This is a genomic window from Aureibaculum flavum, assembly GCF_016406085.1.
Lineage (GTDB): Bacteria > Bacteroidota > Bacteroidia > Flavobacteriales > Flavobacteriaceae > Aureibaculum > Aureibaculum flavum.
Genome location: NZ_JAEHFJ010000003.1, coordinates 115,344 through 230,686, shown reverse-complemented (window position 1 = coordinate 230,686; position 115,343 = coordinate 115,344). Strand labels below are relative to the sequence as shown.

Below are 115,343 nucleotides of genomic sequence, written 5' to 3'. Positions count from 1 at the left end.
CCTGAAACAACAAATTCGATTTTTGCAGATGCCTCTAAAAGTAACGATCCCTATTTTCAGTTATTAATTATTCCCAGAGAGTGGTTATATAACACGATGTATTTAATGTTTGCCAAGACATTAGTGGAACTGCATATATTTAAACCAAAATGGAACAAAATATTAAATATTAGTATAGTAGTTTTTCTGGTACTACTTTTCACCTTGATGCTTTATGCTGGTTTAACTGGGAATTATTTTGTTATTGGTATTGTATTTTCATATTTCTTTTCGCCTACAATAGCAATATTGGCATTGGGTAGTTTTTATGTCTTATATACAATGGATACACCACTAAAATATTATATATTAATTGGGTCAACCATATATCTCATTGCAGCCGAATATGCCTTTTTTTCGTCAACTGATTTTAAAAAAGTAACAATTATATTTTCAATAGGAGTAATCGTTGAGAATATATTATTCTCACTAGCCTTAGGTCAAAAACAAAAAATTATTTTAGAGGATAAAAATGAATCGCAACACGAGTTAATCATTCAGCTTAAAGAGAATGAAAGCTTGAGAGAAACTGTGCAAGATCAACTACAGCAAGATTTAGTATTGTTAAAAGAAAAATCGAAAAACCAAAAATTAATTACGCTCAAAGAAACTTCTGATAAAGAATTGGCTGAATTGAAAATAACTTCTTTACGAAGTCAAATGAATCCCCATTTTATTTTTAACTCTTTAAATTCTATTAAACTCTACATTATAAATAATGAAAAGGAGAATGCTGTTTATTATCTTAATAAATTTTCTAAACTCATTAGAAAAATATTAAATGCCTCGCAAGAAAAAGAAATTTCACTCGCCGATGAAATTGAAACCATGCAATTATATGTAAATATTGAAAATATCAGGTTTAATAATGAAATTGAATTTGAGGTTGTCATTGATCAATCATTAAACCTTGACACTATAAAAATACCGTCACTTATTTTACAGCCTTTTTTAGAAAATGCAATTTGGCATGGCTTAGCGTCTATTAAAGAAAAGAAAATATTGAAAATAAAAGTTAATAAAGATGATGAATTTCATCTAAGTATAACAATAATTGACAATGGAATAGGACGTAAAAAGTCTGCAGAAATAAATAGCCGAAAAATACACAAAACAACCTCGGTTGGTATAAAACTTACAGAAGAACGACTCAGTAATTTTGCAAAAGAATATCAAAATGATTATTCAATTACTTTTACCGATTTAATGGATGGAAAAAAGAAACCAAAAGGGACAATGGTTGAAATTAAACTTCCATTGCATTAATTACCGCTTCATTTTTTCTGCAATTTTTTTAAACGCGTCATACCAATCTTCATCAAACTTTCGGATTAGAGCTTGTTTTATATATTTATCTCTTAACATTTCATTCATTTCTTCTTTTAAATTTTTAGATTTGTCCAAATGCAATAACCAACTATGATTATTTTCACTTCTTTAGGCCTTATTTTAATTACTTGTATTATTATTTGGAGAGCTTGCGATGGTTTTGAGTTGGCCTCAAACTATCTAGGTAGAAACATGAGGGATGGTATTAAAGGTGCTACAATAAATGCTATTGGTAGTAGTTTACCAGAACTTTTTACAACACTATTTTTCTTGTTTGTTTTAAAAGAAAAAGATGGTTTTTCAGGAGGTATTGGTACCACGGCAGGAAGTGCTGTTTTTAATGCAATGATTATACCTGCTGTTGTAATTTTGGCAGTTATTGGTAAAGGTATTTCTACTAAAGTTGTTGTGTCACAAAAAGTTATTTTAAGAGATGGTATTGCTTTAATTTTGGTTGAAATTGCCTTGATATTTTTAATTGCCGGACCTTCATTAAACTGGTGGCATGGGCTTGTGTTAATGCTACTTTATTTTGTATACGTTGCATATATGTTAATGAGTCAAGGTACAGGTAAGGTAGAAAATGATTATGAAGATGAAGCCGAAGGTGGTAATAGAGCTTTAGCATTATTTAAAGGCGATTTAGCAACTACCGTTTTAGGAAACTCTAAAATTAATACTTCGAAAGCGATTATTTTATTAGTCTTTTCAGTTTTATTTATAGGTCTCGCTTGTTTCTGGCTTGTAGAAGCCTGTGAAGATTTTGGAACTGAAATAGGCATGCCTATTTATTTTGTTTCTGTTATATTGGCATCAGCAGCAACGAGTGTGCCCGATACCATTATTTCTTATAAAGACGCAATGAAAGGTAATTATGACGATGCCGTCGCCAATGCATTGGGAAGTAATATTTTTGATGTTTGTTTTGCACTTGGTTTACCCTTATTTCTATTTACCCTTATTTATGGCCCTATAGAAATGAGTGCATCAACTATTGAAAATGTTGGGCAATTACGTGTGTTACTCTTAATTTTAACCGTAATTGTATTTTTGATATTTGTACTGTCTAAAAAAGGTATTAATCGTGTGCATGCAAGACTATTACTATTTTTATACTTTCTTTTTGTAGCCTATATTATTGGTAAAGGTGTTGGTAATGACATGCCTATTATTAATGAAGTATCGAGCGTGTTATCGCAAATATCTGGATGGTTTTCGAGTTTAATTAATTAGGAGTTCAAAACTACAATTCATCTTCACTAAGAACAATTAAAAAATCATTTTCAGTTAAATCAAGTTGAGTATTTTTTTCTAGATTTAATTTAATACCAAAATTATCTTTCAAAGACTTACTTAGATTTCCTTTTCTAATACCTAAACAAATTTCATCACGCTGTTGTGCACAGAAAATAGCATCGGCAAATGAAATTTCTTGAGGAAATTTATCAAAATACAATGTTGCAGGTTTAACATAAATTTCACTACCATCTTCAGAGAAAATATCATCATAGAATTTTTTCATTAAGGCCTCTTCACTTAATTGTGCTAAAATCATTGTAATTAACTTATTACTAATGATAAAATCATCTACGTTTGTTTGTGTTATAATTTCTTGATTTTCAGAATTCAAAACCTGAGTAATAATTTGGATACCATCTTCTTCTTTTACAACTTTTCTTAACAAGAGAAGAATAATTAAAGTATCTGAATCAATTTTGTCCGCTGATTGTTCTTTCATGCTTTGAGATAGAATTACAATGGTATCATAGCTACTGGGATTCATAGCTTCTAATTTTTCTAAATCTAACGGATCAGAATCATGTAGTTTGATATTAAAATCTGAATATTCATCGTCAATACTATCTATAACTTCTTTTAATTCTGGTGTTGGCGAATTAAACATAATATCAAAATCTGAATCCCCTAATAAATAGTCTGTCGCCTCTTCAATAAAAACTTCAGCCACTTTATGCCATCCTAAGATTAGGATACGTTTTTTCTTTTGCTCTAGACGTTTATTTATAATTTTATGTTCTTTATTTGGGAAGTAATATTGCTTATTCTCAAATGCAATAGTAGAGTCGTCTTCTGCTAAAATTACAACTGAATCACTATTTTTGAGCACGGTGTCACTTGGTGGACGTAACACTAATCCCTCTTCTTCAGAATAAATGCCTAAAGGAATCCCATCTTTTAAATAATAACTTAAATCATTAAAAAGAATATTATTCCAGTTATCTTCATAAAAATAAATTTCACAACCATCAAAAGACAATATTTCTTTATAAACAGTATCTAATCCACTTGTAAGTGATGTTTGAATTAGTAATTTACCCATGATATCCCAACTATCAATAGCAATAATATTATCATCTTCAAAAAAGCTGATAATATCTCTTTTCTCTTTCGTGAAAATTTCCGTTATAATAGGCAATTCGTTCTTTCCGTTTTGACAAGCTGTAATGGCTAAAATAGCCTTTACAGATTGCACATCACTTTCTATTTTTTTATCTAATGTAGCACTCTCTGAGCAACTCGCCAAAATAATTATAGATCTGGCAGATTCTAGATTTATACGCTTTAATTCGTTAATATTTGCATAATCACCTTGTGTGGTAATTACTTCTGTAGTCATGGTATCAGAGAGACGTTTTGTAATTAAATTATCCATTGACTCTTTGTCTTCTGTAGATAATACGACAACTGAAGCACTAGACTCACTTTCGTTTGCTAAAATGAGTTCTCTAATAACATCTACTACACGCTCGTTCCAACCTAAAATGATAGTATGATTTTCCTCTATAACCTTACCTCTACCTTTTCTAAAATCATAGAGCATAGTATCTAAGGCTGTTGTAATAAAAGCAATAAGTGCAGAAAGTATAATAACACCAACTAAACCAGCAATTACAGTTGCTATTTTAGTAAATGGACCAGAATATATATCCTGATTCATATTACCAGGATCGGTCATTTGTAACCAAACGGCGTATATATCATCAAAAAAACCTCTATTGGCTTGTGTAACTGGATCTATACTGTCATGAAAAAACGTTACTATGAATAGCCTAATACCTATTACAAGTATAAATGCAACAATAAAAAAGATAACTAGAAGTTTGAAAATTGAAATACCTCCTTTGCTTAAAAAACGTTCTGCACGATAATTTAAGCGGTCTTTTAACGAATTTTTCATTTAGATGATTTGGTATAGGTAAGTTTTTAATGTAATATTTTAAATTACTTCTTAGTAGAACGAAGGTTTCTAATAAAAATTATTAAAAAGGATGTTTAAACTGAAGAATACCTAAGTGCTCTGTGATAACAATGCCTGCTTAACGCTCTTTGGAAAGGTTAGAACTGTCATTTTTTACAGTGCTACTAAGATGAAATATAAAATTTTTGTTTTAGACCTATGTAGTAAAATGAAATTAGTATAATAAAGCTCTCGAAGAAAATTTAATCAAGTAATTTATTTTATTATTTTTTATAATTCTCTGCTACTTTCTCTAACTCAGCATACCAATCTTCACCAAACTTTCGGATTAATGCTTGTTTAACAAATTTATAAACAGGTACTTGTAATTCTTTACCTAGGGTACAAGCGTCATCACAAATTTCCCATTTATGATAATTTACCGCAGCAAATTCTGAATAATCTTTTACTCTAACCGGGTACAGATGGCAAGAAATTGGTTTTTTCCAAGCAATATCTCCTTGGTTATACGCTTCTTCAATACCACATTGTGCAGTGCCTTTTTCATCATAATTGATGTAAACGCAGCTATCATCACGAGGAATTAGTGGTGTTTCATATTCGCCCTCAGAAGTAATAAATAACCCTTGGTCTTCAATAGCCTCAATACCTTCTTTAGTTAAGTATGGTTTTACTTTTGGGTAAATATCCATTAATATTTTTAACTCTTCTTCTTCTAATGGTGCTCCTGCTTCTCCATCAACACAACAGGCACCTTTACATGCGGAAAGGTTACAGACAAAATCATTTTCAATAATTTCTTCTGAAACTATAGTTTTACCTAATTGAAACATCGGTTTTTTTTAAAATTATTGGAGCAAAAGTACATATAATTATGCTTAAAAATATTATTTCTATTTTGTTAGTTTAATCCTTTTATATATATACTTTTGCCGAAAATTTAAGAATTAAGAATATGCAGTTAGATTATAAAGAAATATTAACAGCAACTATGGTGTTATTTGCTGTTATAGATATTATTGGGAGTATCCCAATTATTATAGATTTGCGTCAAAAAGTAGGTCATATACAGTCTGAAAAAGCATCGCTTGTGGCAGTAGTTATAATGATAGCTTTTCTATTTGTTGGAGAAGAAATTTTAAAGTTAATAGGTGTTGATGTAAATTCATTTGCGGTAGCAGGTGCATTTGTTATCTTCTTTTTAGCTCTGGAGATGGTATTAGGTATTGAATTGTATAAACATGACGCTCCTGAAACGGCAAGTGTTGTACCATTGGCATTTCCTTTAATTGCAGGTGCAGGTACCATGACAACAATACTTTCTTTGAGTTCTGAGTATCAAACCATTAGTATTGTAATAGCAATTGTAATCAATACTATATTTGTTTATATAGTCTTAAAACTGTCTAAAAAAATTGAAGGTTTATTAGGTAAAGGGGGAATAGATGTAATTAGAAAAGTTTTTGGCGTAATTTTATTGGCAATTGCCGTAAAGTTATTTGCAGCCAATATTCAGGGACTATTTATCCAATAAAATGCTAACTTCAACCCAATACTGTAAGTAAGGGTTTTTGATGTAATTTTGTGGTTTGAAAAAATAACGTAACGAATAACAGAATGAAAACATTTGACGTGCTTATTGTTGGAGGTGGTGCTGCAGGGATGTCTTGTGCACTAATTTTAGGTTCCGCAAAAGACAAGGCCTTTGCAAAGGATAAAAAAATAGGAATTGTAATGCATCAAAAGGCATCACATTTGCAAGATGCCTTGTTTAATAATGTATTGGGATTAAATCCTGGTACAACAGGTGAAAGCATTCTAGAAAATGGTAAAAATCAACTTTCTGAATTATATCCAAATATTAGACAAATTGATGATGAAAAGGTAATAGAGGTAAAGCAGTTACCACATGGTTTTGAAGTGATTACCAATAAGTCTGTATTTCAGGCTAAAGAAATTGTTATTGCTGTAGGTTATACCAATACCTTTTTTATAAAAGGATTAGAACAATTTGTAGAGCCTCATAAAAAAGCCAAACCTGAAAAAAATCGTATTCAGCTTAAAAATGATGACCACCTAGTTGTTGATGGTATTTATGTTGCTGGTACTTTGGCGGGATGGCGAAGCCAATTTGCTATTGCATGTGGCAGTGGAGCTTCAGTTGCAACTGATATTTTAACGCAATGGAATGGTGGCGAACACACCAAAGTGCATGATAAAATATGAGCACTCTCAGCCTCCCCGGAGTGGAAGAGTTTAGTGACGTAAAATAATTATGTAACATGTAATTCCTAAATCGCGTTGAGATAGGTTTTAAAATTTAAAAAGGATATTATCTTGATTCTAAATGAGTTCCCTTCCCTTGGCAAGGGATAGAGATGGTCTTACTATGGCTTTATATAATCGATTTTCATTTCCAATTCCTTTACTTTCTTTAGCATTTCATCATTTTCATTCATTACCTGATAAAATACATTTTCATCGTAAAGATTACGGGCAAAAAGTGCTTTTAAGTATAATTTGATATAAGGAATACTTTCTGCAGCTAATTTACTTTGATCATCAAATAATGAAAGGTATTCTCTTAGTATCTCCCCATCATTATCAAAGTTTTGTCTAAAGTCGTTTACCTGCCAGTTTTTTGTTACTTCACGATGATTATCTACATATTCAAAAACAAAATCTTGTATGGCTCTAAAATGAAATCTTCCAAAATAGGCTGTAGTATCTATACTCACAAAAACATCAGGTACAATACCGCCACCGCCATAAACACTTTTACCTTTGGGAGTAACAAATTTTAAAGAATCGATAACCTTAATGCTATCGCCATTAGTTAATTCGCCATTATTGTACCTTTCTAATCGGTCGTTATAATAACTAGCTCCACTTTCACTGTTATAAGGTTTTTGAATAGACCTGCCCGTTGGTGTGTAATAACGTGAAACCGTTAATCTAACCGCAGAACCATCGCCTAATTCCATTTCTTGTTGTACTAATCCTTTACCAAAAGAACGACGACCAACAATTACGCCTTTGTCATTATCCTGTAAGGCTCCAGCAACTATTTCACTTGCTGATGCTGAGCTTTCATCAATTAGCACATATACTTGCCCCTTTTCAAAATCACCTTTCGCAGTAGCAAAACTTTTATCAATTTTACCACCTTTGTTTTTGGTGAAAACGATCAGTTTGTCCTTTTCTAAAAACTCATCAATTATTTGATTGGCTATCCCTAAATATCCTCCAGGATTTCCTCTTAAATCTAACACCAAACGTTTCATGTTTTTTTTCTGCAAAGCGTTTAATGCAGTTTTAAACTCATCATAAGTTGTGTTTGCAAATTTGTCAATTTTAATATAACCTAGGGTGTCAGTTAACATATAATAACTAGGCACACTTTCTAATGGAATAGTAGCTCTCTTTAACGTAAAGTTTAAAAGTGTGTCTTTGTACTTTCTGTACACTTTCACTTTTACCTTTGTGTTTTCTTCACCTTTCAATGTTTTGATAATATAATCATTTTCTAACTGCTTACCATATAAAGTGTCATTGTCTGCTATTAAAATTCTATCACCAGCTTCAATACCAGCTCTATCGCTTGGGCCGTCTTTTACTACATTGCTAACGGTTAAAGAATCGCCATTCATAAAAAAACGAATGCCAACGCCAACAAATTCTCCATTCATAGTTTCGGCAATTGCGTCGTGTTCACTTGCAGGGATATATACAGAATGCGGATCTAATTTATCTAAGATGTTTCTAATGGTTCCATCTAAAAGACTATCGGTATCTACTTTATCAACATAGTCATATTGAATGTAGTTTATTAACCTTTTAATTTTTGCTTCTTGAGAACTTGAATTGAATAGAAAACCTGAGTTATTTTGAGGGAAATTTAACATACTGCCAATAAAAATACCTAAGGCTACGGCCAAGGCTAAAAATAATGGATAATATATTTTGCTATTTTTCATACTTTTAAAATAGTTTCAAGTCTTTTAAGTTTGGTCATTTACATTTAAGAATGCAATGAGTATATGTTTTTGTCTTTTATTCGTTTAAATATACTAGTTCAATTCCTGCTTTTTCTAAAAATTTTAATCCAGAATTGTCTTTATAGGCTTGAGCGTAAACCACTCTTTTTATACCTGATTGGTGAATGAGTTTACTACATTCTTTGCATGGTGACATGGTAATGTAAAGTGTAGCTCCCTTACAGCTTTGTGTTGAGGAAGCAACTTTTAAAATTGCATTAGCTTCCGCATGAAGTACATACCATTTGGTATAATTTTCATCATCTTCACAAATGTTTTCAAAACCAGTTGGAGTGCCATTATAGCCGTCAGAAATAATCATTTTACCTTTTACAATTAAGGCTCCTACTTGACGACGCTTACAATAGGATAACTTTGCCCATTCTTTTGCCATTTTTAAATAGGCAACATCATATTTGAGTTGTTTTTCTACTGTCATACTAGGTTCAACGAAATTTTAGTCGGCAAAGTACCGATAAAATTATGGGTTTTTTGTTAAATTTTTACCAAAATATGCGTTCTGCTAGCATCGGGATAACAACACCAATTACTATTGAAGAGAGCACTAACACCCAATCTCTCTTTGAAACTCTAAAAAAGTTCTGAGCAATATACCCTAAAATTAAAATACCAAACACTATAATTACTTGAGCAATTTCAATACCAATTGCAAATTCTAATAAGGGTAATAATTTAGATTCGGTATCGTCCATTAACATTCTAAAATAATTTGAAAACCCTAATCCATGAATTAAACCAAAGAAAAAGGCGAATATTAAATTGATATTTGAACTTTTTTGCTTGCTCTTTTTTAAAGTTACTATATTGACCAAAGCAGTAATAAATATAGTAACAGGTATTAAAAATTCAACTATTTTAATATTAATGTTTATAATTTTATAAGCGGCAAGTGTTAAGGTTATGGTGTGGCCAATGGTAAAAAGTGTAATTAACCAAAGCACTTTTTTCCAATTGGTGAAATTGTAAATTACAGCTAAAGCAATTAGAAATAAGATATGGTCATAGGCTTGCCAATCTAAAACATGGTATAAACCTAATTTTAAATAAAGAGTAAAATCTTCCATGTGGTAAAAATACAAATTCCAATAAATATAATAAGTCAGTAATTTGCATAAACTTTGTTAAATTGCAACTTAAATATTTAAGGTGATTTCAAAACTATACATTGTTCCTACTCCAATAGGAAACTTAGAAGATATGACTTTCAGAGCTGTTAGAGTGTTGAAAGAAGTAGATACTATATTGGCAGAAGATACCCGTACTTCGGGTAAATTATTAAAGCATTTTGAAATTGGTACGCAAATGCAAAGCCATCATATGCACAATGAGCATAAAATGGTAACACGTCTTGTGGAGCGATTAAAATCTGGCGAATCTATTGCTTTAATTTCTGATGCAGGAACGCCGGCAATTTCAGATCCGGGATTTTTATTAACCCGAGCTTGCATTGAAAACGATATTGAAGTAGAGTGTTTACCAGGAGCTACAGCCTTTGTACCAGCTTTGGTAAATAGTGGTTTGCCTAATGATAAATTCGTTTTTGAAGGTTTTTTACCTATTAAAAAAGGAAGACAAACAAGAATGGAACTGCTGGCAGAAGAAAAAAGGACTATCATTTTTTATGAGTCTCCTCATAAATTGCTAAAAACCTTAACACAGTTTGCGGAACATTTTGGTGCCGATAGAAAAATTTCAGTTTCCCGTGAGTTGACTAAATTGTATGAAGAAACAGTAAGAGGAACGGTAAAGGAAGTACTTGCACATTTTCAAAACAAGCCTCCGAAAGGGGAATTTGTATTGGTTGTGGAAGGAAAAAAATAAGGTACAAAAAAAGCTTTAAACGGTAAGATCGAAAAGTCAAGACAAGAAAATGTGGGCTACCTTCTATCTCTAGGTGTGTTTATCGCTTATAAACCATTATAAAAACAAAAAAACCACGTCAATTGACGTGGTTTTTAACTATACATTTAGACAGTTTATTATTCTGCAGTATCGTCTTTTGGTTTTACATCTTTTGTTTTAGCACTCGTTTTTTTTGATGATTTAGCTACTACTGCATCTTCAATATCTTCACCTTTTAAATAGTTTGGCAATTGCATACCTGCCATGTTAAACATTTCTTGTAAAGGTGGAACGGCTTTATACATTCCTGAAATAAAGTTAGAAGTTGATGTTTTACCATCTTTTCCTCCACCATTTTCCCAAACGGTAACTTTATCAATCTTAATGTTTTTAATTGCTTCCGCTTGAGTTTTAACCAATTCAGGTAATTTATCTGCTACTAATAGTAATACAGCATCTTTTGAATTGTTGCCGGCAGCTTTCACTATTTGATCTAAACCTTGTGCTTGTTTAGTCAATATTTCATAAAGTCCTTTTGCTTCCGCTTCTTTTTTCAAGAAAATAGCATCCGCTTCTCCTTTTGCAATTCTTCTAATTTGTTCCGCTTGTGCTTCAGCATCAATTTCAATTTTTTGCTTGTCGATTCTTGCAGGAACAATAATATCAGCACCTTGTTCAGCTTCTTTACGTGTTGCTCTTGCTTCTTCAGCTATTTTTTCAGCAGCATATGCTTCTTCTAAGGCTTTTGCAGCTTGTACTTTTTCAGAGGCATTGGCAATTCTTTCTGCTTCAGCTTCTCTTGATCTTCTGGCAGCATCTGAATTTGCTATCTGAATTTTGGCAGTATTTTCACCTTCTACCGCATGGGCATTGGCTGCCGCTACTTGAATACGTTGATCTTGAACTGCCTGAGCCTCACCAATAGAACCATCTCTAACTTTTTGAGATACCGATATTTTAGCATCGTTAATTGCTTTTGCGGCAGCTTCTTTACCTAAAGCTTCAATATATCCAGATTCATCGTGAATATCTGTAATATTTACGTTGATTAATTTTAAACCTACTTTTTTTAACTCCGCTTCTACACCATGTGTAATATGTGATAAAAATGAATCACGGTCAGAATTAATTTCTTCAATATCCATGGAAGCCACTACCATACGTAGTTGACCAAAAATAATTTCTTGAGCTAATTCTTTAACAGCATCTAACGTTAGTCCCAATAATCTTTCTGCAGCATTTTGCATTACACTAGGCTCGGTAGAGATACCAATGGTAAAACGTGAAGGTACGTTTACACGGATGTTTTGCTTACTTAAGGCGTTAGTCAAATTAACCTCAATTGACATTGGGGTTAAGTCTAAAAATTCATAATCTTGTATAATTGGCCATATGAATGCCGCACCACCATGGATACATTTGGCAGATTGTCCGCCTCCTGTTTTACCGTAAACAACTAAAATTCTATCGGAAGGACAACGTTTGTACCTTCGCATCATAGAAAATAAGAAAATAAATAATATTAATATGACGGCAGCAATTAAATAAATTCCGCTGAAAGCTTCAGCTTGGGCAAATAATAGATTCATAGGTTTAATTTTTTTGTTTTTTAAAAGTCACATACTGTTCGCAAATAATCATTCCCCTAAATGATAATGCAGTTAACATGCTCATTTCATGTGTTATTTGTTTTTTGATAGGGTTTCTACTAATAATAATTCGGCACTCACTATTTCAATTACTTTTACAACCGTACCCGTTGCTAAGTTATTATTTTCATCAGTAAGTGCTTCTAGCTCACGTAATGAACCTTGTACACTAATTTGAATTTTTCCAGTTTTAGAACGATTGGCACCAATAGGTAAATATACTTCGCCAACGGCCCCAATTGCATTTTTAATTTTTAAAGTTCCATCTTCCGTAAGACGATTCATAAAATAGAAAAGGGAAGAAGTGGCCACCATCATTAAGAGACCAGCGATTACCGAAATGATTAAGATTATGCCGTCTGATAGATCGTAGCCTGTGCAAACCACACCTGTCCAACCAAAAATAGTAAAAAAGGCGATTAAGTTTTTGAATGTAAAAAATTGAAATCCAACACCACCATCATCTGCTTCAAAATCGGTACCATCTGCTACCATATCACTATCCATGTCACCACCTAAAAAGGTCATGATCAAAATAATAACAAAGATTGCAGAACCGATCAGAGCAATTATCCAATAGGTTTGTTCAAAAGTTGACATTCCGTCAAAAAATTCTTGCATATAGGTTGGTTTTAGGTCAGAAAAATATGGTTAACCAAGATAGTCATTTTCTTGTGATTGAATCTTGTTTTTAAAGACTTTTTGAAAAAAATAATTTACCTTACAGCGAATGATAAAAGATTTACAAATTGAAGTAAATTATCGATTGGAAATATTTCATGAAAAATTTATTAACGAACATCAGAAAATGCGAGGTATGTACATCGCATTTACCTTTAGGACCAAGACCTGTTTTAACAGCGAGTAAAGAATCTAAAATTATTATTATTGGACAAGCTCCGGGAACTAAAGTTCATAAAACGGGAATTCCATGGGATGACCCTAGTGGAAAACAATTGCGAAAATGGTTGGGTATTACTGACGAAACTTTTTATAATGAAAAGGAAATAGCAATTGTACCGATGGGGTTTTGTTATCCTGGAAAAGGAAAGTCCGGCGATTTACCACCAAGACCTGAATGTGCACCTTTATGGCATCAACAACTTTTAGATAAAATGCCAAATGTAGAGCTGATCATATTAATAGGAATGTATGCTCAAAAATATTATTTGAAAAAAGAAGCTAAAAAAACACTGACAGAAACGGTAAAAAACTATCAGGACTATTTGCCCAGCTATTTTGTACTACCACATCCATCGCCTAGAAATCGTTTTTGGTTGACTAAAAACCCTTGGTTTGATAAGGATGTATTGCCAGTTTTAAAACAAAAAGTAAAAGATATACTTCGTTCCAGTTGATTAAATGATAGGGTTTTTAAAGATTTTCTTAAAAAAGATGTTGTAAGCTACCTTCTCACTAAACTGAAATGCCCTTTTCTATTTCTAACAGCTCCGTTTTTATCTGTCAGTTGTACTTTAAACCAATAATCACTAGCAGGCATTTGTTTGCCTTTGTAAGTGCCATCCCATCCTAAATCATTTACATCAGTTTTAGCGAGCATTTTTCCAAATCGATCATAGATATAGATACTAGACATTTCAAAAGTATCTTCACGTATACCTTTTATACTCCATGTATCATTGAATCCGTCATTATTGGGCGTAAAAAATTTAGGAAAACCAATAACCGAAACGTCAATGCTTACAGTTCCACAATTATTTTGTTCTCTTATATATAAGGTATGAATTCCGGCGGCAACATTTTCAAATAACGCTTCTGTTTGGTAGAAGTCATCTTCATCATCTAAGGCAAATTCATAATCGCCAATGCCTAAATTATCTGTGTTTATCGTAATCGTATTATTATCAGAATCATCTTTGATTTGAATATCATTTAAGGTAATATTAGCTAAATTAGATTCTTTTACTGTAATTATTTTTGGAGTTGAGGTGCAGTTTGCATCTGAGGTTGCTGTTACGGTATAAACACCTTTAGCATTTACTGTGGCCGTTGGTGCTGTACTTATAACTTCATTTTTATCATTAAGCCATTCATAGGAATAGTCTCCATTTGCATTAAACGTTTCAATAACAAGTGAACCCAAATTTAAGCATATGGCTTCTTCCGTATTTACTTCAAATTCAGGACTAGGGTTTACCTTTAATGACAAATTTGGACCAATTCCAAAACAAGCTCCATTGTCAGCACTTTCTACGCGTACATAAAGTGTTTCTGAATAAGGGCTTGAATTAACATAATTAGACTGATCGGTAATTTCGTTCTCTTCAGATTGAGCATCAATAAGTGATTTAAAATAAGATACTCTTAAATTCTGACCTGAAGGAAATTGACCAATTAGTTGATTAGAAGCAGTTGTGAGGTTGAATGTTGTAATACCATCATTAGTATCTAAATTATCGCAACCTACTAAAGTATAAACATAGCCATCTGGAAAAGCGGTAGTGGAAACCTCTAAGTTTATAGTGGAGATTAAAAAACATGCATTTGATTTTTCAACACGTGCGTAAACGGTAGTCGCTGTTTGATTATTAAAAGGATATGCATTAACCGCATTAATTTCTGCTTCTGCATCTGCTATGGTAAGGTGATATGACACTCTTAATTCATTATCACCTTTGGTTATAATTTCGGTAGCCTCATTTAAATTAAAATTAGTGAAACCATCGTTGATATTGTCTATATCGCAATTTTTAAAATTTAGAACAGAATTAATATCTGGTAATTCATTAGCTGTCGCTATTATAGGAATTCTAGGGCTTTCTCCACACCCAGCCCCAACAACAGAAGCATAATATGTAGTTGTATTTATAATGGTTGGCTTAAAATTTTCGCCGGTAAATAAAGTGGTTCCGCCTGTGGGAGTATCGTGCCATACCACACTGCCAACATCTGATTTGGCAATTAACGTAACTTCTCCTGGACCACATCTTGTTGATGGAATTGTAGAAGTTACTGCGGGAATATAAATGTTAGTACTTGTAGAAATATTAACTTCTGGATCATCTGGCATTCCACCATATTCTACAATATATCCTTTTGGTTGAAAGTCGCCTGAATTGGCACCTGTATTGCTTAAATCGTTCCAAGAACCTAAAATACCAACTCCAGGAGCCGTGATATGAGCATAATCTTCATCACCCAAATTGTTGGGCTCGTTTGTGTTCCAAAAAGCAAAAGTGGGTGAGTTTCCTACCGCTAAACCATACCAAAAGAAAGTGCCTTTTTCTGGTCCAGTTACCCATTTCCAATTGCCTTCTGATTCTGCATCGCTACCGCCAATCCATCCAGCACCACTGGCTTGCTCACCAGCCAATTTAGCCTCGTCAGGTGAGGTTATGGTTGCTAAATAACCCTCTAAACCAAAATAGGTTCTGTTTTCAGCAGCGACTTTGGCATCGGACCATGAAATACCAATATTTGATATGTATTCGTAGTAATGGTCAGTAGATGGTAAATAGTTTGCTGAACCGATGGTAAAAGAAAATGACCTATTACCTGATACCGTAACAGAACTATTGCTAAATACGATATCTTTAACGGCGGCAATTAAATCTGTATAATTCATTTCAGAAGTAATTGAACTTTGTAATGTTAATTTACCTTCAAGTGCACTCCATTGTGTTGTTATTTTAGAATGTGTAGCACTATTATTTAGTTTTAATACATCTTCTCCGTTAACATAACCTTCAGAGATTTGAATGTAAAATGCCTGAATAGAAGTGTCGTCTGGGTCTATTATATCAAAGCTGCTTACCACATTAACTTCAGATAACGGACAGTAGGCTGTATTGCCAATTGCTTGTATTGATGGCGGAATATTAGTTTGACTCCAGCTTACCTTAAAGAGTAAAGTCAATAGTAAACAAATAGGGATACTTTTATTAAAATTCATTGAATTCAGCAATTATTTTATATGTGTAAAGTTAGGAAAATGTTTTAAAGATTTCATATTCAGGGTTAAAATGAATAATTATAAAAAATCAAAAAAAACATACATATTTTAAAGAGTATTTTAAAAAATGTTTTGTAATTTTAAGGATTATCAAACCTTACCTATGAATATATTACATGTTAGTGCTGAATGTTATCCTATTGCAAAAGTCGGAGGTTTGGCTGATGTTGTGGGCTCTTTACCTAAATATCAAAATAAATTAGGGGTAACCAGTGAGGTTGTTATGCCCTTTTATGATAATGCTTTTACAAAATCAAATAAATTTAAAACCATTTCGAGCTCTAAAGTTAGACTAGGCGTATTTGATTTGGATGTTAAGATCTTTATGTTAGAAAATAATGACTTGGGGTTTGACTTATTTTTAGTTGATATACCAACGTTATTATTTAAGGATTATGTGTATTCACCTAATGATACGGAACGCTTTTTAGCTTTTCAAATTGCCGTGTTAGATTGGGTTTTACAGAAAGAGAAAAGACCAAATGTGGTACATTGTCATGATCATCATACGGGGTTAATTCCTTTTATGATGGATCAGTGTTATAAATATAGCGAACTTAAAACGGTTGCAACCATTACTACCATACATAATGCTCAGTATCAAGGATGGTTCTCACATGATAAAGTTTATATGATACCTGAATTTGATTTTACTCAAGTAGGTTTAATCGACTGGAATCATCAAATAAATCCGCTAGCGGCGGCTATTAAATGTGCCTGGAAAGTAACAACGGTATCACCAAGTTACATGGAAGAGTTGAAAAGTAACGCCAATGGATTGGAGAGTTTATTGAGTCATGAGAGTGCTAAATGCGTGGGTATTTTAAATGGAATTGATACTCAGGTCTGGAATACAGAGACAGATCACTATATTATAAAAAATTACACTCAAAAAACCTTAGATGCTGGTAGAAAAGCCAATAAAGAATGGTTGTGTAAAGAGTTTGGTCTCGATCCTCAAAAACCATTGTTCTCCTTTATAGGTCGGTTAGTTGGTGAAAAAGGAGCAGATTTATTTCCACAAATATTCGATGCAGCTTTACATCATTTAGATATTTCGATTTTATTATTAGGTTCTGGTCAAAAAGATATTGAAGGTGCTTTAGAGATGCTTACCTATAAATATAAAGGCGATTACAGCACTTATATCGGTTACGACGAACGATTAGCCCATATTATTTACGCTGGTGCTGACTTTCTTTTAATGCCATCGCGTGTTGAGCCTTGTGGATTAAATCAAATGTATGCCTTACGATATGGAACTATACCTATTGTAAATAGTGTTGGAGGTTTAAAAGATACCGTTATCGATGTTGAAGGAGGCGGTTTTGGCTTTGTACACCATCAGCTTAATACTGAAACAGTAGTTGAAACAATGCAACGAGCAACGGTGTTGTACGACAATCAAAATGAGTTCAACAAAATTCGGAATTTAATTATGCAAATAGATCATTCTTGGGATTCTTCTGCAAAAGCATATATCAATTTATACAAATCATTAAAAAAGTAATTTATGGACAGCAAAAAGGTATTATCAATAATTTTAGGAGGCGGACAAGGGTCACGGCTTTATCCCTTGACAGAATCAAGATCTAAACCAGCAGTGCCAATTGCAGGTAAATATAGGTTGGTTGATATCCCTATTAGTAACTGTATCAATAGTGAAATAAAGAGAATTTATGTGTTAACGCAATTTAATTCAGCATCGTTGAATAGACACATTAAAAATACCTACCATTTTAGTTTTTTTAGTTCTGCATTTGTAGATGTATTGGCAGCTGAACAAACAATTCATAGTCAATCTTGGTTTCAAGGAACTGCAGATGCTGTAAGACAAAGTATGCATCATTTTTTACGTCATGATTTTGAATATGCTTTAATTCTATCTGGAGATCAACTGTATCAAATGGATTATAGATTGATGCTTGATGAACATATTAAAAAAGGTGCCGAAATTTCAATTGCCACTATTCCAGTAAACGCAAAAGATGCTACTTCATTTGGTATTCTTAAAGCCGATGGTGATAACGTAATTACTTCTTTTATTGAAAAACCAGATGCTGAATTACTTCCAGATTGGACTTCAGAAGTAAGTGACGAAATGAAAGGTGAAAATAGGAATTACTTAGCTTCTATGGGTATCTATATATTTAATAGACAGTTATTGGTAGATTTAATGAGTAATCCAGATACCAACGATTTTGGTAAAGAGATTATTCCAGGTGCCATACACGATCATAAAACCTTAAGTTATCAATTTGAAGGATATTGGACCGATATTGGTAATATTGATTCATTTTTTGAAGCCAATTTAGGATTGACAGATAATATTCCAAAATTCAATTTATATGATACCGATCAAAGGGTTTATACAAATGCAAGAATATTACCTACTTCAAAAATATCAGGAACTGTATTAGATAAAGCTGTAATTGCAGAAGGTTGTATTATTCAAGCTGCTAAAATTGAAACTTCAGTAATTGGTATCAGATCTAGAATAGGTAAGGAGTCAACTGTTATTAATACGTATATGATGGGTTGTGATTATTACGAATCTTTAGAAGAAATAAACAGAAAGAAAACTCCAATTCTTATGGGTATTGGTGAAAGATGCTTTATTAAAAATACCATTATCGATAAAAATTGTAGAATTGGTGATGATGTTCGAATTAATGGTGGTCCTCATTTAAAAGATAAAGAAACAGATCAATATGTTATTAAAGATGGTATCGTTGTTATTAAAAAACATGCGGTATTACCAAAAGGATATACAATTTAATAGTGCCTATTTTAATCTAACATATTAAAGTAAATGTAATAATTCACCTCTTATTGAGGTTAAGAGTGTTTTCACTCTAAAAATAATAGATCAAACAAAACTATGACCAAAGTATCAACGTATAGCCAATTTACTGATTTTGACATCGCCCTGTTTAAATCGGGTAAACATTTTAAATTATACGAAAAATTAGGCTCTCATATTGTAACAGTAGATGGTGTTAAAGGAACCTATTTTGCAGTATGGGCTCCATCAGCTAAACAAGTTTCTGTTATTGGAGATTTTAATTTTTGGTCAGGAGAAGAACATCCATTAAATGTACGTTGGGATGCATCTGGTATTTGGGAGGGCTTTATACCTAATGTCGGTGAAGGGAGCTTGTATAAATATAAAATACACAGTAATCATAATGGTGTTATAACAGAAAAAGCTGATCCTTATGCGAAGCGTTGTGAACACCCACCTAAAACAGCTTCTATTGTTTGGGGTATTGATAATTACAAATGGAAAGATAAAAAATGGATGTCTTATCGTAAAGATAAGAATGGTTTAGATAAACCTTATTCTGTTTATGAAGTGCATTTAGATTCTTGGATGAAATCTAAAGATAATGAGCGGTTGACCTATAGGGAATTAGCTAAAAAATTAGTTCCATATGTAAAGGAAATGAATTTTACGCATATTGAGCTAATGCCAATTATGGAGTATCCTTATGACCCTTCATGGGGCTATCAATTAACAGGATATTTTGCACCTACTTCTCGTTTTGGTACACCACAAGATTTTATGTATTTGGTAGATCAATTTCATCAAAATGATATTGGTGTAATTTTAGACTGGGTACCATCGCATTTTCCATCTGATGATCATGGTTTAGGCTTTTTTGACGGATCACATTTATATGAACATCCTGATAAAAGAAAAGGATATCATCAAGATTGGAAAAGTCTTATATTTAATTATGAACGTAATGAAGTGCGTTCGTTTTTGATTAGCAATGCCTTATTTTGGTTAGAAAAATACAATATTGATTGCTTACGTGTAGATGCTGTAGCGTCCATGTTATATTTAGATTATTCACGTGAAGACGGTGAATGGGAACCAAATATTTATGGCGAAAGAGAAAACTTAGCAGCAGTTTCTTTGCTAAAAGAATTTAACCAAGCCGTAGAAGATAATTTTGATGGTGTAATAACCATCGCGGAAGAATCAACTGCTTTTCCGGGAGTAACAAGAGCTGTAAAACACGATGGTCTAGGTTTTGGAATGAAATGGATGATGGGCTGGATGCATGATACATTAGATTATTTTGCCAAAGATCCAATCTATAGACAATATCATCAAAATGATATTACATTTAGTTTAGCGTATGCATTTTCTGAGAACTTTATGTTACCGTTATCACATGATGAAGTTGTTTATGGTAAAAATTCTATTTTAGGTCGAATGCCTGGTGATGAATGGCAACGTTTTGCTAATTTAAGATTGCTTTATGGCTATATGTTTACGCATCCTGGTACTAATTTAGTATTTATGGGAGGTGAATTTGGTCAATATAACGAGTGGGATTTTCAAAAAAGTTTAGATTGGAATTTATTAGAGTTCGAACCACATAAAAATACACAAGCATTTTTTAAAGATTTAAATCAATTTTATAAAAATACACCCGCATTATATGAAAAAGCATTTAGTGCTGATGGTTTCGAATGGATCAGTTTAGACGATAGTAAAAATTGTGTGCTTTCATATATTCGTAAAGGGCATGATAAAGAAAATGATACCGTTGTAGTATGTAACTTTACACCTAAAACTATTGAAAAGTACAATATTGGATTGCCTAGAAAAGGAAAAATAAAAGAAATATTTAATAGTGATTCAGAGAAATATGGTGGAAGTGGATTTTCTAATACTAGACAAATCACTTTAAAAAAGAAAAAAGAACATAATAAACCTTATTCTGCTACAATAGGGATACCACCTTTAGGAGTGGTTATTTTTAAATACATTTCATAAAAAATCAATATTTACAGCACTAAATAACAATGTTTTATTAATTTAAGATGTTGTTATTTATGTTATTTGCAATGTTTTACCCCCTTTTTTAAATAAAACGGACTAAGTTTCGTTCTAAAATTTAGTAGTTTTGCCAACCGATTTACAATAACAATTTATGATTACAAATACAGAACTAGAAATAACAGGAAATCAATTTCCTTCAAAAATAGTATCATATGAAAAACATATTGATACCTTCAATTTTTTTACTGAGAATGGTGTTACATTAAAAGTAACAATTTTAAGAGACAGTGTTATTCGTTTTAGATATAGTACCACAGGTATTTTTGAAAATGACTTTTCTTATGCTATTACCAAATATGCTAACAGCGGTTATGATATTCTTGAAATTGAAGAAAATGATGACCAGTATGAAATTACCACTGAAAAATTAATATGTCGTATTAAAAAAGAGAATGCTAGAATTTCTATGTTTGATGCAAAAGACAAGACCTTAATTATTGATGATGAAATTGGTTTTCATTGGGAAGAAAGTTATGAACATGGAGGTAATGTTGTTAAAATGAGTAAGAAATCTCGTAAAGGAGAAAGCTATTACGGACTTGGAGACAAGCCTACACATTTAAACTTAAAAGGTAAACGTTTTCAGAATTGGGTAACAGATTCTTATGCTTATGGTAAAGATACGGATCCACTATATAAAGCTATTCCCTTTTTTACAGGGCTACATGGAGGAAAATCATATGGTATTTTCTTTGACAATACCTTTAGATCATACTTTGATTTTGCTCATGAACGTAAAGATGTGATGAGCTTTTGGGCTCAAGGTGGTGAAATGAATTACTACTTTATGTATGGTCCAGAAATGGATAAGGTAGTTGCTAATTATACAGATTTAACTGGAAAGCCACATCAAATGCCTCCTTTATGGTCTTTGGGTTTTCACCAATGTAAATGGAGTTATTATCCTGAAAGTAACGTAAAAGAGGTTACTTCAAAGTTCAGAGAATTACAAATACCATGTGATGCCATTTATTTGGATATTGATTATATGGAAGGTTTCAGGTGTTTTACTTGGAATAAAGAATATTTTCCTGATCCAAAAAGAATGGTAAAAGAACTATTGGACGATGGTTTTAAAACAGTTGCTATTATTGATCCGGGAATCAAAATTGATGCAGATTATAACATTTTTAGAGAAGGTCTAGAAAAAGATTATTTCTGTAAACGAGCTGACGGTCCTTATATGAAAGGTAAAGTATGGCCTGGTCAGTGTTACTTTCCCGATTTTACCAATCCTGAAGTTAGAGAATGGTGGTCTGGATTGTTTAAGGAATTAATAGAAGATATAGGGGTAAAAGGTGTGTGGAATGATATGAATGAGCCTGCTGTTATGGAAGTGCCAAATAAGACCTTCCCTAATGATGTTCGTCATGATTATGATGGAAACCCATGTAGTCATAGAAAAGCCCATAATATTTATGGAATGCAAATGGCGAGAGCAACCTATCAAGGTTTAAAGAAATTTGCTTTTCCAAAAAGACCATTTGTAATTACGAGAGCGGCATATTCAGGTACACAACGTTATACGAGTTCTTGGACTGGTGATAATGTTGCCTCTTGGGAGCATTTATGGATTGCTAATGTACAAGCTCAACGTATGTCAATGTCTGGGTATTCTTTTGCAGGAAGTGATATTGGTGGATTTGCAGAGCAACCAGAAGGTGAATTATTTGCACGATGGATTCAATTGGGTATTTTTCACCCTTTTTGTAGAGTACATTCTTCAGGTGATCATGGAGCACAAGAACCATGGGCATTTGGCGATGAAATAACTGATATAGTAAGAAAGTTTATAGAACTACGCTACCAGTTATTACCTTACTTATATACTGCTTTTTGGCATTATTTTAATGATGGTGTTCCCATTTTGAAGTCAATGGTAATGTATGATCAAGAAGATATTCAAACACATTACAGAACTGATGAGTTTGTATTTGGAGATAAAATATTAGTGTGTCCTATTCTTGAACCCAATTCAAAAGGAAGAAGAATGTATATTCCTAAAGGTGATTGGTTTAATATGTGGAATGATGAAGTTGTAGAAGGAGGTAAAGAAATGTGGGTGAGTAGTGATATTGAAACCATGCCTATTTTTATAAAATCAGGTTCAGTTATACCTAAATATCCAGTACAACAATATGTAGGTGAAAAAAACATCGAAGAGGTAACTTTAGATGTATACTTTAAAATAGGAACTGAAAAATCATTCTTATTTGATGATGCTCATGATGGGTACGACTATACCAAAGGAAAATATAGTTATAGAACTTTTAAACTTCTTGGTAAAGAAAAGCAACTGATTATTCAGCAGCATAAATCAGGTAGATATGATGCAGATTATAAAACATTTAAAATAAATTTTCATGGTGTGCCATTCGAAATTGATAAAATACAAATCGATAACGAGGAAATTGATTTTAAAAAGATGCAGGTAAACGGAGATAACACCTTAACCATTCATAAAGATTTTAACGAATTACACATAAAAGGGGTAATGTGATAAAAATCACATATCACAAATAATATTGTTCTTATTTTTGTCGAAAATTTGATATATAATGATTAAAACAGATATCCTTATTATTGGAGCTGGTCCTGTAGGTTTATTTACAGTATTTGAAGCAGGACTTTTAAAATTACGTTGTCACTTAATTGATGCATTACCTATACCAGGAGGTCAATTGGCTGAAATTTATCCTAAAAAGCCTATTTATGATATTCCCGGGTATCCATCTGTATTAGCTGGAGATTTAGTTAAAAATTTGGAAGAACAAATTGCTCCTTTTGAGCCTACTTATACTTTAGGAGAACGTGCCGAAACTATCGAGAAATTAGAAGATGGTAGTTTTGTTGTTACTACCAGTAAAGGCACAAAGCATAATGCACCCGTTGTTGCAATTGCCGGAGGTTTAGGTTCATTTGAGCCCAGAAAACCACCAATCAAGGAAATTGTTGACTATGAGGATAAAGGTGTTGAATATATTATCAGAGAGCCTAATTTTTATAAGGATAAGAAGATAATTATTGCAGGTGGAGGTGATTCTGCATTAGATTGGTCTATCTTTTTGACTGATATTGCTAAGGAAGTTACCTTAGTACATCGAAGAACTGAATTTAGAGGGGCTTTAGATTCTGTTGAAAAGGTTAAGGAGTTGGTTAAAAAAGGTAAAATAAAATTATTGACCGAGTCTGAAGTAATTGAAATTCATGGAAAAGATAAAGTAGAATCTGTAACAGTAAAAAATTCAACAGAAGGAAATAAAATTGTTGAGGTTGATCATTTTATTCCACTTTTCGGATTATCTCCTAAATTGGGGCCAATAGCTAATTGGGGTTTGAATATAGAAAAAAATGCTATTGTAGTGAATAATGCTACAGATTATAGCACCAACATTCCAGGTATTTATGCCATTGGAGACGTAAATACATATACAGGTAAGCTAAAATTAATTCTTTGCGGATTTCATGAGGCTACTATCATGGTGCAATCAGCATACAAATTAGTAAATCCGGATGCTAAAAAATTAGTGATGAAATATACTACGGTTTCTGGTGTTACTGGTTTTGATGGAGTTAAAAAAGAGCAGAAAAAAGCAGTTACTACAAAAATATAACGCATCGTCAGTTCAACTACCATACTTTTACATAGTATACCTAGAATTAGACGAACATAATCATATTATTTTTTCAAAAAAGCATGGAAGAAAATACAATAAAAGTTACCATCATAGACCGAGCAGGAGAGACTCACAACGTAGATGCTCCAACAGATATGAATATGAATGTAATGGAACTGGTAAGAGTGTACGAATTAGCTCCTGAAGGTACTATTGGAATTTGTGGTGGTATGGCCATGTGTGCTTCTTGTCAATGTTATATAGAATCACCTGAATTAGAATTACCAGAAATGAGTTTAGAAGAAGAAGACATGTTAGACCAAGCTTTTCATGTAAAAGATAATAGCCGTTTAGGCTGTCAAATTTATTTAAAAGATGAACTAGATGGGTTAATTATAGAATTAGCACCTGAATCTGAAATAAGCGAATAAATTAGGACTAAACAACTTTAATTAGTTTACCTAAATAGACGAGTGAAGCATCTTCTCCAATTTTAACGTTTTTATTATTTGAAGGAATAATGTCTAGTATTCCCGTTTTATTTTTAATAAATAGGGGGACAATTTCTTTGTCTTTTTCAGTACGTTCAATTAAACGTTCAAAATGTTCTTTAGAGTCTAATTTAATTTCATTAATACTTGGATAATTATTAGCAACTTCATTTAAAGAGTTATAATCATTAGTGTGTGAAAACAAACCCTCTTTAGGATTATTTTGCTCATCATTCATTTCGGTTGAACTGACCAATCTAAATGTACCATTTTCACCAAATTGACTCTTAAATTTATCAATAACATAATTGTTAATTTCTGAATTTCCTGTTAAAGCCATTAAATAACCAACATCGTTTAATTCAATATTATCTGCTAATTTATCAGAATAAACATCGCTATTTATAGCTTCCAGACCAAGATCTCTTGCTTTATTTATGTTGTTTTGGTTACTGTCAATTAACACGACATGCCTTCCATTACTTTCCAAATAATGACCAATTAAGCGGGAGATTTTTGAGGCACCAACTATTAGTATTCCTTCAGACTTAGTTAGAAAAACACCAATTACCTTGGCAAACATTCTTGCAGTCGTTGCATTTAATAATACAGTACCTAATACAATCATAAAGACAAGAGGTGTAATGTATTCAGCACCAGGCACACCATTTTTGGCTAATTTTAAACCAAATAAAGAAGCAATTCCTGCTGCTACAATACCACGAGGGCCAACCCAACTTATAAATATTTTTTCATTTAATTTTAAACTTGAATTATGAGTGCTTAAAAACACGCCTATAGGGCGAATTACAAAAACAACTATGGCAAATAATAGGGCAGTTTTCCAATTGTAAATCAATAAAAGATCATCAAAGTTTATATTAGCAGCCAGTAAAATAAATAATATTGAAATTAAGAGTACACTTAAAGATTCTTTAAAGTATAGTAATTCTTTTAAATATGGTGAATTAGAATTTCCTAATACCATACCCATTACAACCACTGCTAACAAGCCAGATTCATGTGCAAAAGCATCTGAAAGTACAAAAACACCAAGTACTGAAGCCAATGCTAATACATTTAATAAATAATGAGGCACCCATTTTTTATTAATTATAAAGTTTAATGCATGTGCAAAAGTAAAACCAAAAGTAAAACCAAATAATACAATCTTAGCAAATTCAATTAATGCAGTTTTTGTAAATTCTCCACCACCTTCAACACTAATAAATTCAAAAACCAGAACCGCTACTAACGCTCCAATGGGGTCAATTAAGATGCCTTCCCATTTAAGCACTGCAGACACATCTTTTTTTAATGGAATATTTCTTAAAATTGGAGTAATAACTGTAGGTCCAGTGACTATAATTAAAGCTGAAAATAAGAATGAAATTTGCCAGCTTAAATTAAAAATATAATAAGCGGCAATTGCTGCACCAAAAAAGGTAACTACAGAACCAATGGTAATTAATTTTGTAATTACTGGCCCAACATTTTTAATTTCATTTAATTTTAATGTTAACCCTCCTTCAAATAAGATGATACTAATAGCTAAGGAAACAAAATAAAACAAACTTTCTCCAGGAAATAAACCTTCTTTACCATTCCAAATGGGTTCTATCCATTTTGTACCATCTTCTGATAGAAATTCTGCAGCAATTGGTCCAACCAGCAGCCCTATTAAAATTAAGGGTAATATTGCTGGAATTTTTAACTTCCATGCAACCCATTGAGCCAAAATTCCTAAGATAATAATTCCCGCTAATTCAATCATTGGTTAATTTTGTTGTGAAAATACTAAATAAAATGATTTTGACAATTATTTTTTAGTCTACATTATAAATTGTTTCCCTTTTAAAAAATACTATCTTACGAAAATCGATAATTGATCTTATTACATCTATGAATTTAAACAACCCAATCCCCTCAAAGGGACTTAAAGGACTGAAAGAAAATTGGCGTAATGATGTTTCGGCTGCTTTAAGTGTTTCGCTAGTTGCGTTGCCTTTAGCTTTGGGGATTGCAGTAGCCTCTGGAGTATCTCCTATGGCTGGTGTGCTTTCTGCAATTATTGGTGGTGTTGTTACCACCTTTTTTCGAGGAGGTAATTTATCAATCAATGGTCCAGCGGCGGGCTTAATTGCTGCTATTTTAGGAGGCCTAGTTGCATTAGATGGTAATATTAATTACGTTTTGGCAGCAATTGTAGTGTCAGGTGGTATTCAAACTATATTGGGTTTTCTTAAAATGGGCCGGTTTGCCAAGTTATTACCTTCTTCAGTCTTACATGGTATTCTGGCGGCAATTGGAATCATTATTTTTGCAAAGCAAATTCATTATGCCCTTGGAACGACTTCTAATGCCAATACAATTATTGGAACCTTGTCTGATGTTTTTTACAATCTCTCAGAAATAAATCCTTTTGTGTTTTTGATAGCATTGGTTGGTATTTTAGTACTCTTTTTTTATAAAAAAATTAATACCAAATTCATACGGATAATCCCGGCTCCTATGTGGGTTTTACTATTGGCCCTACCAATAGTGTTTGGATTTGATTTTTTTAATGAGCATAGTATTTCACTTTTCGGAAAAAATTACGTTGTTGGTCCTGATTTATTGATTAATATTCCTGATAATCCACTTGATAGTATTATGCATCCTGACTTTTCCATGATAGGAACATCTGCCTTTTGGCTTACTGTTTTATCAATTACAACTATTGCTACTGTAATTACTCTGGCCAGTGCTCGTGCGGTTGATAAATTAGATCCTTATAAAAGAACAACAAACCTTAATAAAGATATGGTAGGTGTGGGATTAAGCACTATGGTTTCTGGAGCTTTAGGTGGACTTCCTATTACTACAGTAATTGTACGAAGTACAGTAAACGTAAACAGTAACGCGAAAACAAAATGGTCTAACCTTTATCATGGAATTTTTCTAATTCTTTTTGTGCTTATTTTGGCTCCTGTTTTAAGAAGTGTGCCCCTGGCTGCTTTGGCTGCAATTTTAGTTCATACAGGTTTTAAATTAGCATCTCCTCAGGTATTTAAGCACGCTTATGATCAAGGTGTAGAACAGTTGTTATTCCTATCCTTAACACTTATAATTACATTGTTTACAGATTTGCTTTATGGAATTGTAGGGGGTATTTTAATGACACTAGTTTTGCATATGCTATTAGCTAAAGTTGGAATTGTTAACTTCTTTAAAAAGATTTATAAATCAGGCTCAAAAGTATATAAATCTGAAAATGGTTCTTATGATGTTAAATTAAAAGGCATAGCAAATTTTTTATATGCTTTAAAGTTAGATAAACTGTTGGAAGATATCCCTGAAGGATCAAATGTAAGTATTGACATGTCACAAACACGGCTTGTGGATCTTACAATAATGGAAAATTTAATAGAATTTAAACGTGTACATGATGATAATGGAGGAGATGTTAAATTGATTGGATTGGATAATCATGTTGCTTCGACGAGTCATAACCGAGCTTTAAAAATTGTTACAGGTCGTGTCAAAAAACGGATTACCAAACGTCAGATTCGTTTGCAAAAAGTGGCTATTAGAAATGGTTGGTCTTTTGAGCGTGAGGTAGATTGGAATACTTCTTATCTAAGAAATTTTCATTTCTTTGATTCTCGTCCTATTGAAATGAAAAGTAATTCTTTAAAAGGGTTAGACGTGGAAAATAATTTTAAATGGGAAATTGCTGATATTGTATTCGACGAAGGAGCATTAGATGCACTAGAAGTATATCAAACTACGGTACAGATAGTAAGATTACCTGTTTCGATTCCGAGATTTATTATTGATAAGGAGGGTCTTTTTGATAAAATATTTAATCGGGTAAAAGTATTCTCTGGAGCAAGAGGAGATATTGATTTTGTTAAATATCCAGGTTTTTCCGGTAAATTCCAGTTAAGTGGTGAAGATGAAGATGCAATCAAGGCATTTTTTAATGATAATGTTATTCGTTTTTTAGAGCAAAACGAAATCCATCATATAGAAAGTAACGGTGAAGCTTTGATGATCTTTAAATACTTACATATTGCCCGTACTGATGAAGTACAAAATATGCTTGAATTTTCACACAATTTATTGAGACATATGGATCTGAAAAAAATACCGAAAATAGTTGTTTAAACTATCTGTAAGTAACTATTAAAAATAATTTTTGGAGCTAATTTATTTTTTTGACTTCAACCATGAGGATGTAGAAGATAAAATAAGTCAATAATCCTGTCTGCCTTTGATAGCCCGTTTCGAGATAATTTTATTGTATTTTTGTAATTGATGAAAGTAATACTCACATTTTTTCTATTTTTAACGTGTTTTGTGGTTCAAGGTCAACAAAAAGACATGGATTCAATTGTGGAGTCTAAATTGATAAAAAGCACACACCTTGAAGCCGATAAATTTATTGGGGTTGATGAATTTGAGAATTTGTATTATTTAAAAAACAATACGTTTTATAAAAAAAATAAAAAAGAAGAGTTGTCTTATACCAACACGCAATTGGGAAAAATAACGGCTATTGATATTAAGAATCCTTTAAAGATTTTACTTTTTTATAAAGATTTTAACAGTGTAATTCTTCTAGATAATAAACTCAATGAGTTATCCAGTAAGATTGACTTTAATGAAGTTTTGTTCTCAAAAAATGTTTCTTTAGTATCCTGTTCTTCCAATAATAATTTTTGGATTTATAGTCAAGATGATAGTAAATTGTATGTATATAATTATAAAACCAATAAGGTCATTTCAAGTTCAGCACCCGTAAATTTTCGTGAAGATAATTTTGTACCCAATAGAATGGTTGCCAGTTATAAATATTGTTGGTTGATAAATGAAAATACAGTTTTAGAATATGACGAATATTCAAATTTTAAACAACGGCTTGTCTTAAATGAAATGCAACTATTAAACAGGTTTAATAATTGTTATTATTGGATAAAAGATGGTGTCTTATATTACAGTAATTTAAAAGATGGAGTGTTTAAAATTCTATTAAAAAAATCAATTACAATTGAATCATTTTATGTTTTAAACAATGAAATCTATATATTTGATGGCGAAATGATATTTGTATTTAAAACAGGTAAAATTTAAGTATCTTTAAGCACTTTTATTAAACTAAAACCAACAGCATGCACGTTGCCATTGCCGGAAATATTGGAGCAGGAAAAACTACCCTAACAAAACTATTAGCAAAACACTATAAATGGACACCTCATTTTGAATCCGTTGAAGAAAATCCGTATTTAGATGATTTTTATTCGGAAATGGAAAGATGGTCATTTAACCTTCAAATTTATTTTTTGAATAGTAGATTTCGTCAAATATTAGAAATTCACGAAAGTGGAAAAAATATTATTCAAGACAGAACTATCTATGAAGATGCTCATATTTTTGCACCCAACTTACATGCAATGGGGTTAATGACAAACAGAGATTTTAATAACTACTCTTCGTTATTTGAATTGATGGAAAAATTGGTTTCACCACCAGATTTGTTAATTTATTTACGAGGAAGTATTCAGACTTTAGTTGGTCAGATTCATAAACGAGGTAGAGAATATGAAAACTCTATAAGTATTGATTATTTAAGTCGCCTTAATGAACGTTACGAGGCATGGATATCGACATATACCAAAGGGAAATTACTAATTGTAGATATTGATAATTTAAATATCGTTGATAAACCAGAAGATTTAGGAGTTGTTATTGATAAAATTGATGCACAATTACATGGATTATTTTAATTAAATAATCTTAATTAAAGTATAGTTGGAAGGTGTTTAGGCATGAAAAAAATATTTCTTTTATTGATAATTTTATCATCAATATATACGTATTCTCAAACAGATACTACTGCTTATAAAAAGAATAGGGTTTGGAAAGCTCTTAAGTACGATGGTAACGTAGCTCTTAAGAGTATGGTAAATTCTTTTACACAACCTATGCGTTGGAAAGGGGATGACTTTTTAACTGTAGGTGGAATTATCGCTGGAGCAGGAATCATGTATTTAGGCGATAATGAAGCAAATAGTTTTTTTGTAAACCAAGGTAAAGATGTTCCTCGTTTTGTAAAAAAAATTGGTTTCTATGGAGGGAAACCTCAAACTTTCTTTTTAGTATCTGCAAGTGTTTATGGGTTAGGCCTTATCACTGATAATGTTAAAATAAGACGGACGGGCGTTTTAATAATCACCTCCGCTGCAACATCAGGTCTTATTCAATCTATTTCAAAAAATGTCTTTGGTAGAGCTAGACCAAGTATTGGTAACCATAATGAATTTAAACCTTTTAGTAAAGATGCTGGGTTTCATTCATTTCCTTCTGGACATGCTGTCTTATCGTTTTCTATGGCTCATTCAATAGCAAAACAGTTTGATAATATCTGGGTTAAAGCTGGTATTTATAGTGTAGGTTCTATTGTTCCGATATCAAGGTTATGGGCAAACGCACATTGGTTTAGTGATGTTGGCTTAGGTCTAGTCATAAGTATTGTAACCGTAGATAGTATAGATAATTTTATGAAGAAGAAAGGTTTTTATAATTATTCCAAACCGAAAAAAATTAGTTGGAGCTTAAAGGCCGGATTTGGTACCATAGGTGTCGTGGGTACTTTTTAATAAATAATTAATTTGAATTTATATCAAATACTGTTTGACGAGTACATAAACACTAATTTAATTTTTTTTGTTACATTAGTTGAAAAAGTTAGTTGTTGAAAAAACTGTAGATTTAGAATAAAATTAAGGCATAGTTTCCCGCCACCTTTAACACAAATACGAATGAAAAAAATAATTGGTGTTCTATTTATATTTTTTACGGCCTTTGTATTATCTCAAAGTAAAATTGACACTGTTGCATTCAGAAACACAACACTTCATGCTAACAATAATGTTTATAATTCAACACAATATGAATTACAGAAGTTCAATGCTTTTAAAATTAGAACTTCAAAAATAGTAGATAAGAAAAAGTATTTATCTGAAATACATTCGTTTACAAAAGATTCTTTACAAATTTTAGCAGTTAAATTAATTAGTATTAAAGAACTAAGTAATAAAAAATTACTTATTAAAGATATTCATCAGAACAGAGCATTTTATGTTACTATTTTGGCAGATTTGAAAGAAAGTGAAATCAATCCAAATGAGTATCTTTTTTTAGAAAATATGCTCACGGAAATAGCTGTATCTGAAGTAGAAACGAAATACGCTTATAGTAAATGGTTAAATATCCTATTGGGAATTTCATTAATTGGGATGTTAATTTTTGCCTACAAAACTAACCGTAAAGAAACAACGGTGTTGTCATTAAGTAAACAAGAAACTACCGTTAAAGACTTAATTCTAAAAGGGAAATCTAATAAGGAAATTGCCCAAGAGTTGTTCATTAGTTTAAGTACAGTGAAATCACATATTTCGCATATATATCATAAACTTAATGTTTCAAATCGGGATGAATTAAGCCTGAGATTTAAAAACGGTACGAGTACTAGTACCTAATTCATACCCTTATTTTACAGCATTTTTAATATTCTTTTTTTTATTTGTGGCTCTAAAAGAATGTAATGCTCAGAAAAGAAATCACAATTTTATTAATAATTATGTGCAATACGCTATTAGCTCAAGATCGTTATAGTGTAAAGGGTCTTGTGTCTTCTCAGAATGAACTAGTCGATATTGGAGATGTACTATTATTATCTTTCAATGAAGAAAAATTGATTGAATATATAGAAATTGAAAAGGGTAGTTTTAATTTTACAGATCTGATAAAAGGTACTTATGTCTTAAAAGTTTCTTGTTTAGGCTTTAAAGAGTTTAAAAAAGTTATTACACTTGATATGGATTTAAACCTTAACATAGAACTAACAGAACGCACCACTGCCTTAGATGAGGTCGAAATTACCGCATCTAAAAAACCAATTGAAAATAGTAATGGAAACATTATTGTTAATGTTGCCAACACCATTTTTTCATCCGAATCAAACCCAATTGATTTATTGTCTAAACTTCCTAAAATACAAATCTCTAGTGATAGAGAATCAATCAATATAATTGGAAAAGGCACTGCACTTATCTATTTGGGAAATCAAAAAATTTCATTTCAAGAACTCGAAAATATAACAATTGATGATATTCAGTTTATAGAAATTATCAATAATCCTTCTTCTAAATATGAGGCAGAAGGTAGAAGTGTAATTTTGGTTCATTCTAAATTTTCAAATAAGAATGGAATTAAAGGAACAGTTTCTGAGACAGCCTCATTCCGAAAAAATTATAACAACTTTTTGGGTGGTAATATTAGCTATAAACAAAACAAATTTGAACTTAAGTTTAACGCTGCATTTAATGATTTGCATCCTTGGGAGAGTAATGGGTCAGATTATACTATTATAAACGAAAATATTGAATCAAGTTATGTCGTTGAAGCAGATGACACTAAAAGACCTCAATTTATTTTTGGAGGAGGAATTTACTATCAAATTAATAAAGATGACTATTTCTCGTTAAGCTCAACATTAAGAAGTCAAAATGATGAGTTTCTAATCAAAACAAATTCAAATAATAAGAAAAACAACATAGAAGACCATGTTTTTACACTTACTGATAATGACGATTTTAGATTTTATTCTAGTACCAATTTAAATTATAATAAATCTTTTAATAAAACTAGAAATCTGTTTATGGGTGGTCAATATTCTTATTACAACAAAGAACTGGGGAGTGACATAGGTAATAGTTTGAACGGCTCAGAAATTATTTCAGATCAAAAAAGGCTTCAAGATTTTAAGGTAAATGTAATTTCATTAAAGGCTGATTTTGAAAATGAATTTACCAATAAGTTGAAATTGGAAATAGGAGCATCAATGTCAGTAACAAATGCTAAAACAAATGCTCAAATTTCCATGGTAAGTCCTTCCTCAGACTTCACTACCAATTATGATTATAAAGAAAAAAATTACGCAGGTTATTCACAGTTATCTGGTAAATTAGGTAAATTTTTTTACACATCAGGTGTACGAGCCGAAATTATGGATGGTAAAGGTGGTTTTCTAAATAATAGTACTTTATTGGTAGATAGAAACAATCTCAAATTATTTCCTAAAGCGATGTTGACTTTTGCAATAGATAGCACACAAAAAGTAACTTTAAATTATGCCAAAAGTATTTCAAGACCCATCTTTACAACTATTAGTTCAAGTTCTACTTATTTAAGTCCGTTTTTAGATTGGAAAGGAAATGTGGAATTAAAACCAACAATAACAAATGAAATCTCTTTAAATTATGATTTTAAAACATATTCTATCAGTGCCAGTTATTATCTAAAAGAGAACCCTGCATTTTATAATATAACTTATAATAATGTTTCTGAAACAAGCACCATGTCTTCAAGTAATTTTGAGAATGAAGAGGGTTTTGTTTTAGAATTAGTTGTTCCATTAAAGTATAAGTTTTGGAACTCAACAACAGTAATAGACTTAACATCGAAAAAAGTAAATGATAAGAATGCTATTGAATTCAAAGCTAGTCCTTATTTGTATATTTATTCCAATCATCAATTTAAAATAGACAATACTTTTTCAGCGTCACTTAACGGATGGGGTTATACCAAACACAATGAAGGGATATATAAAAGAAATGGTGTTTTTGCTGTAAATGCATCATTGACCAAGAAATTCTTTAAAAAACTAGATGCTACACTAAGTTTTAATGATATTTTCAATTCATTACGCTTTAAAGAATCGTACAATGTAAACAGTATAATAGCAAACACTATTTTTTATTCAGATAGAAATGAAGTATCTATTTCCCTAAAATACGCTTTCGGAAAACTAAAAAAATCTGTTTTCAAAAATAAAGATGTTGATGATAATTTGAATAGAATTAACTAAGTAATCATCTTTACAATAAACCATATTTTTAATTTACCTTTGTTCTTGTCTTTAAAAGTAAATCTGATAAACACTGTTTAATGAAACTTCTGTTGAAAATATTATTTGTTATTTTTATAATAGCCATTATTATTGGTACTTATCTATTAAACCAAAAACATCCTAAAGGTGACGTTATAATTGGTTTGTCTATTTTATTTTTATCTTTTATTTTAATGCCGTTATTCATATTTTATCGTTTTAGAAATGGCAAGTATAAAAAGTATGTTCTTGATCCAAATAGTAAGAATCCTTTTAAAATAGATGAAGAAAATTTAAAAGATTAATTAGATTTAAAAAACCTTTCAGTGTTGTAAACGTCAATTCAGATTTCTTTTTTCAATGAAAAAACGTTTAACCAGTTCACTACACTCAGCTTCTAGTATACCCCCAATAACTTTAGTTTTAGGGTGTAATTGCGTTTTATAATGTTCAAAACCCCGTTGCTCATCTTTAGCACCATATACAATTTTACCAATTTGAGTCCAATAACTTGCACCCGCACACATTTGGCAAGGTTCTAGGGTAACATAAAGCGTGCAGTCTTTTAAATATTTTCCACCTAAATAATCGGCAGCAGCGGTAAAAGCTTGCATTTCGGCATGTGCTGTAACGTCGTTTAAGGTTTCTGTTAAGTTATGTGCTCTAGCAATAATTTGATTTTTTATGACAATGACTGCTCCAATTGGAACTTCATTTTTTTCAAATGCTGCTTCCGCTTCTTGAAAAGCTCGTTTCATAAAATAAGTATCGTCAAAAGGATCTATCATAGTTAAATAGTTATAACTACAAAGCTATTAAATTTTAAGGATTTGGATGTTAATTGAATTAAAATGCAAAGCCAAAACCAATATTAAATATTAGCCCACTTGTTATTACATTGGGTAAATCACCTTCTTCAATAAAACTATCTATCTCAGTACTTCCATCTGGATATGTAATTATCATATCAATAGCTTTGGGAAAACCTGAAAAAGCAAAACCGACCTCTGGTCTGAAATAAAAGAGTCCACCTAATTTTGCTCCTAGTTTTATATTAACAGAGTTGTTAGTAAAGTCAAAAGACCCAGTTCCAGTACCTTTTGTTTCATCATCAGAATAATAACCAGTGCTCTCTCCTTTCAGTTTAAAACTGCCATAACTAACTCCACCGTAAAATCCTTTACCTTCTTTTGTAAAGTAATAATTAAAGCCACCTTCCATATAATTTAGTTTTGCACTTTCATCATCTTCTAGATACTTATCTGCCTTTAAGCCCGTATAATCTAGAGAAACTGATAATTTATTACCCAATAAGGGTAGTACATATTCAATGTTTCCGCCAACACCATTAGGGAAACCAATTTTTACACCAATTCTAAATGGTTTTTCTTGTGAAAATAGGATACTTGAAGTAAATAAAGATACCACAATAAGTATCATTTTTGGGTTGAAATTCTTTTTCATAGCAATTTGGGTTTGGTTCATATTTTTTGTTTTAACAAAATTCAATACTTTTGATTCAATAACCTATTCTATAGGGTTAGTGAATATAAAAGATTGTGTAAAAGTATTGTTAAAAAATATACGAGTAAATCCCCTGTACAGGGGATTTTTTAAAATTGAGAATAATAGTCTCATTTTTAGTAATATACAGGTGTGTTGAGGTGGGTTTAAGAGAGTATTCCGTTCTTTTTGCAGAATTCTATAAGTTCTTTTGCATTATGGCAATTGCTCTTTTTAAGTATATTTTTTCTATGTGAATACACGGTTTCTTCACTAATAAAAAGTTTGGAAGCAATAGTTGGTGTTTTAATATTTTTTTCAATTAACTTTATTACCTCTAGCTCCCTTTTAGTAAAAAACCCAATAAATTCTTTATATATTTTTTGCTTAAAACTATTAGAATCTAGTTCTGGGGTATTAATTTCCCAGCCTACTTTATCAGTTTTGTCAATTTTTGAAATGTCTGTAAGTAGGGAGAAATTACTTACCATAGTACCATTTTTTGCAAACTCAAAAATAGTCGACTGTCTTAAAATTTTCACATAAGTTCCATCCTTTTTTGTAAATCTAAAGCAAATATAATGCGAAGAATTTTCGTTCAAAATTGTTGAAAAACTTAAAGCGTGTTCAATAACCCCTTTAGTCACTCTTAAAACAATCTCTTTATCGTCTGGGTGAGCAAGGTTTAATATGGTAAGTAATCCAAATTCAGAAAGGTCATATCCTAAAATTTTGTCTACACGCCTTTGAATGGGTACAGTTGAATCCTTCCAATTAACTAAATAGAGGCATTGATTTTGAGCTAACGGAAAGTTTTCTAAAACCGAATAATCTTTAGAATTCAATTTAATTTTTGTTAATTTTTTTGACGATTCTATAATAATATCCTCAATGTCTTTTTTGCTAAATGGCATTAATTCAGGTTGGTATATGTTATTCAAATATAAAGATTTTTTTTGTACTACCCAGAAACCACTAGTTTTTAAAGATTTTATGAAAGTTGAAAGGTTAAGTATCAATTTTAAAATAAATTAGTTCCATTATAAAAACATTATTTTTGTTGTATAAATTAATAATAAAAGAATTGTTAGAACATATCGCTAGTCCCAAAGATTTACGTCAGCTTCCAAAAGAGGAACTCCCTCAATTGGCTAATGAGTTACGAGATTTTATCATCGGCATTGTTGCTGCCAAAGAGGGGCACTTAGGGGCAAGTTTGGGTGTGGTAGAACTTACAATTGCTTTGCATTATATTTTTGATACCCCAAACGATTTTTTAGTTTGGGATGTTGGTCATCAAGCTTATGGACATAAAATTTTAACAGGAAGAAAGGACGTTTTTGAAACCAATCGACAATTAGGTGGTATTTCAGGTTTTCCGAAACGTAGCGAAAGCGAATATGATGCCTTTGGCGTCGGGCATTCGTCTACATCTATTTCTGCAACGCTGGGCATGGCAATAGCCTCTCAGTTAAAAGGAGAACTTGATAAATTACATATTGCCGTTATTGGTGATGCTAGTATTGCTAGCGGTATGGCATTTGAAGCATTGAACCATGTAGGAGTAAGTAAGGCAAATATTTTAATCATACTAAATGATAATGCTATGGGTATTGACCCGAGCGTTGGGGCATTAAAGAATTATTTAACTAATATTAAAAATAATAAAAGAGTTCGAAAGCATAATATTATTGAAGCTTTTAATATTGATTATTCTGGGCCAATTGATGGGCATGATTTACCTGCTTTATTATCAGAACTTGAACGATTAAAAACAGTAAGTGGTCCTAAATTTTTACATATTATAACTACAAAAGGTAAAGGATTACAAAAAGCAGAAGAAGATCAGGTAAAATACCATGCTCCAGGAAAATTTAACGCAAAAACTGGTGAACTAATTGCTAAATCTGAATTGAACCAGCAACCTCCAAAATATCAAGATGTATTTGGGTTGACCTTGGTAGAATTGGCTAAAACGAATGATAAAATAGTTGGGATTACTCCAGCCATGCCTACAGGAAGTTCTCTTAAATTTATGCTTGATCAAATTCCTGAGAGGGCATTTGATGTAGGTATTGCAGAGCAACATGCCGTTACCTTGGCAGCAGGAATGGCTACTCAAGGTTTAATACCATTTTGTAATATTTATTCTACTTTTTTACAACGTGCTTATGATCAGGTAATTCATGACGTAGCAATACAAAACCTTCCTGTTGTTTTCTGTTTGGACAGAGCAGGTTTGGTAGGTGAAGACGGTGCTACACATCATGGTGTTTTTGATTTGGCTTACTTACGATGTATTCCAAATTTAATTATTTTCGCCCCACTTAATGAATTAGAGCTGAGGAATATAATGTACACAGCACAATTAGGTTTAAAAGGACCAATTGCTATTAGATACCCAAGAGGAATGGGCACCATGCAGAATTGGCAACAACCTTTTTCAACGTTAGAAATTGGAAAAGGAGAAACAATTAAAGAGGGGTCAAAAGTTGCAATTTTAAGTATTGGTACAATTGGCAACATGATTAAAGACGTGTATATCGATATTACGAATAAAGGCGAAATTGCCCATTACAATATGCGTTTTGTAAAACCTTTAGATGAAGAGTTACTTCATCACGTTTTTAAAAAATTTAAAAATATTATAACTATTGAAGATGGAACAATTGTAGGCGGTTTTGGTTCTGCCGTGTTAGAGTTTGCTCAACAGCATGGCTATAAGGACAAGAATATTGAAATTTTAGGTATTCCCGATACATTTATAGAACATGGTAAAAGCGAAGAATTATTTAACAGTATTGGCTTATCTGTTCATAATATGAAAAAAATACTATCTTTGTGGACTTAATTTTCATACAACTACTAAACCCAGTAATTTTAATATTTTGAAATTAATAAGTTTGAAAAATAAGCACACCTACATTGTAATTACACTTCTTTTTTCATTAAGTGTTTTCGCCCAAGTTGATAGTACTAAGGTCAATATACTAAATACCATTAGTAATTCTGATTCAATACGGAGTTCTGGTTCTGTAAAAAAAGTATTAGATATGTTTTTATCTGATACAATAAGTCCTGTTAAACCCAGAGATACCATAAAAAGATTTCAATTAAATGACTCTATAGATGTAGTTATTCAATTAGATTCTGTTGGTAATTATATGAAAATTGATTCTGTTAGGAGGTTGACGGAGTTAGATTCTTTAAAAATAAAGATGAATACTTTATTAAAACCTTATTATAACATAGCATATGACTCCTTAAGAAATGACTATGTTTTTACAGAACGTTATCGGTTAACGGTAAATAAATTAAATAACGATACAATCTATATTCCATTACCAAAAGAGAAAAGTTATATAGCACCAATAAAAAACTTAACTATTGATACGCTCAAGGTTACTAACCCTATAAAAGTTGCCAAAATTAGAACTAGAAAATTTGCAGATGATCCTGTGTGGTGGCAAAAAAAGAATAGCATTGGTTTGGATGTAAATGAAGCCGCATTTGTCAATTGGAGTGCCGGTGGAAATAATTCCATTTCAGGTTTGTTTAAGGTCGATTTGGTTAGGCTCTATAAAAAGTTACATTTATTATGGAATAATGAGTTGTATGTTCGATATGGTTTGAATTCTCAAGAAGATAGAGAGTTGAGAAAATCTGAGGATAGGTTCGAGTATAAATCGGTTTTTGGTTATCGACGAGATACTGTTTCTAATTGGTTTTACTCAATGCAATTTAACTTTAAAACACAGTTTACAAACGGATATAAATACCCAAATACTAGTGATCCAATTTCTAGAATGTTTGCTCCAGCATATATATTTTTAGGTGCGGGTGGGCACTATGAAATTAAGCAACAAAAATTCTCTTTATACCTTTCTCCAATAACATTAAAGTCAACACTTGTATTTGATAAAAGCTTATCAGATAGTGGAGCATTTGGTGTAACCCCTGGACAAAAGTCGCGAAATGAATTTGGTTTTTTAGTAGAAAGTACATGGAATAAACAGATTGCTAAAAACGTAATGATGAGTAATAAGCTTAGTTTGTATTCCGATTATTTAAATAAATTTGGAAATGTTGATGCTGATTGGGAGTTGAATTTTGCATTTAAAATTAATAAATTTATGAATGCCAATATTGGTGCTCATGTAATTTATGATGATGACGTAAAGTATAAAGAGGATACCAATAATGATGGAACTTTAGAGACACTTGGGGCAAGAGTACAATTTAAACAAATGCTTGGTATTGGCGTTATGTATAGGTTTTAAAATCCATGTCAGTTTTTATACTGATTACTAGAACATATTGAACGATTTTAAAATTAAATTACTACACCTTTAATCTTTTTATGTAATAAAATAGCTGCACCATCTGACATACTTGCTATAAAGCTACAGACTGATAGTATTCTATCATACATATTTGTATCTAGGTTTTGATATTTTAGAGGTAACAGGCTCATTATTAAGCTATCATAACTACTGGGTTTTTGTTCAAATGTGTTGTTTACGGCGTTAATAAAAACATCTAATAAGTCCGCTAAAACTTTATAACCCGAAATTTCCTTTTCAATTACCTCTTTACTTCTGTAAATTTTATTGATACTGATTTTAATAATGTCATTAATTTGAGCTTCATATTTACATTTTTCTAATAAAGAAATTTGATATTGTCCTGCCAATATTTTCGTTTCATTTTCTAAAAAAACGGCTGCAGCTTCATTAATTAAGTTGCCAATAGCGAGTGCACGTAAATAGCTTATTCGGTCTTGTTTTGTAGTTAATTGGTAGTATTTTTCTGTATTTATAGTGTCTTTTACCAGTTTTATTAAATATTCTAAGGCAAACTCTTCTTCAATCCAACCTAAATTAATACCGTCTTCAAAATCTATAATGGTATAACAAATATCATCTGCAGCTTCAACTAAAAACGCTAGAGGATGTCTTAAATATGAAACGTCTTCTTTTCTGTTTTGTTCTAAGTGTAAGCTCTTTGCAACATCTAAAAAAGTTTCCGTATCTGATTGGAAAAAACCATATTTTTTATCTACAATATTAGTGGTTGGTTTTTTAGGCAAAGACGCTTTTGGGTATTTCATAAAAGCACCTAAAGTCGCATAAGACAAACGTAAACCACCTTCAACGCCTACTCTAGATTCGGTTAAAATTTTGAATCCATTTGCATTTCCTTCAAAATCAATTAAATCTTGCCATTGTTTGTCAGATAATTCATTCTTGTATTTTATTCCGTTGCCGGATTTAAAATATTCTCCAATTGCTTTCTCACCACTATGCCCAAAAGGCGGATTGCCAATATCATGGGCCAAACAAGCACTAGCTACTATGGCTCCAAAATCGTTAATTTGATAGCCAAGATCTTTTAAATTTGGATACTTTTCTAGTAGGGCTTTACCAACTATTCTTCCTAATGAACGACCAACAACAGAAACTTCTAAACTATGGGTTAACCTTGTATGAACGAAATCTGTATTAGAAAGAGGAATTACCTGTGTTTTATCTTGTAAACTTCTAAAGGAATCAGAGAATATGATACGATCGTAATCTACCTCAAAACCTATTCTCGTCTCATTCTGCTTATTGCGTTCTCTTGGCTTAGTGTCACCATATTTTTTTAAAGAAAGTAGTTGTTCCCAATTCATGTTTTTGACAAAATTTATTGTTGTGCAAGTTACATTTTTTTACAATTAATCAGTCTGAATATTTTTTTACAACAGATAATCTTTTTCGGTAAAGTAAAAATAAAAGGCTTCATTAAATATGAAGAAAAATGGGAATATTTAATAAAAACAAAAAATCCCGAACTAAGTTCGGGGTTTTTGTGGTGCCTCCAGTCCCGAAACTTCGGGAGAACCAGGGTNTATTTTGATTATTTTTTATCGAGAATAACTTTAAGGATATCTGGTTTTAAAATAATTTTTTGAATAAACTTTTTGCTTTTCATTCTTTTAATAAACTTCTCAAGAGATACAGCATCTTGTCTATTTTGGCACTCCATGGTTAAAGCATAATTCCAATCGGAAGCAATTTTAGTAAAAGACTTTTTATATAGATGTTCATTATGTTTTATTAATCTTTCCTTTAAATTATTAGTTTCTCCAACATAATATTTGTCAATAGAGTTGCTATAAATTATGTATAGGTAGTGTGTCATAACTTGAATAAAAACAAAAAATCCCGAACTAAGTTCGGGGTTTTTGTGGTGCCTCCAGTCCCGAAACTTCGGGAGAACCAGGGTTATTTTGATTATTTTTTATCGAGAATAACTTTAAGGATATCTGGTTTTAAAATAATTTTTTGAATAAACTTTTTGCTTTTCATTCTTTTAATAAACTTCTCAAGAGATACAGCATCTTGTCTATTTTGGCACTCCATGGTTAAAGCATAATTCCAATCGGAAGCAATTTTAGTAAAAGACTTTTTATATAGATGTTCATTATGTTTTATTAATCTTTCCTTTAAATTATTAGTTTCTCCAACATAATATTTGTCAATAGAGTTGCTATAAATTATGTATAGGTAGTGTGTCATAACTTGAATAAAAACAAAAAACCCCAAACTAAGTTCGGGGTTTTTGTGGTGCCTCCAGGGTTCGAACCAGGGACACATGGATTTTCAGTCCATTGCTCTACCAACTGAGCTAAGGCACCATGCTTTAAAAGCGGTTGCAAATATAAATTTTAATTTAATACTAATCAAAACAAATTCGTAAAAAATCTATTCGTATCTTTACAATTCTTTAAAACACGCCATGAATTTAGTTATTGATATTGGAAATACTAGAGCTAAACTAGCTGTATTTAAGCAGGATAAGCTAGTTTTTAGTCTGATTTCTGACCATGAAGATATCAATAAAAATATTGATAAATTACAAGAAGAATATAGCCTTAAAAATTGTATTCTGTCTTCTGTAACCAATATTTTGACAGATATGGAGCTTAAAAAGTTCGAAAAATTCGTACAACTTGACCATAAAACAAGCGTTCCTTTTAAAAATATATATAATACACCAATGACTTTAGGCGTAGACAGAATTGCATTGGCTAGTGCAGCAGTCCATAAATATCCTAAGCAGAATGTATTGGTAATTGATTCTGGTACTTGTATTACGTATGATTTTATAAATTCAAAAATTGAATATTTAGGGGGAGCAATTTCACCAGGTATTAATTTAAGGTACAAATCACTAAATCAGTTTACTGCTAATTTACCATTATTAGAACAAGCTAGTTATAAATTGATAGGTACGGACACCAATAGCTCAATCCATTCCGGAGTTTTAAATGGGTTTATTCAAGAAATAAACGGAATTATAAAGCAATATAATAGTGAATTTTCAAATTTAACAGTAGTTTTAACAGGAGGAGACACAAATTTCTTGGCTAAAAAGTTAAAAAGTAGCATATTTGCCAATCCAAATTTTTTATTGGAGGGACTTAACAGCATATTGATATACAATCTAAACGAATGATTAAGAAACTTATAGTATTATCACTTATCCTATTATCTTTTAAAGGCTTTGCTCAAAAAAATAATAATTCACCTTATTCTTTTTTTGGTATTGGCGAAGAAACTCCTCAAAAAACGGTGGAGGAAATGAGTATGGGGGAGATAGGTGGTGCTTTTAATAGTTCATACCAATTGACATTTACAAACCCAGCGGCGTTAGCTTATTTACAATATACAACCTATACAATTGCTGGTGAAAATAGATCAATATCTATAAACGACGGCACAAATAAAGGGTCAGCCTCTACTGCATCTTTGTCTTATTTTGCATTAGGTATTCCAATTGGGAATAAAGGAGGAGTATCTTTTGGTTTACAGCCCAATACAACTGTTGGTTATTCTTTAACTGAAGAATTTGAAGATGCTGATGGTGATTTAACAGAAATAAATTCATTTGAAGGTAGTGGTGGTACCAATCGAGTGTTTTTAGGTTTTGGTTACAAATTACTTAAAAATGTTAGTATCGGTTTAGAAGCTTCTTATGTATTTGGTACTATTGAGAATTCACTATTAAATAGAAGAGATGGTGTGCAATTAGCTACTTTGCATACAACTAACTCTGAGTTAAGGGGGTTTACAGCTAAAGCAGGACTGCAATACAGTGCTAAAGTTTCCGATAAGCTGACATTAAAAACTGGAGCCGTTTTTCACTTTAAGAACAACTTATCAAATGAAGGTGATGAATTATTGTTTTCATTGATAAATACTAATGACGGAACTATTAGTCCGAGAGATACCTTAGTAAATAACTCTTTTGATGATGATATAAAAAAACCTTTGAATACTATTTTAAGTGTTGGTTTGGGGCAAGAAAATAAATGGTATGCAGGTATAGAATATAGCTTTCATAATGCAATTGATTTTACAAATGGTGGTTCTGCAGATAATACAAGATTGGGTCATGATAAAATGAGTAAAATTTCTGTAGGAGGTTTTTATATTCCAAAAATAAATTCGATATCAAGTTACTGGGAAAGAATAACTTATAGAGCAGGTTTTAATATGAGACAAACTGGAATTACAATTAATAATGATAAAGTTGACGATCTTGGCATGTCTTTTGGAGTAGGGTTACCTATAGGCAAACAATTATCAAATTTAAACCTTGGTTTTGAATTTGGTAAAAGAGGAGAGATAAATAATTCGCTTATTAAAGAAAATTATTTTAACTTTCGCCTCGGTTTAACGCTTAATGATAGATGGTTTGTTAAACGTAAGATTCAATAGAAAGACGACCTATAAGTAGAAAGATTAATTAATACCTTTTAAAATGGAAAGAAAAATTACAAATTTGGTTTTAGGCTTATTACTGGTAACAGGATTGAGCAATGTTTATGCACAAGATGATAAGTTGGGAGCTGAACCGACAAAGTGCACACAAAATTTATCGCTGTTTCACGAAAGTGTAAAAGCTGGTAATTTTGATGGTGCTTATGATATGTGGAAATGGTGCTACGATAACTGTCCAAAAGCTTCTTTGTATATATATGTTGATGGTCTAAAGATAGCAGAAAACATGTATGAAAAAGGTACAGATAAAGCAGCTGCGAGCAAGTTAATCGATGAAATTTATACAAAACGTTTAGTTCATTTTCCAAAAAATTCCGCTAAGGTATATAGTGATTGGGCTATTTCTTTACAAGAAAGAGGAGCTTCAAATGATGATGTTTTTGCAAAATTAGAAGCTGCTTTTAAAGAGGACCCGACGGATATGAGTATAAAAAACTTAGCTCTTTATTTTAAAGAGGTAACAGAAAGAAATAAAGATACTGATCCGCAAAAGGTTTTTGATACTTACGATGATGTTTTAGATGGTGTAAATGGAAAAATGGATATGCTATCAGAAGAGTTGGATAAATTAAAGTTAAAAGACTCTTTGGGGAAAATATTAACTTCTAAAGAAAAATTAAAGTTAAAAAACAACGCCATTAATCTTAGAGGTTTAGGTCAAGTGGAACCAATTTTAGATCAAACACTAGGTGAAGTAGCAACTTGTGAAAGGTTAATTCCCTTATACAAAAAGAGTTTTGAAGCTAATAAAGCAGATGCGAAATGGTTGAAGAGAGCAGTATCTAGAATGTATTATAAAGAATGTACGGGAGATGAGCTTTATCCTAAAATGGTAGAAGCATGGGTACATGCAGAGCCATCTGCTAATGCATATATTTTCTATGCAGGTATTTTAGAAGAACGAGGTGAGTCTGCAAAGGCATTGGAGTATAAAAATAAGGCGATTGATTTAGAAACTGATCCGTTTAAAAAAGCAAAATTATTGTTAGGTATTGCATATCAATACAGACATAAAGGCAAATCTACAGCTAGAAGTTATGCTTATAAGGCCTTAAAAGAAAGACCAAGTTATGGTGATGCATATTTATTTATAGCGAGTTTGTATAGTAGTAGTGCAAATAGTTGTGGTACTGATGAATTTAGCAAACGTATGGTTTATGTTGCGGCAGCAAATATGGCAGCTAAAGCAAAAGCGGTAGATCCAGGAATTGCAACAAAAGCAAATAGATCTATAAGAGGTTATTTAAAAAATGCTCCTTCTAAAAAGTTAATTTTTAATCAAGGTAAAAAATCCGGAGATTCATATAAAATAGGTTGTTGGATTGGTACAACGGTAAGAATTCCGTAGATTTATAGAAATCTAAAAACAAAATTTTGACGAAGCACCTTCAGTTATTAATACTCTTAAGTCTATTAATAATTGAAGGTGTTTTTTCGCAAAAGGATACCACCAAAATAAATTCAAACTTTGATTGTAAGAAGAATTTACTTGAATTTGTAGAGTATACTAAAGCAAAGAAATATGGAAAAGCATATAAACCTTGGTTATTGACATTCAAAAACTGTCCAGAATATTCAATTCAAATTTATACGTATGGTTTAAAAATAGTTGAACATAAGTATGAAAATTCTTATAATGAAGACAAGGAAAACGCAGGTCTATTAATAGATAGTATTTTTAGACAAAGAATTCAATATTTTCCAAAAAACTCTGCTAAGGCATACAGTGACTGGGCCATTTCTTTAAGGGAAAGAGGAACATCAAATGATGCCGTTTTTGAAAAATTAGAACTTGCTTTCAAAGCGGATCCAATAGAAATGAGTATTAAAAATTTGGTGCTTTATTTTAAAGAAATAACTGATAGAAATAAAGATTTTGATCCTCAAATAGTATTTGATACGTATGATTATGTAATGGATGCGGTACATCATAAAATGGATATGTTGTCCGTAGAATTAGATAGATTAAATGAAAAAGCAGCCAACGGAGAAGCATTAACAGCTAAAGAGAAGTTAAAACAAAAAAATAATACAATTCACTTAAGAGGTTTAAGTCAAGTTGAACCCATTTTAGACCAAACTCATGGTCCATTAGCGGATTGTAACAGACTAATACAATTATATAAAATTGGTTATAAAACTAATAAAACAAATGCCACATGGTTAAAGCGTGGTATAACAAGATTATATAGAAATGATTGTGAAAATAATAAGCTCTATCCTAAAATGGTGAAAGCATGGAAAGTTGCAGATGAATCTATTTTCGCAAAATTGGTTTATAACAATTTATTTCCTAACGAAAGTAATTCTTCGGGTTGGTTAGAACTAAGGAAACGTATTGATGCAGAAAAAGATCCTTATAAAAAGGCGGGCTACTTATTGAAAATTGCTTATTTATATAAAAGAAAAAGTAAATCTATTTCTCGAAGTTATGCTATAAAAGCATTGGAAGTTAGGCCAAGTTATGGTGATGCTTATTTACTAAGAGCTAATCTTTATGCCAGTAGTGCAAATAGCTGTGGAGATGATGAGTTCAGTAAAAGGTTAGTTTATGTTGCAGCCGCTGACAAAGCAAAAAAAGCCAAAGAGGTTGACCCTAGCGTTACCGCAAAAGCAGAAAGGTATATTGATGCGTACACGAAGAACGCTCCTGGTAGAAGCACTATCTGCTTTCCTTCTAAAGAGAGTAAGGATAAAACTTCCTTTGAAATTAAATGCTGGATAGATGAAACGGTTACTTTCAATCCTTATAAGAATTAAATGTTTTAAGTCTTTTAAATTTCAATGATTTCAGAACGTTATTATTCCGTAATTTTACCGAATGTTTAAGGTTGTAAATTTCTGTGTTAAAGTTTTTGCTGTTATTCTTATAGTAGTACAACTTTTTTCGTGTGGTAATAATATTAAAGAAGTCCAAGATTTTTTAGCAGAAAAGAATTTACCAATTGGTGTAGCTCATGATGTGTATTTAATTCATACAGACTCTGGGATGGTTCAAACAAAACTCCTTACTCCATTAATGAAGGATTTTGCCAATAGAAAAGAGCATCCCTATCAGGAGTTTCCAGAAGGTATAGAAGTGACTACTTACGATGAGTTGGGTGATTCTATTACCTTAATTGGCGATTATGCGAAAACCTATGGTAAGACCTTAATTTCTGAAGTAAAAGGAAATGTTGTGGTCATAAATCATAAAGACAACAGTAAATTGTATACAGATCAACTTTTTTGGGATCAAAAAACACACTATATTTATACGGAAAAGGCTTTTAGGCTTTACAGAAAATTAGACTCGATAAAAGGTTCTGGTTTTGAATCAAATGAGGATTTATCTAAGGTAATTACGAGCAACCCAAGCGGAATTGTATATGTAAATGAAAGTAACGAAGTAGTAGACAATAGTATTAAATAATAGTAATTGGTTCCTGTTATAAAAGGAGCTAGAGGTGTTTCAATTGGAAGTAGACATTATTAAAGAATGAGTTAACTGATTTTATGTTTATTATATAGAGAATAATGAAAAATTTAAGACGCTTTTTTGAATACGGATATTTAGTTATTGGTATTATTTTATTTGTAGATGGCATTTATAGGTTTAATAAACCAGGAGAACGAAATAACTCCTATTTTTTATTGATATTTGCTGTGCTCGCCACCTTTATGTACTTTTTTAAAAAACATTTTAGAAAAAAGATTGAGGCTGGTCAATATCAAAAAGGAAATGACCAAACTAAATAATTAAAAAATTGGAAGTACAAATTATCATAATTATCATTTCAATTTTATTATCTGCTTTCTTTTCAGGGATGGAAATTGCTTTTATTTCCGCTAATAAAATGCATATTGAGCTTGAAAAGAAAAAAGACACTTTTTTGTCTAGTGTTTTGACCAAGTTAACAGGAAATCCTTCGAAATTTATTACAACCATGTTGGTAGGTAACAACATAGCTTTGGTAGTTTACGGTTATTATATGGGCGAACTACTAATGCCTTACCTCGAACCTTATTTATATAACGATTTTGTTGTTTTATTGGTTCAAACTATTATCTCTACGTTAATTATATTAGTGTCGGCGGAGTTTTTACCTAAAGCAATTTTTAGAATTTATTCCAATGAAACGCTAAAAATATTTGCCATACCCGCTTATATTTTCTTTTTGCTGTTTTATTTTATTTCAAGTTTTATAATGGTTATTTCTGATTTTGTACTTCGCGTAGTTTTTAATACAAAAGAAGACGATGTGCAATTGGCATTTACTAAGGCAGAATTAGGGGATTATATTAATGAGCAGTTAGAAATTTCTGATGAAGAAGTAGATTCTGAAATACAAATTTTTCAGAATGCATTAGATTTTCATAATGTTAGGGCAAGAGATGCTATGATACCAAGAACGGATATTGTTGCTATTGATGTTACCGATACAATTAAAAACTTAAAAAATCTTTTTGTTGAAACTGGATTGTCGAAAATTATTGTTTATAAAGAATCATTAGATGATGTAATTGGTTATATACATGCTTTTGAATTGTTTAAAAATCCTAAAACAATCCGTTCGCTGTTGCTTCCTATAGAGACTATTCCGGAAACAATGATGATTAATGATATATTAAATGACCTAACGAAGAAGCAAAAAAGTGTAGCCGTTGTTATTGATGAATATGGAGGTACTTCAGGTTTAATTACTATTGAAGATATTATTGAAGAATTGTTTGGTGATATAGAAGATGAGCATGATACCATTGAATTTTTAGAAAATAAGATAAATGATCGAGAGTTTGAGTTCTCAGCCCGTTTAGAGGTTGATTATATTAATGAAACCTATAATTTGACCCTACCTGAAAGTGATGCTTATGAGACTCTTGGAGGCTTAATTGTTGATGCAACAGAAAACATTCCTCAGAAAGACGAAATAATAGAAATTGATAGTTTTCAATTTACAATTCTTGAAGTTTCTTCATCTAAAATAGAGCAAGTTTATCTGAAAGTATTGTATAAAGAAGAATAAACCACTTATGGATATTAAATTATTTGACTTATTACTTCTTCAATCTTTTAATTTTTTTGTATTTTCGCGGACTGAATTTAAACTAAGGTTTGTTCTATTGAATTCGCAACTTTAGCTTATAAAAATCATAATTAAATTTATACACATATAAAATGGCAATTTTAGGTAAAATTAGAGAGCGTTCATTATTTTTAATAATCGTGATTGCGTTGGCATTATTTTCATTTGTAATAGGTGATGTTTTTACTAGAGGAGGCTTTGGAAGTGAAGCTAACTCTATTGGAGAAATAAACGGAGAAAATGTTGGTAGGGAAGAATTTGCTCAAATGGTAGAGCAGCAAAAGTCTATGTCTGGAGGCAGAGGAACCCAAATGCAAAATGTAAATGGAGCTTGGGAAAATTTAGTACGTCAGAAAATTTACAAAGCTCAATTAGAAAAATCTGGAGTTACCGTTGGTGAAAAAGATGTATGGGATGAAATTTTGAAACAATCATGGGTTAAAGATGGTGCTCAATTTAAAAACGCTGCTGGACTTTTTGATGAAGATATGTTTAAGGAGCATATTGCTACTTTAAATGATGCTAAAGATGATGATGCTAATAGTAGACAGGCTTGGTTAAGTTGGTTAGATTACGAAAGAAATATTAAAAATAATTTAGAGTTAAGAACTTACAATAATCTTGTTTCAGCTGGTTTAGGTGCCACCTTTAAAGAAGGGGAGCGTTATTACATGGCAAATAATACAAAACTTGATTTGGAGTATGTTTATGTACCTTATACATATATTGCTGACAGTGCTGTTGCAGTAACAGATAGCGAAATAGAGCAATATGTAAGAAGTCATCCAAATGATTACAAAGCTGAAGCTTCTCGCGATATAAGTTTTGTTCGATTTGATATCAAAGCTTCTGCAGAAGATCAAGCAGCTATTAAAGGAGAGGTTGAAAAAATTATTAATGATAGAGAAGAATATAGTTCAGCAGCAAAAGGGAATGTAAATGTTAAAGGTTTGTCTGATACAGATAATGTTGAAGACTTTTTCAGAAATAATGCTTCTGATATACCTTTAGATAATAACTTTTATACCAAGGTTAGAGTAAGTCCTATTTTAAAGGATACTGTTTTTAAACTTAATGTTGGTGACGTTTATGGCCCTTATAAAGAAGGTAATTATTTTAAAGTAACAAAATTGGTTGCAGTAAAACAAATGCCAGATTCAGTTAAGGCTCGTCATATTCTAATTCCTTTTTTAGGAACTACTAATGATCCTTCTATAACACAAACAGAAGCTCAAGCTAAAACAACTGCTGATAGTTTATTAACTATTGTTAAAAATGATAAATCGCGATTTGCTGATTTAGCAAAAACATTGTCTTCTGATACAGGAAGTGGAGCAAAAGGAGGAGATTTAGATTGGTTCGTATATCAAACAATGGTACCTGAATTTAGAGATTTTACTTTTGAAAATAAAGTAGGTGAAATAGGTATCGTAAAATCGCAATTTGGATTTCATATCATAGATATTCAAGACCAAAAAAATATGCAAAAAAATGTGAAGTTAGCAACTTTTGCAAGAGAGATTGTCGCTTCTGATGAAACGGAAAGTATTGCATATCAAAAAGCTGAAACATTTGCTTCGGCATTAACTGATGGGAAGGATATTGAAGAACTAGCTAAAGAAGAAGGTTTAACAGTTCAGCCAGCTGTTGGTTTAAAAGCTATGGACGAAAGAGTTTCAAACTTAAGTAATCAAAGACAAATGATTACTTGGGCTTTTAATTCAGAAAGTAATGTTAATGATATTAAACGTTTCGATACTGAAGGTGGTTATGTTGTGGCTAAATTAACAGGTAAGCATAATAAAGGTCTGAGTGTAGGTGCGGCAAAAGCATCACTGAGAACTAAATTACTAAATGAAAAAAAGAGTAATTTAATTAAAGAACAGATGAAAGCTGATAATTTACAAGAGATTGCAAAATCATTTAACACTAATGTTCAGTCATCAAAGGCAGTATCTTTGGGGAGTCCAATTTTACCAGGTATTGGAAGAGCAGAGGAAGTGGTTTCAGTTCTTGTCTATTTAAAAGAAAATAAATTATATTCAGGTATAGATACTAAAAATGGAGTTTTTGCTGCTAAAATTCTTAAGAAAGATAGTCCAGCTGCCTTGGAAAATTATGCAGGTGCTGTTAGTACTGTAAAAAATGTAAATAAAACTAAAGGTGCTAAAGTTTATAGTGTGTTAAAAAAGTTTGCTGATATAGAGGATAATAGAGCAACTTTCTATTAGAGATAATAATATCACTACATTTAACGTTACGTATTCTAAATGTTAAAAAAATATTAATAAAAAATTGCAGATATACTATAATTCGTATATTTGCACCAAATTTGAAAAACAGAAACTATAATTTAAATTAATTAAAATGAAACACTTAAGAAAAGTTTTATTCGTTGTTGCTCTTATTGCTGGTTTCAGCATGAATGCACAGGACGAAAACAATCCTTGGTCTATTGACTTTGGAGCTAACGCAGTAGATTTTTATCCTACAAATTCTGGAGCAGCGGGGACTGCAGGATGGTTTGATGAATTTGTAAACATAGACGACCATTATAATATTATTCCTTCTATCTCAAGACTTAGAGTTGGTAGATATTTAGGTAGTGGTTTCTCTTTAGGTTTAGCTGGTTCTTTAAATAAAATAGAAAACATTGGAGATGTTTCTGCAAGTGATTTATCTTACATTGGTGCTGATTTAGATATTAGATATGCATTAAATACCCTTTGGGGAGGTAAAAAATGGTTCGATCCTTATGTACACATAGGTGGAGGTTACCAATTTATTGATGATAACAGTGCAGGTACTGCAAATGGTGGTCTTGGTGTTAACTTTTGGTTTAACGATTTTATCGGTATTAATGTACAAACTGCTTACAAACATTCATTTGATGAAGATAATGTACTACCTCATTTCCAACATGCTGCTGGTATAACAATCAGATTTGGTGGAAAAGATACTGATAGTGATGGTGTTTATGATAAAGATGATGAGTGTCCTGAAGTATTCGGTTTAGAAGCTTTCAATGGTTGTCCTGATACTGACGGTGATGGTATAAAAGATTCAGATGATGCTTGTCCTGAAGTTGCTGGTTTAGCTGCTCTAAACGGTTGTCCTGATGCTGATGGTGATGGTGTAGCTGATAAAGATGATCAATGTCCAAATGATGCTGGTACTGCTGCAAATAACGGTTGTCCTGATGCTGATGGTGACGGTGTATATGACAAAGATGATGAGTGTGCTGATGTAGCTGGTCCTAAAGAAAACAAAGGTTGTCCTTGGCCAGATGCTGATAATGACGGTGTATTTGATAAAGATGATAACTGTGTGAATGAAGCAGGTCCTGCTTCTAACCAAGGTTGTCCTGAAAAAGTAATTACTGTTGAAGCTAAAGCTAAATTAGATGAGTTTGCAAAAGCAATCTACTTTAACTCAGGTAAGTCTACTTTCAGACCAGGTGTTGCTGAAAAATTAGATTTAATAGCTGATATCATGAAAGAATTTAAAGATTCTAATTTCAGCATAGATGGTTATACTGATAGTTCAGGTTCTGATAAAACAAACCAAAGATTATCTGAAGAAAGATCAAAAGCTGTATTAGACTATTTAGTAGGAAAAAGTATTCCATCTGATAGATTAGCTTCTAAAGGTTTTGGTAAAGCAAATCCAATCGCTAGTAATAAAACTAGAAAAGGTAGAGCTCAAAACAGAAGAGTTGAAATCAACTTAGCTAACTAAGCTAAAAAAAACATTAAATTAAAAGCCATCCCAATTAGGGATGGCTTTTTTTATGGAACTCATTTCGTAAATTTGTTGAAAATATTCCGCTAATGCAAAGTTTTCTAGATAGAGTTGTAATTGATATCCTTTCAAAAAATGAAAATAGTACAGATCTTACTTTTGTATTACCGAGTAAGAGGGCGGGCATTTTTTTAAAAAATATACTGAAGTCAAAATTAAAGAAGGCGACAATACTTCCTAAAATAATAAGTATTGAAGAATTTATAGAAGAGTTATCAGGAATTAACGCAATAGATAGTACTACATTATTATTTGAGTTTTACTCCGTATATATAGCATCAACAGAAGAAGCAAAAGTAGAAAGTTTTGAAAATTTCACCAAATGGGCTCCGTTACTCTTACAAGATTTTAATGAAATAGACAGACACCTTGTTGACGCAAATCATTTATTTTCATATCTCACCGATATAAAAAGAATAGAAACCTTATTAAAAGGTGAACAGAAAACGGATTTAATTTTAAATCAGGTGAAGTTCTATGAAAAATTTGAAAATTATTATGATAATCTTTATTCATACTTAGTTGAAAGTAAAATTGGATATCAGGGTTTACAGTACAGAGAAGCTGCAGACAATGTTGAATGGTATATCAATAATACATCTGATAAACTAGTGCTTGTTGGTTTTAATGCTTTGAATAAGGCGGAAGAAAAAATATTTAAGGGTTTACTTGATAGTGATATTGCGACTATTTATTGGGATATAGATGCTTTTTTTATAAAAAATAATCCACAAGTTGCTACATTTATTAATAGGTATAAGAGTAATTGGAACTATTTTGAGAAAAATGATTTTCAATGGATATGTAATGAGTTTTCAAATAAAAAAAATATTAAAATAATAGGAACCCCAAAGGATATTTCACAAATAAAGTATGCAGGTGAAATTTTAAAGGATATTTCAAATACAAGTAATAGTTTTTCAGATACAGCTTTAGTATTAGCAGAAGAAGCTATGCTTGGTGCTTCATTAAACTCATTACCAAATGAAGTAAAGAGTGTTAATATTACCATGGGTTATGAACTTAAAAACATTCCTCTTGGTAATCTATTTGATTATTTATTTAAACTTCAAATTCATCATAAAAACGGAGCATTCTATTATAAAGAAGTGATATCCGTTTTAAATCATCCACAGGTAAAATCTTTATTTAAAACACCTGATATTATTGATCGTTTGCTCTATAATATTGCAGCAAATAATTTTACTTACCTTTCTAAATCTAGTCTATTAAAATTGGCAGACAACAATCCTGAGTATAAAGAACTGTCATTTCTATTTGAGAATTGGAAAAATGATGCCAATGTAGCGGTCGATTACTGTATTAGGTTTATCGATCTGGCTAGGGAAAATGAAAGTTTGAATACACTTGAAAAAGAATATTTATTTAGATTTTATACTATTTTTCAGCAATTATTGAACCTCAATGAGAAATTTGGGCATATAACTGACATCAAAACGCTTAATGTATTTTACAATCAAATGCTTAAATCTGAAAAGTTATCTTTTCAAGGTGAACCTTTGTCAGGTTTACAAGTTATGGGGGTATTAGAAACACGTGTACTTGATTTTAAAAATATAATTATAACCTCAGTAAATGAAGGCGTATTGCCAGGAGGTAAGTCAGATAATTCATTTATTCCATTTGATATAAAACAAGAGGTCGGGTTGCCAACGTATAAAGAAAAAGATGCAATTTTTGCGTATCACTTTTTTAGATTGATTCAAAGAGCAGAAAGCATATATGCTATTTATAATACGGAAGCGGATAGTTATGGTTCTGGTGAGCAAAGCCGTTTTTTAACACAATTAGAAATATTTAAAAAAGATGAAGTTGAAAAAATAGTTGTAGCACCTGATGTGGTAAAAACTAATTTTGAATTTAAAGAAATTAAAAAGGATGACTTTGTAAATGATGAATTAAAAACCTTAGCAAATAAGGGGTTTTCAGCATCAACACTTACAAATTATATACTAAACCCACTAGAGTTTTACAATCAAAAAATATTAAGAATTAGAGAAATTGAAGAGGTAGAAGAAACAATAGCTGCAAATACCTTAGGAACAATTATCCATAAAACATTGGAAGCGTTTTACGAGCCTTATATTAACGAAATGTTGAAAGAGGAGCATTTACTTCAAATGAAATTAAAAGTGCCTTCAGAGGTTCAAAAATGGTTTAATCAGGTGTATAATAATGGAAATATTTCTACAGGTAAGAATTTGTTGGTATATAATGTGGCAAAACAATTTGTAAATAACTTTTTGAAGCAGGAATTAAAACTTGTTAAACAAGGGGGTAATCTTAAGGTTTTAGCTTTAGAGAAAAAATTAGCGTTGGAAATAGAAATTGACGGAATTAATTTTCCTATAAAACTGGTGGGTGAAGCAGATAGAATTGATGAACTTAACGGAACATTAAGAATAGTTGATTATAAAACAGGTAAGGTGTTACAGAATGATTTAAATATTAACGATTGGTCGCAAATTACAAAAGATTATAAAAAGCATAGTAAGAGTTTTCAGGTACTTTTTTATGCCTTGTTGTATTCAAAATCTGAAAATTTAGACATTGATAAACATCCACTTGAAAGTGGTATAATATCTTTTAAAAATTTAAAGGCGGGCTTTTTAAAAGTAAATAAATCCTTAGTAAAGAAAAATGACCTTGAGCTTTTCGAAAATGAATTAAAGGTTTTACTTTTGGAAATATTTAATGTAAATATTCCTATATTAGAAAAAGAATCACCATTTACAAATTGAAAATTATAGATGAAAAGTATTAAGAACATACAGTTAGAAGGTAAACACCAAAAATCCATTTTAACTGACGTATTTTATTTAGAAGATAACAAGCCAAAGCCAGTGGTTATTTTTGCTCATGGTTATAAAGGTTTTAAAGATTGGGGATGTTGGGATTTAGTTGCAGAAAAATTTGCTCAAAATGGAATATTTTTTATTAAATTTAATTTTTCCCATAATGGAGGAACTGTAAAACAACCCATTGACTTTCCAGATTTAGAGGCGTTCGGACAAAACAATTTTATAAAAGAATTGGATGATTTAGAGTCGGTGATAGACTGGATTAATAATAAAGGTGAATATCAAGATGAAATTGATTTGTCAAATATAATTTTAATAGGACATTCAAGAGGAGGAGGCATTGTTACCCTAAAAGCAAGTGAAGATAACCGTATCAGTAAAGTTATTACTTGGGCGGCTGTCTCTGACTATGGATCTCGATTTCCTACAGGTGAAATTTTAGACCTTTGGAAAAAGCATGGTATCTCTTATATTGAAAACTCTAGAACCAAGCAGAAACTGCCACATTATTATAAGTTTTATGAAAATTTTATAGAGAATAAGCAACGATTACATATAAAATCAGCAGCTCAAAATTTAAAAATTCCAACGTTGATTATTCACGGAACTGATGATGAAACAGTTCCTCTAAATGAAGCAAAAGATTTAAACACTTGGAACAAAAATAGTGAGCTTTTTATAATTGAAAATGCCAATCATTCTTTTGGAGGAAAACACCCTTGGGAGAAAAAGTCATTACCGCCAGATCTCTTGGAAATAGTTCAAAAATCAATATTATTTATAAATTAACGATATATTATATAATTACATAAAAATCAAACGTTTTCGTAAGAATTTAAGACGAAAATAGCTAAAATCATATGACAAATGTCATGCTTATGAAACATTTGTTACCTTAAATTTGTTGAAGATTTAAAAGGATATCATAATTAAATCAGACAATAAAAAAATAGAATACTTTAGATTAAAATAATATAGAAAATTCAAGAACAATGAAAAAAGATTTAAACTTAGAAAAGTACGGGTTAAACGATGTAACTGCCCATTGGAATTTATCAACCGAAGAACTGCAAAAAATTGCTGTTACAAAAGAAGGTGGTGTAGAAACTGAAAATGGAACGTTAGCGATAAATACAGGTAAATTTACTGGGAGATCTCCTCAAGATAGATTTTTAGTAGAAGACGATTATACTAAAGATAGAGTTTGGTGGGGTAAGGTAAACAAACCAGTTTCTCCTGAAAATTTTGACAAACTAGAAACTGAAATTGTAAAATATCTTTCTGGTAAAGAAATTTATGTGAGAGATGCGGCAGTTTGTGCTGATCCTAAATACAAAATGAATGTTAGAACTGTTACAGAATATGCATGGTCTAATATGTTTGTGTTTAACATGTTTTTGCGTCTTAACGCTGAAGAATTAGAAAATTTTGATGAAGAATGGTTAGTACTTTGTGCTCCTGGTTATGAATGTCCAGATCCTAAAGCATATGGTATCCGTCAGGGGAACTTTTCTATCTTAAACTTTACTAAAAAAGTTGCTTTAGTTGGTGGTTCAGCTTATACAGGTGAAATTAAAAAAGGTATTTTTTCTGCATTAAACATGATTTTGCCTACAGATAAAAACGTGTTGCCAATGCACTGTTCTGCCAATGTTGGTGAAGAAGGTGATACCGCAATTTACTTTGGTTTATCAGGTACAGGTAAAACTACTTTGTCTGCAGACCCAGATCGTAAATTAATTGGTGATGATGAGCATGGTTGGGCTGAAGACAACAGTATCTTTAACTTTGAAGGTGGTTGTTATGCAAAAGTAATTGACTTATCAGAAGAAAAAGAGCCAGACATTTTTAGAGCTATCAAGCCAGGTGCTTTATTAGAAAATGTAGTATTTAAAAAAGGCACTAAAGAAGTTGATTTTTTAGACGGTTCAATTACACAAAATACTCGTGTTAGTTACCCTATTTATAACATTGACAACATTCAAGTACCTTCAGTTGCTCATAACCCCAAAAATATTTTCTTTTTAACTGCAGATGCTTTTGGTGTATTGCCTCCAGTTTCTAAGTTAACGCCAGGTCAAGCTGCTTATCACTTTATTTCTGGGTATACTGCTAAAGTAGCAGGTACAGAAGCAGGTGTAACTGAGCCAGTACCTTCATTCTCTGCTTGTTTTGGAGCACCATTTATGCCTTTGCATCCTACTGTTTACGCTGAAATGTTAAGTAAAAAAATGGAAGATGCTGGTGTTAATGTTTGGTTAATCAACACAGGATGGTCTGGTGGACCTTACGGAGTTGGTTCTCGTATTAAATTAAAATACACTAGAGCAATGATTTCTGCTATTTTAAAAGGTGAATTAGACAATGTAGAATTTCATCAACACCCAATCTTCGGATTGTTTATGCCTAAATATTGTCCAAATGTGCCAATTGAAATTTTAGATCCAATGAATACTTGGTTACAAAAAGGTGCATATATTGGAAAAGCTATAAACTTAGCACATTCATTCCATTTAAATTTCGAAAAGTTTGCAAATCAAGCTTCTGAACAAATTATGGAAGGTGGACCGTTAATCGATGAGCACCATAAATTAGGTGATCACGTTTAGAATTTTCTGTTATTTTAGTAAAAGAAGAGGGCTTATTATAAGCCCTCTTTTTCTTTGCAATTTATTTTAAATCTGGTCTCGTAGGTCTTACTTCAATTTTACTTGGTAACGTACGCGGGTTCATGGTTAACAAGTCCACTACTAATTTACCAATATCTTCTGGTTGTATTTTCCATCCATTTACTTTTAAATGAGTATTTTGGTCATTCATTGCTTCAATATCTTCTCTGAATTAAATGTGAAAATTGAAGTGAATGGGTCTGTTCTTAAAAAACTTATATATGGATGTAGCTTTTTGATGATTTTGTGTATTTATGTTATTTACTTTAACCTATAATTCATGGGAGAAGTTTCAAATCTTAAGGTAACTTTCCTTGATAAAATATTTATTTTACAGCGGGGTGCTTGGCAACTTGCATGTCTGCACAATAACCAATTTGATTAGAATCTGGCCAAATTAGACCAGGTCCTCCAGGCGATGTCATACTCTCATCACAACCGCCATAATATCCCCCAATCTGTTCATCTACTATTTCACGAACCGCTGCACCATGAGTACGCAAAACCATATGAACTTCTGCTGTTAATGGATTTTTAAAATTTGGACTTGTGTTTAAATGTGCAGAAAAGTCTCTATTTCCGCCTTGACCCACCACATGACCTACTGCAAAAAGCGAAGCAGGAGGCCCTGGAGTTTCCCCAAAGACAATCCACCATAAAGTATATGCATTTCCGGGTATTAATTGTTTCGTTTTAAAGTTTGCGGTAATACCGTTTTCAGTTCGAATAAGTGATGATGTCGCTCCGTCAATTAAAATAAATTCTCCATTTGGACCATCTGGAGCTTCCCTAATAGATTCGATACTCAAATTGTTATTGATTTCATCTATGTCACCTGAATTTCTATTACAGGAAATTGTAAATAATATAATTGTTGCTAACAAGCATTTTTTAATTAAATTTTTCATAATAAATTATTTAAATGGTTTGTATTAAATAGTTCTATAGTTTTCTAAAAAAAATAGTAAATAGCTCTTCTGATTTATAGGTTTTTTTTCTTCAGTTGTCTGAACTAAGAGTTGCATCAGACTAAGTGATTAAAGTATATATTACGCTTTACTGATATATTTCTTTTTTCTAATTAATTTTAGTCTAATTCCGGAATTATAATTCTATTCGGTGCTTTATTTCAAATTATTATTTGTTATTACGGATGCTTTGGTTGGATACTTAGTATTTGAATCAAAATGTATTTTCTTTTTTTGATTACCTTTTCTAATTACGACTATATAGCCCATTTTAACACCAGATATACTATTATATGAAACCTTATAAGTATTAGTTGTAATTGACCAATTAGGGTGGTTTAATGAAATGGATTTCAATATGTGATTTGGAAGCTTAAAATCCTTAAATTCTTCATGAGTTGATAAGATCTTGCCGTTATGATCATATTTAGCAATAAGCCAATTAGTAGACCACGAAAATTTAACTACTAAAAGTTGTGGTCTATTAATTGGATTTATTAATTTTTTAATATTGTATTTAAATGCCATAAGTTCTAATTGCATAATATTGCTAGGTTTCACATCATTTTGAACTTTTTCTAAATATGGAGCGTTCAATAGAGATACGGATTTTAATTCAGTTGATATGCTCTGTTTTATTCTTAAATCTTTAGTTGTTTCTAATTCTCTAAAAGAGTTTTGTGAATAACTGAGGTTGGTTAATCCAATAATAAGTAAACCAATTAATAAATTTTTCATACTGCTAATTTTTAAGATTAATAATTAATTTTTAGCAAAGATTGTACATATAACCTGTTGCTACTTAACAGCTATGTTGTAATTGATTTAATACTATTTTTAAAGTCTTTTAAACATAATTTGAAGTCTATAAACTATGTTGAATTACTTGAAGTTTTGTAGGGAAGTGTTAAGAGTCTAATAAAATAAGTATAAGTAAGAAAAAAACGATATACTGAAAAATTCACTTGTTATTCATTATAATAAACATCTAAACCCATTTTTTTTATAATAATTTTAAACCGAGGCTCGGATCTAAGGTTTTTAAAATTAGGATCTATATTGATATCTATTAATATTGAAACCCTCAATTCTACAGATTTTTCTAACAGTGATAATGCTTTCTCATGCTCTCCAATAAATGCGTAATTTTGAGCTAAATAGTAAGGTGTATTATAATTATTTTTAACAAACTTAATAAGCCAATTATAAACACCATTTATACCAAATTTTTTGTATATCTTATCTATTTCATGAGACTCTTTCTCTTTATATAATTTTTGCAGTTCTACAATCGCTTTATCATATTTTTTTTGAGCCACATAAATTTCAAAATTTAACCAATTGGTCTCAGTAAATTTAATCTTTAGGTCTAACCCTTTCTTATTTTCTGAAAATGCTTTTTCATAATCACCATAACAATAATAATATTCAGCACTAGCAAAATAATTACCGTGGTAAACAGGGTCAAGTGTCAAGGCTTTATCAATATGTTTTCTTGATTCCTCCATGCGATTTGTACTTTTTAGAAACTTAGAATATGCTAAGTGGGTGAAAGGATTATTAGGATTCAATTTAAGTGCAATTAAAAGTTCTTTTTCTGCGGCTTTCCAATTCCACTCATACCGAAACAGCATTGTTGCAAGAACATGGTGTGGTTCTCCAATACTATGATCCAATGCAATAGCTTTTTGAGCAAGTTCTTTAGTCTTTTTCACATTTTTATTAGGAGATATTTTGCCTTTGGACATTAAAATCATATGTGATACTGCTAATTCTGAATACGCAAATGCAAACTCAGGGTCTTTTTCTATTGCCTGTTCTAAATACGATACACTTTTATTTGGTGAACCACTGCGATTAAAATGGACTCCTTTTAAATATAAATTATAGGCTTCTAGATTGTTTGTTGGTTTTTTCTTAATTTGAATACGTTCAACATCAGAAAGTTCAGTATTTAATTCCTTCGAAATCTGCTCAGCAATAGTACTCTGTAGCTCAAAAATGTCTTTATATTCTTTTTTTATATCAGTTGACCAAATTTGTGTATCATTTTTAGCATCTATTAATTGTGAAATAATTCTAATTTCATCATTATCCTTTTGAACACTTGCTTGTAATATATGCGATACGCCCAATTCTTTTGCAATCTCAGGAATTGTTTTATTCGTCTCACGATATTGCTCCATTGAGGTTCTAGAAATTACTTTTAGTTCTTCAATACTTGTTAGGTGATTTAAGATCACTTCCATAATACCATCTGCAAAATATTGGTTTTCTTTATTACTACTCAAATTTTTGAATGGGAGTATAGCTATAGATTTATCATTTGTTTTAGTTACAGAAAAGTCAGAAGCAATTTTGTTTTTAGAATTTTGATAAAAGTAATATGCTGTTGCTGCTAATAACACAATTATTAAAGAGGTAATAGCTATAAAATTTCGCCTTATTGGTTTTTTAAGATTTGGAGCTGCATTATTTTCTACAATAGAGCCTTCTATAAAATCATTTTCTTTTAGTTTAGATTCTTTTCTGAATTTTACTTCTCCTGGCGGATATCCATAAAATTCGCGAAAACATGTGTTAAAGTAAGTAGGACTTCCAAAACCAACGCTATATGAAATCTCTGAGGCAGTTGCCGCATTATTTCGTAACATTTCCATAGCCTTTTGAAGTCTATACTCACGAATAAATCGACTGGCAGACTTCCTTTCAATTGATTTCAATTTACGATGTAATTGAGAACGGCTAATACCTATTGCTTCTGACAACTCATTTACGCCAAATTCCTCATTTTCAAGATTGACTTCAAGGATGCCGTAAAGTTTTTTGATAAAATCTTGATCCATTGAAAGCTCTTCTTGCATCTTTTTACTTTTTTTTAGTAAATACAGTTATATTGTAGCTTAATAAATGAGGATATCTTTAGATATTTGTCCTCATAGTTCGAAATATGTTAAAATTATAATACTGTTGCTGAGTAAGTTACTGTCTTTTTTTTAATAATCCTAAATTATCATTTTCTTCAAAACATTATTTTGTACCTATCAAGAATGTATTATTCTTTTTTCTGTGAAGTTTTATTGAGAAAAATGAATAATAATTACAAAGTAAATTTAGAAGAAACAGTGTTTATTCGTTATGTTATATATACATTCTACTTGTACCATTTCCATAATTTTATTTATAAAAAAAGTATTAAAGGTGAATTAGACAATGTAGAATTTCATCAACACCCAATCTTCGGATTGTTTATGCCTAAATATTGTCCAAATGTGCCAATTGAAATTTTAGATCCAATGAATACTTGGTTACAAAAAGGTGCATATATTGGAAAAGCTATAAACTTAGCACATTCATTCCATTTAAATTTCGAAAAGTTTGCAAATCAAGCTTCTGAACAAATTATGGAAGGTGGACCGTTAATCGATGAGCACCATAAATTAGGTGATCACGTTTAGAATTTTCTGTTATTTTAGTAAAAGAAGAGGGCTTATTATAAGCCCTCTTTTTCTTTGCAATTTATTTTAAATCTGGTCTCGTAGGTCTTACTTCAATTTTACTTGGTAACGTACGCGGGTTCATGGTTAACAAGTCCAATACTAATTTACCAATATCTTCTGGTTGTATTTTCCATGCGTCTTTTTCATTAGGAATATGGTCATTAAAATAAGTAGCAACAGAACCAGGCATTATTGTAGAAACTTTAATTCCGTATTGACGTAAATCTAGCATTGCCGCTTGTGTAAACCCAACTAATCCGAATTTAGAAGCATTATATCCTGCACCTTGAGCAAAGAAATTTGTACCTGCTAAACTAGCGAGTGTAATGTAATACCCTTCTGATTTTTTTAACGCTTCTACAGAGGCTTTTAAAGAGAAAAATGCTCCAGTAAGATTGGTATCTATCATAGCCTTCCAGTCTGATTCTGAAAGTTGATCTACGGGTGCAAATTTACCAACACCTGCATTTGCTAACACAACATCCAGTTGTCCCCATTTTGCAATTATTTTTGTAATAGCATCATTTTCATTGCTTAAATTTGAAACATCAGATACTACTGCTAACACTTGGTCTTCATTACCCAGTTCAGTAGCTGTTTCTTCTACTGATTCAAGATTTCTACCACTTATTGCTACTCGCATTCCAGCCGCAATTAAGCATTTGGCAACACCAAATCCGATACCCTTCGTGCCTCCTGTTATATAAACGACTTTGTTTTTTAGATTGTTCATTGTTTGTTTTTTTAGTATTAAAGTAAACAAAGATAATAGAGCAAGATAAATGGACATAATAAATGATCTTAAAAAATTGTTACATCGATTGCTATTTAATATTTGCTATTTATATGGGATTTATTAATATTACACTAAATAATCTACAAAAAGGGAATCTTTTCATTATGAAAACATTGTTTTCTTTTAATATAGACCAAAGATTAACTTCGTTGATCCGAATAAGTTCCGTTTCTGCAAATAGAAAACACATCACCCTTGCGGGTGTTGATTTTTTCATAAAATAAAAAACCACACTTTCGTGTGGTTTTTCTGCTTGATGTGGAGCATATCGGATTCGAACCGATGACCCCTACGCTGCCAGCGTAGTGCTCTAGCCAACTGAGCTAATGCCCCATAATCAATTATTCTGATCCTTTTAAAACTAATAAAGGTAAATCACTTTCAAAGTCTTTTTTATACACTTTGTCATTTGCCCAAAGTCTTTTGAAAAAACCTCGTTTACGTCTAATTACACAAATTAAATCAGGAGAAACTTTATTTATACTTTCTTTAAGACCCTCGTAAATAGTTTCCTTTTTAGAGGTTGAATAATTTGTTTGTAATTCATTTAATCCTTCATCTAAATTACCATCTTCATCAGAACTATTAGGTGTTATTACCCTTAGCAATTCTAACTTACTTTTCTGTAATTTTATGATTTTTTGTAATGGTAATAATAAATTTTCACGAGATATAACACCTGATTTAATGGCCATTAAAATCGTATCAATTTTTTTAAATTGATAATTTCTAGGCACAAATAACACGGGTAAATCAGTGTTTTTTATTAAATAACCTGGCGTTTTAGCAATAAAAATTTTGCTATCACTGCTAGATCCTGCTACTATTAAATCAATTTTTAATTGTTTGGCTACTCGTTTAATAATATCTTTTGCACTTCCTCCAATAGATTTTGATATAATTTCTATTCCTTTTTTATCTACATGGGCAATAACGTTCTCCAAGTCATGATCAGCTTCAGCTTCCATAAAAGCATCCATGTTTTTTAAACTACCCGCTACTTTAGTAACACCATAGGCTTTTACTAAATAAATTTTTGCCTGCGTACCTTCAACAAGGTCTATAGCATACTGCAATGTATTTAATGCCTTTTTAGGCGAGCCAACGGGAACTAATAAAGTATTCATACTCTCTGTGTTTTTGTAAAGATAATTAAAAGAATATCCTGAAACGTAAAAGGAATAGAAATTATTATAATTACATTAATATCTGTAATAGTCTGGTTTATAAGGGCCTTCTACTTTTACACCAATGTATTTTGCTTGATCTTCTCTCAACGTTTCTAGTTCAACACCAATTTTTTCTAAATGTAAACGAGCAACTTTTTCATCTAAATATTTAGGTAGCATGTACACTTTGTTCTCATAGTTTTCATGGTTTTTCCATAATTCCATTTGAGCTAACGTTTGGTTTGTAAATGAATTACTCATTACAAAACTTGGGTGACCAGTTGCACAACCTAAATTTACTAAACGACCTTCAGCTAACAAAATAATATCTTTACCATCAATAGTATACTTATCAACTTGTGGCTTGATTTCTACTTTTGTATCACCATGATTCGTATTTAACCATTCAACAGCTATTTCATTATCAAAATGTCCGATATTACAAACTATCGTTTTATCTTTCATTTGTTCGAAATGCTTTCCAGTTACAATATCTTTATTACCAGTAGTGGTAATGATAATATCAGCTTTACCGATAACATTTTCTAATTTTTTAACTTCAAAACCGTCCATTGCAGCTTGTAAAGCACAAATTGGATCAATTTCAGTTACGGTCACTATCGACCCTGCACCTTTAAAAGAAGCAGCTGAACCTTTACCAACATCACCATAACCACAAACCACAACTCGCTTACCTGCAAGCATAATGTCCGTAGCTCTTCTAACCGCATCAACCGCACTTTCTCTACAACCGTATTTATTATCAAATTTAGATTTAGTAACAGAATCATTTACATTTATAGCAGGCATTGTAAGCGTACCTTCCTTCATTCTGTCATATAATCTGTGTACTCCTGTTGTAGTTTCTTCAGATAATCCTTTAATTCCAGCAACTAGTTCTGGATGGTCATCTAATACCATATTGGTTAAATCGCCACCATCATCTAAAATCATATTTAATGGTTTTTTATCTTCACCAAAAAACAAGGTTTGCTCAATACACCAGTTAAATTCTTCTTCACTTAAGCCTTTCCAAGCATAAACTTGTACACCAGTTGCAGCAATTGCAGCGGCAGCTTGATCTTGAGTAGAAAATATATTACAAGAACTCCAAGTAACTTCTGCTCCTAAAGCAGTTAAAGTTTCAATAAGAACGGCAGTTTGAATAGTCATATGTAAACAACCTGCAATTCGTGCACCTTTTAAGGGCTGTTCATCTTTGTATTCTTCACGAAGACTCATTAATCCAGGCATTTCTGCTTCTGCCAATTCAATTTCTTTTCTTCCCCATTCTGCTAAAGAAATATCCTTAACTTTGTAGGGTATGTATGTTGCTGTCTCAGAACTCATATTAATGTGTTTTTTTATTATTAAAATTTCGGACTGCAAAGTTACAAAATAACTTGATAAATCTATGCCCCTTTATAAAACTCTAAAAGTTAATCAAAACACCAAAGTATTAATTTGGAAAATTGAAGAGTCAATTGAGACTTTAAATAAGGGTATTACCCTCACAGATAAATGTCAAAATCGTGTTGACGGAATGAAATCTGAATTGCATAAAAGAGGTTTTATGAGTATTCGTCATTTATTAGCAGAAGTTGGTTATGTTGATGCCGATTTGTATTACGATGAATTTGGAAAACCACATTTAAAAGATGGTAACTTTATTTCAATTACACATTCCTTTATTTTTACAGGAATTATTCTGAGTACTACAAAACATGTTGGTATCGATATTGAAAAACAACGTGATAAAATTTTGCGTATCTCTCATAAATTTACAACGCCAGAGGATTATTACCACATACCCAATGAATATGAATTAGTGAGAAAACTAACCATTGTTTGGGGAGCAAAAGAAGCTCTTTATAAAATTTATGAGCAAGAAGGACTCAGCTTTTTACAACATATTTATGTAGACGATTTTTCTTTTGAAGACACAGAAACAACGGCAACAATTACCTATAAAAACAAGAAAAGTACTTACCAAATACACTTTTTAGAGTTTGAAGGTTTTATGTGCACCTATGCACTTGACGAAGTAATCAATTAAACGAGGGTTATAGCTAAATTTCTATCCGTATATTTGAATTTTTATAAAATCTCTTGAACATATACCAACATATAACTGATTCCGTACAACAAGGTAAAAAATTGTTGGCTATTTTATTAGACCCTGATAAAATACTGTTAGAGACACAATACATTACTTCAATAACAGAGAAAATTAACAAAAAAGCAGATTTTATTTTTGTAGGAGGAAGTACCGTTAATCAAGGTGCAACTGAAAAATTTGTAAAAATTTTAAAGAAAACTTCGCAATTACCTATTATACTTTTTCCTGGAGATTATACTCAAATTAGTAACCTAGCAGATGCTATTTTGTTTCTTTCTTTGCTTTCGGGTGATAATCCTGAATATTTAATTCACCAACAAATTAAATCAATTCCAAAACTTAAAAATTCATCCTTGGAAGTTATGTCCACAGGGTATATTTTAATTGATGGTGGTGTTGAAACTTCCGTTCAAAAGGTGAGTAAAACAAAGCCAATTTCTCAAAATGAGGTAGAATTAGTTATAAATACGGCTTTAGCTGGGCAATATGCTGGTAAAAGATTGATCTATTTAGAAGCAGGTTCTGGGGCAAAAAAAGTTGTAAATCTAGAAATCATTAAAAAAGTAAAGACAGCATTAGATATTCCGCTAATTGTTGGCGGTGGCATTAGAACCGAAGAGCAATTAGAAAAGGCATATGATGCTGGAGCTGACCTTGTTGTTATTGGAACTGCTTTTGAACAAGACATTCATTTTCTTAACAAAATAAACAATGAAAATATCAGTTGAATTAACTTTTAGTCCATTACAAGACAACTATGAGGCCGCTATCATAGAATTTATAAAAGCTTTAAGAAATAGTGGACTTACAGTCTTGGAAAACCCCTTAAGCACTCAAGTATATGGTGACTATGATCAGGTTTTTAATATACTTCAAGGCGAGATAAAAAAAGCATTCCATTCAATTGAAATTGGATTAATGTATATGAAAATTGTTAAAACAGATAGAAGCACTTATGAATCAAATTATTGATTTTTTCTTAGAGCCTTATCGTACAGCAACAACATTAGATATTGTTCTTGAGTTTACCGCAATGCTATTTGGAGTTGTTGGGGTTTGGTATGGAAAAAAGGAAAATATTTTAGTCTATCCATTAGGGATTATAAGTACCTGTATTTATGTTTATATCTGTTATAAATTTGTGCTTTACGGCGATTTTATCATTAACATCTACTATACTATAATGAGTATTTTTGGTTGGTATATGTGGAGTAAAGTGATTGATGATAAGGAAAGTCATATTCCTATATCACGTACTAATAAATCGGACAAAATAAAGGCTTTCGGTATATTTGTTTTTACCTCAATATTTGTAATCATAGTCTATCGCTATTATAATGTAATGCCAAATAATTTGGGTTTCACAGAGAGCATTAACTATGCAATTACCAACATGACTTCTGGAAGTTTAGATGATTTTAGAAAAATAACACCTTTTTTGGATACTTTTACAACTGGAATATTTTTCGCAGCAATGTGGTTAATGGCTCTTAAAAAAATAGAACATTGGATATTGTGGATTTTAGGAAATATTGTAGCCATACCTTTATACTTTGTAAAAGGACTTGGGTTTACCGGAATTCAATTTATAATATTGTTAGTAATTGCTTATTTAGGATATAAACAATGGAAGAAAAGCTTAGACAATCAAAAGATGCAAACGTTGTAAAAGTAGTCTTGTTTGGTCCAGAATCTACTGGAAAAACGACACTATCTGAGCAGTTAGCACGTTATTATAACACTGTATGGGTTGCTGAATATGCACGTGAATACCTTCAATATAAGTGGAATAATTACCGTAAAACCTGCGAAAATTCTGATTTGATACCCATTGCAGAGGGGCAAATGAAACTTGAAAATAAATTGGCTAAAAAAGCCGATAGTGTTTTGATATGTGATACCGATTTGCTCGAAACAAAAGTATATTCAGAAGAATATTATGGAGGCTTTGTAAATCCGTTATTAGATGAAGCAGCCCTTGAAAACACCTATGATTTATATTTGTTAACGTATATTGATACGCCTTGGGAAGCTGACGATTTACGTGACAAGCCAGAAATGCGAAAAGAAATGTTTGATGCATTTGAAAATGCGTTAAAAAAGTATGACAGACCCTATATTTTGCTAAAAGGAGATAAAAGAACCCGTTTGAAATTGGCTACTCAGGCTATTGACAAAATATTAGCGGAACGAACTAATTTAGATAGTTTTTCAAAAAATCTAGAAGATATAGACATGCACTTTTTACATCAGAACACTGATATGGGTACTGATTATAATTTTTAAACCATTGTCAGTTCTAACTAAATTTAAAGGTTAGCCTAGTTGTTTTGGTCCTTGTTACATTGTTTAATTATCAATATTTAGAAAGGTTATTTAGATAGAAAAAGTATTATAGTTTAGTGGTGTCGGTACGCTAGAAATAATGAGTAAAGAAACGAAATTGCAAAGCGATAACTTTAAGCATGAAGTTTTGAGAGCGAATGGTGCAGAGCAATTTCCTTGTACAGACTAGATTTTTTTGTTTCGTTTTTTCATCAATGTAAAAAATGAAAATAATACAAACCTTAGTTATTTCTTTGAGAGATTATGAACATAGAAAACCTAATAAAAGAACTTTCCTTTAAAGCGATTAGAAGTGGTGGTGCTGGTGGTCAACATGTCAATAAAGTGTCTTCAAAAATTGAATTGACTTTTGACGTAGAAAATTCTAGCGAGCTTACTGATGACCAAAAACAACTACTGTTAAATAAAATAGCCAATAGGCTTACCAAAGAGAATGTCCTAATTCTTTTTTGTGATGAAAGCCGCAGTCAACATAAAAATAAGGAAATTGCTATTAAGCGATTTTTAGAAGTTATTAAAAACGGACTTAAAAAAATAAAACCTAGAAAAGCTACAAAACCTTCTAAATCTGCTATTCGAAAACGTTTAAAATCTAAAAAGAAGCGGTCAGAAAAGAAATTGAATCGACAGAAACCAGATTTGGAGTAGAAAGTTTAGCAAGTAAACTAAACAAACTGAGCTGCCAATATTAGCAATGCTACCATTAACGTTGCAATTAATACACCTCTAGCTCTATAATCTTGACGTTTTTTTATAAATATAAAAAAGGCAATAAGATTTGGTATAGCTGCAATACTCAGTACTTGCCCATAAAGACTATTTTCTTTTAATACAGCCAGTGATTCTTCAAATGTGCCTTCTAAGGCATATTCTACATATAAATAAAAGCCTCCAGCCGTAGCTGCCAAACCAATTAAAATTCCAATAAATATTTCTTTTTTTACAGATCCCATGTGTTCAAATTTTTGATGTAATGATGTGCTGTCATGTCAAACTGAACAGGTACCATAGAAACATATCCATTTTCTAATGCCCACATATCAGTATCTTCTCCTTTATCTAGGTTTACAAACTTTCCGGCTAACCAATAGTAATCTTCCCCTTGAGGGCTAACACGCTTATCGAAAACTTCTTCCCAGTTTCCGTGTGCTTGTCTGCATACTTTGATTCCTTTAATTTCATCTTTTTTTAAGTCAGGTATGTTTACATTAAGCACAACACCTTCTGGTAACCCATTTTTTAAAATATTTTTTACAATGGTCTTGACATAGGTTCTACATGCGTCAAAATCAGCATCCCAATTATAATCCATTAAAGAGAATCCAACAGCCGGAATGCCTTCAATACCCGCTTCTACTGCAGCACTCATGGTGCCAGAATAAATTACATTTAGAGAAGCGTTAGAACCGTGGTTAATTCCAGAAACACAGATGTCAGGTTTTTTATTCAATATTTCATTGACTGCCATTTTAACACAGTCGGCTGGTGTACCAGAACAACTGTACTCTAATTGTGGTCCATCATCAATAGTAATAGGGTTACATCTTAAGGTTGTGTTTACCGTAATGGCGTGTCCCATACCACTTTGTGGGTTATTTGGTGCAACAACAACTACATCGCCAATTTCGTTCATTACAGAAATTAAGGTTCTTATACCTGGTGCTGTAATACCATCATCATTACAAATTAAAATTAAAGGTCTTTCACTCATATTTATATCTTATTCTCTTTTTACAAAACTACCATTTTTTTATTATGGACGGGGTTAAATATTTTGCATTAAAGTAAAAGTTATTCATTTTTTACGCAATTGATAACTATTATGAGTTTCAAAGTGTAATTAGGTTATTAAAAATGTTAAAAAGCGATGAGAAATGAGCCGTTTTTAATCAATAAATAGTATTTAATCTGCTGATAAAAGCTTTACGAATTGTTTAACATATATTTTATAACAGATTTTAAATTTTTTCGTTTTGTAATATCTAAAATTAGTTTCGTCTTATATTAGAGTAAAAGTAGGTCAAATGCAAAAAATCTGTTAAATCCTTTAAAAATTAAATTATTGGCACTATTTTAGTAGATTAGTTGAATATACTGAATGAAAAAAATAATAAACTTTATGAAATCGAATTATAAAATTATACTCCCAATAATTTTATTGGCTGGTGTATTGTTAAGCTTTAATATGAAGCAAAACCCAGATCCTGAAAAAGAAAAAATATTGTTGGGACTGATAAGGTCGGCACTAACGCAAGGTCATTATCAGCCACATGAAATAAATGATGAGTTTTCTACTGCTGTTTATAATAATTTTATTGAAGGTTTAGATCCTGCAAAGCGATTCTTTACGCAAGAAGACCTTAAGATATTTGAAAAATATAAACTTCAGTTAGATGATCAAATAAAAAAAGAAGACCTTTCTTTTTATCGTATTGTAACTTCAAAATACTTGCAACGCGTTCAAGAGGCTAAAGGTTTTTATAAGGAAATTTTAAAACATCCGTTTGACTTTGATAAGGATGAGGTTTTTGATGTTGATTATGAAAATAAGGCATTTCCAAAAAATGAGGTAGAATTAATCATCAATTGGCAAAAACAATTTAAGTTAACAACTTTATCTCGTTTACATAGTAAAATTGAAGCACAAGAAGATAAACAAAAGGAAGACCCTAAAGCTGAAGTGAAAACTTTTGCGGAGCTAGAAGTTGAGGCTAGAGAAGCTACATTGAAAAGCATGGAAGAGTTTTTTGAATATAAAGATGAAGAGGATGATGAAGACTGGTATTCTATTTTTATAAATAGTATTTCTACAGAATTTGATCCGCATACAACCTATTTTGCTCCTAGAACCAAAAAGAAATTTGATACTGAAATGTCAGGTAAAATTGAAGGGATTGGTGCTAGATTACAACGAAAAGGTGAGTATACCCGTGTAGATGAACTTGTTTCTGGAGGACCCGCTTGGAGAGATGGAAATTTAGAAGTAGGAGACATTATTACTAAAGTAGCACAAGCAGATGGAGAGCCGTTAGATATTGTAGGAATGCGTTTAGATGACGCTATAGAATTTATTAAAGGTAAAAAAGGTACCGAAGTAAGGCTTACCGTTAAAAAGTTGGACGGTTCGGTTAAGATTATTCCTATAATAAGGGATGTTATCGAACTTGAAGAAACTTTTGCAAAAACAAGTGTTGTGGAAATGGGTAATAAAAAACTTGGAGTTATTGATTTACCAAAATTCTATATCGATTTTAGCGAAAGAAATTTTAGAAACTCTGCCACTGATATGGCACTTGAAGTGGAAAGATTAAATAAAGAGAATGTTGAAGCCTTAGTAATTGATTTACGAAATAATGGTGGTGGTTCTTTAGATACGGCAATTGATATTGCAGGGTTATTTATTGAAGAAGGTCCTATTGTACAAGTAAAATACAAAGACGGTGAGCCAAAAATACGTTCAGATGAAGATTATAAAATTCAATGGAATAAACCATTGGTAATTATTGTAAATGAATTGTCAGCATCTGCTTCAGAAATTTTTGCCGCCGCAATGCAAGATTATAATAGAGCCGTAATAATTGGTAGTAAGCAAAGTTATGGAAAAGGTACTGTACAAAATTATATGGCACTTAACAGATACTTTGATTATCCAAAAGATTTAGGTGCGTTAAAACTGACAATTCAAAAATTTTATAGAATAAATGGAGGCTCTACTCAGCTTAAAGGTGTGGTTTCTGATGTCGCTATGCCAGATAGATATGCATATTTAAAAATTGGAGAACGAGATGAAGCAACTTCGTTGAAGTGGGATAAAATTGCAAGTGCCGATTATAAAGTATGGAATGGTTATTCAAATTTTGATGATGTAATAAATAATAGTAAAAAACGTATCGCTGAAAATGAACAGTTCAAACTGATTGATAGCAATGCAAAATGGTTAAAAGAAGGTCAAGACGATACTAAAGTTTATTTAAGTTATAAAAAATATAATGAAGATTTAAAAAATAGAGAAGAGGAAGGCAATCGATTTAAAAGCCTTTATGAATATAAAAATAACCTGAGTTTTACTTCACTGCCTTATGAATTAGAGTTGTTTAAACAAGATTCTCTTTTGGCTAAGAAACGTGAGATATGGCACAAAAACTTAAGTAAAGATATTTATATAGAAGAAGCTTTAAATATTGCTGCCGATCTTAAAATTAGGACGGAAAAACCTTTGGTAAAGAATTAATTTAATTCCTTATTGTAAAAATTAAATCCCTTTCAGTAGATCATTTACTGAAAGGGATTTTTTTATATTGATGTTACATTTATTAAAGTCTGTCGATAAGCCGTTAATAATCGTGATTTTGAAATAAAACCAAAGTATTTACCTTCTTTGATAACTACTAAATTCCAAGCACCTGAAGATTTAAACTTATTTAAAATATCTTCTGTAGTATGCTTTTCATAGTAGATAATATCTGGAGCACTACGCATTAAACTCTCAACAGTGACGGTATCATATAATTTGCTGTCAAACATGATACTTCTAATGTCGTTTAGGGTTAAAATCCCTAAGAACTGATTGTCTTCATCTACCACCGGAAAGTGATTTCTTGACGACTTCGCAACGGCTTTAGTTACTACTTCTCTTAATGTCATTTGTGGATAAAGAAGAATAAAATTTGTTTCAATAATTTTATCCAAGTCTAACATCATTAACACATTTTTATCTTTATCATGCGTAATTAATTGACCTCTTTCTGCCAATTGTTTATGGTAAATATTATGTGGAACATATTTTTTAGCAATAATATAAGATATGGACGAAACTATCATTAATGGTACAAATAATTCGTAACCGCCTGTAATTTCTGCAATTAAGAAGATTGCTGTCAATGGGGCGTGCAAAATTCCAGCCATTAATCCAGCCATACCTACCATCGCAAAATTAGTTAATGATAACTGATGTACAAATAAATTGGTGTGATTGATTATAAGTGCAAATACGTAACCTGTAACACTTCCTGTAAAAAGTGTAGGACCAAAAATACCACCAACTCCACCGGCTCCAAACGTAAAAGAAGTGGCCACCACTTTAAAAATAACCAAACCTATTAGAAGCGTTATGATAATCCACGTACTATCTGTGGCTGTATGAAATATATTATTAACTAAAACAGGATCTATGTCTCCTCTTAGAATGTTGTTGATGGTTTCATAGCCTTCACCAAAAAGTGGAGGTACAAAATAAATGATAACTCCTAATAAAACTCCACCAACTATTAATCTCTTATACAAATTGGTTATGGATCTAAAAAAAGTGTTCAGTCTGAAATAAATTTTACTGAAATAAACAGAAACCGATGCAGAGATTACACCGAGTAATATATAGAATAATACGTCCTTAAAACTAAAAGATTCTTGTAAAGTAAAATGTAACAATACATCATTTCCAAAAAAGAAATAAGAGGTTAATACCGCACAAATTGAAGCTATCAAAAGCGGTATCATAGATGCCATAGTTAATTCTAAACTAAATATTTCTACAGCAAATACAATGGCGGTAATTGGAGCTTTAAATATTGATGCCATTGCTCCAGCCGCAGCTGCTCCAATTAACAATGTTCTTGTTGTTTGATTTAAATGAAATAATCTTGCTGTATTAGAGCCTATAGCGGCAGAAGTTGCTACTGTTGGGCCTTCTAAACCCACAGAACCACCAAAACCAACCGTTAATGGAGCCAAAATTAAAGAGGCCCACATTTGATGTCTTGGCATCAACCCTTTTTGTTTTGAAATTGCGAATAGGGTGGAAGGAATTCCATGCCCTATCTTTTTTTTAATTAGCTTCCTTTTTATAATTAGAACGAGTAACAAACCAATTAATGGGAATATAAAATAAAAGGCTTGATGTAAATCTTTTATAAACTGTCCTTCTAGTAAATTCTGAATTAAATGTACTAAATTCTTAATAGTTACGGCAACGAGACCTGCCAATAAACCAATGACTGCACTTAGTATGTATATAAACTGCTTTTCAGGGATGTGCTTGTATCTCCAAATTAAGAATTTACGTAATACTATTTTTAATGGGCTTGACATTTTTTAATTTATGATAGAGCTATCTTAATTTCAAATTAAGCTCTTTTAATTGAGATTCATCAATGGGTGCCGGAGCATCAATCATTACATCTCTACCTGAGTTATTTTTAGGGAACGCAATAAAATCACGAATGGTTTCTTGTCCGCCTAAAATAGCAACCAGTCTGTCTAAGCCAAAGGCAATACCACCATGTGGCGGGGCACCATATTCAAAAGCATTCATTAAGAAACCAAATTGTTCTTTTGCTTCCTCTTTGGTAAACCCTAAATGGTCAAACATTAAAGATTGTGTTGTTTTATCGTGTATTCTTATAGATCCACCTCCTATTTCATTACCATTTAAAACCAAATCGTATGCATTGGCTCTAACTTTTGCAGGATCAGAATCTAATAATTTAATATCTTCAGGTTTTGGTGATGTAAACGGGTGGTGCATCGCATGGAAACGTTCTGTTTCTTCATCCCATTCTAATAAAGGAAAATCAACTACCCATAATGGTGCAAATTGTTTTGGATTACGCAAACCTAAACGTTCTGCCAATTCCATTCGTAAAGCACTCAGTTGTGCTCTTACTTTATTTGATTGTCCGGAAAGGACGCAAATTAAATCGCCAGCTTTTGCTCCAGTAACTTCCGCCCATCTAGCTAAATCTTCTTGATCGTAAAATTTGTCAACAGATGATTTATAAGTTCCATCTTCATTGCAACGTACATATACCATACCTAATGCACCAACTTGTGGTCGTTTAACCCAGTCTGTTAGTTTGTCAATTTCTTTTCTCGTGTAATTATTTCCTCCAGGAACTGCAATGGCAACTACTAATTCTGCTTGATTAAAAACGTTAAATTCTTTATGTTGAGCCACTTCATTAAGTTCGCCAAACTCCATACCAAAACGGATGTCAGGTTTGTCGTTACCATATTTTTTCATGGCATCATCAAACGTCATTCTAGGAAATTTTTCTACATCAACATCATTAATTTCTTTTAGTAAATGACGGGTTAATCCTTCAAAAGCATCTAAGATATCTTCTTGTTCAACAAAAGCCATTTCACAGTCTATCTGTGTAAATTCAGGTTGTCTATCGGCACGTAAATCTTCATCGCGAAAGCATTTTACAATTTGGAAATACTTATCTAATCCACCTACCATTAATAATTGCTTAAAGGTTTGTGGACTTTGAGGTAAAGCATAAAATTGACCTTCATTCATTCTAGAAGGCACAACAAAATCACGTGCACCTTCTGGTGTCGATTTTATTAAATATGGAGTTTCTACCTCTATAAAATCTTGTTTTGATAAGTAATTTCTAACTTCATGGGCCACTTTAGCACGAAAAATTAATTTTTCTTTTACAGGATTTCTTCGAATATCTAAGTAGCGATATTTCATTCTTAATTCTTCACCACCATCCGTTTTGTCTTCTATAGTAAATGGAGGTAATAAGGCTTCATTGAGCACGGTCAATTCAGAAACTAGTATTTCAATTTCACCTGTTGGAATATTTGGATTTTTAGAAGCTCGTTCAATTACGTTCCCTTTTACTTGTATTACAAATTCTCGCCCTAATTTTTGAGCTTGATCTAGAATTGCTTTTGAAGTACGTTCTTCATCAAAAATAAGTTGAGTAATTCCGTATCTATCACGTAAATCTACCCAAATCATAAATCCTTTATCACGTACTTTTTGAACCCATCCAGAAAGGGTAACTTCATTATTAATATTTGATGATGTTAATTCACCACAATTATGACTTCTATACATTGTAAAAAAATTGAAGTGCAAAATTAACGAATTTTGATGGGTTTGTTGTCAATTTTCACTTCAATGTTGAAGTATATTCTTTAAGTTATTCTATTTCATTCAAGTCAATGGGAGGGGGAGGTGGTGGGGCATTAATTAATTTTTCAAAAAGGGAAATGTTTAGTGAAGTTTTAACTTTAACTGAATCAAAATATTTTGTGATTTTATCAAGTAACTGAGTCAACTCATTTGTTCTTTCATCTTTATCATATTGAATTCTAATACGAACTCTATCATGACTATCACTGAGACTTGGGTCTTCGCCGTTATTAAAATAATCCATTTTCATTATATAGTACAAGCTATCTATTGAGAGTACATTAATGGATTTAAAAACAGAATCTTGAGTAATTTCTATAACGTTCTTCTCTCTTAGGTAGATTGGCATATTTTGACAAGATCCAGGAAAATATACAGTCTTTAATATATTATCAGATCTAAAAGAAATTTTGGGTGTACTATCACTGCAAGCTAGTTCTTGCATTCTGTTGTGAAGTCTTAAGTAAGTAGGGTATTTTTTTAAATCAATTTCTATATATGTACTATCATTATTTAATATTTTACGCCCATATTCTTTTCTGATAATTGTTTCATTTATTGAATTTTGCTTTATACATCCTTGAAGAAGAAAGAGAAATACAATACAGAAAAGTGAGAATCGGTACATTTAGTTAGGTTCAAAAAGACATGTAAATCATATCAAAAATTAAACCAAGTATTTCATTAGTTTAATAATTTATCCCATTCAAATTACTTTGAGGTGTTAATAAAAGCTCTTGGTCTAAAAAATTACGGCAAAATTAGAATTAGTAATACTTTAGAGGTTTAAAATTAATTCTAGAATAAATGAAAACATTTACGCAAAAAAAACTGGTTATAACATTAGTTTTAGCATTCGCACTAAGTATTTCTAATGCTCAAAAAACGGGTAATATAGTGGAGTATTTTGGTAAAGAAAAAGTCAATGAGGTTAGTGAAGGCAACGTATTACATGTTTTTAAAACAGGATTGGCACTGCAAATGCCTCGTTTTGGGTTTGAGTCTTCCTCTTTTCCAAAGGACCCTGTTTTTGAACAATTCTTGAGTAATAAAGAGTATCGAGCTAAAAACAAAACGGTTTTTGATATTGATTATCTTGGAGAGCAATTGCAATGGAAAGCTATTAAAGTGGATAGTTCTAGTAGTTTTTCTGATCGTAGTTTACGATCGTCTTATGTGTATCTGTCTTATAAATCGAATGCTGAAAAAATAGTGCTTTTTGAAGCTTCAGGTCATTCATTAGCTTTAGTTAATGGTTTTCCGCATGAAGGTGATCATTATGATTTCGGTTATAGCCTTATCCCTGTAAAATTAAAAAAAGGAGAGAATGTTTTTGTATTGAAAGTGGGGCGTTTTCCAAGAATAAGGGCAAGGTTAATAACACCTAGTACCGGGGTGCAATTTACGACAAGAGATATGACGTTACCTAATGTTCAGTCTGAAGAAGATATGGAGTATAAAGGAGCTATTAGAGTTATAAATGCTACTGAAAATTGGGTGAAAAGGGCAACCATTGATGCCAAATTGGGTCAAAAGAACTTAGAAACTAGTATTACTACTATTCCGCCGTTATCAGTGCAGAAAGTGCCCTTTACTTTTGCTTCGTCACCAATTGAGGTTTCTAAAGAAGGCATTGAAATGCAATTGCAGTTGAAAAATAGTAAAGGTGTTGCCCTTGATCAACAAGAAGTTAAACTACAAATAAAATCAAAATACAAACATCATAAAAAGACCTTTATTAGTAAACTTGATGGTAGTGTGCAATATTATAGTGTGGCTCCATCCACAACTAGAGACGCTTCGCAGGCGTTGTTTTTATCAGTGCATGGGGCGTCTGTTGAAGCGGTAAATCAGGCAAATGCATATCAGCAAAAAGATTGGGGAAATTTAGTAGCCCCTACTAATCGTCGTCCATTTGGCTTTGCCTGGGAAGATTGGGGCAGATTAGATGCTTTGGAAGTTTTAGCAGATGCAACAACTATTTATAAGCCAGATGCAAGCAAAATTTATTTAACGGGTCATTCAATGGGTGGGCACGGAACTTGGTATTTAGGAGCCACCTATCCTGATAAATTTGCTGCTATTGCTCCATGTGCAGGTTATCCTGATTTATTGGCATATCGTGATGGTTTTACGAAACGAATGTTAGAAATGACACCAGAACAATTGGAGCGTGTTGGGCTATCGCCAAAAACTGTAGAGCGTATGAAATTACAATCTATAAATACGCCTTTAGAAAATATTATTGAAAGAGCGGGCACTCCAAGTAGAACATTAAAATTGGAACGTAATTATTTACAAAGCGGAGTTTACATATTACATGGTGAAAAGGATAATGTAGTGCCAACTATTATTGCAAGACAAATGAGAGAGCGTTTGGGTAAATTTCATAATGATTTTACGTATTATGAATATCCTGATGGTACCCATTGGTATGGGAATCACAGTGTAGATTGGGCTCCAATTTTTGATTTTTTCAAACAACGCACTATTAAAAAGGATGACGATGTGAAAAAGTTAGAATTTTATACAGGATCACCAGGCGTTTCTGCAACAGCCCATTTTATTACCATCCATCAACAAGAAAAACAATTTGAAGTAAGCTCTTTTGATATGTCAAAAGAAAAAGGTTTTACTATAACTACGGATAATGTTGCCCTTTTGGAAGTTGATTTGTCAACATTATCTGACACAATAAATACACTTACGCTTGATGGTGAAGTATTAGAAATTATTACTAAAAATAAGAATTACTTTAAAAAAGAGAATGGTAATTGGAAAACAACTACGGTACCTTCTTTAAGCGAAAAAGGACCACATAGAAATGGGGGATTTAAAGATGCTTTTAGAAATAATGTAGTTTTTGTTTATGGTACAAAAGGTAATGCTTCTGAAAATGAATGGAATTACCACAAAGCTCTTTTTGATGCTGAAACTTTTTATTATCGAGCAAACGGAAATGTAGAAATGATAAAAGATACGGACTTTTCTTTAAAAAAATATGCTGATAGAAATGTTATCATTTATGGAAATAAGGATACTAATGTAGCTTGGAAATTATTGCTAAAAGACAGTCCTATTCAAGTAAAAAATAATGAAGTCGATTTTGGTGGTAAAAAATTAGTTGGAAACCAATGGGGAATGTACTTTACTACAGCCAGAAAAGATAGTGATTTTGCAAGTGTTGGTGTGGTGACCGCTTCGGGAGATGAAGGCATGAAAGCGACTTACGCTAATCATTATATGGTGAATGGAACAACTTTTCCTGATGTGCTTCTTTTTGATAATCAAGTGTTAAATGAAGGTATTGATGCTGTAAAATGTGCAGGTTTTTTCGGTAACGATTGGTCTATAGAAAACGGGGATTTTGAATGGAAGTAAAATAGCAACAGATTTTAGAAAAGAGGTTTAAGATAATATTTAATCACTATGATCTCTTTTCTATTTTATTGAATAAATCCCATAAAACGACTCCACAGGTAACCGAAATATTTAAGGAATGTTTAGTGCCATATTGCGGAATTTCAAGACAGTAATCAGATGCTGAGACTACTGCTTGTTGTACGCCTTTAACTTCGTTGCCTAATACAATAGCTAATTTTTTCCCTTTTACAGGTGTAAAATTTTGAAGTTCAATACTGTTTTCGGCTTGTTCGATAGATGCAATTTCAACATTTTCGCTCTTTAATTTTTCAATAAGTGTCAACGTATCTTCTGCATGCTCCCAATCAACAGTATCTGTCGCTCCCAAAGCTGTTTTATGAATGTCTTTATGTGGTGGTTGTGCGGTAATACCGCAGAGGTAAATTTTTTCAACAAGAAAGGCATCAGACGTTCTAAACACCGAGCCGATATTATTTAAACTCCTGATATTATCAAGTATAACAATCAATGGTGTTTTAGAGGCCTCTTTAAATTCATTGGTATTTAATCGATCTAGCTCGCTGTTTTTTAATTTCCTCATGGTTCAATTTTCAGTTTATTGTTTTAAGTTGCCCATATTAATTGTCCAAAAGTAAATAATAAATATGACGATTGTGAATAATTGATCCAGCTTCATTTTACAGGCACTCTAAAAAAATGTAACTTCGCGTCTTATCATTTAATCTCCAGAATCTTGGCTAAAACAAAAAAAGTCACCCCATTAATGAAGCAGTATAATGCCATCAAGGTAAAATATCCTGATGCGATGTTATTATTTAGAGTGGGCGATTTTTACGAAACTTTCGGTGAAGATGCTGTTAAAGCGGCGGGTGTTTTGGGCATCGTTTTAACCAAACGTGGTGCAGGTAGCGAAAGCGAAACGGCCTTGGCAGGGTTTCCACATCATTCCTTAAATACGTATTTGCCTAAATTGGTAAAGGCGGGAATGCGAGTTGCTATTTGCGATCAGTTGGAAGATCCTAAAATGACCAAAACTATTGTAAAACGTGGAGTAACGGAATTGGTTACACCTGGAGTTGCATTAAATGATGAGGTATTACAATCTAAAACCAATAACTTTTTAGCAGCCATTCATTTTGGTAAAAGAAAGTTGGGGATATCATTTTTAGATATTTCTACAGGCGAATTTCTAGTGGCAGAGGGAAATGAAGAATATATCGACAAGCTACTTCAAAATTTTGGTCCAAGTGAGGTTTTAGTCCAAAAGCAGTTTAAAAACAAGTTTAAAGAAGCTTTTGGTGAGCGTTATTATACATTCTATTTAGATGATTGGATTTTTCAAGACGATTATGCTAATGAACAACTCACGGAACATTTTAAGATAAAATCACTTAAAGGTTTTGGTATTGATGATTTACAACACGGAATTGTTTCTGCGGGTGCAATTTTATATTACCTATCAGAAACGCAGCATAAAAAATTAGAACATATTTCTACCATTCATCGTGTAGAAGAAGATCATTATGTTTGGATGGATCGCTTTACTGTTCGCAATTTAGAATTGTATTATTCCAATCAACCAGAAGCAGTTACATTGTTGGATGTTATTGATAGAACCATTTCGCCAATGGGTGGAAGACTGTTAAAACGCTGGTTGGCATTGCCTCTAAAGAATTTGAAACAAATTCAGCAACGACACGAAATTGTGAAATATTTGATTGATAATGATGCGTTTTATGATGGAATTACCTATCAAATAAAGCAAATTAGTGATATTGAAAGACTGATTTCTAAAGTAGCAACAGGAAAGATAAACCCGCGTGAAGTAGTACTATTAAAAGATTCTCTAAAGGCTATTTTACCAATAAAAGTAAATGCTGAAAAAAGTGAGAATAAGTCTTTACAACAATTAGGGAAACAATTACATAATTGTACTGATTTAATTGAAAAAATAGCAATAACAATAAATGAGAATGCTCCAGTAAATATCAATAAAGGAAACACAATTGCGAATAATGTCTCCAAAGAATTAGATGATTTAAGAGGTATTTCTACAAACGCTAAAGATTATTTGGATGCTATGTTAGCACGAGAATCTGAACGCACCAAAATACCTAGTTTAAAAATTTCTTTTAATAATGTATTTGGATATTATATCGAGGTCAGAAATTCTCATAAAGACAAGGTTCCTGAAGAGTGGGTTAGAAAGCAAACGTTAGTAAATGCTGAACGTTATATCACTGAAGAGCTGAAAGAATACGAAACCAAAATTTTAGGTGCAGAAGAAAAAATTGCAGTATTAGAGCAGCAAATTTTTGCTGATTTATTACAGTTTATGACGGTGCATATTTTGCAAGTTCAAGAAAATGCTCAACGGGTAGCTAAATTAGATTGCTTATGCTCATTTACGCAAACGGCAAAAGACCATAATTATGTGCGTCCGCAATTGGATGAAAGCACTGATTTAGAAATTAAAAATGGTCGCCATCCGGTAATAGAAAAACAATTACCTATTGGTGAAGAATATATTGCTAATGATGTAGTGCTGAATAGAGGTCAGCAGCAAATTATTATGATTACGGGGCCTAATATGAGTGGTAAGTCAGCTATTTTACGTCAAACTGCTTTAATTGTATTATTGGCACAGATGGGTAGTTATGTCCCTGCACAACAAGCCAGAATTGGTGTAGTTGATAAAATATTTACTAGAGTAGGAGCAAGTGATAATATCTCCATGGGAGAATCTACTTTTATGGTAGAAATGAACGAAACTGCTAATATTTTAAATAATATATCTGAACGCAGTTTGGTATTATTAGATGAAATTGGTCGCGGAACAAGTACGTATGATGGAATTTCAATTGCCTGGGCAATTGCTGAATATTTACATGAACATCCTTCAAAGGCTAAAACATTATTTGCCACACATTATCATGAATTAAATGACATGACCGAAACTTTTGATCGGGTCAAAAACTTCAATGTTTCTATTAAAGAATTGAAAGACAATGTTATTTTTCTTAGAAAATTAGTGCCAGGTGGTAGTGAACATAGTTTCGGAATACATGTGGCTAAATTAGCAGGTATGCCAGCTTCTGTAATTCACAGAGCCAATAAAATGCTAAAAAAATTGGAAGCTAGTCACTCTTCAGATGAAATTAAAGACAAGCTCAAACAAGCGACTGAAGAAGATGTTCAATTGAGCTTTTTTCAGCTAGACGATCCTTTGTTGGAGGACATAAAAGAAGAAATATTAGCTACAAATATTGATACGTTAACACCTATTGAAGCCTTAATGAAATTGAATGAGATTAAGCGAATGTTGGTGAAAAAATAAAATCTACAAATGCAATTTCATGCCTTCGTGGCTATTTACAAATCCTAATTTTTTATAGAATTTTATAGCATCTGGACGTTTTTTATCTGTTGTAAGTTGCAGTAAATGAGCTTTCCGTTGCTTGGCTCTTTCAATTGCCCATTCAAATACCAATTTTCCAATACCTTTACCTCTAAAATCTTCTCTAATGCGTACAGCTTCAATTTGTGCTCTAACACCACCTTGATAGGTTAAGTACTGAATAAAACTCAATTGTAAAGTTCCTATAATTTCAGAAGCATCAGTTTCAACAACAATTAACTCTTGATTCGGATCTGCATTAATAGCTGAAAAAGCGTTAAAATATTTTTCAGGAAGAGGTTCTTTATAATCCTCTCTTAACTTTCCAAGTGCATCACTAGCAATCATATTTACAATAAATGCAACGTCATTTTTATTAGCTTTTCTAAAATTCATGTTCTCTTGATTTTGGGTATGTATGCTAATATAAATATTATTATTTTGGACTTTGTAAATTCTGCTATCTTTGAACTTGCTAATAGCAATTTTATGAGACCTAAAATAATCATATTGAATGTCATTTTCTGCCTTTTGTATTGTAACTCTTATGCTCAAGAAAATAACAATGGTTCTAAAGTTGTAAGGTTTAATGGTATTTACCAAACTTCAACTCTAGGAAAAGAGTTTATTTTAAAAAGTGATAGTACAAAAACGTATAAAGTTGATACCAGTGGTTTTGTAGGAATCCATAAGTTTAAAAAAGTAAAGAACTCTTTTGATATTAGCGGAAGGCCATCTTTAACTATTGAGCTTGATGGAAATGGTAAAGACCAATTTTTTATTTTAACAGAAAATAATATTGGTAAACCATTGGCTCTAATAATTAATAATGTTTTGTATATGGCTCCGATAGTTCATGGAGCCATACCGAATGGTATACTTGAAATTTCAGGATTAAATAGTGTTGAAGAACTGGAAAAATTGAAACGATTAATAGACGTAATAAAAATACGTACAGCTAAAAGAGAATTAGATTAACTATTCTGCTAATTTCTATTATCTTTGTATCAATAAATTAAAATTATGTATTTTTTATTTATAAGTGGTGGCGAAATTTTTGTAGTGGTCGTTATTGTATTGATGCTTTTTGGTGCTGATAAAATTCCAGGTATTGCCCAAGGATTAGGGAAAGGCATGCGTCAATTAAAGGACGCTACCAATGATATTAAAAGAGAGATTACTGAAACGGCGGAAAAACAAGGTATAGACACCAATTTAGCTAAGGATCTTAAGAAGGATATGAAATCTATTCAGGATAATATAAAGGGCAATATAGACGATGTAACTGGTCCTATAAAACGGAACTTATAAATTGGATTTATTAGACCAAATTCTTGAATACGATAAAGAATTAATTGTTTATCTGAATAATTGGGGTTCTGAGCCCTGGGATTCATTTTGGATGTTTATTACCAACCAATTTAGTTGGATTCCTTTATTTTTACTACTGTTCTATTTTATTTTTAAATCCTACGGATGGAAAAAGGGACTTATACTTGTCTTAGTTGCCGCAGGATTGGTGGCATTTTCTGATCAGTTTGTAAATCTCATTAAAAATAATGTAGCTAGGTTACGACCTAACAACGACCCTACAGTTAATGAGCTTATTAGAATTTTAAAGAAGCCGAGAGGTTATAGTTTCGTATCAGGTCACTCAACAACATCTTTTGCAGTAACTACTTTTATGATATTAACGTTAAGAAAGTACTATAAATATCCATTTTTACTACTAGGTTGGCCACTATTATTTGCGTACAGTAGAATATACATTGGTGTTCATTTTCCCATTGATATTTTTATGGGAATGTTATTAGGTATTACTATTGGACTCTTATTTTACAAAATAAGTATATACTTTTTAAAAAAAGTTAATTCTAATTGATATGGGTGCTTTAGTAGCTATATCCATGTCGTTGAATTCTAGATTCTGAATTTAAGAAATCAGAAATACGCGTTTTTAAAGATCCTAATTTTCCCCGAAGTTGTCTAATTTTTTTTGTCAAAGAAAGATGTGCGTCTTTATAATTTTGAATCTCCATTTGATTTTCAGACTGCAATAAGTTAGTAAAGTGTGCTTTGTGTTTTTGCAGCCCATCTAATACATCTTTCAATAACCTGTCTTGAGTCGTTTTAGTGATTAAAACTATATTTTTTTGTACTTGAACATCGATGTGGTCTTTAACTTTTTTAGAATCGACGCGTTTTTTTAATTCATTTAACTCATAAATGTATACGTCAAATTCTTTAGCCCATCTAATGGTTTCTTTGTGCCATTGCTGAAAACTAGCTTTTTTTGAAGGTAGTGCTTGTGTGTTCATAGTTAGCGTATTTAGAAGTACCCTAAAGCTATGCAAACTTGACCAGATTACAAGTTAATAAAGTGTAAATCTTTAGTTAAAGAATTGTTATTTTATTCTACTTATAGTTAAGCCATCTCTAATAGGTAATAAAACGGTCTCAATTCTAGGGTCTTCTTTGAGTAGTTTATTATAGGCAAGTAATGCTTTCGTATCTTCGTCCTTAGGGTTTAGTTTCTCAACCACCTTACCACTCCATAAGACGTTATCTGATAAGATTATGCCACCTTTATTCATTTTATCAATTACTAAATTATAGTAATTGGTATAGTTGCTTTTATCAGCATCAATAAATACCAAATCAAATTTCTCATCAATTGCTGGTATTATATCTATTGCATTTCCAATGTATTGTTTTATTTGATGTTTATATAAAGACTTTTTAAAATATTTCTCTTGTAGAGAAGCTAGTTCTTCATTATGATCTATGGTATGTAAAATACCATCGTGTGATAGGCCTTCTGCCAGGCATAACGCTGAATAACCTGTATATGTACCGATTTCTAAAATTGACTTGGGTTGTGTTAGTTTTGATAACATTGACAATACGCGACCTTGAAATGCACCACTTAACATTCTTGGGTTCAAAACGGTTTGCCAAGTTTCTCTATTAAGCTGTTTTAATAATTGAGGCTCATTTTCTGAATGTTCTACTACGTAATCGTCTATTTTTTGCGGTATAATATCCATCTTTTACTAAAATATTAAATAAAACTACCAAAAGCTAGTGTTGGAATATTATGTATTCGAATTTATTTTTTTTACCACTTCCTTTTGAAGAGCTTCTTTTTCTTCTTTACAAAGTTTACGTTCCCCCTGAGTTTTGTGTAAATGCTTACTACAAACTTTGGTTAATGTGGCATTTTGTTTAGAATATGCTCCACATATTTTACAACTAAAGAGATGTATTTTTAATTTTACTATCTCCAAAAAAGAAGCTTCCTTATATTGGCTTTTATTACAAATTGTGGTAGCCTCATCACAGCTAATAAAAATTTTCTTACTCATAAAATACTATTTTGCAAACCAGTTATCTTCCATACACTTTCTTAGTTGATGTCTGGCTCTATGTATGATAACCCAAAGATTAGACGCGGTAATATCTAACTCATTACAAATTTCTTCAGTTTCATAATGCTCAACATTTTTTAAATTAAAGACCAGTCTGTATTTGTCAGGTAGGTTATTAATACAATTGTCTAATACGCTTTTAAGTTCCGTGTTTTCAATTTGTTTTTCAGCTTCATTATCCCATAATTGCGGTACCCGTTCTTCTAACCAACTTCCTTTTTTATCTCCATCTTCATGAAAATTAACTTTTATTTCGGCTTTGCCTTTTCGTGAGTTTATTTTACGGTAATGGTCTATTATTTTGCGTTTTAAAATTGCAATTAACCATGTGCGTTCAGAAGCTTGACCTCTATAGTTTTTGGCTGCTTTTAGTGCTGAAAAAAAGGTTTCTTGAACAATATCTTTGGCTTGCTCGTGATTGTCTATTCGGGTTATGGTGTAATTATATAAATAATCCGAATATTCCTTTACCCAGTTGTTTGGCTCTAAGCTATGTTTGTTTTCGTCTGACATTAATTTAAAAAAGGTAAATATACGGATTATTCGCGTCCAATATGAAAAATGGCATCTCCTCGGTTAATAATAGGAAAATAATTTATAGCTATTATATATCCAGTTAATGGAGCTTTTATTTTTACAGAAGTTTCTCCATAAGTATCTGTAATGTCTCCAATTATTTGACCCTTCTCAACTTTATCACCATTATGTACAAAAGCATTGAATAAACCCGCTATTCTTGCTCTAACCCATCGTCGTTTGGTTATAGGGATACTCTTTTTAGCTTTGCGACTTGCCATTGGATTTGTTTTAATCATCTTTAAATGTTTTAAAATCCTTAATGTGCCTGCCATCCCTTCTTTTATGGAATTTTCGTCAAACCTCAACGACTCGCCACCTTCATAAACAATGATAGGTATACCTAGTTTTAGAGCTTCTTTTCTAAATGATTTATTAATTAAGTCTGATGGGAAAAGAAACGGGGGACTAAAAATTTCTGCTAATTTTTTGCTTTCTTCTGATGATTCTGTATATCGAATTTGAGGGTAATTGCTTCTTTGAGCTCCTCCCGTATGAAAATCTATGGCATAATCTACATTATTGGCAATTTCTCTCAAATGGAAATAGGCAATTCTACTAGCTAATGAACCTGTTTTTGTTCCCGGAAAACTTCTATTGACATCTTTACCGTGTACATCTCTAGAGAAATGTAAAAATCCAAAAACACTAAGTAAAGGGACTACAATAACACAACCTCTTTCTAAATTAAAGTACTTATTTTCAAGCATTCTTCTGATGATCTCAATACTATTGGTCTCATCTCCGTGTAAGCCACCTTGCAATAAAATAGTTGGGCCTTCTTTTTTTCCGTTAAATACATAAACAGGAATTTCAATTAGTGTACCGGTAGGCAATCTGTCAATAGAGAATTTGATTAATACACTTTCTCCTAATCCCACTTTTTTACCTCTAATTTCTATGGTTTCGTTTTTGAATTTTTTCTCGAACATAATCTTCTGAATATTTTATTATGTGGTATGCTACGTTTATTTGGGTGTATGCTTCTACACCTTGTAGGCCTGGTGATGCATTTACTTCTAATAATAAGGAGCCTTTTTTTGATCTAATTATGTCTACACCAGCTACTGGTAAACTTAAATATTTCGTTGCTCTTAAGGCAATGTTTTTTTCTATCTCTGTTAAATTAGCAATTTCACCAGTGCCTCCTCTGTGTATATTGGACCTGAACTCGCCAATAGCACCTTTTCTTTTCATAGCGGCTACTATTTTGTTGCCTACAACAATTACTCTAATATCTTCTCCGTTAGATTCCTCTATATATTCTTGTAGTAAAAAACTGGCATTCATAGTATAGAAGGTGTCCATTATTGATTTAGCTGATTTTTTAGATTCGGCAATAATAACGCCCATACCCTGAGTACCTTCTTGCAACTTAATAATTACGGGAGGGCCGCCTAATAATTCAATTTGTTCATTGATGTTTTTATGATTTATAGAAAAAACCGTTTGTGGAATGGGGATGTTTTTTCGATTCATAATTTGTAATGTGCGGACCTTATTTTGTGCTCTTAAAATCCCTAATGAGCGAGCCGTACTAAATACGCCATTCATTTCAAATTCTTTAACAATTGCCGCTCCGTGTCTGCTTACTGATGCCCCAATTCTGGGGATAATGATATCAGGTATATCCAGAATATTTTCACCTTCAAAAATTATTTGGGGCTTTCCTATACCTAATTTTACGGAGCACTGAGCATGATTAATTACCCTAACGTTATGATTCAATTTTTTTGCTTCCTGCACTAATCTTTGTGTGGAATAGATATTTTCACCAACAGAAAGGATAAAAATTTTCATGAATTTGGTTTAGCGTAAAATGGTTTCAATTTCAATTTTATTTTCTAAGGTACGATGCACCGGGCATCTATTAGCAATATGTATTAATCGCTTGCGTTCATTAAAAGTAAGATCACCGATTAATTCTATGGTTCGTACAAATTTATCAATTTTTGCTGGTTCTTCGTCACAAGAAATACAATCTTCTGCGTGCTGTTTAAAATGTTCTAAATGAACTAAAACTTCATCTAATTCCATTTTCTTTCTATCGGCATACATTCTTAAAGTGATTGCGGTGCAAGAACCTAAACTTGCTAGTAATAATTCATAAGGTGTTAAGCCTGAGTCTTTACCTCCAAATTTTTTAGGTTCATCTGCTAGGATAGAATGATTTCTTGCTACAATTTCCGTACTATATTTGGTTTTACCTATTCTAACCACCGTTTGTTTGTCTGTACTTAGTTCAGGTTCTTTAGTTGTCAATACATAACGTTTGGCCCAGCTTGATAATACTTCACCTACATAAAAGGAATCTGCCTTATTGGTTAATAGATGATTGGCTCCGTCAAGAGAAATAAAGCTTTTCGGATGGTGTGCGGCTTTGTATATTTCTTTAGCATTGGAAATTTCAACAATTTTATCTTGTGGCGAATGTAACACCAAAATGGGTTTTCTAGAATCGTTTAACAACTTGGTCATATTTTTAGAATTCAAGTCTTCTAAAAAGTGCTTTTTTATGGTAAAAGGTCTTCCTGAGATTTCAAAAGTAGCTTCACCATCCAAATGAATGTTTTCTAGATGATCTTCAAATAAATGTTCTACATGCGATGGGTTTGAAGGGGCTCCAATAGTAACAATAGCTTGAATTGATTCGATTTTATTGGCAGCAAAAACTGCTGCGGCTCCGCCTAATGAATGGCCCACAATTATCTTCGGGGAGTCAAAACTTTCTTTTAAATAATTGGCGGCTGAAATAAGATCATCAATGTTGGTCGAAAAATTAGAATCTTCAAATTTGCCTTCGCTTTTACCCAATCCCGAAAAGTCAAATCGCATAACGGCTATTCTATTATGTGTCAAGGCTCTAGATATATTCCGTACCGCTGTAAAATTCTTACTCCCTGTGAAAAAGTGAGCGAATAGAGCATAGCTCAAAGGTTTCTTATCAATAGGAAAATCTATGTTTCCATCGAGTATTAAGCCTTGTTTGTTTGTGAATTGTACGTTTTTGGTATACATATATTTAAAGTGTTTTTAAAGTATTCATTTTAATCTTATAAATGTAATGTTTTTATAATCATTCTAAATAAGAAAAAAATACAGTAACTAATGTTACAGACAAAAATGTAAATATTATCTTTGTTACTTATTAAAAAACCAAACCAATATGAGTGGATTTTTATCTTCTTCAATAGCACGAAAGTTTGCAATGGCATTATCTGCACTCTTTCTAATTATTTTCCTAATTATTCATTTAACTGTAAATTTAACCTCCGTTTTTAGTGAGGATGTATTTAACCAGTTGTCCCATTTTATGGGAACAAACCCGTTAATACAATTTGGATTACAACCCGTTTTAATTATCGGCGTGATTTTTCATTTTGTAATGGGCTTTGTTTTAGAAATTAGAAATAAAGGTGCAAGAGACGTAAAGTATGTCAATTTTAAAGGTGCTGCAAACTCTACTTGGATGAGTAGAAATATGGTCTATAGTGGACTTGCAATTTTAGCATTTTTAGTCATACACTTTATTGATTTTTGGTTACCAGAAATGAATTATAAATACATTGAGGGTTTACCAGCAGACTCAACAAGGTATTACGAGGAATTACAACATAAGTTTGTGCCCCTATGGCGTGCTGCTGCCTACTCTGTGGCGTTTGTGTTTCTTGCATTGCATTTGTTACACGGATTTCAATCGGCCTTTCAATCAATGGGTTTTAATAATAAATACTCAAGTTTTGTAAAAGCTTTAGGTAAATGGTATTCTATTATTATACCTGCTGGATTTATTTTTGTAACCTTATATCATCACTTTAACCATTAATCTTATACTATATTATGACGACTTTCAATTCAAGAGTACCAAAAGGTCCAATAAAAGATAAATGGACAGAGTATAAAAACCATATTGATTTAGTAAACCCTGCTAACAAACGTAATATTGATGTTATTGTAGTTGGTACCGGATTGGCTGGAGGTTCTGCCGCAGCATCGTTAGCTGAATTAGGTTATAATGTAAAAGCATTTTGTTATCAAGATTCACCTCGTAGAGCTCACTCAATCGCAGCTCAAGGTGGTATCAATGCATCAAAAAATTATATGGGCGATGGTGATTCTGATTATCGTCTTTTTTATGATACTGTAAAAGGTGGAGATTACCGTTCACGTGAAGCTAACGTTTATCGTTTGGCTGAGGTTTCTGGAAATATTATAGACCAATGTGTGGCACAAGGAGTTCCTTTTGCTCGTGATTATGGAGGGTTGTTAGACAACCGTTCGTTTGGTGGTGTATTGGTTTCAAGAACTTTTTATGCGAAAGGACAAACAGGACAACAACTTTTATTAGGTTGTTATTCTGCAATGAACCGTCAAATTGCTCGTGGTAAGATTGAAATGTTCAATCGTCATGAAATGTTAGACGTTGTAAAAGTAGATGGTAAAGCAAGAGGTATTATTGCTCGTGATTTAATTACAGGTGCAATAGAACGTCATTCTGCCCATGCTGTTGTAATTGCAACGGGTGGTTACGGAAATGTTTATTTCTTATCTACCAATGCAATGGGTTCTAATGCTACTGCAGCTTGGAAAATACATAAAAAAGGAGCCTATTTTGCAAATCCTTGTTTTACACAAATTCACCCAACGTGTATTCCGCGTTCTGGAGATTATCAATCAAAATTAACGTTGATGTCAGAATCATTACGTAATGATGGTAGAATTTGGGTTCCTGCAAGATTAGAAGATGCGAAAGCAATTCAACAAGGTAAATTAAAACCTACTGAAATTGCAGAAGAAAATAGAGATTATTATTTAGAAAGAAGATATCCAGCGTTTGGTAATTTAGTTCCACGTGATGTGGCTTCTAGAGCTGCTAAAGAGCGTTGTGATGCTGGTTATGGTGTAAATGCAACCGGTGAAGCTGTGTATTTAGATTTTGCTGCTGCTTTTCAACGTTATGGAAAAGAACAAGCTAAAATTCATGGAATTAAAAATCCTTCGAAAGAAGAAATTATAAAATTAGGACAAGGTATTATTGAAGAAAAGTACGGAAATTTATTTCAGATGTATGAAAAAATCATCGCTGAAAATCCTTATGAAACACCAATGATGATTTATCCAGCAACGCACTATACTATGGGTGGTGTTTGGGTTGATTATAATTTAATGACGACAGTACCAGGATTGTACTGTATCGGTGAAGCAAATTTCTCTGACCATGGTGCAAATAGATTGGGAGCTTCTGCTTTAATGCAAGGTTTGGCTGATGGATACTTTGTATTGCCATATACAATTGGTGATTATTTATCGGATGATATCCGTACTGGAGAAATTTCAACAGAATCTCCAGAATTTGAAGCTGCTGAAAAAGAAGTAAAAGATAAAATAGATTTCTTTATTAATAATGAAGGAACGCATTCCGTTGATTATTACCATAAAAAATTAGGATTGGTAATGTGGAACAAAGTGGGAATGGCTCGTAATGAAAAACATTTAAAAGAAGCGATTAAAGAAATTCAAGATATTAGAGAAGATTTCTGGAAAAATGTAAAAGTTACAGGTAAGAATGAAGAATTTAATCAAGAATTAGAAAAAGCAGGAAGAGTAGCTGATTTCTTAGAATTAGGAGAATTATTTGCTAAGGATGCTTTAAATAGAAATGAATCCTGTGGAGGACATTTCCGTGAAGAATATGTTACTGAAGATGGTGAAGCTTTGCGTGATGATAAAAACTATGCTTATGTAGCTGCTTGGGAATATACAGGTAAGCCAAGTGAAGCAATTTTACATAAAGAAGAATTAGAGTTTAAAGATATTGAACTGAAGACGAGGTCATACAAATAAGATACATTATGAATTTAACGTTAAAAATCTGGAGACAAAAAGACTCAAAAACCAAGGGTCAAATGGTAGAATATAAAGTAACTGACATCTCAGAACATATGTCGTTTTTAGAAATGATGGATGTGTTAAATGAGCAACTTGTTGCTAAAAACGAGGAGCCAGTAGCTTTTGACCACGATTGTAGAGAAGGTATTTGCGGTATGTGTTCTTTACATATTAATGGAGAGGCTCATGGACCAGATAGAGGAATTACTACGTGCCAGTTACATATGCGTATGTTTCATGATGGCGAAACAATAACCATTGAACCATGGAGAGCCAAAGCTTTTCCTGTTATAAAAGATTTAGTTGTTGATAGAACAGCTTTTGAACGTATTCAGCAAGCGGGAGGTTATATTTCCGTGAATACTTCTGGTAACACTCAAGATGCAAACGGAATTCCTATTTCTAAGCACAACGCTGATAAAGCAATGGATGCTGCAGCTTGTATTGGTTGTGGAGCATGCGTAGCTAGTTGTAAAAATTCTAGTGCTATGTTATTTGTTGGTGCAAAAGTATCTCAATTTGCATTATTACCTCAAGGTAAAGTAGAAGCCACAGAGCGTGTACTAAACATGGTAAAACAAATGGATGAAGAAGGCTTCGGAAACTGTACCAATACAGGAGCATGTGAAGTTGAATGTCCTAAAGGAATAACTTTAGAAAATATAGCAAGAATGAATAGAGAATATTTATCTGCTAGTATGAAAGGATAATATTTTATATTAAAAAAATATAAATCCCAAATTCCAATTAAGGTTTTTGGGATTTTTTTGTAATTAAAATAAAGTAATTAAATATTTTACTTTTTTGTAACAAATACTAAATTCTGCTACTAACAAAGTAATTGAATTAACAAACCACCTCATGATTAACGTCGAGAATATTACAAAAGAATATGCTTTAACTAAAAAGCAACGAAAAGAATTACAAACCAATAGCACTTCAGTTGCTGCTGTTAATAATGTGAGTTTTATGTGCGAACCGGGCCGTGTGTTTTCATTATTGGGACCAAATGGTGCAGGTAAAACAAGTTTGTTAAGAATGATTTCTACAATTTTAACACCATCGTCTGGTGATATTAAAGTAGATGGAGTGAGTGTAATTGACAATCCGCAAGAAGTAAGAAGAAGAATAGGTTTTTTAACGGGTTCTACAAACCTGTACGATAGATTAACACCTGGAGAAATTGTAAAATATTTTGCAGATTTACATGGTATGGAGCGATCCGTTTTTAATGAACGCAAAGAAAATTTATTTGAACAATTAAACATAAATGAATTCTCCAAAAAACGTATTGGTCAACTTTCTACAGGTATGAAACAAAAAGTATCTATAGCACGAAGTATGATTCATGACCCCAGTGTGGTTATTTTTGATGAACCTACTTCCGGTTTAGACGTAATTACTGCCAATAGTATTATTGAATTGATTAAGCAATGTAAAAAAGAAGGGAAAACAGTTATTTTCTCTTCGCATATAATGAGTGAGGTTGATCTTTTATGTGATGACCTTGCCATTATTGCCAAAGGAAATCTTATTTATAATGACACCATGGATGCCTACAGAAAACAATCTGAAGGTAAATCATTAACAGAAGCTTTTATTAACATTGTAAACCAAAATAACTAAACCTATGAAAACAATATTTACGGTTATAAAAAAAGAGCTTACAGATACATTAAGGGATAGAAAAACATTAATCTCTGCTATTCTATTACCTGCGTTAGCAATGCCATTAATCATTTTAGGTGTTACAAAACTCCAAAAAAACCTAATGGATAAAGAGCAAAATAAACAACTTAAAGTTGCTTTGATAGGTGCACCAGAGAATATAGTATCTCAATTTAATGATAGTACATTTTTAGTGGTAGATGATGTTGTTTTGGCTGGGGTAAACGATTCAATTGAAAATGGAAGTATTGATGCCTTGTTAGAATTTGACACTAATTTTAACGAGAAAATTTCTACATTAAGCTCAGGTGGATTAAAACTATATTATAAGTCGACCAATTTGTTGGTTGAAAAAAGGATTAGAGAAAAACTTGATAATTATACGGCTATCATAATGAATGATAGAATTAAGAAATTGAATATTTCGTCAGAAACACTAGAGCCGCTCTCTATTTCAAAAATTGATATTGCTTCACCAAAAGAGCAAATTGGAAAATTGATTGGAGGTTTTATACCCTATATTTTTATTATTCTTTGCTTTACGGGATGTATGTATCCTGCCTTAGATTTAATTACTGGAGAAAAAGAACGTGGTACGTTGGAAACCTTATTAACAGTACCAGCTTCAAGATTTAAAATACTTATTGGTAAAACCATTACAATTGCCTTAGTCGGTATTGCTGCCGCTATTATGGCTATTGCTGGTATGTTTTTAAGTTTAAAATTTATTGATGATATACCACAAGATTTTTTAAATGTAATCAATGATCTTTTAGGACTTAAATTTATTCTCATGCTATTTGCGATGCTCATTCCTTTAAGTATCTTTTTTGCAGGATTACTGTCTGCTATTGTAGTTAGAGCAAGCAGTTTTAAAGAAGCACAAAGTTATGTTACACCTTTGTCATTTGTCATTATTATACCCGCTATGATTGCTTTAATGCCTGGAGTAGAACTAACTTGGCAAACCGCATGGATACCTATCTTAAACATTGCTTTAGCCACAAAGGAAATTATAGCTGGCACTATTCAATCATCTCAGTATTTGGTTGTAGTTGGTTCACTTATTTTATTGGCTATCATGGCAGTATTCTTTAGTTTGAAACAATTTTCTAAAGAAACTATGGTACTGAAGTAACTAATTATAATCTATTGAAGTAGAGTGATTTAAAATTGGTCTGTTCAAAGTTGATGTTGTAAAGGATTATCTTAAGAAAATAGTGCTAACATCAATTGAGTTTATATCTATAAGTTTAAAATGGTGAGCCAACTCATCTATATGGTAGTATAGAGATAAATATTCCTTATTTTTGAGCGAAGAACTTAAAAAACTCAAACTTATGGACTTACGAAGCTTTTTTTATGTAGTAGCGTTTTTATTCGTGTTATCAGGTTGTAAATCACAATCTAACGCATCTGATAGTGCTATTGATGATTCAGTATTATCGATTGGATTTTCTAAAGATTCGTTGTTGCATCATATAGAAATTTTGTCCTCAGATGCTTATGAAGGTCGTAGAACAGGTTCAGATGGCTCCTTAAAGGCAAGAAATTATATTACTTCCAAATTTAAGCAACTCGGTGTATTACCATTATCAAATAGCTACAATCAATCATTTTCTTTTACGGGTAGAAGAGATAGTATAGGCTATAATGGTGTAAATGTTTTAGGTTTTATTGAGGGTGTTAAAAACCCTGATAAATACATTGTTATTTCTGCTCATTACGATCATTTAGGAATTAGAGATGGTGTTATTTTTAATGGAGCTGATGATGATGCTTCGGGTACAAGTGCATTGTTTAGTTTTGCGGAATACTTTAAGAATAATCCACCCGAACATTCTGTTATTTTAGCGGCTTTTGATGCCGAAGAAATGGGACTTCAAGGATCAAAATACTATGTTGATCATCCGATAATTGCAAAAGAAAATATTTTGGTAAATCTTAACATGGATATGATCAGTAGAAGTAATAAAGATGAACTTTATGTAGTTGGAACACGGTTTTATGAAAATTTAAAACCAGCGATAACAGAAGCTGAACTTCCAGAAGGTTTTAAATTATTAATTGGTCATGATGGTGCTGACACGGCTCAAAATTGGACAAATTCATCTGACCATGGATCGTTTCATAAAAAAGAAATTCCGTTTTTATATTTTGGGGTAGAAGACCATAAAGATTATCACAAAGAAACAGATGAATTTGCAAATATTCATCCTGAATTTTATTCAAAAGCTGTTCAAGTAATAATTTCTGTTTTTGAAGATTTGGATAAAAGGTTAGAGTAAATCAATACTTTATCACCTTCTTGGAAGTAATAAATCCGGTTTCTGTTTTGATAATAATGTAATATACCCCATTCGCAATATTAGTTACGTTTATCTTATTTTCTCCTAGGTCCATAATACCTTTTAAAATAATTTGTCCATTGGTATTCACTAGTGTGTACTTTGCGTTATCAGAAATAGAGATATTAAGTTCACTATGAACAGGGTTTGGATATATTCTCAACTTATCGAGGTCAAAATCAGTTGTGCTCAGCGGATTACAATTTAAACTAAACGTAACTTGAGTATCAACATTTAGCCAATTTACAGTAGAATAGCTTGGGTCATCTACGGTTACACAATCTAAATTAGAATTATTCTGAGCAAAGAAGCGGTTTATGTTTGCATTGGCACCACTTTTAATATTCAAACTTGATAACTGATTATTTGAACAGTTAAACATTCGCAACACCTTATTTTGGCTTAAATCTAAACTATTAATTTCATTGTTATAACAGTATAATTGTACCAAATTAGTATTTTGACTTACATCTAAATTGGTAAGTTGATTTCTAAAACAATCTAAAAGTATAAGTTCCTTGTTTTGACTAACATCTAATTCAGTAAGTTGATTACTGTAACAGTATAGGTTTTTTAAAACAACATTCTTACTTACATCTAGGCTGGTGAGGTTATTAAAAGCACAGAAAAGAAAAGTTAATGCTGTATTTTGAGTCACGTCTAAACCTTGAAGTTGATTTCTGTAACATTGTAAATTGGTCAAAAGCACGTTTTGACTTATGTTTAAATTCAAAAGCTGGTTTTGGTAGCAATAAAACGTTACTAAAGCTGTGTTTTGTCTTAGATCTAAATGAGATATATTATTCTTAGAACAATCCAACCAATTTAGAAGTACGTTTTTATTAATGTTTATGTCTACCAATTGATTACTAGAACAAATTAACTTCGTCAATTGGGTGTTTTCACTGAGATCTAAATTTGTTAAATTGTTAGAGGCACATGAAAGGTTAATAAGGGCTACAAAATCCTGAATACCTGTAAGATCAGAAATGTTTTTATTTGAAACATTTAAAGAGGTAATAGCTTTTATATTGTCCGTTGGTACTGTACCGTCTATGACTCCAGTATCATAACCTAAGTCTATTAAAGCTTGTTCAAAATTGCGATCTGGTATCGTTGTGTTTTGAGCAAAAGAATTGCTTATAACTAAAAACAATACGAGTACAAGTGCCTTTGTTGCTTTTGTTAGCGTTTTCTTTTGGGGTTTAATAAACATTAAAATTGTAACGGGGTTATTTATTTTTGTTTCGGGTGTACTAACTTCATTTCATTAATTAAATGTTTTGCTCCAGCATATTTATCAACTATAAAAAGGACGTAACGAAGGTCTACCATAATGTTTCTACAAATTTCAGGGTCATAATAATAATCACTCATGGTGCCTTCCCAAACACGATCAAAATTTAAGCCTACTAAGTTTCCTTCAGCATCAATTGCTGGGCTACCGGAATTACCACCTGTAGTATGGTTTGTACCTAAAAAGCAAATGGGAACTTTACCATTACTATCGGCATACTGACCATAATCTTTATTTTTATATAATTCTTGTAATTTTTGAGGTACATCAAACTCATAATCACCTGGAACATACTTTTCAATAACACCATCTAGATAAGTAACAGGTTCGTAATATACAGCATCTCTAGGTTCATACCCTTTTACTTGTCCATAAGTAACTCGCAATGTACTATTTGCATCTGGAAAATACCTTTGATTTGGTAAAACTTCCATTTGAGCTTGCATATATTCTTTCTGATAGGCGTTTATTTCAGTATTAATACGTTGAAACTCCGGTTCGATTTTCGAGTAAAATTCAACAATAAATGGTTTTGCATACCGGTAAGCGGCATCTGCATTCAGTTTTTTTATCACGTCATCAGCACTTCCTTTTAAAACCTCTAATGCTTTATCTACATTGGTAAAATTGGTTGTATCATAAATGGAAGCATCAACGTTATCAGTATATAAAGGCATAATGGCTTCAAAAACACCTTTATCAACATCAACATTATAATTTTTGTGAACACTTTTTACGCTGGAAATCATAGAAGTTCTAGCCTTTTCAAAACCTTTTTTGTTCTGATTTGCCACGGCTTCAAGCTGTGTTAATCTAAACATCATTTGCATTAATTCATTGTTGCGAATAAATGCTTCTGAAAAATTTGAACGTTTCACGGCATACGGTTCAATTTCGGTATATAATTTTTCAAATTTTGACAATAAATTTCCGTATTTACTCTCTAGTTGTTTTGCTTTTACCGCTTTGGTAAATTCATATTCAAAATTTTGTCGTTTTACAACGGCATTACTTTTTTTAAGACCTAGATTTTCGCCTATCCATTTTTTCCATGAATTGGCAATTCTTGCTTGTTTAGAAGCATATTGAATTCTGATTTTATCGTCACTTTTCATTGCTGCATCAATAACTTTTAAGGCGGCCTCGCGTATGGCAATATTACTCGGATTTATTTTTTCAACGGTTTGTGCAATCGCAACTGCTGGTAAGTATTCATCAGTACTTCCAGGGAAACCAAAAACCATTGTAAAATCACCTTCGGCAACACCATCTAGTGAAATAGGTAAAAAGTGTTTTGATTTATAAGGAACATTATCTTTAGAATATGGGGCTGGACGATTATTTTTATCTGCATAAATTCTAAACATAGAGAAATCTCCGGTATGTCTTGGCCAAACCCAATTGTCAGTGTCTGAACCAAATTTACCAATACTTGTTGGTGGTGCACCAACTAATCTTATATCTTCAAAACGTTCCGTTACAAAAAGAAAATACTGATTTCCTTGAAAAAACGATTTTACTTTTGTGTCTTGCCAAGCCTCCTTTTTTGCCTTTTTTTGGATAGCGTTACTGTTTTTATCTGTTAAGGATTGCTTTTCTTTTTCAGACATAACATCCGTTACGCCATTTAGTATGGCATTGGTTACATCTTCGATACGAACAATAAACTCAACATAAAGACCTTCATTTGGTAATTCTTCTGATAAGTTCATAGCCCAAAATCCATCTTTTAAATAATCATTTTCTAAGGAAGAATGTGACTGTATTTGACTAAATCCACAATGGTGATTGGTTAATAATAATCCTTGTGGTGAAATAACTTCACTTGTACAGCCACCATTAAAATGACCAATGGCGTCTTTTAAACTTGAATTATTAACATCATAAATATCCTTTGCTGATAGTTTACTGCCAAGTGCTTGCATTTCCTGCTCATTCATACCTTCAAGTAAAGAAGGAATCCACATACCACCTTGTTGAGCAGAAAGTTGTACTGATATTAAAAATACTAGTATTTTAAAAAATTTCATTGCCATTGTTTTAAATTCAATCAAAGATAAAAAAAAGTCAGTTCATTAATTAATGAATTTACTATATTATGCCTTAAAATGTAATATGCAAATTAACTCTAAGCTGCCAAGTCTAAAAACGACCATATTTACGATAATGAATACCTTGGCAAAAGAACATAATGCTATAAATCTTTCACAGGGTTTTCCTGATTTTGATACAGATTCAAAACTATTAAATTTAGTTACAAATGCAATGAATTCGGGTTACAATCAATACGCACCAATGGCGGGTGTTTTATCACTTAGAGAGCAAATTGCTAAGAAAATTGATGGGTTATACGGAGCAAAATACCATCCAGAGACTGAAATTACGGTAACTGTTGGTGCTACACAAGCTATTTTTACAATTATAGCCTCTTTTATTCGTAAAGATGACGAAGTTCTTATCTTTAAACCTGCCTATGATTGTTATGAGCCAGCAATTGAGTTGCATAATGGTAAGCCCATTTATGTGCAATTAAAAGCTCCTACTTATAAAATTAATTGGCAAGAAGTAAAGGAGAAAATTACTGCGAAAACCAAAATGATAATTATTAATACTCCGCATAATCCAAGTGGATCTCTATGGAGTAGTATGGATATGTTGGCACTTGAAAAGTTAGTTAAGAATACTAATATTATCTTATTAAGCGATGAAGTTTATGAGCATATTATTTTTGATGATTTCGACCATCAAAGTGCTTGTAAGTATCCGCATTTAAAGGAGCGAACTTTTGTGGTAGGATCCTTTGGAAAAACATTTCATAATACAGGTTGGAAAATTGGGTATTGTGCAGCTCCTGCTGAATTGATGCACGAGTTTCGAAAAGTACATCAATTCAATGTTTTTTGTGCGAACCATCCCATGCAAATAGCTTTTGCAGAGTATTTGAAGGTAGATAGTCATTATAGAAATCTATCTCAGTTTTATCAAGACAAACGCGATTTGTTTTTGAATGAGATCAAAGATTCTAGGTTTAAATTTATACCCTCTAAAGGCACTTATTTCCAACTGTTAGATTATAGTGCTATAAGTGATGAAAGTGATGTAGATTTTGTAAAAAGATTAGCAATAGAATTTAAAGTAGCTGCAATACCTGTTTCCGTTTTTAATTCACATAATCTTGATCAAAAAATGATTCGATTTTGCTTTGCAAAAAAGGATGAAACGTTAAAAAAAGCAACAAATATTTTAACTAAAATATAAATATAGCACTTCACTATTTTGAGTAACTTTGTGTAAACAAAAAATTTAAAAACATACAATTATGAAACATATTAAACTTCTGATTACATTTTCATTATTATTAATGATTACCCTAGTATCGGCTCAAAAAGTGGAATACCAAGGAAAAGAATATAAAATAAAGAAAGATTTAATTTTTTTAGACGGTGTTGATGTAACACTTAATTTAACAGTTTCTGAACAAACTGCTATTAAGGATGCATTAAAGAATAAAGTAGCCTTAGAAAAAGCGGAGAAAGAGCAGAAAAAAGCGGAGAAAAAGCAAAAAGAGGCAGAAAAAGCGGAGAAAAAAGCAGAGAAAAAGCAAAAAAAGGCTGAAAAGGCAGTTAAAAAAAGAGAAAAAGCAGAAGATGGCCTAGAAAAAAGTCAAAAGAAGCTTAAAAAAGATACTGCTAAGTATGAGAAATTGAAAGAACAAGGTAAATTATCTCCTCAAGATGAAGAAAAATGGCTAAAGAAATTAGATAAGCAAAAGGAGAATATTGAAAAATCAGAAAAGAAATTAAGAAAGATGTAGAGAAAACAGGAGCAATATTCTGATTTTTCTTAATTTGTTATTTTTCCTGAAAAGGTTCCCCTCTTGAGAGGGGTTAGGGGTGTGTCCATGGCAACTCAGAATTATGAAAAAAAGAAAAATTATACCTTATAGCCCTAAACTAAAAGAGTTTGCAAGGGAGCTTAGAAATAATTCAACGAAAGCAGAAATAATTCTATGGCAAAAGATTAAAAGAAAGCAAATGTATGGCTATGATTTTCATAGACAAAAGCCGTTAGATAATTTTATTGTTGATTTTTTTTGTCAAGAATTAATGCTGGCAATTGAAGTTGATGGATATTCGCATAGTTTTATTGAAATACAAAAAAAGTATATTAAAAAAGAGAATAAGTTAAATAAGTTAGGTGTTTCTGTCCTTAGATTCTCAGACTATCAAGTATTGAAAGATACGGATAATGGTATTCGCTCAATTGAACATTTTATTATTGAATTTGAAAAACACACCCCTAACCCCTCTCAAGAGGGGAACTAAAAAAATATGATTTCTGGAATTCTTAAAATTGCAATTGTTCAAACAGATTTGGCTTGGGAAAACCGAGAGCAAAATAGGCTTAATTTAACTTCACATATAGAAAGTATTTCTGAAGAGATTGATTTAATTATGCTGCCAGAAATGTTTACTTCAGGCTTTACCATGCAGCCAGCAAATGTCTCGGAAACCATGTCTGGTAAAACGGTGGAATGGTTAAAAAAGTTGGCTAAAAAAAGGAATACTGCAATTTCAGGGAGTATTGTTATAGAAGAGGACCAAAAATATTATAATCGGTTGTTATTTGTTTATCCTAATGGAGAACTAAAAACGTATGATAAAAGGCATACGTTTACATTGGCAGGTGAGAACAAACTATATACAGCAGGTTCTGAAAAATTAATAGTAGACTATAAAGGATGGAAAATTTGTCCAATGGTGTGTTACGATCTTCGCTTTCCTGTTTGGGCTAGAAATACTGAAAATTATGACTTATTATTCTATGTTGCCAATTGGCCAAAACCTAGAATTGAAGCATGGCATACTTTACTGAAAGCACGAGCTATAGAAAACATGAGTTATTGTGTTGGTGTTAATAGAATTGGAACCGATAATAACAACTACGAATACACAGGTAACTCCATTGCTTTTGATGCTTTAGGGGTGCAAATTTCTAAAATGCAACCTTATGAAAATACTACGGAAGTCATAACACTTTCAAAACAAAAACTCTTTAGCACTAGAGATAAATTTAAATTTTTAGAAGATAGAGATGAGTTCAAATTGAGTGCAGAGTAACGAGTACTTATTAACGATTTTTGAATTTTAAAATAGAATTAATTTGTAAAAATTAATTTTACTTATACATCTAAAGCCTTATAACTGACTGAACCATTGACTCCAAGGAATTCTACTCAATATAAATAATAAACCCAATCCGTAAAAAACAGCAATTGATTTAAACTTAGCTTTATCAGAAGTTTGTTTTTTATGTTTAGACCAGCCAATTGTGATAAAAACAATACCTATTATTATCATTAAAGGATGTTCTACACTTAATAAACGTAAACCAGGGTTGCCCATAGCTTCACTCATGCCAACGGTCTTTAATGCTTTGTATGATGGCGACATAAAATAATAACCCAAGCCAATTAGTAATTGAATATGTGTAACAATTAACGTAAACAAAGAAATACGTAAATCTTTATCTTTAAACTCTTTGTTTTGGGTTAAACCTATGATAGCATTTACAGTTGCTATTATTAATAAGGCTAGTACTAAATAAGCCCAATAAGAGTGAATCATTTTCATCATGTCATTTTATATTTGAGTTAAAATAAAAATAGTAAATATTATTGCCATTTATTTTCGGCATCATTACCTCCATAAATTAAAGTGGCGATATAAGGATTATCAATAAACGGGTTTCTATTACCTTGGGCAGATTCAATAACATTGTTTCTTTGGACTTCAAAATCTGAAACAGGATCTGCAATGTTCCATGCTAAAAATAAATCTAGGGTACCCACTTTTTCAAAAGTTTCACCATATCGAATATTTAAATACATTATCATTCTTGCCACGTCTCCACGCCAATCATCTCCAGGATACCATTTATTATTAACTAATTTGTAAGTCCCGCTACCGTCAGTAAATGCATAATTACTTCTACTTGAATTAACAGCATCATTACAAGATCTTAAATGGTGTAAATCAGTAACAGCACCTGTAGAACTTAACAATGATTGTGGGTAAATATGTTCTGTATTAAATGTTTGAGGACTATACGAATTTGTATTAGAAGTATATTCTTTCCAAAATGTTTTTACGCCAGAGTACATTAAAACAACACTGTCTGTATCAACAAGATCAGCATCAGCATTGTATAAATACGTATGGCGTTGTGCATAAGATAAAATGGTAGTATGTTGTGCAGTAGTAAAATCACTTAATAGCTCCTTGTTTAAATCAGAATCAGTAGTTAGTCCTAGATTTTCATAATAAGAAACTAAACCTGTTGGTATGTTAAATGATAACGATTCAAGTATAGAAATAGTAATTGACGCAGTTACACACGTTGAATTGGGAGTGTCATCATCACAAATTGTATAGGTAAAAGTGTCATCACCAATAAAATTGTTTTGGGGTGTATAAGTAATGCTTCCGTTGTCATTTAATGTTACAGTGCCTGTTGAGCTTGAATTGTCAACAGAACTAATAATGGCATCATCTAATAAAGTGTCGTTATCTAAAAAATCTGTAAAGATTCTCGTGGTGTTTTTTGTACTGCTATACGTATCATCTACAGCAATAGGAGTGCCTTCATCAGCGACATTTATAGTAACCGTTGCTGTTGAACAATTTTGAGGGGTTTCTTTATCACAAATAGTATAGGTAAAAGTATCACTACCAACATAACTATCTGGTGCAGTATATGTATAGGTATTATCTCTGTTATCTACAATTGTACCGTCTTTAGTGCTGGAAGTATCAAAAGATGTGATTTTTGCAGTTCCTAAATCAGTATCATTATTTAGTAAAGTTGAAATTACTAAAGGCGTATCTTCTGTAGCATTAAGATTGTCGTTAACGGCAACCGGTTTTACCACAGGAACTGGATCGGGGTCCGGTTTAACAGTGTTACCACTATCACTACTGCAATTAATAAAAACAAAACTGATGAATACTAAAAATACAATTTTTCTCATAAGTTGTAAAGATAAAAAAACCTCCCAATCTAATAAAGATTGGGAGGTTTAAATTTTTAATTTTTAAATTTTATTGAAGTATGTATTCAGAACCTACTTTAATAACATTCATAGTGTAAACTGCGTTTGCACCATTGTATACATTATACGAAACTGAATATTTTTGACCTTCTGCATCACTAGGGAAGTTGTTTAATAAAATTGTATTTATTTTTTCTAAACGAACGTCTTCACTTTCTTCTGCTTTACCTGCTCTAACATCAAAATTACCATAATTACCATTTCCAACTAATTCATAATCAGCACTGGTTAACGTATATTTAATTGTATTATCTGGTACCCAAGTAGTACCATCATGGCCAAATTTGATAGTTTCATTGGCTACATTATTGTATTTAGACCATGAAGTGCCATCAAAAACATATGCACTTGTAAAACTTTTTGTTACACCGCCACCAACATACAATTCGTACATTGCTAAAGCGATATATCCTGCTTCTTTAGGGTCATATTTATTAATGTCTATTAAAGCAATTGGTATTTTGGCATCAGCCTCATCAGCACTAGAAAAGTTAGGGTATGATTCTCCCATAGCATTATACTGATCTTCTGTAAAACCAGTAAATTTGGTCCAATCTCCATTTTCGTAAGCAAACCCATCCGTTAAAGTAATATTATTTCCATTGTAATAATCATATCTAAGAGAATAAAAATCACCTTCACTTGGGTTAGGGTATTTTGCTTCTAAATAGTCGAAGATGTAATAATCTCTATCAAAATTACCGTACGTACTTCCGGTTACCTCATTTTGTTCGTCGTTTGTCAACGTATAAATTGGAGCATCATATGTTTTAATAGGATTATACCATTTAAAAGTTGCTGTTACTAAAGAACCTTCACCCCAAACAGGATATTTTTCTGTAAGTAAACCTGGAATCATAGTTTTAGCATCATCAACAGAGTTGAAGCTACCATAACTCAAATCTAAATCATCATAATCATCATCAGATAAAGTCAAATTAATTTCGCCAGTTATTACCTTTTGCTGAGCATCTATTTCAGCATGAATATCGTCCATAGGATCACAGCTTGTTAAAACTACACCTAAAACTAGTATTAAATAAAATATTTTTTTCATGTTTTTTTGTTTAAAAATTAATTTTAGCACTAAAGTTAAATGTTCTTCCGAAACCATACCAAACTAAAGCAGTAGCAGCATCATGATCTGCACCATCTCTAGCATCAGCAATATACTCTGCATCAAATACATTATTCATACGTGCAGTTAATACAGCGTCAAAAGAACCAAAGTCAAAACCATATCTTACACTCGCATCAAAAGTACTATAATCTGGAGCTTTCCAAGATTGTGGAGCACCTTCCGTAGTTCTGTCGTTAGGATCGAAATCAGCATAGTAATTACCAAAATAGTTATAATCTACTGAGAAAAAAGTTTTATCCATTACTTCATAGTTTAAACCTAAAGCTGCAGTTGTTTGTGCGGCATCAGAAACTTTTAAACCTTCAATGTATAAATCAATTGGGTCTCCAACAGCATTGTTAGCTTCGTCATAAACTTGAACGTCTAAAACGTTATTATCCCATTCCCAATTTCCTAAAGATAGCATACCTGTTAAAGTTAATTTATCTGAAGGTCTGTAATTAAAGTCAAACTCAGCACCTTGATGTAAAGCATTTACACCTAATAAATTTACAAAGTAATCAATATTGTCTTCTGTAAAGTTGTCCGTAAATGATCTGTCATCCCATTTAGTATGGTAAAGGTTTACATTAGCTGCAAATTTTTCACTTCTATATCCGTAACCCAATTCAAAACTAAATATTTTTTGATTCACTGCGTCTTCATTAATATGTTCGTTATCATAGTTTAAGAAAACAGCATCGAAACCTGGTGCTTTTTCTAAATAACCAATATTTACAAAAACATTATTGTTTTCATTTAGGTTGTAATTTGCACCCCCTTTTATACCAAATCCAGCAAAATTGTATTTATCAGTTTCTTGTAAATCATCGCTGTCTAAATAGTTAAAGTAGTCAACTCTTCTATAAGAAGTGTTTGAAACTGACGCTGAAATAAAACCAGCCAGAACATCGTTATTATACTCTAATTGAGTAAATAAACCTTGCCATCCTACATCTCCATCATTCCAGTAATCACGTTTGTCACCAACTTGCAATGCAGCGTTAGGGTTGTTTACGTTATTATTGTCTAAAGCATATGCTCCTCCTAATAAGTCAGTTACTTCAGAGAAGTGTTTACCAGTATAAGTTCTTAAATCTACACCTGCTACAAAAGCCAAATTATCATTTAAGTCCGTTTTAAACGTTGATAATGCCCCAAACCAACTGTGGTCATTTCTTGAAGCTCTCAAATAAGCTTCAGATCCAAAACCTTGTGCACCAGCAGCTCTATTTATTTCTACAATGTTGTCAATATCAACGGGTTGATCGTCTCCACCTATTCTTTGTTTGAATAAGTTAGAATCACCAGCAGTTCCACCACCACCACCATTACCCCAAGAGGCATATAATGCAGTTGATAAACTAGACTTTTCACCTATTGTCCAATAGTGATTTAAAGAAGATTGTGACTTGTGATAAAAGTTGTCTTCAATATTTACAACGTTACCGTCTCTTAAACCCCAATCTGGATTGAATCTTGTACCACTTTCTGCATTTCTATACGTTTCAATAGTACTTCTATTTTGTCTTTGGCCGTGCCATTGTGGAGCTCCGAAAGTAGTAAATGATATTTTATGATTATCATTTAATTGATTAGAAACATTCAAAAAATAGTTATATCCTTCAGCCTGCGTTCCATCAATATAACCGTCACTTTTCGTTTTGGCTCCAGAAGCAGTAACTGCCCATCCACTATCTAATAAGCCAGTAGAAACAGTAGCTCCATATTTTTGGTAACCATCATTACCAACACCTACACTAATACTACCTCCTTTTTCTACATCAGTAGTTTTTGATAAAATATTTACAGTACCACCTATTGAAGGTACAGCAACTTTAGAAGCACCTAAACCTCTTTGAACTTGCATAGCACTAGTTACATCTGCTAAACCAGCCCAGTTAGACCAGTAAACCGCACCGTTCTCCATATCATTAACCGGGACACCGTTAATCATTACAGCAACATTTTCAGAGCTAAAACCTCTTAAAGATAGTCTACCATCTCCAAAACCACCACCAGATTTTGTGGCATATACCCCAGGTGTTGATTTTAAAATTTCAGGAAATTCTTGAGACCCTAATTTAGCTTCAATTTCTTGAGCTTTAATAGTAGAAACAGCCACCGGAGTTTCTCTATCAACTGCAAAAGAAACAGCGGTAACAATAATTTCATCCAATGCATTGTCAGAAGCTAATGTTATTGATCCTAAATCTTTAGTTTCACCTGCCACAACAGTAAATTTTACTGTTTTATTTGTGAAGCCTATAAAAGAAACAACTATTGAACCAGAGTTTTCTTTTACATTTAACGAAAATTTTCCGTCAAAATCTGTTGTAGTACCATTAGTTGTCCCTTTTTCCATAATATTGGCTCCAGGTAAAGGCCCTGATTCATCGAGAATGGTACCTGTAATGGTTTGTGCATAAATTGCTGATGACATTACAAAAAACAATAACATCAAACATAATTGAGTAATTTTTTTCATGTGCGTAAATTGAATTAGTTTTAAATTTTACCGTGCAAAAATAATGTTTTTAAAGCAATTGCAACTTTAAGAAAACATTAACTTTTCAACTGTTTTTAAAGTGTTGTTAATAAATGTTTGGTGTATAGATGCTCTTTTTATCAATAGTTTTATTTTTTAAGATAAATATTAGTTATTTGCTGTATTTTCAATATAAATATTATTGAACTTACATTTCTAAATTTTAAGGAGCTAATTTTCATAGATTTAAAAAATAAATATAAATGATTGTTGGTAATTGATAATTCTACTCTACATTTGCATTGTCTCAATAAAGGGGTGCCTAATATCGGCTGAGATTATACCCATTGAACCTAGAACAGATAATGCTGTTTAGGGAAGTTGACATTAAAAAGTCATTTGTACTTTTCATTGTTCATTGAAGTTATGGCTTCAAAAAAATCAATTATATAAACTGAAGAATAATTACCTCTTTTTATTCGATTAATTATTTAAAACTATACTTAATCGTATGAAAAATTTATTTCTATTCGCATTTCTTTTTGTGCTTTCTTTTTGTGTTTACGGACAAGAATTTACTGTTTCAGGTAACGTTTTTGACCAAAACGAGCAACCCTTAACAGGTGCAACGGTATTAATTAAAGACACAGACAGTGGTACAGCCACTGATCTTAAAGGGTTTTATAAATTAAACCTTAGTAAAGGTCAATATACATTGGTTTTTAGTTTTATGGGGCAATCTATTTCAAAATCATTTTACCTCTATGCAGATAAAAAATTAGATGTTAGAATTGTTGAAAATCCAAAGTTACTAGACGAAGTATTGGTAAAAGCAGTACGCGTTGATGCTTCTTCTCCGATAACGCATTCAAATCTTGAGAAAGTTGAAATTGAAAAACGTAATTTAGGTCAAGATATTCCTATTTTAATGAATTATATGCCTTCGGTTGTAACTACAAGTGATGCAGGGGCTGGTATTGGTTACACAGGTATTCGAGTTCGTGGCGTTAGTGCACAATCTACTAACATTACTATTAATGGCATTCCTTATAATGACCAAGAGTCTTTAGGTACTTTTTGGGTTAATTTACCTGACTTTTCTTCGTCAGTAGAAAATTTACAATTACAACGTGGTGTGGGTACCTCTACAAACGGTTCTGGTGCATTTGGTGCAAGTATAAACGTGCTAACTGATGCCATTTCTGAAAGTGCAAACGGTGAAATTTCAAATTCTTTTGGAAGTTTTAACACCCGTAAACATACTGTAAAATTTAGTACTGGTTTACTGAATGATCATATTGAAATTGCAGGGCGTTTATCACAGATAAAATCTGATGGCTATGTTGATAGAGCTCAGGCCAATTTAAAATCTTACTTTTTACAAGCAGCGTATGTAGATGATAATACATTGTTAAAAGCGGTAGTTTTTGGTGGACATGAAAATACGTATTTAGCTTGGAATGGAATTGAGGATTTAGATATTTTAGAGAATAATAGAACTTATAATATTTCAGGAAGTTATAAGGATGTTAATGGAAATCCACAATTTTATGATAATGAAGTTGACGATTATAAACAAGACCATTTTCAATTGCATTGGAACCAACGTATAACCAATAACTGGTCAACAAACATTGGACTTAATTACACTTATGGACGTGGTTATTATGAACAATATAAAGAAGAGGAGAGTTTTTCTGATTATGGTTTGGCGGAAATTAATGTTGGTGCTACAGTTATTGATGAAACAGATTTGGTTAGACGTAAGTGGTTAGATAATGATTTTTATGTGGCAAATGCTTCTGTAAATTATAAAAAGGACAACTTAAATATTACGGGAGGAGGTTCATATAGTTACTATGATGGAGATCATTTTGGTGAAGTGATTTGGGCACAATTTTCTGGTGATAATTCAATTAATCATCGTTATTATGATGGTAACGGAACTAAGAAAGATTTTAGTTTGTTTACTAAAGCCACTTATAAATTGAACGACAAATTTAGTCTCTTTGGCGATTTGCAATTACGAATGGTAGATTATAAAACAACCGGATTAAATTCTGATAGAGTGCCTTTGGTTATCGATAAAAATTATAACTTTTTTAACCCGAAAGCGGGAGTTACTTATTTTTTAAATCCAGAAAACAACCTTTATTTTTCTTATGCAAGAGCGAATAGAGAGCCCAATAAAGATGATTTTGAAACCAATGCGAATGTTAAGCCAGAACAATTAAATGATTTCGAATTGGGCTGGAGGTATGATAAAGGAAATGTAAAAGTAAACAGTAATATATACTATATGCTTTATAATGAGCAGTTGGTTTTAACAGGAGCCTTGGACGATGTAGGTTCACCTATTAGAGCAAATAGTGGAGAGAGTTACCGTTTGGGACTAGAACTTGATGCACAAATTCAATTTTTAGATCAATTTGCTATTCAACCTGCAGTTGCATTCAGTACTAATAAAAATATTAAATATAAGACGCAATTGGATGGAGAATTAGTGAATTTAGGGAAAACAAATATTTCTTTTTCACCAGATATTGTAGCTTCAAATGCTTTTGTATATAGACCCTTAAATAATTTGCAAATCTCTTTTTTAAGTAAATATATTGGTCAACAGTACATGGGGAATACGGATTCAGATAAATCGAAGTTAGAGAGCTACTTTGTGAGTGATTTTAATTTGTTTTATGAATTGAAACCTAAAAGTATCTTCAAATCTATTGTAATTTCGGCTTTGGTAAATAATATTTTTAACAAAGAGTATGTTTCTAATGGCTATTATTATACGTATGATGATACATGGTCAGTACCAAATGCGACCACAACTATAGAAGGAGCAGGATATTATCCGCAGGCAACTACTAACTTTTTGGTAGGGGTTACCTTAAAATTCTAGGATGTAAGATCTCACAGTCTCAAGGCTTCGGGACTGTGAGGTCTTTAACTTTTATTGGCGAGTTGCCCACAGGCAGCATCAATATCTTTACCACGACTTCGACGCACGTTAACCACAATTCGGTTAGCCTCTAAAGTTCTAACATACATGTCAGTAGCAGCAACTGAGGCTTGTTGAAACTCTCCATTATCAATGGCGTTATACTCTATTAAATTCACTTTAGAAGGCACTTTCTTACAATAATCTACCAAGGCGTTGGCATCTATTTGAGTGTCATTTATTCCTTTCCAAATTACATATTCAAAAGTAATTTTTTGATTCGTTTTTGTGTACCAATATTGTAATGATTCTAATAACTCCGCTAAATTACTTTTTTCGTTTATCGGCATCATTTTAGAACGAACTTCGTCTATACCAGAATGTAAAGAAACGGCCAAATTAAATTTCACTTCATCATCTGCCAATTTTTTTATCATTTTTGGTATTCCAACAGTAGATAGGGTAATTCGCTTAGGCGACATACCTAATCCTTCATCAGATGTAATTTTTTCTATTGAAGCTAATACATTTTTATAGTTTAACAGGGGTTCGCCCATACCCATAAATACAATGTTTGATAGTTTATGTTTGTGGTATAATCTGCTTTGTTTATCAATGGCAACTACTTGATCGTAAATTTCATCGGGGTTAAGATTCCGCATACGTTTTAAACGGGCTGTAGCACAAAAATTACAATCTAAACTACAGCCTACTTGACTAGAAACACAAGCTGTAGTTCTGGTGTCGGTTGGAATTAAAACAGACTCTACGATCATATTGTCATGCAGCTTAATGGCGTTTTTTATGGTGCCATCGTTAGAACGTTGCATTTGGTCAACCTCAATGTGATTGATAACAAAATTATCTTCAAGCATTGTTCTTGTCTCTTTTGATAAATTAGTCATGTCATCAAAAGAATGTGTTGCTTTTTGCCACAACCATTCATATACTTGATTACCACGGAAAGATTTATCGTTATTCTCGGTAAAGAAGTCTCTTAGCTGCTCTTTAGTTAAAGCTCTGATGTCTTGTTTTTTCTTCATTATTTACTTAATACAATCTTTTTTACTGAGGTGTTATTGGTATCTATTTCGGTTATTTTGATAAAATAGATATTATTTGAAAAGTTATTTAAGTTGATAGAATTATTCGTAATTAAAGTTTTAACGGTT

101 protein-coding genes, 2 tRNA genes and 1 pseudogene (2 of these 104 cut by a window edge) are annotated in these 115,343 nt (G+C 31.8%); 57 read left to right on the top strand and 47 right to left on the bottom strand.

The window, feature by feature from the left end:
* Positions 1–1,305 carry the 3' portion of a histidine kinase gene (locus tag JBL43_RS06955; protein ID WP_198840736.1) on the top strand. It extends 147 nt beyond the left edge of the window, so 1,305 of the gene's 1,452 nt are visible here — the last part of the coding sequence; its start codon lies beyond the left edge, outside the window; the stop codon is at positions 1,303–1,305.
* On the opposite strand, the gene JBL43_RS20225 is transcribed toward JBL43_RS06955, so the two are convergent.
* A complete protein-coding gene (locus JBL43_RS20225; RefSeq protein WP_233098713.1) occupies positions 1,306–1,413 on the bottom strand; it encodes a DUF3109 family protein in 108 nt (35 codons plus the stop codon).
* A gap of 45 nt (positions 1,414–1,458) precedes the next feature.
* Between JBL43_RS20225 and JBL43_RS06950 the strand changes: the two genes are divergently transcribed.
* The gene (locus JBL43_RS06950) at positions 1,459–2,601 is read left to right on the top strand and encodes a sodium:calcium antiporter (RefSeq protein ID WP_198840735.1); all 1,143 of its coding nucleotides are present in this window, start codon (positions 1,459–1,461) and stop codon (positions 2,599–2,601) included.
* Between the two features lie 10 nt (positions 2,602–2,611).
* On the opposite strand, the gene JBL43_RS06945 is transcribed toward JBL43_RS06950, so the two are convergent.
* Positions 2,612–4,564 carry a CASTOR/POLLUX-related putative ion channel gene (locus tag JBL43_RS06945; protein WP_198840734.1) on the bottom strand — a complete coding sequence of 651 codons (1,953 nt, stop codon included), beginning with the start codon at positions 4,562–4,564 and terminating at the stop codon, positions 2,612–2,614.
* Between the two features lie 284 nt (positions 4,565–4,848).
* Positions 4,849–5,418, bottom strand: coding sequence for a DUF3109 family protein (locus tag JBL43_RS06940; protein WP_198840733.1), 570 nt, complete (start codon positions 5,416–5,418; stop codon positions 4,849–4,851).
* A 122-nt stretch (positions 5,419–5,540) separates the two neighbouring features.
* Here JBL43_RS06940 and JBL43_RS06935 point away from each other — a divergent pair, with 122 nt between their 5' ends.
* A complete protein-coding gene (locus JBL43_RS06935; protein WP_198840732.1) occupies positions 5,541–6,119 on the top strand; it encodes a MarC family protein in 579 nt (192 codons plus the stop codon).
* 83 nt (positions 6,120–6,202) lie between these two features.
* Positions 6,203–6,811: an FAD-dependent oxidoreductase gene (locus tag JBL43_RS06930; protein ID WP_198840731.1), complete on the top strand. Its 609-nt coding sequence runs from the start codon at positions 6,203–6,205 to the stop codon at positions 6,809–6,811.
* 161 nt (positions 6,812–6,972) lie between these two features.
* Here JBL43_RS06930 and JBL43_RS06925 read toward each other — a convergent pair whose 3' ends face one another.
* The 3 genes from JBL43_RS06925 to JBL43_RS06915 all read right to left on the bottom strand — a co-directional run bounded on the left by JBL43_RS06925 (position 6,973) and on the right by JBL43_RS06915 (position 9,707).
* Positions 6,973–8,562, bottom strand: a complete 1,590-nt coding sequence (locus tag JBL43_RS06925) for a S41 family peptidase (protein ID WP_198840730.1) — start codon at positions 8,560–8,562, stop codon at positions 6,973–6,975.
* Between the two features lie 76 nt (positions 8,563–8,638).
* Positions 8,639–9,061, bottom strand: a complete 423-nt coding sequence (locus JBL43_RS06920; protein ID WP_198840729.1) for a deoxycytidylate deaminase — start codon at positions 9,059–9,061, stop codon at positions 8,639–8,641.
* Between the two features lie 64 nt (positions 9,062–9,125).
* A complete protein-coding gene (locus JBL43_RS06915) occupies positions 9,126–9,707 on the bottom strand; it encodes a HupE/UreJ family protein (protein WP_198840728.1) in 582 nt (193 codons plus the stop codon).
* Positions 9,708–9,792: 85 nt separating this feature from the next.
* Between JBL43_RS06915 and rsmI the strand changes: the two genes are divergently transcribed.
* Positions 9,793–10,464 carry a 16S rRNA (cytidine(1402)-2'-O)-methyltransferase gene (gene rsmI / locus JBL43_RS06910; RefSeq protein WP_198841074.1) on the top strand — a complete coding sequence of 224 codons (672 nt, stop codon included), beginning with the start codon at positions 9,793–9,795 and terminating at the stop codon, positions 10,462–10,464.
* A 158-nt stretch (positions 10,465–10,622) separates the two neighbouring features.
* Here rsmI and JBL43_RS06905 read toward each other — a convergent pair whose 3' ends face one another.
* On the bottom strand, positions 10,623–12,074 hold the full coding sequence (locus JBL43_RS06905; protein WP_198840727.1) for a flotillin family protein: 1,452 nt from the start codon (positions 12,072–12,074) through the stop codon (positions 10,623–10,625).
* 93 nt (positions 12,075–12,167) lie between these two features.
* The gene (locus tag JBL43_RS06900; RefSeq protein WP_198840726.1) at positions 12,168–12,755 is read right to left on the bottom strand and encodes a hypothetical protein; all 588 of its coding nucleotides are present in this window, start codon (positions 12,753–12,755) and stop codon (positions 12,168–12,170) included.
* A 158-nt stretch (positions 12,756–12,913) separates the two neighbouring features.
* On the opposite strand from JBL43_RS06900, the gene JBL43_RS06895 reads away from it, so the two are divergent.
* Complete coding sequence (locus JBL43_RS06895) at positions 12,914–13,492, top strand: uracil-DNA glycosylase family protein (RefSeq protein WP_198840725.1); 579 nt, start codon at positions 12,914–12,916, stop codon at positions 13,490–13,492.
* A 47-nt stretch (positions 13,493–13,539) separates the two neighbouring features.
* Here the strand turns inward: JBL43_RS06895 and JBL43_RS06890 are convergent, their stop codons facing one another.
* On the bottom strand, positions 13,540–16,047 hold the full coding sequence (locus JBL43_RS06890) for an FIDD domain-containing protein (protein WP_198840724.1): 2,508 nt from the start codon (positions 16,045–16,047) through the stop codon (positions 13,540–13,542).
* 163 nt (positions 16,048–16,210) lie between these two features.
* Here JBL43_RS06890 and JBL43_RS06885 point away from each other — a divergent pair, with 163 nt between their 5' ends.
* From JBL43_RS06885 to JBL43_RS06860, 6 genes are all read left to right on the top strand, one after another.
* Positions 16,211–17,617, top strand: a complete 1,407-nt coding sequence (locus JBL43_RS06885; RefSeq protein ID WP_198840723.1) for a glycogen synthase — start codon at positions 16,211–16,213, stop codon at positions 17,615–17,617.
* Between the two features lie 3 nt (positions 17,618–17,620).
* Complete coding sequence (locus JBL43_RS06880; protein WP_198840722.1) at positions 17,621–18,886, top strand: glucose-1-phosphate adenylyltransferase; 1,266 nt, start codon at positions 17,621–17,623, stop codon at positions 18,884–18,886.
* A gap of 102 nt (positions 18,887–18,988) precedes the next feature.
* Positions 18,989–20,899 carry a 1,4-alpha-glucan branching protein GlgB gene (gene glgB / locus JBL43_RS06875; RefSeq protein ID WP_198840721.1) on the top strand — a complete coding sequence of 637 codons (1,911 nt, stop codon included), beginning with the start codon at positions 18,989–18,991 and terminating at the stop codon, positions 20,897–20,899.
* Positions 20,900–21,056: 157 nt separating this feature from the next.
* Complete coding sequence (locus JBL43_RS06870) at positions 21,057–23,465, top strand: glycoside hydrolase family 31 protein (RefSeq protein WP_198840720.1); 2,409 nt, start codon at positions 21,057–21,059, stop codon at positions 23,463–23,465.
* Between the two features lie 58 nt (positions 23,466–23,523).
* A complete protein-coding gene (locus JBL43_RS06865; protein WP_198840719.1) occupies positions 23,524–24,579 on the top strand; it encodes an NAD(P)/FAD-dependent oxidoreductase in 1,056 nt (351 codons plus the stop codon).
* Positions 24,580–24,662: 83 nt separating this feature from the next.
* Positions 24,663–25,013 (top strand): 2Fe-2S iron-sulfur cluster-binding protein, encoded by a 351-nt coding sequence (locus tag JBL43_RS06860; protein ID WP_198840718.1) that lies wholly within the window; start codon positions 24,663–24,665, stop codon positions 25,011–25,013.
* A 7-nt stretch (positions 25,014–25,020) separates the two neighbouring features.
* Here JBL43_RS06860 and JBL43_RS06855 read toward each other — a convergent pair whose 3' ends face one another.
* Complete coding sequence (locus JBL43_RS06855; protein WP_198840717.1) at positions 25,021–26,847, bottom strand: cation:proton antiporter; 1,827 nt, start codon at positions 26,845–26,847, stop codon at positions 25,021–25,023.
* 128 nt (positions 26,848–26,975) lie between these two features.
* On the opposite strand from JBL43_RS06855, the gene JBL43_RS06850 reads away from it, so the two are divergent.
* The 7 genes from JBL43_RS06850 (at position 26,976) to JBL43_RS06820 (ending at position 35,312) form a co-directional block, all read left to right on the top strand.
* On the top strand, positions 26,976–29,222 hold the full coding sequence (locus tag JBL43_RS06850) for a SulP family inorganic anion transporter (protein WP_198840716.1): 2,247 nt from the start codon (positions 26,976–26,978) through the stop codon (positions 29,220–29,222).
* Positions 29,223–29,372: 150 nt separating this feature from the next.
* Complete coding sequence (locus JBL43_RS06845; protein WP_198840715.1) at positions 29,373–30,188, top strand: hypothetical protein; 816 nt, start codon at positions 29,373–29,375, stop codon at positions 30,186–30,188.
* A gap of 38 nt (positions 30,189–30,226) precedes the next feature.
* Positions 30,227–30,841, top strand: coding sequence for a deoxynucleoside kinase (locus JBL43_RS06840; protein ID WP_117879988.1), 615 nt, complete (start codon positions 30,227–30,229; stop codon positions 30,839–30,841).
* A gap of 42 nt (positions 30,842–30,883) precedes the next feature.
* A complete protein-coding gene (locus JBL43_RS06835; protein ID WP_198840714.1) occupies positions 30,884–31,714 on the top strand; it encodes a phosphatase PAP2 family protein in 831 nt (276 codons plus the stop codon).
* A 162-nt stretch (positions 31,715–31,876) separates the two neighbouring features.
* Positions 31,877–32,596, top strand: a complete 720-nt coding sequence (locus JBL43_RS06830; protein WP_198840713.1) for a response regulator transcription factor — start codon at positions 31,877–31,879, stop codon at positions 32,594–32,596.
* Positions 32,597–32,661: 65 nt separating this feature from the next.
* The gene (locus tag JBL43_RS06825) at positions 32,662–34,986 is read left to right on the top strand and encodes an outer membrane beta-barrel family protein (protein WP_198840712.1); all 2,325 of its coding nucleotides are present in this window, start codon (positions 32,662–32,664) and stop codon (positions 34,984–34,986) included.
* Between the two features lie 80 nt (positions 34,987–35,066).
* Positions 35,067–35,312 (top strand): hypothetical protein, encoded by a 246-nt coding sequence (locus JBL43_RS06820; protein ID WP_198840711.1) that lies wholly within the window; start codon positions 35,067–35,069, stop codon positions 35,310–35,312.
* 33 nt (positions 35,313–35,345) lie between these two features.
* Here the strand turns inward: JBL43_RS06820 and JBL43_RS06815 are convergent, their stop codons facing one another.
* The 3 genes from JBL43_RS06815 to JBL43_RS06805 all read right to left on the bottom strand — a co-directional run bounded on the left by JBL43_RS06815 (position 35,346) and on the right by JBL43_RS06805 (position 37,451).
* Positions 35,346–35,795 carry a nucleoside deaminase gene (locus JBL43_RS06815; RefSeq protein ID WP_198840710.1) on the bottom strand — a complete coding sequence of 150 codons (450 nt, stop codon included), beginning with the start codon at positions 35,793–35,795 and terminating at the stop codon, positions 35,346–35,348.
* A gap of 58 nt (positions 35,796–35,853) precedes the next feature.
* Positions 35,854–36,471 (bottom strand): hypothetical protein, encoded by a 618-nt coding sequence (locus tag JBL43_RS06810; protein WP_198840709.1) that lies wholly within the window; start codon positions 36,469–36,471, stop codon positions 35,854–35,856.
* 206 nt (positions 36,472–36,677) lie between these two features.
* A complete protein-coding gene (locus JBL43_RS06805; protein WP_198840708.1) occupies positions 36,678–37,451 on the bottom strand; it encodes a LuxR C-terminal-related transcriptional regulator in 774 nt (257 codons plus the stop codon).
* A 131-nt stretch (positions 37,452–37,582) separates the two neighbouring features.
* Here JBL43_RS06805 and JBL43_RS06800 point away from each other — a divergent pair, with 131 nt between their 5' ends.
* Positions 37,583–39,361 (top strand): 1-deoxy-D-xylulose-5-phosphate synthase, encoded by a 1,779-nt coding sequence (locus JBL43_RS06800; protein WP_198841073.1) that lies wholly within the window; start codon positions 37,583–37,585, stop codon positions 39,359–39,361.
* Positions 39,362–39,413: 52 nt separating this feature from the next.
* Complete coding sequence (locus JBL43_RS06795; RefSeq protein WP_198840707.1) at positions 39,414–40,790, top strand: DUF3078 domain-containing protein; 1,377 nt, start codon at positions 39,414–39,416, stop codon at positions 40,788–40,790.
* Positions 40,791–40,843: 53 nt separating this feature from the next.
* Here JBL43_RS06795 and JBL43_RS06790 read toward each other — a convergent pair whose 3' ends face one another.
* From JBL43_RS06790 to JBL43_RS06775, 4 genes are all read right to left on the bottom strand, one after another.
* Entirely contained in the window at positions 40,844–42,181 is a 1,338-nt protein-coding gene (locus tag JBL43_RS06790; protein ID WP_198840706.1) for a deoxyguanosinetriphosphate triphosphohydrolase, read from the bottom strand.
* Between the two features lie 227 nt (positions 42,182–42,408).
* Positions 42,409–42,693, bottom strand: a complete 285-nt coding sequence (locus JBL43_RS06785; protein WP_198840705.1) for a GIY-YIG nuclease family protein — start codon at positions 42,691–42,693, stop codon at positions 42,409–42,411.
* 92 nt (positions 42,694–42,785) lie between these two features.
* Positions 42,786–43,070: a GIY-YIG nuclease family protein gene (locus JBL43_RS06780; RefSeq protein WP_198840705.1), complete on the bottom strand. Its 285-nt coding sequence runs from the start codon at positions 43,068–43,070 to the stop codon at positions 42,786–42,788.
* Between the two features lie 46 nt (positions 43,071–43,116).
* A tRNA-Phe gene (locus JBL43_RS06775) sits at positions 43,117–43,189 on the bottom strand.
* 101 nt (positions 43,190–43,290) lie between these two features.
* Here JBL43_RS06775 and JBL43_RS06770 point away from each other — a divergent pair.
* From JBL43_RS06770 to pckA, 12 genes are all read left to right on the top strand, one after another.
* Complete coding sequence (locus tag JBL43_RS06770; protein WP_198840704.1) at positions 43,291–44,010, top strand: type III pantothenate kinase; 720 nt, start codon at positions 43,291–43,293, stop codon at positions 44,008–44,010.
* Complete coding sequence (gene bamG, locus JBL43_RS06765; protein WP_198840703.1) at positions 44,007–45,275, top strand: BamG family beta-barrel-assembly machinery protein; 1,269 nt, start codon at positions 44,007–44,009, stop codon at positions 45,273–45,275. Before JBL43_RS06770 ends, bamG begins: the two co-directional genes overlap by 4 nt.
* Positions 45,276–45,318: 43 nt before the next feature.
* Positions 45,319–46,686 (top strand): tetratricopeptide repeat protein, encoded by a 1,368-nt coding sequence (locus tag JBL43_RS06760; protein ID WP_198840702.1) that lies wholly within the window; start codon positions 45,319–45,321, stop codon positions 46,684–46,686.
* Positions 46,687–46,712: 26 nt separating this feature from the next.
* The gene (locus JBL43_RS06755; RefSeq protein ID WP_198840701.1) at positions 46,713–48,098 is read left to right on the top strand and encodes a hypothetical protein; all 1,386 of its coding nucleotides are present in this window, start codon (positions 46,713–46,715) and stop codon (positions 48,096–48,098) included.
* A gap of 61 nt (positions 48,099–48,159) precedes the next feature.
* A complete protein-coding gene (lptC, locus tag JBL43_RS06750) occupies positions 48,160–48,750 on the top strand; it encodes an LPS export ABC transporter periplasmic protein LptC (protein WP_198840700.1) in 591 nt (196 codons plus the stop codon).
* Between the two features lie 104 nt (positions 48,751–48,854).
* Positions 48,855–49,076 carry a hypothetical protein gene (locus JBL43_RS06745; protein WP_198840699.1) on the top strand — a complete coding sequence of 74 codons (222 nt, stop codon included), beginning with the start codon at positions 48,855–48,857 and terminating at the stop codon, positions 49,074–49,076.
* Positions 49,077–49,084: 8 nt separating this feature from the next.
* On the top strand, positions 49,085–50,344 hold the full coding sequence (locus tag JBL43_RS06740) for a hemolysin family protein (RefSeq protein WP_198840698.1): 1,260 nt from the start codon (positions 49,085–49,087) through the stop codon (positions 50,342–50,344).
* 152 nt (positions 50,345–50,496) lie between these two features.
* Positions 50,497–52,635, top strand: coding sequence for a peptidylprolyl isomerase (locus JBL43_RS06735; RefSeq protein WP_198840697.1), 2,139 nt, complete (start codon positions 50,497–50,499; stop codon positions 52,633–52,635).
* 136 nt (positions 52,636–52,771) lie between these two features.
* Positions 52,772–54,142, top strand: a complete 1,371-nt coding sequence (locus tag JBL43_RS06730) for an OmpA family protein (protein ID WP_198840696.1) — start codon at positions 52,772–52,774, stop codon at positions 54,140–54,142.
* A gap of 92 nt (positions 54,143–54,234) precedes the next feature.
* The gene (locus JBL43_RS06725; protein WP_198840695.1) at positions 54,235–56,967 is read left to right on the top strand and encodes a PD-(D/E)XK nuclease family protein; all 2,733 of its coding nucleotides are present in this window, start codon (positions 54,235–54,237) and stop codon (positions 56,965–56,967) included.
* 9 nt (positions 56,968–56,976) lie between these two features.
* The gene (locus tag JBL43_RS06720) at positions 56,977–57,816 is read left to right on the top strand and encodes an alpha/beta hydrolase family protein (RefSeq protein WP_198840694.1); all 840 of its coding nucleotides are present in this window, start codon (positions 56,977–56,979) and stop codon (positions 57,814–57,816) included.
* A gap of 203 nt (positions 57,817–58,019) precedes the next feature.
* Complete coding sequence (gene pckA / locus JBL43_RS06715) at positions 58,020–59,636, top strand: phosphoenolpyruvate carboxykinase (ATP) (protein WP_198840693.1); 1,617 nt, start codon at positions 58,020–58,022, stop codon at positions 59,634–59,636.
* Between the two features lie 61 nt (positions 59,637–59,697).
* On the opposite strand, the pseudogene JBL43_RS06710 reads toward pckA, so the two are convergent.
* The 4 genes and pseudogenes from JBL43_RS06710 to JBL43_RS06695 form a co-directional block, all read right to left on the bottom strand.
* Positions 59,698–59,817: pseudogene (locus JBL43_RS06710) on the bottom strand (short-chain dehydrogenase); the annotation flags it as partial.
* 205 nt (positions 59,818–60,022) lie between these two features.
* Complete coding sequence (locus tag JBL43_RS06705) at positions 60,023–60,604, bottom strand: hypothetical protein (RefSeq protein ID WP_198840692.1); 582 nt, start codon at positions 60,602–60,604, stop codon at positions 60,023–60,025.
* A 216-nt stretch (positions 60,605–60,820) separates the two neighbouring features.
* Positions 60,821–61,402 (bottom strand): hypothetical protein, encoded by a 582-nt coding sequence (locus JBL43_RS06700; protein ID WP_198840691.1) that lies wholly within the window; start codon positions 61,400–61,402, stop codon positions 60,821–60,823.
* A 230-nt stretch (positions 61,403–61,632) separates the two neighbouring features.
* Entirely contained in the window at positions 61,633–63,528 is a 1,896-nt protein-coding gene (locus JBL43_RS06695) for a helix-turn-helix domain-containing protein (protein ID WP_198840690.1), read from the bottom strand.
* 225 nt (positions 63,529–63,753) lie between these two features.
* Here JBL43_RS06695 and JBL43_RS06690 point away from each other — a divergent pair, with 225 nt between their 5' ends.
* Positions 63,754–64,122 carry a hypothetical protein gene (locus JBL43_RS06690; protein WP_233098711.1) on the top strand — a complete coding sequence of 123 codons (369 nt, stop codon included), beginning with the start codon at positions 63,754–63,756 and terminating at the stop codon, positions 64,120–64,122.
* Between the two features lie 61 nt (positions 64,123–64,183).
* On the opposite strand, the gene JBL43_RS06685 is transcribed toward JBL43_RS06690, so the two are convergent.
* The 4 genes from JBL43_RS06685 to ahcY all read right to left on the bottom strand — a co-directional run bounded on the left by JBL43_RS06685 (position 64,184) and on the right by ahcY (position 67,479).
* On the bottom strand, positions 64,184–64,897 hold the full coding sequence (locus tag JBL43_RS06685) for an SDR family oxidoreductase (RefSeq protein ID WP_198840689.1): 714 nt from the start codon (positions 64,895–64,897) through the stop codon (positions 64,184–64,186).
* Between the two features lie 322 nt (positions 64,898–65,219).
* Positions 65,220–65,293, bottom strand: a tRNA-Ala gene (locus JBL43_RS06680).
* 8 nt (positions 65,294–65,301) lie between these two features.
* On the bottom strand, positions 65,302–66,087 hold the full coding sequence (locus JBL43_RS06675) for a universal stress protein (protein WP_198840688.1): 786 nt from the start codon (positions 66,085–66,087) through the stop codon (positions 65,302–65,304).
* 75 nt (positions 66,088–66,162) lie between these two features.
* Positions 66,163–67,479, bottom strand: coding sequence for an adenosylhomocysteinase (ahcY, locus tag JBL43_RS06670; RefSeq protein ID WP_198840687.1), 1,317 nt, complete (start codon positions 67,477–67,479; stop codon positions 66,163–66,165).
* 64 nt (positions 67,480–67,543) lie between these two features.
* Between ahcY and JBL43_RS06665 the strand changes: the two genes are divergently transcribed.
* From JBL43_RS06665 to arfB, 6 genes are all read left to right on the top strand, one after another.
* A complete protein-coding gene (locus JBL43_RS06665) occupies positions 67,544–68,185 on the top strand; it encodes a 4'-phosphopantetheinyl transferase family protein (protein WP_198840686.1) in 642 nt (213 codons plus the stop codon).
* 53 nt (positions 68,186–68,238) lie between these two features.
* Positions 68,239–68,976, top strand: coding sequence for a phosphoglycerol geranylgeranyltransferase (locus JBL43_RS06660; RefSeq protein ID WP_198840685.1), 738 nt, complete (start codon positions 68,239–68,241; stop codon positions 68,974–68,976).
* Positions 68,960–69,220 (top strand): thiamine-binding protein, encoded by a 261-nt coding sequence (locus JBL43_RS06655; protein ID WP_198840684.1) that lies wholly within the window; start codon positions 68,960–68,962, stop codon positions 69,218–69,220. Before JBL43_RS06660 ends, JBL43_RS06655 begins: the two co-directional genes overlap by 17 nt.
* Positions 69,204–69,917 carry a nicotinamide riboside transporter PnuC gene (gene pnuC, locus JBL43_RS06650; protein WP_198840683.1) on the top strand — a complete coding sequence of 238 codons (714 nt, stop codon included), beginning with the start codon at positions 69,204–69,206 and terminating at the stop codon, positions 69,915–69,917. Before JBL43_RS06655 ends, pnuC begins: the two co-directional genes overlap by 17 nt.
* Positions 69,875–70,534, top strand: coding sequence for an AAA family ATPase (locus tag JBL43_RS06645; protein WP_198840682.1), 660 nt, complete (start codon positions 69,875–69,877; stop codon positions 70,532–70,534). Before pnuC ends, JBL43_RS06645 begins: the two co-directional genes overlap by 43 nt.
* Positions 70,535–70,837: 303 nt before the next feature.
* Positions 70,838–71,242, top strand: a complete 405-nt coding sequence (arfB, locus tag JBL43_RS06640) for an alternative ribosome rescue aminoacyl-tRNA hydrolase ArfB (RefSeq protein ID WP_198840681.1) — start codon at positions 70,838–70,840, stop codon at positions 71,240–71,242.
* A 17-nt stretch (positions 71,243–71,259) separates the two neighbouring features.
* Here the strand turns inward: arfB and JBL43_RS06635 are convergent, their stop codons facing one another.
* Both JBL43_RS06635 and surE read right to left on the bottom strand, forming a co-directional pair.
* Entirely contained in the window at positions 71,260–71,547 is a 288-nt protein-coding gene (locus JBL43_RS06635) for a hypothetical protein (protein WP_117879958.1), read from the bottom strand.
* On the bottom strand, positions 71,535–72,305 hold the full coding sequence (surE, locus tag JBL43_RS06630) for a 5'/3'-nucleotidase SurE (RefSeq protein WP_117879957.1): 771 nt from the start codon (positions 72,303–72,305) through the stop codon (positions 71,535–71,537). The genes JBL43_RS06635 and surE overlap by 13 nt, the downstream gene beginning before the upstream one ends.
* A 387-nt stretch (positions 72,306–72,692) precedes the next feature.
* Between surE and JBL43_RS06625 the strand changes: the two genes are divergently transcribed.
* Entirely contained in the window at positions 72,693–74,825 is a 2,133-nt protein-coding gene (locus JBL43_RS06625) for a carboxy terminal-processing peptidase (RefSeq protein WP_233098710.1), read from the top strand.
* A 62-nt stretch (positions 74,826–74,887) separates the two neighbouring features.
* Here the strand turns inward: JBL43_RS06625 and JBL43_RS06620 are convergent, their stop codons facing one another.
* The 3 genes from JBL43_RS06620 to JBL43_RS06610 form a co-directional block, all read right to left on the bottom strand.
* Positions 74,888–76,681 (bottom strand): chloride channel protein, encoded by a 1,794-nt coding sequence (locus JBL43_RS06620; protein WP_138951969.1) that lies wholly within the window; start codon positions 76,679–76,681, stop codon positions 74,888–74,890.
* A gap of 19 nt (positions 76,682–76,700) precedes the next feature.
* Positions 76,701–78,446 (bottom strand): aspartate--tRNA ligase, encoded by a 1,746-nt coding sequence (aspS, locus tag JBL43_RS06615; RefSeq protein WP_198840680.1) that lies wholly within the window; start codon positions 78,444–78,446, stop codon positions 76,701–76,703.
* A gap of 85 nt (positions 78,447–78,531) precedes the next feature.
* Entirely contained in the window at positions 78,532–79,152 is a 621-nt protein-coding gene (locus tag JBL43_RS06610; RefSeq protein ID WP_198840679.1) for a hypothetical protein, read from the bottom strand.
* A gap of 179 nt (positions 79,153–79,331) precedes the next feature.
* On the opposite strand from JBL43_RS06610, the gene JBL43_RS06605 reads away from it, so the two are divergent.
* A complete protein-coding gene (locus JBL43_RS06605; protein WP_198840678.1) occupies positions 79,332–81,905 on the top strand; it encodes a carboxylesterase family protein in 2,574 nt (857 codons plus the stop codon).
* A gap of 46 nt (positions 81,906–81,951) precedes the next feature.
* Here the strand turns inward: JBL43_RS06605 and JBL43_RS06600 are convergent, their stop codons facing one another.
* Positions 81,952–82,488 (bottom strand): RNA methyltransferase, encoded by a 537-nt coding sequence (locus JBL43_RS06600; RefSeq protein WP_198840677.1) that lies wholly within the window; start codon positions 82,486–82,488, stop codon positions 81,952–81,954.
* Positions 82,489–82,671: 183 nt separating this feature from the next.
* Between JBL43_RS06600 and mutS the strand changes: the two genes are divergently transcribed.
* Positions 82,672–85,245, top strand: coding sequence for a DNA mismatch repair protein MutS (mutS, locus tag JBL43_RS06595; RefSeq protein WP_198840676.1), 2,574 nt, complete (start codon positions 82,672–82,674; stop codon positions 85,243–85,245).
* A gap of 3 nt (positions 85,246–85,248) precedes the next feature.
* Here the strand turns inward: mutS and JBL43_RS06590 are convergent, their stop codons facing one another.
* Entirely contained in the window at positions 85,249–85,701 is a 453-nt protein-coding gene (locus JBL43_RS06590; RefSeq protein ID WP_198840675.1) for a GNAT family N-acetyltransferase, read from the bottom strand.
* 93 nt (positions 85,702–85,794) lie between these two features.
* Here JBL43_RS06590 and JBL43_RS06585 point away from each other — a divergent pair, with 93 nt between their 5' ends.
* The 3 genes from JBL43_RS06585 to JBL43_RS06575 are packed head-to-tail and all read left to right on the top strand — an operon-like array spanning position 85,795 to position 87,187.
* Positions 85,795–86,283, top strand: a complete 489-nt coding sequence (locus tag JBL43_RS06585; protein WP_198840674.1) for a SecDF P1 head subdomain-containing protein — start codon at positions 85,795–85,797, stop codon at positions 86,281–86,283.
* 45 nt (positions 86,284–86,328) lie between these two features.
* A complete protein-coding gene (locus JBL43_RS06580; RefSeq protein WP_138951955.1) occupies positions 86,329–86,616 on the top strand; it encodes a Sec-independent protein translocase subunit TatA/TatB in 288 nt (95 codons plus the stop codon).
* Position 86,617: 1 nt separating this feature from the next.
* Positions 86,618–87,187, top strand: coding sequence for a phosphatase PAP2 family protein (locus tag JBL43_RS06575; RefSeq protein WP_233098709.1), 570 nt, complete (start codon positions 86,618–86,620; stop codon positions 87,185–87,187).
* Between the two features lie 10 nt (positions 87,188–87,197).
* Here the strand turns inward: JBL43_RS06575 and JBL43_RS06570 are convergent, their stop codons facing one another.
* The 7 genes from JBL43_RS06570 to JBL43_RS06540 all read right to left on the bottom strand — a co-directional run bounded on the left by JBL43_RS06570 (position 87,198) and on the right by JBL43_RS06540 (position 92,327).
* The gene (locus JBL43_RS06570) at positions 87,198–87,623 is read right to left on the bottom strand and encodes a hypothetical protein (protein ID WP_198840673.1); all 426 of its coding nucleotides are present in this window, start codon (positions 87,621–87,623) and stop codon (positions 87,198–87,200) included.
* An 87-nt stretch (positions 87,624–87,710) separates the two neighbouring features.
* On the bottom strand, positions 87,711–88,352 hold the full coding sequence (locus JBL43_RS06565; protein WP_198840672.1) for an O-methyltransferase: 642 nt from the start codon (positions 88,350–88,352) through the stop codon (positions 87,711–87,713).
* Positions 88,353–88,400: 48 nt separating this feature from the next.
* On the bottom strand, positions 88,401–88,670 hold the full coding sequence (locus JBL43_RS06560) for a hypothetical protein (protein ID WP_138951950.1): 270 nt from the start codon (positions 88,668–88,670) through the stop codon (positions 88,401–88,403).
* Positions 88,671–88,676: 6 nt separating this feature from the next.
* Positions 88,677–89,246, bottom strand: coding sequence for a sigma-70 family RNA polymerase sigma factor (locus JBL43_RS06555; protein ID WP_117879944.1), 570 nt, complete (start codon positions 89,244–89,246; stop codon positions 88,677–88,679).
* A gap of 26 nt (positions 89,247–89,272) precedes the next feature.
* Entirely contained in the window at positions 89,273–90,241 is a 969-nt protein-coding gene (locus JBL43_RS06550) for a succinylglutamate desuccinylase/aspartoacylase family protein (RefSeq protein ID WP_198840671.1), read from the bottom strand.
* Positions 90,201–91,109: a RimK family alpha-L-glutamate ligase gene (locus JBL43_RS06545; RefSeq protein WP_198840670.1), complete on the bottom strand. Its 909-nt coding sequence runs from the start codon at positions 91,107–91,109 to the stop codon at positions 90,201–90,203. The genes JBL43_RS06550 and JBL43_RS06545 overlap by 41 nt, the downstream gene beginning before the upstream one ends.
* Before the next feature lie 9 nt (positions 91,110–91,118).
* Positions 91,119–92,327 (bottom strand): bifunctional alpha/beta hydrolase/OsmC family protein, encoded by a 1,209-nt coding sequence (locus JBL43_RS06540; protein ID WP_198840669.1) that lies wholly within the window; start codon positions 92,325–92,327, stop codon positions 91,119–91,121.
* A 148-nt stretch (positions 92,328–92,475) separates the two neighbouring features.
* On the opposite strand from JBL43_RS06540, the gene JBL43_RS06535 reads away from it, so the two are divergent.
* From JBL43_RS06535 to JBL43_RS06510, 6 genes are all read left to right on the top strand, one after another.
* Positions 92,476–93,135 carry a succinate dehydrogenase cytochrome b subunit gene (locus JBL43_RS06535; RefSeq protein WP_198840668.1) on the top strand — a complete coding sequence of 220 codons (660 nt, stop codon included), beginning with the start codon at positions 92,476–92,478 and terminating at the stop codon, positions 93,133–93,135.
* Positions 93,136–93,149: 14 nt separating this feature from the next.
* Positions 93,150–95,153 (top strand): fumarate reductase/succinate dehydrogenase flavoprotein subunit, encoded by a 2,004-nt coding sequence (locus JBL43_RS06530; RefSeq protein WP_198840667.1) that lies wholly within the window; start codon positions 93,150–93,152, stop codon positions 95,151–95,153.
* Between the two features lie 8 nt (positions 95,154–95,161).
* Positions 95,162–95,908, top strand: coding sequence for a succinate dehydrogenase/fumarate reductase iron-sulfur subunit (locus JBL43_RS06525; protein ID WP_198840666.1), 747 nt, complete (start codon positions 95,162–95,164; stop codon positions 95,906–95,908).
* 151 nt (positions 95,909–96,059) lie between these two features.
* Positions 96,060–96,824 (top strand): ABC transporter ATP-binding protein, encoded by a 765-nt coding sequence (locus tag JBL43_RS06520; RefSeq protein ID WP_198840665.1) that lies wholly within the window; start codon positions 96,060–96,062, stop codon positions 96,822–96,824.
* A 4-nt stretch (positions 96,825–96,828) separates the two neighbouring features.
* Positions 96,829–98,004, top strand: coding sequence for an ABC transporter permease (locus JBL43_RS06515; protein WP_198840664.1), 1,176 nt, complete (start codon positions 96,829–96,831; stop codon positions 98,002–98,004).
* A 202-nt stretch (positions 98,005–98,206) separates the two neighbouring features.
* On the top strand, positions 98,207–99,154 hold the full coding sequence (locus JBL43_RS06510; RefSeq protein WP_198840663.1) for a M28 family peptidase: 948 nt from the start codon (positions 98,207–98,209) through the stop codon (positions 99,152–99,154).
* 1 nt (position 99,155) lies between these two features.
* On the opposite strand, the gene JBL43_RS06505 is transcribed toward JBL43_RS06510, so the two are convergent.
* Together JBL43_RS06505 and JBL43_RS06500 are read right to left on the bottom strand one after the other, a co-directional pair.
* Positions 99,156–100,430, bottom strand: coding sequence for a leucine-rich repeat domain-containing protein (locus tag JBL43_RS06505; RefSeq protein ID WP_198840662.1), 1,275 nt, complete (start codon positions 100,428–100,430; stop codon positions 99,156–99,158).
* Positions 100,431–100,450: 20 nt separating this feature from the next.
* Complete coding sequence (locus JBL43_RS06500) at positions 100,451–102,541, bottom strand: S46 family peptidase (protein ID WP_198840661.1); 2,091 nt, start codon at positions 102,539–102,541, stop codon at positions 100,451–100,453.
* A gap of 85 nt (positions 102,542–102,626) precedes the next feature.
* Here JBL43_RS06500 and JBL43_RS06495 point away from each other — a divergent pair, with 85 nt between their 5' ends.
* The 4 genes from JBL43_RS06495 (at position 102,627) to JBL43_RS06480 (ending at position 105,631) form a co-directional block, all read left to right on the top strand.
* Positions 102,627–103,769, top strand: a complete 1,143-nt coding sequence (locus tag JBL43_RS06495) for a methionine aminotransferase (protein WP_198840660.1) — start codon at positions 102,627–102,629, stop codon at positions 103,767–103,769.
* A 61-nt stretch (positions 103,770–103,830) separates the two neighbouring features.
* Positions 103,831–104,325: a hypothetical protein gene (locus JBL43_RS06490; protein ID WP_198840659.1), complete on the top strand. Its 495-nt coding sequence runs from the start codon at positions 103,831–103,833 to the stop codon at positions 104,323–104,325.
* A gap of 103 nt (positions 104,326–104,428) precedes the next feature.
* Positions 104,429–104,836 carry an endonuclease domain-containing protein gene (locus JBL43_RS06485; RefSeq protein ID WP_198840658.1) on the top strand — a complete coding sequence of 136 codons (408 nt, stop codon included), beginning with the start codon at positions 104,429–104,431 and terminating at the stop codon, positions 104,834–104,836.
* Positions 104,837–104,842: 6 nt separating this feature from the next.
* Positions 104,843–105,631, top strand: coding sequence for an amidohydrolase (locus tag JBL43_RS06480; RefSeq protein WP_198840657.1), 789 nt, complete (start codon positions 104,843–104,845; stop codon positions 105,629–105,631).
* A gap of 78 nt (positions 105,632–105,709) precedes the next feature.
* Here the strand turns inward: JBL43_RS06480 and JBL43_RS06475 are convergent, their stop codons facing one another.
* The 4 genes from JBL43_RS06475 to JBL43_RS06460 form a co-directional block, all read right to left on the bottom strand.
* Positions 105,710–106,144, bottom strand: coding sequence for a hypothetical protein (locus JBL43_RS06475; protein WP_198841070.1), 435 nt, complete (start codon positions 106,142–106,144; stop codon positions 105,710–105,712).
* A gap of 41 nt (positions 106,145–106,185) precedes the next feature.
* The gene (locus JBL43_RS06470) at positions 106,186–107,541 is read right to left on the bottom strand and encodes an endonuclease (protein ID WP_198840656.1); all 1,356 of its coding nucleotides are present in this window, start codon (positions 107,539–107,541) and stop codon (positions 106,186–106,188) included.
* Positions 107,542–107,611: 70 nt separating this feature from the next.
* Positions 107,612–108,679 carry a hypothetical protein gene (locus JBL43_RS06465; protein ID WP_198840655.1) on the bottom strand — a complete coding sequence of 356 codons (1,068 nt, stop codon included), beginning with the start codon at positions 108,677–108,679 and terminating at the stop codon, positions 107,612–107,614.
* Positions 108,680–108,689: 10 nt separating this feature from the next.
* Positions 108,690–111,230, bottom strand: a complete 2,541-nt coding sequence (locus JBL43_RS06460) for a TonB-dependent receptor (protein ID WP_198840654.1) — start codon at positions 111,228–111,230, stop codon at positions 108,690–108,692.
* A gap of 511 nt (positions 111,231–111,741) precedes the next feature.
* Here JBL43_RS06460 and JBL43_RS06455 point away from each other — a divergent pair.
* The gene (locus JBL43_RS06455) at positions 111,742–114,132 is read left to right on the top strand and encodes a TonB-dependent receptor (protein WP_198840653.1); all 2,391 of its coding nucleotides are present in this window, start codon (positions 111,742–111,744) and stop codon (positions 114,130–114,132) included.
* 44 nt (positions 114,133–114,176) lie between these two features.
* On the opposite strand, the gene rlmN is transcribed toward JBL43_RS06455, so the two are convergent.
* Positions 114,177–115,214, bottom strand: a complete 1,038-nt coding sequence (rlmN, locus tag JBL43_RS06450) for a dual-specificity RNA methyltransferase RlmN (RefSeq protein WP_198840652.1) — start codon at positions 115,212–115,214, stop codon at positions 114,177–114,179.
* A protein-coding gene (locus JBL43_RS06445) for a T9SS type A sorting domain-containing protein (RefSeq protein WP_198840651.1) crosses the window boundary here: on the bottom strand, positions 115,214–115,343 show its 3' end. 1,562 nt of this gene lie beyond the right edge of the window; only the last 130 of its 1,692 coding nucleotides appear in the window; its start codon lies off the right edge, out of view; it ends in the stop codon at positions 115,214–115,216. The genes rlmN and JBL43_RS06445 overlap by 1 nt, the downstream gene beginning before the upstream one ends.

What these genes read in the sequence shown, in the direction of transcription:
- JBL43_RS06695 (WP_198840690.1), bottom strand. Translation starts at nt 63,528, where the DNA reads ATGCAAGAAGAGCTTTCAATGGATCAAGATTTTATCAAAAAACTTTAC.
- JBL43_RS06860 (WP_198840718.1), top strand. Translation starts at nt 24,663, where the DNA reads ATGGAAGAAAATACAATAAAAGTTACCATCATAGACCGAGCAGGAGAG.
- JBL43_RS06815 (WP_198840710.1), bottom strand. Translation starts at nt 35,795, where the DNA reads ATGATAGATCCTTTTGACGATACTTATTTTATGAAACGAGCTTTTCAA.
- JBL43_RS06700 (WP_198840691.1), bottom strand. Translation starts at nt 61,402, where the DNA reads ATGAAAAATTTATTAATTGGTTTACTTATTATTGGATTAACCAACCTC.
- JBL43_RS06520 (WP_198840665.1), top strand. Translation starts at nt 96,060, where the DNA reads ATGATTAACGTCGAGAATATTACAAAAGAATATGCTTTAACTAAAAAG.
- JBL43_RS06945 (WP_198840734.1), bottom strand. Translation starts at nt 4,564, where the DNA reads ATGAAAAATTCGTTAAAAGACCGCTTAAATTATCGTGCAGAACGTTTT.
- JBL43_RS06485 (WP_198840658.1), top strand. Translation starts at nt 104,429, where the DNA reads ATGAAAAAAAGAAAAATTATACCTTATAGCCCTAAACTAAAAGAGTTT.
- JBL43_RS06625 (WP_233098710.1), top strand. Translation starts at nt 72,693, where the DNA reads ATGAAAAAAATAATAAACTTTATGAAATCGAATTATAAAATTATACTC.
- JBL43_RS06725 (WP_198840695.1), top strand. Translation starts at nt 54,235, where the DNA reads ATGCAAAGTTTTCTAGATAGAGTTGTAATTGATATCCTTTCAAAAAAT.
- JBL43_RS06590 (WP_198840675.1), bottom strand. Translation starts at nt 85,701, where the DNA reads ATGAATTTTAGAAAAGCTAATAAAAATGACGTTGCATTTATTGTAAAT.
- JBL43_RS06495 (WP_198840660.1), top strand. Translation starts at nt 102,627, where the DNA reads ATGCAAATTAACTCTAAGCTGCCAAGTCTAAAAACGACCATATTTACG.
- glgB (WP_198840721.1), top strand. Translation starts at nt 18,989, where the DNA reads ATGACCAAAGTATCAACGTATAGCCAATTTACTGATTTTGACATCGCC.
- surE (WP_117879957.1), bottom strand. Translation starts at nt 72,305, where the DNA reads ATGAGTGAAAGACCTTTAATTTTAATTTGTAATGATGATGGTATTACA.
- JBL43_RS06785 (WP_198840705.1), bottom strand. Translation starts at nt 42,693, where the DNA reads ATGACACACTACCTATACATAATTTATAGCAACTCTATTGACAAATAT.
- JBL43_RS06620 (WP_138951969.1), bottom strand. Translation starts at nt 76,681, where the DNA reads ATGTCAAGCCCATTAAAAATAGTATTACGTAAATTCTTAATTTGGAGA.
- aspS (WP_198840680.1), bottom strand. Translation starts at nt 78,446, where the DNA reads ATGTATAGAAGTCATAATTGTGGTGAATTAACATCATCAAATATTAAT.
- JBL43_RS06505 (WP_198840662.1), bottom strand. Translation starts at nt 100,430, where the DNA reads ATGTTTATTAAACCCCAAAAGAAAACGCTAACAAAAGCAACAAAGGCA.
- JBL43_RS06515 (WP_198840664.1), top strand. Translation starts at nt 96,829, where the DNA reads ATGAAAACAATATTTACGGTTATAAAAAAAGAGCTTACAGATACATTA.
- JBL43_RS06475 (WP_198841070.1), bottom strand. Translation starts at nt 106,144, where the DNA reads ATGAAAATGATTCACTCTTATTGGGCTTATTTAGTACTAGCCTTATTA.
- JBL43_RS06790 (WP_198840706.1), bottom strand. Translation starts at nt 42,181, where the DNA reads ATGAATTGGGAACAACTACTTTCTTTAAAAAAATATGGTGACACTAAG.
- JBL43_RS06540 (WP_198840669.1), bottom strand. Translation starts at nt 92,327, where the DNA reads ATGTATACCAAAAACGTACAATTCACAAACAAACAAGGCTTAATACTC.
- pckA (WP_198840693.1), top strand. Translation starts at nt 58,020, where the DNA reads ATGAAAAAAGATTTAAACTTAGAAAAGTACGGGTTAAACGATGTAACT.
- JBL43_RS06530 (WP_198840667.1), top strand. Translation starts at nt 93,150, where the DNA reads ATGACGACTTTCAATTCAAGAGTACCAAAAGGTCCAATAAAAGATAAA.
- JBL43_RS06490 (WP_198840659.1), top strand. Translation starts at nt 103,831, where the DNA reads ATGAAACATATTAAACTTCTGATTACATTTTCATTATTATTAATGATT.
- JBL43_RS06905 (WP_198840727.1), bottom strand. Translation starts at nt 12,074, where the DNA reads ATGAATCTATTATTTGCCCAAGCTGAAGCTTTCAGCGGAATTTATTTA.
- JBL43_RS06645 (WP_198840682.1), top strand. Translation starts at nt 69,875, where the DNA reads ATGGAAGAAAAGCTTAGACAATCAAAAGATGCAAACGTTGTAAAAGTA.
- JBL43_RS06480 (WP_198840657.1), top strand. Translation starts at nt 104,843, where the DNA reads ATGATTTCTGGAATTCTTAAAATTGCAATTGTTCAAACAGATTTGGCT.
- JBL43_RS06705 (WP_198840692.1), bottom strand. Translation starts at nt 60,604, where the DNA reads ATGAAAAATTTAATTAAAAAATGCTTGTTAGCAACAATTATATTATTT.
- JBL43_RS06900 (WP_198840726.1), bottom strand. Translation starts at nt 12,755, where the DNA reads ATGCAAGAATTTTTTGACGGAATGTCAACTTTTGAACAAACCTATTGG.
- JBL43_RS06925 (WP_198840730.1), bottom strand. Translation starts at nt 8,562, where the DNA reads ATGAAAAATAGCAAAATATATTATCCATTATTTTTAGCCTTGGCCGTA.
- JBL43_RS06895 (WP_198840725.1), top strand. Translation starts at nt 12,914, where the DNA reads ATGAAAAATTTATTAACGAACATCAGAAAATGCGAGGTATGTACATCG.
- arfB (WP_198840681.1), top strand. Translation starts at nt 70,838, where the DNA reads ATGAACATAGAAAACCTAATAAAAGAACTTTCCTTTAAAGCGATTAGA.
- JBL43_RS06550 (WP_198840671.1), bottom strand. Translation starts at nt 90,241, where the DNA reads ATGTTCGAGAAAAAATTCAAAAACGAAACCATAGAAATTAGAGGTAAA.
- JBL43_RS06825 (WP_198840712.1), top strand. Translation starts at nt 32,662, where the DNA reads ATGCTCAGAAAAGAAATCACAATTTTATTAATAATTATGTGCAATACG.
- JBL43_RS06570 (WP_198840673.1), bottom strand. Translation starts at nt 87,623, where the DNA reads ATGAACACACAAGCACTACCTTCAAAAAAAGCTAGTTTTCAGCAATGG.
- JBL43_RS06605 (WP_198840678.1), top strand. Translation starts at nt 79,332, where the DNA reads ATGAAAACATTTACGCAAAAAAAACTGGTTATAACATTAGTTTTAGCA.
- JBL43_RS06940 (WP_198840733.1), bottom strand. Translation starts at nt 5,418, where the DNA reads ATGTTTCAATTAGGTAAAACTATAGTTTCAGAAGAAATTATTGAAAAT.
- JBL43_RS06585 (WP_198840674.1), top strand. Translation starts at nt 85,795, where the DNA reads ATGAGACCTAAAATAATCATATTGAATGTCATTTTCTGCCTTTTGTAT.
- JBL43_RS06510 (WP_198840663.1), top strand. Translation starts at nt 98,207, where the DNA reads ATGGACTTACGAAGCTTTTTTTATGTAGTAGCGTTTTTATTCGTGTTA.
- JBL43_RS06845 (WP_198840715.1), top strand. Translation starts at nt 29,373, where the DNA reads ATGAAAGTAATACTCACATTTTTTCTATTTTTAACGTGTTTTGTGGTT.
- JBL43_RS06930 (WP_198840731.1), top strand. Translation starts at nt 6,203, where the DNA reads ATGAAAACATTTGACGTGCTTATTGTTGGAGGTGGTGCTGCAGGGATG.
- JBL43_RS06455 (WP_198840653.1), top strand. Translation starts at nt 111,742, where the DNA reads ATGAAAAATTTATTTCTATTCGCATTTCTTTTTGTGCTTTCTTTTTGT.
- JBL43_RS06855 (WP_198840717.1), bottom strand. Translation starts at nt 26,847, where the DNA reads ATGATTGAATTAGCGGGAATTATTATCTTAGGAATTTTGGCTCAATGG.
- JBL43_RS06525 (WP_198840666.1), top strand. Translation starts at nt 95,162, where the DNA reads ATGAATTTAACGTTAAAAATCTGGAGACAAAAAGACTCAAAAACCAAG.
- JBL43_RS06885 (WP_198840723.1), top strand. Translation starts at nt 16,211, where the DNA reads ATGAATATATTACATGTTAGTGCTGAATGTTATCCTATTGCAAAAGTC.
- JBL43_RS06820 (WP_198840711.1), top strand. Translation starts at nt 35,067, where the DNA reads ATGAAACTTCTGTTGAAAATATTATTTGTTATTTTTATAATAGCCATT.
- JBL43_RS06830 (WP_198840713.1), top strand. Translation starts at nt 31,877, where the DNA reads ATGAAAAAAATAATTGGTGTTCTATTTATATTTTTTACGGCCTTTGTA.
- pnuC (WP_198840683.1), top strand. Translation starts at nt 69,204, where the DNA reads ATGAATCAAATTATTGATTTTTTCTTAGAGCCTTATCGTACAGCAACA.
- JBL43_RS06580 (WP_138951955.1), top strand. Translation starts at nt 86,329, where the DNA reads ATGTATTTTTTATTTATAAGTGGTGGCGAAATTTTTGTAGTGGTCGTT.
- JBL43_RS06810 (WP_198840709.1), bottom strand. Translation starts at nt 36,471, where the DNA reads ATGAAAAAGAATTTCAACCCAAAAATGATACTTATTGTGGTATCTTTA.
- JBL43_RS06865 (WP_198840719.1), top strand. Translation starts at nt 23,524, where the DNA reads ATGATTAAAACAGATATCCTTATTATTGGAGCTGGTCCTGTAGGTTTA.
- JBL43_RS20225 (WP_233098713.1), bottom strand. Translation starts at nt 1,413, where the DNA reads ATGAATGAAATGTTAAGAGATAAATATATAAAACAAGCTCTAATCCGA.
- JBL43_RS06770 (WP_198840704.1), top strand. Translation starts at nt 43,291, where the DNA reads ATGAATTTAGTTATTGATATTGGAAATACTAGAGCTAAACTAGCTGTA.
- JBL43_RS06730 (WP_198840696.1), top strand. Translation starts at nt 52,772, where the DNA reads ATGAAACACTTAAGAAAAGTTTTATTCGTTGTTGCTCTTATTGCTGGT.
- JBL43_RS06560 (WP_138951950.1), bottom strand. Translation starts at nt 88,670, where the DNA reads ATGAGTAAGAAAATTTTTATTAGCTGTGATGAGGCTACCACAATTTGT.
- JBL43_RS06500 (WP_198840661.1), bottom strand. Translation starts at nt 102,541, where the DNA reads ATGAAATTTTTTAAAATACTAGTATTTTTAATATCAGTACAACTTTCT.
- JBL43_RS06610 (WP_198840679.1), bottom strand. Translation starts at nt 79,152, where the DNA reads ATGTACCGATTCTCACTTTTCTGTATTGTATTTCTCTTTCTTCTTCAA.
- JBL43_RS06665 (WP_198840686.1), top strand. Translation starts at nt 67,544, where the DNA reads ATGCCCCTTTATAAAACTCTAAAAGTTAATCAAAACACCAAAGTATTA.
- JBL43_RS06555 (WP_117879944.1), bottom strand. Translation starts at nt 89,246, where the DNA reads ATGTCAGACGAAAACAAACATAGCTTAGAGCCAAACAACTGGGTAAAG.
- JBL43_RS06880 (WP_198840722.1), top strand. Translation starts at nt 17,621, where the DNA reads ATGGACAGCAAAAAGGTATTATCAATAATTTTAGGAGGCGGACAAGGG.
- JBL43_RS06675 (WP_198840688.1), bottom strand. Translation starts at nt 66,087, where the DNA reads ATGAATACTTTATTAGTTCCCGTTGGCTCGCCTAAAAAGGCATTAAAT.
- JBL43_RS06460 (WP_198840654.1), bottom strand. Translation starts at nt 111,230, where the DNA reads ATGAAAAAAATTACTCAATTATGTTTGATGTTATTGTTTTTTGTAATG.
- mutS (WP_198840676.1), top strand. Translation starts at nt 82,672, where the DNA reads ATGAAGCAGTATAATGCCATCAAGGTAAAATATCCTGATGCGATGTTA.
- ahcY (WP_198840687.1), bottom strand. Translation starts at nt 67,479, where the DNA reads ATGAGTTCTGAGACAGCAACATACATACCCTACAAAGTTAAGGATATT.
- JBL43_RS06760 (WP_198840702.1), top strand. Translation starts at nt 45,319, where the DNA reads ATGGAAAGAAAAATTACAAATTTGGTTTTAGGCTTATTACTGGTAACA.
- JBL43_RS06870 (WP_198840720.1), top strand. Translation starts at nt 21,057, where the DNA reads ATGATTACAAATACAGAACTAGAAATAACAGGAAATCAATTTCCTTCA.
- JBL43_RS06635 (WP_117879958.1), bottom strand. Translation starts at nt 71,547, where the DNA reads ATGGGATCTGTAAAAAAAGAAATATTTATTGGAATTTTAATTGGTTTG.
- JBL43_RS06850 (WP_198840716.1), top strand. Translation starts at nt 26,976, where the DNA reads ATGAATTTAAACAACCCAATCCCCTCAAAGGGACTTAAAGGACTGAAA.
- JBL43_RS06655 (WP_198840684.1), top strand. Translation starts at nt 68,960, where the DNA reads ATGAAAATATCAGTTGAATTAACTTTTAGTCCATTACAAGACAACTAT.
- rlmN (WP_198840652.1), bottom strand. Translation starts at nt 115,214, where the DNA reads ATGAAGAAAAAACAAGACATCAGAGCTTTAACTAAAGAGCAGCTAAGA.
- JBL43_RS06735 (WP_198840697.1), top strand. Translation starts at nt 50,497, where the DNA reads ATGGCAATTTTAGGTAAAATTAGAGAGCGTTCATTATTTTTAATAATC.
- JBL43_RS06950 (WP_198840735.1), top strand. Translation starts at nt 1,459, where the DNA reads ATGATTATTTTCACTTCTTTAGGCCTTATTTTAATTACTTGTATTATT.
- JBL43_RS06780 (WP_198840705.1), bottom strand. Translation starts at nt 43,070, where the DNA reads ATGACACACTACCTATACATAATTTATAGCAACTCTATTGACAAATAT.
- JBL43_RS06720 (WP_198840694.1), top strand. Translation starts at nt 56,977, where the DNA reads ATGAAAAGTATTAAGAACATACAGTTAGAAGGTAAACACCAAAAATCC.
- JBL43_RS06565 (WP_198840672.1), bottom strand. Translation starts at nt 88,352, where the DNA reads ATGGATATTATACCGCAAAAAATAGACGATTACGTAGTAGAACATTCA.
- JBL43_RS06890 (WP_198840724.1), bottom strand. Translation starts at nt 16,047, where the DNA reads ATGAATTTTAATAAAAGTATCCCTATTTGTTTACTATTGACTTTACTC.
- JBL43_RS06920 (WP_198840729.1), bottom strand. Translation starts at nt 9,061, where the DNA reads ATGACAGTAGAAAAACAACTCAAATATGATGTTGCCTATTTAAAAATG.
- JBL43_RS06690 (WP_233098711.1), top strand. Translation starts at nt 63,754, where the DNA reads ATGAATAATAATTACAAAGTAAATTTAGAAGAAACAGTGTTTATTCGT.
- JBL43_RS06600 (WP_198840677.1), bottom strand. Translation starts at nt 82,488, where the DNA reads ATGAGGAAATTAAAAAACAGCGAGCTAGATCGATTAAATACCAATGAA.
- JBL43_RS06465 (WP_198840655.1), bottom strand. Translation starts at nt 108,679, where the DNA reads ATGAAAAAAATATTTTATTTAATACTAGTTTTAGGTGTAGTTTTAACA.
- JBL43_RS06535 (WP_198840668.1), top strand. Translation starts at nt 92,476, where the DNA reads ATGAGTGGATTTTTATCTTCTTCAATAGCACGAAAGTTTGCAATGGCA.
- JBL43_RS06470 (WP_198840656.1), bottom strand. Translation starts at nt 107,541, where the DNA reads ATGAGAAAAATTGTATTTTTAGTATTCATCAGTTTTGTTTTTATTAAT.
- lptC (WP_198840700.1), top strand. Translation starts at nt 48,160, where the DNA reads ATGTTTAAGGTTGTAAATTTCTGTGTTAAAGTTTTTGCTGTTATTCTT.
- JBL43_RS06835 (WP_198840714.1), top strand. Translation starts at nt 30,884, where the DNA reads ATGAAAAAAATATTTCTTTTATTGATAATTTTATCATCAATATATACG.
- JBL43_RS06935 (WP_198840732.1), top strand. Translation starts at nt 5,541, where the DNA reads ATGCAGTTAGATTATAAAGAAATATTAACAGCAACTATGGTGTTATTT.
- JBL43_RS06915 (WP_198840728.1), bottom strand. Translation starts at nt 9,707, where the DNA reads ATGGAAGATTTTACTCTTTATTTAAAATTAGGTTTATACCATGTTTTA.
- JBL43_RS06840 (WP_117879988.1), top strand. Translation starts at nt 30,227, where the DNA reads ATGCACGTTGCCATTGCCGGAAATATTGGAGCAGGAAAAACTACCCTA.
- JBL43_RS06745 (WP_198840699.1), top strand. Translation starts at nt 48,855, where the DNA reads ATGAAAAATTTAAGACGCTTTTTTGAATACGGATATTTAGTTATTGGT.
- bamG (WP_198840703.1), top strand. Translation starts at nt 44,007, where the DNA reads ATGATTAAGAAACTTATAGTATTATCACTTATCCTATTATCTTTTAAA.
- JBL43_RS06545 (WP_198840670.1), bottom strand. Translation starts at nt 91,109, where the DNA reads ATGAAAATTTTTATCCTTTCTGTTGGTGAAAATATCTATTCCACACAA.
- JBL43_RS06685 (WP_198840689.1), bottom strand. Translation starts at nt 64,897, where the DNA reads ATGAACAATCTAAAAAACAAAGTCGTTTATATAACAGGAGGCACGAAG.